The following is a 115343-nucleotide window of genomic DNA, read 5'->3' on the forward strand; positions in this document are numbered from 1 at the left end:
TTGGGTGTGCCGGTCTGAAAGGTGTCGTTGAGCAGCGCCTCGGCTGCCGCAGACGGGGCGTTGGTCGCCTCGAACCTGTTCAGGGACAGTGCATTCATCGCACCGGCAGCGACTGCTGCGAGCACGAGGAAGAGGACGCCGGCCACTACGAGGGTGAGGCCGGGTCGAGTTGTGGCGAATCGGGTGGGCATCGCGGGTCCCCCTGCTACCGTGGATACGAGCGATTGCTCGTGATTTGCGAGAATACGAGCGAAAGCTCGTCTTGTCTACCGGAAAGCCTGGAGTTCACATGCCGAATACCTCGACGCCAACTACCTCTCCTGCACCCAAGCGTCAGGATCGCGGACTCAAGCGCATCGCTGCGATCCTCGACGGTGCGGAGGAGTTGTTCGGAGAAGTCGGGTTCGACGCAGCGACCACGAACGCTATCGCCAGCAAATCGGGCATGTCACCGGGTTCGCTGTACCAGTTCTTCAGAAACAAGGAAGACATCGCCGCAGCATTGGCGGAACGCTACGTCGTGGAGTTGACCGACGCCCAATCGGCCGCGGTCGATCCGCGACCGGACGGCTTCGTGGAATCTCTACCGCAGTTCATCGACCGGGCCGTCGACAATATGGTCGCCTTCAATGCGGCCAATCCGGCTTTCCTGCAACTGTTCTCGCGAGCAGATACCCAGCCTGCCCTGTATACCGCAGTCGTACCATTGCAGAGCGAACTCTCCCAGAGGGTCGCCCAGACCTTGGCCGCACTCGCACCGACCCTGTCCAGCGAACGCATCGACCTCCACGCGCTGGTGGCCTTGCAGATCACCCGCGGAATGATGCCCGTCATCGCCGCAGAAAAAACTAACAAGAAGGACCAGCTCGTGACCGAGCTCAAGGCGGCACTGATTCGTTACCTGTCCGAGGCACTCGCCTCACCCTGACGGAACAGAGACCCGCGCCGCCGCAGGCCGTGCGTACTCCCAGTCTGAAAAAAGCTGCAGCAGTAGCTGTTTTGACGTTTTTCAGTTGTGCTGCCAGCAATCACTGCTTTTCGTACACTATGGGATCCGCGCCGATCGATACTTCGATGCGTGGTGGAGCATTCGGTCGAGGCTCAACGCCCCGCGTCGTATGCTCGGTCAGCGATCGGCGACCTTAGGCGCGCACCCGGCGGCGGACCATGCGACCGGCGTGCATCGCCGCAACTTTGGTCCAATCAGGGTGTGCAATTAGCCGTCACAGCTGGACCGATGACCGCCGGACTCACGCAGGTTCCGGTGTTGCCGCGCCGGTCACCGCATGACCTGGGGGACGGTTCGCTGTTTTTCGTTCTTTGGGTGTGTCGATCAATGCGTTATGTGCAGCATCGCGTACCCAGCCTGTGATTCTGTCGAGGGTTTCGGATGGCAGGTGCCATCGTTGCCAATACAGGGGAATGGTGACGTTGTGGTCGGGGTCGAGGTGAACGAGTGTCCCGTCGGCGAGGTCGCGTGCGATTTGTCCTTCCGGTAGCACGCCCCACCCGAGTCCGAGTCGAGCTGCAGTCAGGAATTCGCGGTTCGATGGGAGGTAGTGGATCGGGGGCTCACGGTGCGCCTTGATCTTGCGTAGATAGGCGTGTTGCAGGTCGTCCTTTTTGTCGAATCGCAGCATCGGGAGGCGGCTGGGATCGCAACCGTCGGAGTCGGCGTCGCGAATGAGTGAGGGTGCGCACGCGGGCCAATAGACCATGGCTCCGAGCGGTTCGACCGTACAGCCAGGTGCTGCGGTGCGTGAGGTCGTCACGGCGGCCATGACCGCGCCTTGACGCAGTAGAGCGTCTGTATGGTCCTGATCTTCGATGTGGAGGTCCAGCAGTATCCGTCGGTCGACGGCTATCGCTTTCATCACCGGTTGGAACCACGTCGAGACCGAATCGGCATTGATAGCAAGTGAAAAGCGCAGCGGTGCAGCAGTATTCGTTGTCGTTGAGCCGCCGCGTAGCTCAGCGTCGGCGTCGACGGTGAGGACTTCGATCTGCCGCGCGAGTCGGAGCAGGGCTTGCCCGTTTCTGGTGGGTAGTACCGGCCTGGTTCGCTGTAGCAGCGCGGCCCCCGACGCTCGTTCGAGCGCGGTAATGCGTTGGCTGACTGCAGAAGACGAGATGTGCAACGCCGTTGCAGCTCCCTCGAACGACCCTGAATCGCAGATCGCGGCAAGTGTGGCGAGCTGATCGTGGTTGTACATCCACAAATACTAAACCTAGATCAGCGATACTTAGGAAACGTGCATCGATGCTGGAGCGGTCGTACCGTTCTTGCCGTGAACAACCCCGTTCTGGCCTATCTCCCCGTCGCTATCGTCTTCGGAATAATCCCAGGTCCTGACGTCATGTTGGCGGTCAAGCACTCGCTTACCGGCGGTGTGCGTCACGGCATCGCCGTAGCTTTGGGTGCGGCGACGGGGTCGATGGCCTGGGGCATCGCTGCGGCCGTGGGGTTGGCGTCCTTGCTCACCAGCGTCCCCGGGGCATTCGACGCGGTACGTATCGCAGGTGCCGCCTACCTGGTGTTTCTAGGAATTCAGAGTATCTGGCAGCGCAAGGGCAGCTTCACCGACGTCGATGCCGCGACTTACAACGCGCACCAGCCGAAGTGGTCGCGAGCGTTCATGACCGGTTTCGTCGCGGACCTGTTGAATCCGAAAATGGGTGCGTTCTACCTGGCGGTGCTGCCGCAGTTCATTCCGCGCGACGGGAACGTTTTCGTTTGGTCCATGCTGCTCATGTCGATCGAGTTCGTGGTGGCGCTGATATGTCTGTCCTCGTACGCACTTCTTGCCTCGTCCGCTCGCCGGTTCTTGGAGAAGGGCCGCTTGGGGGCGTGGCTCGAGCGTGGACTGGGTGTTGTTCTGGTGGGATTCGGCGTCCGGCTGGCCTTCGAGTAAACACCCCCGCCGTCCGAGCCCTTCTCCCTTCGCTCTTTCAACTACTCGACCCGAGCCCGACCTGACTTGATTGTGTAACGACGCCTTGGCCCGGGTCCGCGCCCCGGGCCGTCCAATCCCGCCAGGTCTTGGCTTTGCCGTGCCCTAACCCGAACTTTCCTGTACCGAAACCGAACCATCACGCACACAGAGGGGTACCGATCAATGAGCGAAAAGCTCTGGGGTGGAAGATTCTCCACCGATATCACCGACGATGTACTTCGCTACACAGAGACAGCATCGGTAGACAGCAGAATGCTCGAACACGACCTGTGGCAGAACATCGCTCATGTTCTGATGCTCGGTCGCGCGGGAATCAACACCGAACCCGACACCAAAGCGCTTCTCGCTGGGCTGCTCGACATGGAGAGCAGCCGAGCCGACGGTGGATTGCAGCTCGACGTCCGACAAGAAGATGTGCACCTCAACACCGAATTCATGCTCATCGAACGGATCGGACCCGTCGGCGGCCGCATGCACACCGCACGGTCCCGAAACGATCAGGTGCAGACCGACGCACGCATGGTCACCCGCGAGTGGCTGCTCGATGCCAGCGAAGAACTGCTCATGTTCGTGCAGGATCTGCTCGGGTGCCCCGAGTCGGAACGAGAAGCAGTTCTACCCGGCTACACGCATTCGCAGGCAGCGCAACCGATTTCGGTAGCATTTTGGAAGGCTGCGCACGCACAGGCCTTGCTGCGTGATGCCTCCCGACTGATGGATGCCTGGAAGCGCATCAACATCAATCCGCTCGGCGCGTGTGCGCTCGCCGGAACTACATTCGCCCTGGACCGCGATTACACCTCCCGGCTTCTCGGGTTCGATGCACCGATGGTCAATGCGCTCGATGCGACGTCGACGAGGGACTGGACAGTCGAAGTAGCGGGCGCAGCTGCCAGCGGTGCTGTGAATCTATCTCGCATGCAGGAAGAGATCGTCACCTGGAGCTCGAACGAATACGCTCTCGCCGAAGTGCACGATTCGTTCGCGACCGGTAGCTCGATCATGCCGCAGAAGAAGAATCCGGTGGTTGCAGAACTGGCGCGAGGGAAGTCCGGTCGCGCGGTGGGTGCGCTGGTGCAACTGCTGGTGATGGAGAAGTCGGTCGGTCTCGGGTACAGCTGCGACCTGCAGGAGGACAAACCGGTTTACTGGGGCGCCCTCGATACGTACCTCGACACCATTCGCCTGTGCCGACGCCAGAACCTGCACACCGCGTTCGACGGTGCTCGCGGCAGAGCCCTGTGCTGGGACAACTTCTCGACCGCGACAGAGATCGCCAACATCTTGGTCTCTCGGTTCGACGTTCCTTTCCGCACAGCCCACCGCATCACCGGTGACCTCGTCAACGCCGCCCTCGCAGCCGGTCACACCCTGCGCAACGTCGCGTTCACCACCACTTTCCTCCGCGAGGAACACGACATCGACATCAGTGAGGTCGACATGAAGCAGATATGCGATCCGCTCCACACACTGCGCAGCTACATCTCTGCCGGATCCACCGGACCGACGCGGGTCTCCGAACAGCAGGAGCAAGGCCTGGCCGACGTGACCGACAGACTCGCCGAAATCCGGCAAGCCAGAACCCGCCTCTGGGAGGCGAAGGCGGAATGCCTACGAGCAGCGCGATCCGTCGTCGGCGGCGTGAGCGTGCCCGAACTCGCGATGGAGGTCGGGGTATGAGCATCGTCCTGGCATATTCCGGCGGATTGGACACATCCGTTGCCGTGCACTGGCTCAAAGAGCGCTATCAGACCGAGGTCATCGCGTACTGCGCGAACCTCGGCCAAATCGAGGACCTCGAGGCCGTCTCGAAGCGCGCAACCGCGGCCGGCGCGTCGGAAGTTATCGTCGAAGACGTCCGAGACCTGTTCCTCCACGACTATGCAATCCCGGCTCTCGCCGCCGGCGCTGCATACGAGGGAAAATATCTTCTGGCTGCACCGTTGTCTCGACCGTTGATCGCCGAGCGGCTGGTCAGCATCGCTCGCGAACGCGGTGCATCCGCAGTCGCTCACGGTGCCACGGGCAAGGGAAACGATCAGGTCCGGTTCTACACCTCCGTGCGGGCGTTGGCTCCCGAGCTCGACATCCTCGCACCTGTCATCGATTGGGAAATGACCTCCCGCGGTAGCGAAATTGCCTACGCCGATCGTCACGGTATCGATGTGGGTGTCAGCAAGACGACGCCGTACAGCATCGACACCAATATCTGGGGCACCAGCATCGAGTGCGGGGATCTCGACCTCATCGACCACGCTCCACCGCCCGATGCATGGCAGATCACGACCGCGCCGGTGCAGGCACCGGATCGTCCAACAACGATCACGATCGAGTTCGAAGCAGGCATCCCCGTCGCTCTCGACGGCCGCAAGCTCGACCTGATCGACCTGGTCAGCGAACTCGGGGACACAGCGGCCGCGAACGGTATCGGGCGTACCGAAATTCTCGAGAGCCGCATCGTCGGATTCAAGAGCCGCGGAATCTACGAAGCACCCGCTGCAACAGTTCTTCTCGCTGCACGAACCGATCTCGAAGCACTCGTACTGGACCGAGAGACGCTCCACCACAAGCGGTCCATCGCCGACCAGTACGCAGAGTTGGTCTACTACGGCTACTGGTTCACCGATCTGCGTGCAGCACTCGATGCTTACTGCGCCCGTCTGGCTCACCGCGTGACGGGCACAGTGACCGTCGAGCTGTACAAGGGCTCCGCTCGATGCATCGGCCGGACGTCCCCGAAATACGGCCGATACAGCTCGGCTCTGGCCGATTACGAAGAGGCAGACACCTTTCTACACGAAGCAGGTGCCGGATTCGCGTACTGCTGGGCTCTCCCACTCACCGAAGGAGTTGTCACTCGATGAAAGACACCCGCTCTGTTCTGCTCATCTCCGACGGATCACGGTGGGGCGAACTCGCCCACGACTTTCTCCGCCGCAGATTCGCCGACGTCGACTGGTTTGCCTGGGACTACGGCGATCCAGTAACTCGATCGTTCGATCAGTGGCACGGGTGCGACCTGCTTCTGTCCTTCAAATCGGACTTCATCCTGTCCGAGGCCACACTCGATCGAGTGCGGGAACTGGCCGTGAACTTCCACCCGGCGACCCCGAACTACCGAGGGATCGGCGGATATCGCTACGCGATCGACGACAACCAGACGCAATTCGGGGCCACCTGCCACATCATCACCCCGAAGGTAGATGGCGGTCCGATCATCGCAGTCGACCGATTCGACATCGTCCCAGGCGAATCCGAGACGAGCTTGAGCGAACGCACCGCCGCCGCCGCACTGGCTCAATTCCATCGAATCGTCACCACAATATGCAACGGCACCGCTATCAGCGCCGATCACAGCGAACAATGGGGACAACGTCTCTACACACGCCGCGCCCTCGACGCAGACCGCCGAAAGCGTGGGGAGCTGGTCGAAGCGTGAGAACACTGCACTCACCCTCCGCCACCCACGAGCCCCACGATCGGCCCAGGTCGCCCGAAGCCCATGGCGGTACTGCAGTTCGCAACGGCCCCTTGGCGATCATCGAATTCGACGGTGAAGGACACAACACGTTCTCCACAGACAAGATGCGCGGCATCACCGAGTTGGTCTGGCAGCTAGGGGACACCCCGGATGTCGAGGGGCTGGTTCTGTACGGGGGAGACGGTCGATCCTTCGGTGTCGGCGGTGACTTCAACGAAGTCAAGGACTTCACGGGAGGCTCCGAGGTCAACCGATGGATCGACGCCTGCGTGGACATGTATCGAGCAGTTCTGTCGATCTCGAAACCGACCGTGGCAGTCATCGACAAATACTGCATCGGCATCGGTCTTCAGTTGGCACTGTGCGCCGACTGGCGCATCGGAACGTCGACGTCGGACCTCCGTATGCCCGAGCTCAAGTTGGGTATCTCCTGCATACTCGGAGCTCCGCTCCTGCAACGCCGAGTAGGGCCTGCCGTGGCGAATCGAATGATCATCGGGTGCGATCGATGGCTCGGTACCACCGCACTCTCCGACGGCCTCCTCGATGAACTCGTTGCAGCCCATAGTGACCCGCTCGCTGCAGGATGCACCCGAGCACAGGCACTGGCCGAGTACCAATCGGTGCCGTTTGCCCGCACCAAGGCGTTCGTCAACCACGATCTGCTGCTCGACATGGAACGAGCCCGTATTGCAGCAATAGCCGGCCACCGAGCGGGGTTCGCTGCAGGCGATGCGGCCCAACAGAAGATGCGCACAATTGTCGGAGACAACCCATGACCCCAACCGATCATGGGTGGGTCGTCTTTTCGCACAGCGGCCGCATCCGCCGTGTTGGCGGACATACCGGCCCCGTTCTGAACCGCAACGACGGAACAGTCATGATCACGACGCCGCTGCACGGCGAATGCCGAGTCTTTCTCTCCCGCACCGATGATGCACGGACATGGGCGGTGGGAGCGCAATTCGCGGCGACCGCCGCGAGTGTCGGTCACCGCGCAGGAACCACCACGGCACTTCGCCCCGGGACGACTCTGGTCTGCTCCGCCGACGGAGAGTTGTCGGTGCACCGCGCTGTCCCCCGATCGTCGCCGTCGGGCGGTGTCCCAGGGTGTTCGCTCGAACAGGCCATGGGGTGGCTCGACCATGGATTACGCACTGCAGCAACGGAAATCGCATCGTCGGGTCGTCCCATTCGCTTACTGCTCTCCGGTGGTGTCGACTCCGGACTCCTCGCCTCCTACTTGTGGAGGGCCGGTGCCGACGTCCGTGCACTGACCCTCCGCACACCCTGGGGTGACGAAATCGACGGTGCCTCTCGAACAGCGCGCCACGTCGGTCTGCCGCTCGACGTCATCGACGTCACCGCACAGGAATCGACAGCGGCGATCTACCCGTGCATGCAGCACACTCAATCCGATGATGCAGAAGTCATCACCGTGCATCTGCTGGTGACAGTGGCCTTCGAGTTGGCGCGAGCATGTGGTGCCGACCTCGTGACCGGACTCGGCAGCGATCTGCTCAACGCCGGAAGCGATTTCGGTATGGGCGCAGTCGCCGGCGATCTGAACGAACGTATCGACGACGCCAGCGCATCAGGAATGATGGTGACCGGCCAATTCACCCCAGGGCCGCGCATGTACCACCCGTACTGGAGTCCTGCTCTACTGCACCTTCAACAGAGTGTCCCCGCTCAGCTGAAGACCGTCGACGGCATCGAAAAGTACTACCTCCGCGAGCTCGCGGCCTACCAACTGCCCCGTGAGACTGCGTTCGGGAGAAAAGTCGCAATCCACCAAGGGGCGGGTTTGTCAGCAGGGTTGGACGGCGCGCTCGGAGAACAACTGGCTGCCGTCTGTGCCCAAATCCGGGCACAGACCCTCGATGAGGTCCCTCTGGGAAACCACGATGTTGCGGTCGGCGGTGAGCAGCGGTGACGGCCACCGATCCCGGAGATCTCGCGGCAGTGGCCACCCGGGATGGATTCGCTCTGGTCGGCGACGTCGACTTCGGCAGAAGCGACTTCGAGGTCTTCGTGCAGGGGCTCGGGACTCTCGCCACACATCGGTTCGGCACCGGAAGCGCAGGTCTGCTCGATCTCGACGCAAGCCCGCTACCGGACCGCGTCGTCACCGGGCGCAGTGCCCTGCCTCTGCACACCGACGGCACACTTGTCGGGACCTGTCCCAAATACATTGCGCTGTATTGCAATGCAGTCGATCAGCCCACAGGATCCGGACGCACAGAACTCTGTCTGCAATCGGATCTACTCGATGCAACACTCCCACCGGACCTGAGCACGGTGACCGACGTGGATTGGGAGTACTACGTCACCGACCAATCCCACTTTCCCGACGTCGCGCACCGCTGGCTGTCGATTCCACCTGCAGTGCGATCAGCAACGGGGACAACGCGGTTGAACGTGGCACTCCCGTTCACCGAGGAACGGACCACCCCCGCAGGATGGTCGGTCCGTCTGGCGGGCTCGACCGAAGAAGACAGCCGGGCCGTCTTCGCACGGCTCGACTCCTACCTGCGGGGCAGTACCAGCTTCTACTCGCACGACTGGGCCCCGGGTGATCTTCTCGTCCTCGACAACGAACAGGTTCTGCACGGGCGGACAACGATCGAACCGGGCAGCGTCAGACACTTGTTCCGAGGACAGATCAATGTCTGACGCGCGAGGGTTCCTCGCCGCACTGAACAGCATGCCCCAACAGGATCAGGACGCACTTCACCAGGGACGACGCCATACGACGTTCGGGGAGCTGTCGGCCGCGGCGATGGCATGGCGTGATGCACTGGCACCGGTGATCGACGAAGGCGACGTGGTCGTCGTCGATCATCACCCCGGGGCCGCAGACTTCGTTGCAGCACTACTGGGAACGATGGCCGCCGGCGGCGTGCACCTGGCGAGCCGGACGCGGCATCCAGCATGGGACCGACTGAGCGCACTGGGCCGCCGCTGGCACGCCATTACCGACCACGACATCGACCCCGACCTGCCCGAACTGGCCTCCGTGTTCGATGCAGCAACCCGAAAGCTCCGATACTGCAACCCAACGCGTCAATGCGACGTGACCGAGCACGACACCGTGCGAGGAAGAATCCTCGAAACATCCGGATCGAGTGGTGAGCCGAAATGGGTGTACTGGACCGAGGAATCGCTGTTCGCCGACCGCACCGACTGGTGCCAGCAGCTCGGTCTGACAGCCGACGATGTGATCATCAACATCCACCCCCTCGATTTCGCGCACGGGATGGACGTTCACGTTCTCGCGGGCTTGCTCTCGGGAGCACCCACGGTGCACCTCGACGCCGGTCTCCCGGCCTCTGCCCACGCGAGAGCGATTTGCGACTGGAACGGTACCTATATGAGCGCCCTTCCCTCGCACTACGACGCGATCGCAGCGTCACCGGCGGCATCGGAGCGAATGGGTGAACACCTGACCACCGCACTGACGGGCGGGGCTCTCCTGACGCCGACCACTGCGCGACTGATCCACCAGCGGTGCGGGGTCCACCTACGCAGGCTCTACGGGGCCACCGAGTGCGGCATCATGTGCGCAGATCTGCGGCCACAGTTGCAGAGCGCGGCCGAACTGCGGCCCCTACCCGGGGTGGAGATGCGAGTGCGCCCCATCCACGGAATCGACGCAGATACCTATCGAGTGGGCGAGCCCGAATTCCGCCGAGCGCACCGAGCCGAAGGCTACTGGGGACACCCGGACCGTACACAGAGCGCATTCACGGACGGCTGGTATCGAAGCGGGGACGCGGTGATGGTCCACGACAACGGTGCCATCAACGTCCTGGGCCGCATCGATGACGTATGGACAAACAACCACGGTCAACTCTGTTCGGCAGGCGTCCTGGTCGACGAGATCACCGCACTCGACGAGGTCGACGAGGTCGTCGTCTTCGCCCCAACGGCCACAGGAGCAGACACACCGACGACAGTACTGTGCCGCCTGGCACCCACCGGGGCAGACCTCGGACGAATCCACCTTCGCGTCACCGAAGTGATGAACAGCTGCGGTCTCATCGGAAAGATCACTCTGATGTCCGACTGGCCGAAAACGTCTGTCGGCAAGCCCGACCGGCGCGCATTGCTGGCATGGTGCAGAGCGTCCTGAGTTCGACATCACACGGATCAGAAAGGGCAGACATGAGCGCCGCGTCCCCACAAGGGTTTCACTGCTGGACAACCCATTTAGGACTGGCAGACGAAGGTAAAGACGACTTCTCCATGGTCATCTCCGACAGGCCGTGCACCTCGTCGGTCGTTTTCACGAAGTCACTGTTCGCGGGCCCCTGCGTCACCTTGAGCAAGACCTCGATCGAGCAGACCAGTCCGCGCGGGGTCCTCGTGTTGGCGAAGAACGCCAACGTCGCGACCGGCGCGGAAGGGCTCCGCAACGCCAGCGAGATACGCGCATCCGTCGCACGAACCGTAGGAATCGAACCCGATGCCCTGATAATGGCCTCCACCGGAGTCATCGGAGTGCAATATCCGATGGACACCATCCGCGCCGGACTCGACGGGCTCGGCCAGGGAACACCACTCGACGCGCACGCGGTGGCCCGAGCGATCATGACCACCGACACCCGCGCCAAGGTCTCCGAACGAGCCGTCGGCACCAGCACCATCGTTGGAATCGCGAAGGGCGTCGGGATGATAGAACCGGACATGGCGACCATGCTGTCGTTTGTCTTCACCGACGCCGACGTCCCCCAGGACACGCTCAACCGAATCTTTCGTGACGTTGTCGACCGCACCTACAACTCGGTCTCGATCGACACCGACACCTCCACCAGCGACACAGCGGCGGTCTTCGCCAATGGTGCCGCCGGCCCGGTACCCGATACCGAGTTCGAGCAGGCTCTCGAGGAAGTGTGCACGGATCTGGTGAAAATGATTGCCAGCGACGGCGAAGGTGCGACCAAGCTGATCGTCACTACGGTCTCGGGTGCATCGAGCGAGCGCCAAGCGCGCGTGGTCGGGAAGTCGATCATCAACTCTCCCTTGGTCAAGACGATGATCCACGGTGAAGACCCCAACTGGGGTCGAGTTCTCATGGCTATCGGAAAATGTAGCAACGAGGTGGACATAGAACCCGACAGAATCCGAGTCGCATTCGCGGACATCGATGTGTATCCGAGCTCGTCACTCGACCAGCACGACACCGTCGAGGTGGTTCGTGAACACCTTGCAACTGCCACCGTCGAGATCAACGTAGACCTCGGAATCGGCACCGACACCTGGAGAGTGTTCGGTTGCGACCTCACCGATGAATACATTCGAATAAACGCGGACTACACCACATAGAGATCACTCCAATCACTTCACCAACAGGCCGCAGTAACGTGGAGTGGGCATCCGGCCTCGACGCCTCGACCTGTCGAAGCCGTTACAGCACGTCGCCTGTGGCCGTTGATGTTGCCGGTTCTGCCGGACTCTGGACATGAGCAAATTAAAGACCGAACACGATTCGCGCCGGGGGGCGAAAATGGCTGCAACCGATAGAGAACCTTCAAAAAGGTTCCGAGACAATGCCCATAACGACCGCAATGCCACAACTCTGATCAAAACTTCCGACCACGCATCTAGCGAAGAGCGTAGTCACGAGCTGTACACCGTGTACGGAACCGCGTGTCACGCGCCTGAACGACAGTGTATGACACGACTCACTGCGCGAATAGTCGATGGGGACAGCTTAGCGTCGATTCGGTGCGGACCAGGAGAAATTACTCGTCGACAGGTTGATCTCGAAGCCGATCCACGATTCTCCGTGAGGATTCAATACGTCTTATCGGGCGAAGTAATTCTGTCGCAGAACGGCGTCCAAATATCGCTGAAGAGTGGAGGCATTGGCCTATACTATAGCGATTACAGTTATACAATGACTGTAACCCGTGCCAGCTGTTTAGCGGTAGTCACGTTACGGCAGAGGGTGGGCTCAAGAGAAGACTTCGACGCCGCCTCGGGTCGAGGTCTTCGCGTTGTGCCAAACGCTGAAGGTACGGGGAAAATACTCTCAGATACTTTACATTCTACTTCGAGAGAAATTGGAATGCTGAACACGTTCACGGCTCATAATGTCATCTCAGCCGTTCGATTACTGGCGTGGGAAGGAATGCACCCGCCCCATGGCCACGCACCGCCTGACCAGCAATCCGGCCTCGTAGCGACGGCGCGCTTGATGATCGAGAAGAATCTTTCTGATCCCACGCTCAATCCCGACCTACTCGCGCGCAAACTACATGTATCGGTTCGTCAGCTGCATCGCGCTTTCGAGCGAGAGGAGCGAACTCTGTCCGCTTATATAGCATATGAGCGCATTGAAAGGTGCGCTGCCGATTTGATCGACCCAAGCTTACAACAGATACCGATAGGCGACATCAGTGCGCGGTGGGGGCTTAGTGACCAGTCGAGACTTTCTCGGCTATTTCGCGAGTTGAAGGGTTGCTCGCCTTCGGAATTCAGAAGGTTTTACGCGGAACCCAGCTAATTCGAGAACACATCCACCGATCAATTCCGAGTGGTCAAGACCGGAACGAAGGTTCTCGTACCGGCGCGCCGCGTCGACGTGATCGAACTCGCTGGGCAACAAGTACACGACCGGGTGACGGATTCATCAAGACAAAATTCTTGACCTTGCTCGAGGTAGTGACGGTCCGGCTATCCGTCCACGGTAGCTACCACGCAACTCCGTCACGTCCGCGCGCACTCGCGCCGATCGGGGCATCGCCTTCACGGCATAAGACGATTGATCTGCGGGTTCTCGCGGTAGACGTGGCTGTAGTCGTTGTCGACTTTGGAGGGCCCGACTCCGAGGACTTGATCGTTGGCCGGTTGCGGCTTCCATGGTCTCCTCACGGCCGGCGCAGATGGGTGCCTACCTGCACTGGACCCCGTAGGGGACTTCGACCCCACTTGTCGCACGGTGCCAAAGTTTTGTCGCTTCGCGACGAAGAGCTGTGGAGGTATTTCCGCAATTAATTTCGATAAGTAGCGTCGAAGACATCATCAAGTCGCCGACCTTGCAGGTCGCAATGGTTCATTCGACATGTCGACTTGAGATACAGAAATGATGGGGAGAACCGAAGAAGGAGACTGTGATGATCTCGGCAGATCAATATGCGCGCGATAGCTATGAACGTGAGTTGAAAGCTCACTGGGACGCTAAAACAACCGATGACATCAATCTCCTACTGGGCGCTGATGATGATCTTTACCACCATCACTACGCGATTGGCGATTTCGACCGCTCTATTCTGGATTCCGTAGGTGAGGAGCGAGAGAACGCGATTTTGCGAGAGTTGCATCGAATGGAGAATGATCAAGTCGGACTGATCCTCGACGCCCTCGGTCCTTTGCCGCCCAACTCTCGCGGCATGGATGCCGGGTCAGGTCGCGGGGGAACATCTTTTCGTCTCGCTGGAGCGACGGAGAGCCGAATCGACGGCGTCAATTTTTGCGAACATCACGTCGCGTTCGCCGAGCAGATCGCACGCAAACGCGGTTGGGATAGCCGCGTTCAATTCCACCTCGGGAACATGCTGCAGGCACCATTTCCTGATCACACTTTCGATTTCGTGGTCTCAAACGAGACGACGATGTACGCCGACGCGTACGAAGCAATGGCCGAGTTCTCCCGCCTACTGCGACGGGGCGGTCGCTACGTAATGACCACCTGGTGCCGCAACGACGCAGTCGACCCACGCTCGGACGCGACAAGGCAGATCGATGAACATTACGTATGCCGAATGCACCGCCGAAGCACTTACTTCAAGGCCTTCGCGGCAAACGGCCTGATTCCGTACCGCGTGGCTCAGTACACACACGAAGCTATGCCGTACTGGGAGCTACGCAACAACAGCAAACTCCGCACCGGCGTTGAGGATGCGTTCCTCAGCGGCTACAGCGACGGTTCACTGAACTACCTAGTGATTGCGGCCGAACGCATCTGAGACATCCACCCGGAAACCACAAACTTGAAGGAGCCTGAAATGCCGAACCTCGACGTGGCAGTCCTCGGCCAGCATGACGTACAGCAGCGCCGCTACTGGGATGCCAAAAAATCCGACGATATCAACCTGCTGCTGGGCACTGAAGACGGCTTGTACCACCACCACTACGGAATCGGTGACTACGATCACTCTGTACTCGCTGCACCTGCGGAGCTGCGGGAGTCACTGATCCTGCGCGAACTTCACCGGATGGAGTCGCTGGAAATCAACCTTATCGTCGATGCATTAGGGGAGGTCTCACCGAGCTCTCGTGTCATGGACGCGGGATCGGGGCGAGGCGGAACGACCTTCACAATCGCTGATCGATTCGGCTGCCGGGTAGACGGGGTGAACTACTGCGCTCACCATGTCGAGTTCGCAGAGAAGTTGGCCCGTGAACGCGGGAGCTCGGACCGTGTGCAATTCCACTTCGCAAACATGGTTCAGGCCCCCTTCGAGGACAACACCTTCGATTACATCGTCTCCAACGAAACCACGATGTGTGTCGACCTAGGGGAGGCGTTCACCGAGTTCGCCCGGTTGCTGCGCCCCGGCGGCCGCTATGTCGCAGTCACCTGGTGCCGCAACGACGTAGTTGCTGAGCGTTCCGAGGCATCACGGTTGATCGACGAAGAATATCAGTGCGCTATGCACACCCGCAGTACTTATTTCCAAACTCTGGCAGCAAATGGTCTGGTGCCGTATCACGTTCAGCGATACACCGACGAAGCCATCCCGTACTGGGACCTGCGCAACCAGGCAGCGTTGCGCACAGGTGTCGAGGAACCATTCCTCCAGGGCTTCCGCGAACGCAGCATCGACTACTTGGTTATCGCGTGCGAGCGTCTGTAGCGGTGGCCTGAGATATCCGAGTTATCCACGCGCCAGCGATCCTCGGCATCGGCGCGCCACTTCGTCCTTCTACAAACAATCGAAGGGATTCCGGTATGGCCGGAACGGCTGATTTACCTTTAGAAATGCGACGCAACGGCCTGAACCCGACCGAAGAGCTCGCCCAGGTCCGTGACCGCGACGGTGTTATCCCAGTAGGAGAACTCTACGGGGCCCCGGCTTTTCTCGTCTGCCGTTACGAAGACGTCCGGCGAATCTTCGCAGACTCAAACCGGTTCAGCAACGCCCACACGCCAATGTTCGCAATACCCAGCGGCGGCGATGTGATTGAAGATGAACTAGCCGCCATGCGCGCCGGTAACCTCATCGGACTCGATCCCCCCGACCACACCCGCTTGCGTCATATCCTTGCTGCGGAGTTCTCAGTGCACCGGCTCAGTCGCCTGCAGCCGCGCATCGCAGAGATAGTGGACAGTGCATTGGATGGTCTCGAGCAAGCCGGGCAACCCGCCGACCTTATGGACCGTTACGCGCTACCAGTCTCTTTGCTCGTACTGTGTGAGCTGTTGGGAGTGCCCTATGCCGATCGCGACGAATTGCGAGATCGAACAGCACGCCTCCTGGATCTGTCGGCATCTGCAGAACAACGAGCGGTTGCCCAGCGAGAAGACCGTCGATACATGGCCACCCTGGTTACCCGTGCGCAGGAACAACCCGGTGACGACTTGTTGGGAATTCTGGCGCGCAAGATTGGCGACAACCTCAGCACCGACGAACTTATCAGCATCATCAGTCTGATCATGCTCGGTGGACACGAGACCACAGCAAGCATGATCGGCCTCAGTGTACTGGCCCTTTTGCATCACCCGGAACAAGCCGCCATGATGATCGAGGACCCGAACTGCGTCAATTCCGGAATTGAGGAATTATTGCGGTGGTTGTCGGTCGCCCATTCGCAGCCACCGCGCATGGCAGTAACCGAGGTGCAAATCGCCGGGGTGACCATTCCGGCAGGATCTTTCGTCATCCCGTCCCTATTGGCCGCTAATCGCGACAGCAATCTGACGGACAGACCCGACGACCTCGATATCACCAGGGGAGTAGCCGGTCACCTCGCCTTCGGGCATGGCGTCCATTTCTGTCTTGGGCATTCACTCGCTCGGATGACCCTGCGCACGGCCGTGCCGGCGGTACTGAGGCGCTTTCCCGACCTAGCCCTCTCACCCTCGCACGACGTTCGGCTCCGCTCCGCCAGCATTGTTCTCGGCCTCGAAGAACTACAGCTGACGTGGTGAGAAGCGAGCGGTCATGAAAGTCGTCGTGAACGAGCGGAGGTGTTTCGGCTCCGGTCAGTGCGTGCTCGTCGCGCCCGAGGTCTTCGAGCAGAGTAACGACGGCACAGTCACATTGCTCGTGGACAAACCTTCCCCAGACAACCATTCGCTGGTACGCGCGGCTGCACGTTCCTGCCCAGCTACTGCTATCCGCTTCGAAGAGAATGCGATGCGACAAGAGCCAACCGAATTCAGCTATGACGATCTGCCTGCTCTGATCTCCCGTATGCGGGGAGACGAAAGGCACTCGTTCTCATCCTCATCGACGATGGACGTGCTGTGGGTACTCTACGACGAAATCCTCAACGTATCCCCCGAGAGCCCCGACGACGACGACAGGGACCGCTTCTTGCTGTCCAAAGGTCACGGCCCGATGGCCTACTACGCGGTACTTGCGGCCAAAGGGTTCCTCCGACCAGAGCTCCTCGATACCTGGGCGACAAAGAACTCACCACTCGGCTTCGCGCCGGATCGAACCAAAATCTCGGGTGTAGAAATGTCGGGTGGCTCGCTCGGCCATGGCTTGCCGCTCGCAGTGGGCGTCGCGATGGGACTCCGTATACAAAATCGTCACGCACCGAGAGTCTTCGTGCTCATCGGCGATGGAGAGTTCGATGAGGGCAGCAACCACGAGGCGATGGCTTTTGCAGGACGCGCGCGCTTGAACCAACTGACGGTCATCGTCCTGGACAACGGCACGGCAAGTATGGGTTGGCCGCATGGAATCGATAAACGGTTCGACGGTGAGGGTTGGGACACAATCAACATCAACGGTGCTGACCATGAGGAGATCGCTGCGGCACTGAATCGAGATCACAACGACAGACCGCTCGCGGTGGTCGCCACCGTGACTCGGCAATCGGCCCGTTCGTCCATTCAGCAGAGATGAATCGCCATGAATTCCGCAGACACGCAAGAACCAAAGTCCTTCAACCACACTGACATGTGGACCGCATTCGGAACGACCATGTCTGGTGCATTGGAAACAGACCCCCGCGCCGTAGTTGTGCTGGCCGACATCGGAGCCCACCTCTTCAAAGCGGCCGCGATCGCAGATCCCAACCGCGTGATCAACGTAGGGATCAGGGAACAGCTGATGATGGGGGTAGCCGGCGGGCTCGCCATGTGTGGCATGCGACCCGTGGTACACACAGTCGCCGCCTTTCTCGTCGAGCGGCCTCTTGAACAAATAAAGCTGAACTTCGCCCAGCAAGATGTCGGCGCAGTCCTGGTCAGTTGGGGAGCCTCCTACGACTTGTCGGAGTTCGCCTTCTCCCATTTCACCCCGGGCGATATCACCGTCATCGATTCGATGCCCAACTGGACAGTTCACGTGCCAGGCCATCCACAGGAGGCCGCCGATCTTCTCCTCGAATCGCTACCAGGCGATGGACGGGTCTACCTACGGCTGTCGAGTCAGGTCAACCGTTACCCCCATGCGGTCCGAGGGACATCGTTCACACCTATCAAGTACGGCACCCGCGGAGTCGTCCTCGCAGTCGGGCCCTGTTTAGATGCGGTGCTGTCGGCAACCTCCATGCTCGACGTAACCATCCTCTACGCGGCGACGATTCGCCCCTTCGACGCCACGGGCCTGTGTGCCGCGGTGCAAGCCGTGAACCGTCCGAACGTCGTGTTGGTCGAGCCCTATCTGGCAGGCACCTCGGCGCACCAAGTCTCGTCCAGTCTCGTCAGCCATCCCCATCGGCTGCTCTCCCTGGGCGTTCGACGTGAGATGGAAGATCGCCACTACGGAACCCCCGACGACCACGACCACATTCACGGACTTGACGCCCGTTCCCTGAGTAATTCGATCAATTCCTTCCTCGGCTGAGCACGACCCGCGAGAGAAAGGAATCGGGATGAAGGAATCAACCATGGCACAGACGCAAGCAAGGTTTGATCGGGTGCGATGGGAACCCGGCGTATACGCAATCGTCGGTGCCACCGGAATTGGAAAGAGCGCCGAAGCGAGCAAGTTGGCATTGAGTCACTCGGCTCCGATTGTTGTTGCCGACCGTATCCAGTGTTACTCCGATCTCCTGGTCACCAGTGGTCGAGCGTTCGACGCGAAAGTGGAAGGGCTCAACCGCGTTTGGCTCGACAACCGGACCATACATCAGGGCAACTTCGATCCGGACGAGGCCTTTGACCGGCTGATAAAAGTACTGACCTCGTACGTTGATCGCGGCGAAGCGGTGGTAATGGAGGGCGGTTCGATATCGCTCATTCTTCGATTCGCGCAAACGATATCCAACCTACCGTTCCCAGCTGTCGTGAATGTTATGCCTATTCCTGATAGGCAACACTACTTTGCCCAGCAGTGCGCAAGGGCACGACAAATGTTACGGGGAGATTCAACGGGCAGGAATTTACTCACCGAACTGGCGGAAGCGTGGGTTCTAGGCGATCAGCACAACTTCATAGCCTCGGTTGCGGGTCTGGACTGTGTACTCGACTGGTGCGCCACGCATTCCGTAACACCAGAGGAGTTGGCCAACCGAGACCTCACCACGGAGGTGCTCGACGAACTGGCGGCATCAATGGGTGGCCGGTATGTCGAGCACGGCGTCCTTCAGCAGGAAATATTTTTAAGAACCTTCGGTGCCCCAGGTGTGACCGCCAGATGAGCGGGATCTGGCACACCGACGACGTGCACCTGACATCCGCCGGGGCTGATTTCGGAAACTGCATCCATGCGAAACCGTCCGTCGTTGTCGTGCCACGGACCGTGGCCGACGTGCAGGAAGCCCTGCGCTACACCGCGGCGCGGAACCTATCGCTCGCGGTGCGCGGATCCGGACACTCGACTTACGGGCAATGCCAGGCAGATGGCGGAGTCGTGCTGGACATGAAAAGGTTCAACACCGTCCACGACGTTCGATCGGGGCAGGCCACGATCGATGCGGGTGTGCGATGGAGCGACGTGGTCGCTGCCACGCTCAGCCGCCAGCAAACCCCTCCGGTACTCACCGACTATCTCGGGACCACCGTCGGCGGAACGCTTTCGGTCGGCGGCTTCGGGGGATCGAGTCACGGCTTTGGCTTGCAAACCGACAACGTGGACTCTCTTGCTGTAGTTACCGGATCGGGAGATTTTCGGGAATGCTCCGCCGTATCGAACAGTGAACTTTTCGACGCCGTGCGCGGCGGCCTCGGTCAATTCGGCGTAATCGTCAACGCGACAATCCGTCTGACCGCTGCTCACGAGTCGGTTCGACAGTACAAATTGCAGTATTCCAACCTCGGCGTATTCCTTGGCGACCAACTCCGCGCCATGTCCAACAGACTATTCGACCATGTACAAGGACGAATTCGTGTCGATGCCGACGGCCACTTACGTTATCGACTGGACCTAGCCAAGTACTTCACCCCACCACGAAGGCCAGACGACGATGCGCTGTTGTCATCGCTCCAATACGATTCGTGCGCCGAATACAACTCGGACGTAGATTATGGTGACTTTATCAACCGTATGGCGGATCAGGAGCTTGATCTTCGGCACACAGGTGAGTGGTTCTATCCACATCCATGGGCCAGCCTGCTGATCCCGGCAGACAAGATCGAGCAGTTCATCGAAACTACCAGCTCCTCATTGACGGATGACCTAGGAAACTCCGGGCTGATCATGGTTTACCCGATTCCAACAACACCGATCACCGCACCGTTCATTCCGATTCCTCACTGCGACACATTCTTCATGTTGGCCGTACTTCGAACAGCATCCCCAGGGGCCGAAGCCCGAATGATTGCCAGCAACCGCCTGCTCTATGAACAGGCTCGGGATGTAGGCGGGGTGGCCTACGCAGTCAATGCTGTCCCCATGTCACCGGGAGATTGGTGTACGCACTTCGGTTCGCGATGGCAGGCCATCGCACGGGCTAAGCGTCGCTTCGACCCATACAGGATCCTCGCCCCTGGATACAGAATGTCATTCGACTGATGAACCTTCGACCAATGCCCGCGACTACGGTCTCGGCACAGGCCCGCCCGACCCCCAAGAGCGTCACGGTCTTCTGCGGAGCTATGCCAGGGCGCGGGACCAAATATGGAAAGCTCGCAGAGGGGATGGGGCGTGCGATTGCTAGATCGAAGCTGCGCCTCGTTTATGGTGGCGCCCGAGTCGGCCTCATGGGCACCCTCGCGAACGCGGCCTTGGACTCCGGCGGAACCGTCGTTGGCGTGATCCCTGAGAGCTTCACTGCGATACCCGAGGCTGCGCATCATGGACTGACAGAACTACACGTCGTCCATGACATGCACCAACGCAAAGCTCTCATGGCCGAACTCGGTGACGCATTCATTGCCCTCCCCGGCGGTGTCGGAACCGCAGAAGAGTTCTTCGAGGTCCTTACGTGGTCACACCTGGGGCTTCACAATAAACCCTGTGTACTGCTGAACGACAACGAGTATTACCGCCCCTTGCTCTCCTACATCGAGCACGCTGCCGTCGAAGGATTTATCACCCCCGCAACCCGGTCTCGCGTAATCGTCTGCAAAGACATCGAGGGGGCTATCGCGGCCATTCGCTCACCCTAATTAGTGGGACTTCTGCCTGGCCGGTAGATCTGCTCCGTCCTCGGTGCATTCTATATCGCTCACGTTCCACCCAGTTCGTCCGTATACGAAATTTGGAGGCACGTCGATGTCTGTACGAAAATTTCACCTAGGCTGGTTTGTCGGTTTCTTTGCTAACGATTTCACCGGCGACTTCTCGCCGCCTGAAGAGCCATGGGATGGCCGATTCTATGTCGAGATGGCGAAGTCGCTAGAGCGCGCAGGATTCGACTACATGATGTTCGAGGACACGGTGTCGGTACCCGATGCATACGGGCGATCCTTCGATGCGTACCTGAAACACGCCCTGTGGGTGCCGAAACACGACCCAGTGCCGTTGGCGTCGGTGATCGCGGCCGCGACCGACCGCATAGGCGTAATCGCTACGATGTCGACGGCCTTCTATCCCCCATACATGCTGGCACGCACTGTCTCTACGGTCGACCACATCGCTGGTGGGCGCTTTGGATGGAACATCGTCACCACCGGTCAAGATCAGGCCGCGCGCAACTTCGGCATGGATCGTCTGCTGCCGCACGACAAGCGCTACGAGGTAGCACATGAGTACGTCGACCTTGTCCGAGATCTATGGAATTCCTGGGATCGAGACAACATCGTCCGTGACCGCGAGTCAGGGACTTATGTTGCGCCCGGCACTGTTCGGGCAGTGAACCACACTGGGGAGCATTTCCGTTCGGCGGGTCCGCTCAACACGGTGCACCCACCCAATGGGCAACCAGTTTTCGTCCAAGCTGGCGGATCCCCCAAGGGCCGCGACTTCGCCGCGAAGTACGCCGACTCGATTGTTGCCAACGTCAACACCGTGGAGACGATGCGGGAGTTTCGTGACGATGTCCGTAACCGGGCGCAGGCACACGGTCGAGACCCTGACGACATCAAGGTTCTCTTCATCGCGATGCCAGTACTCGGTGCCACTATGGATGAGGCTCAGGCCGCGAATAAACGGAGAATGACCAGCGACCGGGCCATCGAAAACATTCTTTTGCAACTGTCTTTCGTCACCGACATCGACTTCTCTCAGTTTCCGCTCGACGAAGTACCTCCGCAAGACTTGACAACCAATGGCGAGCAGTCATCACTGGAGAGCTTCCTGCAGCACGGTAGCGGTAAAACTCTGCGCGAGCTGACCATTGATTACCTCGCTCCGTCTATCGAACTGGTGGGGACGCCTGATCACGTAGCGGAGCGCATGGGGGAGATCGTCGACGAGGTAGGCGGTGACGGATTCTTGATTTATACCGGGTCGAACTCGCTCACCCGCCGATTCATCGCTGAGATTACCGACGGCCTCGTGCCAGCTTTACAACGAATTGGGCGAACGCGGGTGGGATATTCGTCGGTGTATCTACGTGACAACCTTCGTGAGTTCTAGTTTTGGTGCTCGTTCGCGCCATCTCCCGAGGCCATCCCATGATCAGAAACGCTCCTGGTGGTGCCGGGCTCGTGATCATCGAGCTGCACGTCCCCTATCGAACAGCAATTTAAGTGACAGGAATTTGTGGTGACTGTGGATTACTCTATTCGGGGGCTCGCTCCCAGTGAGGCGCTCTACGTCGACTTGGGAGTTTTCATCGGGTATTCGGTGCGGGCTCGCGGCGATTTGAACATATCGGGGCTCTCGGCGGCATTTGCGACATTGCGACGCTCGTATCCTGTGTTGGCTGCGCACGTGGAGACGATCGATGGAGACCATATGATCGTCAAACCATCCGGTCCGCTGCCCGGCCTCAGCGTGCACACAGGGGATCCCGGTCAGCCGCTGAGCGGGGTGAACCTCAGTGCGGGCCGCGCCCTTTCCGGGCTACACGTCGTCGGCGATTCCGCCTGCGCGAGTGTGACTTTACTAACCCACCACTGCATAGCCGACGGTCGCCATTCTGTAGATTTGCTCAGCGATCTGTGGTCTTTCTACACCGACATTGTGGAAGGAAAGACCCCTGACGCGGTTGTTCATGGCTATCCCGAGTCGCTGGAAAAGCTGTTCTCCGAGAGAGGAATCGACACACCCGATGTCGGCAATGACGAACCATTAGAGTCGGCATTAAACAGGCCGCCGACGGCTGGCTATACCGAGCCACATCGTGCGATGACCCAACTGCGTTGTCGTTTGAGCAGGCGAGTCACGACCGGGCTCATCGACTTCGGACGTCACCATGGAGTTACGGTAAACGGCCTAGTATCTGCCGCTATCATGCGGACCGAGTCAGATCTGAGAAGTGTTCGGCTCGCCGACATCGCCTACCATTTTATTGTGGACCTCAGGCCTCACGTCACACCTGCAGTGGATTCCACCGCGGGAACAAATATTGTCGGCTTCCCCGTCTATCGGGCTACGGCCGAGTCCGTAGAAATCGTGGATCTGGCTCGCAGTTTAAATGAGGAATTGCACATCGATCTCGCCGCCGGCCACCTCCAAAGTGAAGCCCTGACAGCCGCGAAGATGGCAGTGCTGTTGCCTGAACCCAACGAGGTTCGTTGCACCAATGGAGGCACGGTTCCACCATTGCGATCGCCCGCAGGACTCAAACTCGAGGACTGCCGGCCCGCGCCAGCTGGGTTTTCCTTTCCTGTTTACATCGTCCATGGGTATGGCGGTCGACTGAACATCGAGTTTGCTTTGCCGCACGGAGCTTCCCGCTACGACATCGGCCGAGGCCGGGAACGGATCAGAACGCTCGAATCCCACCTTCGTTCCGTGGCGTGATTGACCAGGCACCGGTTCCGTGAGGCCGCGCCACGCAAGGTCAGCGGATCAACCGTTATTCAGACAGTCCCGGTCTCGCAGACGAGGCTCAGCGAAATTCCGCAACGCTTCGGAGATGCGTGGGGCGTTGAGATCGGTGATCGTGGCGAGGTAGACGTTGGCGCGGTGTCCGCGGTGAGCGAGGACGGACAGGAGTTGGAGACTGCGGTTGCAGGTGAGGCGGAGGGTGTCTACGACGCCTTCGAGGGAGTCGATGACGAGGTATGCGGGGGTGAAGTCGTGGGTTGTGGCTTGACCGTTGTCGATCAGAGTTTTGCGTTGGGTTGTGAATCGCCAAACGGAATCCATGATGTCGACAGGGTCCGGGTCGGTGTCCGCGGTGGTCGAGAACGTGGGGGTTCTGGACGGGCCAGTGATCATCCATACGTGCGGAGAGTGGCCGCTGAGGGTGTCGGCGAGGGTGTGTGCGAGGTGCGTCGACGCCGCGGGATCGGCGTTCAGGAGGAGATGACCGTCGCGCTGGGGGTGCCACGTTTTGGTACCCCCAGCGTCGTGCACGTCGATGCGGACAGCGATGTCGGTGTCGGGGTCGTCCAGCTCTGTCAGCATCGTGACGGTTCCTTGTGTTCGAGTAGGGAGGTGGGTCGGCTACGAAGCAATCTGTGCCGTGGGGTTGGTGATGCGGGTGCGGAAGAGGTTGGTGAGCTCGTCCGCTCCGGTTCGACCGTTGTCGGCCATCGGTTCGTTCGCGTAGGAGTTGTGCGAATCGGTGGCGAGCGAGGTGGCGTAGTTGAGCACCTCGTCGAGCACGCGGCCTGGGGTGAGATTATCGGCCAGCCGGTTCAAAAGGGGGAACTCGTCGAGGGGGAGTGCGCGGAGGGTCTTGCGGACCGCGTTGTTGACCTGGCCCACGAGTTTGCCGAGATCGGCCGGTAGAGCCACATAGTTCTGGGCCGCGGCGTTGGTGGAGATCCGCGCTGCGGTGGTGCCGATCGCGATGTACTCGTTGATAGGCAGCTTGGACACCACGGTCCCGATCATCGAACTGAATTGGCTCGCGAAGCTGATGACTTGGGGTGTGAGGGTCGCCAGCAGTGCCGGAACGGCGAACATGTCACCGCGGTGGATTGCATCGGTGAGCTGCGAGACGGTGGTGGCCATCGGGGCGATGTCTGCCCCGGGGATGGTCATTTCTGCGACCTTTGCGCTCAGTGTTGAGACGTTGCCGGCGAGGTCGAGTGCGAGCTGCGGCACGGTGAGCATGTTGCCTGTGGTCACTGCGGTGTTCAGTTTGCCGAGCGTGTCGGTCAGGGGTTGGCCGTCGAGACCGAGAAGCGTGGTGACGACTCCGGCGACCGAAGACGCGGGATCGGTGGCGTCGATCTTCGATCCGAGTTGCCCGATGAACTGTGTGGCGATGGCGTCGTCGGGGGTGTTGCAGTACGTGTCGTCGGGATCGCACACGCTGGCGGTGACGTTGTTGAGAGCTCCGAATCCCTTGGGTCGCGCACCGACGAAGCCGTTGCCGGTGGTCTTGGTTCCGAGTTGAACGCCGGCGGTCGGGCTCTGGCCGGGGTCGGCCATCAGGCCCACGGCAAAGATGCGATCGGCGCTCACCGGGCCCTCGCCGTTTCCGATCTTGCTGGCTAGATCTCCCGCGGCGTCGGCCCCTTGGGAGAAGCCGGTCAGCCCGAACTTGGTGCTCGGGCATTCGGCTGCCTTCTCGGAGATGTGTTGCGATGCGCGATCGATCGCTTCCTTCTTACTGGTTCCGTAGGTCTGGGCCTTGTCGTTCACGATCGTCGCGACGTAGGGAACTGTGTATGTCTGCAGTTCCTGGGATGAGAACTCGGAGTCGAGTGGGTCCACGACGTTGCGGAGCATTCCGACCGGCACATTCGGATCGGCCTGCTCGTTGGTTTCCGTGGTGCCGGGTATGGCCACCAAGATGTTGTCCGGGCATGCCGGAGCACCGGCTTGCGGATCGGCAATGGCGGAGGGAATGACGACGATGCTGGCAGCGACGGCGAGCCCGACTGCGCTGACAACGATCCTCTTGCGTGTACGAGATGCGGTCATGATGTGCGTCCTTTGTAGGTGAGAGCGGGGTTGGTGCAGGTGGACTTCAGCTCGCCAAGGCGGACTCATGGTGTGATCGGGTGTAGAAGAACGTCCGCTTTCCCGGCGAGGGAGTGTTGCCGGTGCGTGCTGCTACTCCGTCGCGGACTCGCGCGACAGCGCGGCTCAAGCGCTGTCGAAGGGCTGCCGGTGAGCAGTTCTCCTCGACGGCGAGCGATGCGAGATCGGCACCTTCGGTGACGAGATATGCACGGATCAGAAGTGAGTGCTCGTCGGCAGTGATGGTCTTGGACTGCACTGCCCATGCAAGAACCGAATGCAATTCCCGTGCCGATACCTCCCCCGGATTGCTGGTCGTGCGGTCATCGGATCCGTCGGCAACCCGGTGGAGCTGGTCGGGTTCGGCCGGCGTTTCCACCGCAGATTCGCAGGTCTTGGTGATCAGACCCAGCGTCCGAAGCGAGAGTGCCCCGGCAATCCCAGTGCCGCCGGGACGGTGCGAAGCGATCACCTCGTAGAACGCGGCGATGGTACGCGAGGCACGTTCTTCGCGGCTGTGATCGGTTCCGTCCAGCCGCGCGTAGCGATGGATTCGGACCAGCTTGGGGAGCATCAACCGGACCAAAACTGTGCCGGCGAGGGCGCTGCCTGCACTGTGCTCGGTGAGCAGAAGGGACAGGGTGGCGTCACTGTCCTGAGCGGCAAGCTCAGCGATGTCGGCCACGGAGCGAGCGGACGACCATGCGGGGTGTCGATCGGCCCACGTGCGGACTTCGCGGCCTGCGAGAGCGTCGACACAGAGATTGGTCCACTCGGCGTTGATCGTCGTAAACAGCGATGTGCTGTATCCGAGTGGGGTGGAGGAATGCGAGGAAGGCTGCGGCGAGGTCACTGGGGCGCTCCTGATAGAGGCAACTGAAGTTCGATCGCCTCTGACACAAACAGCGCCTTATATCCGCTGAGCTGCGGATTCTTACTCGAAAAGGCGGAGCTGTTATACCCGCCGGGTCCGGCGGAACCAGAAAACGGCAGCGCCCCGCGTTCGACATAGACCGCTGTGACCTGCGGTTACACGGCGACGGTGATAACAGCCCGACGAATCGCAGCGGGGCGGTGAAAAAAAGTTCGAGAAATTTCCGGTCGCCTCTGTCACAGACCCGCCCGCGAAGGGATCTACCTGTTCTCAGAAGCCCGTACACGGCGGGCTACCGACAGGAGGACCCCGGATGGACGACCACGATCCGTCGGCCGCATTGCTCTCGGACACCGCTCGCGTGCACTCGGTGTCCGAAGAGATCCGCGGCCTCGCGGCGCAACTCGGCGACAATCCGCTCAGCGCAGAGATCGCCAGCCGCGTCCGCGAGGTCGTGCTCGGTGAGCCGGCCGAGCAGGCGCGGGCAGCGCTCGAACGGATGATGGCGACCCGGGGTCGAGGCGCTCTGCGATTGGTCGACGAGGGCTTCGTACCCGCCACGGTCGAGCCGTCTCGGCACGAGGAGATCTCATGAAGATCCATCTCCGTAAGAAGGGCTCGAACAAGCCGACAGAAGCTGCGCCGGCCACCGAGCTTCATCAGTGGGCCGGCAAGCAAGCGGTCGCGACCAAGGCGATGAAGTGGGGTCTGTTCGCGGCGATCGGCTCCGGAGTGGTGGCACTGGTTCTCGTCTTGGCCGGCGTCGGGTCCACGACGCCGATCCAGAGCAAGGCAAACCCTCAGACGGTCATCGACACAGCCCGCGAAGCAGCAGCGACCGACCTCGCGCAGGACTTCGTGTTGACGTGGTTGCAATCCAAGCGAGGAGACGAGAAAGCCCTCGCGCGCTTCGTCCGCACCGACGGCATGTCGCTTCCGGCTCAGGCGAGCTATACCGCGTCCGAACCTCGAATCGCGAGCGTGAAAGCAATCGACCCGCCGGCGCGAAATCAGGGTCCCACAGGATCGACATCGCAAGGAGGACCGCTACAGGCGGCCGGCCAGAACTACGCGATCGTTGTGTCGGTCTCGGTGGTTCCGATCGGGGCAGACCCGGCGACGAAGCCGGAACGTCGATACTTCTCGGTCCCTGTCGTGTTCGTGGGAGACGACGCGCGGGCTGCAGCAGTCCCTGCTGCTGTGGCGGCCCCGGCAACCGGCGGTGACCTCACACTCGGCTACCGATTCCGAGTCGGCCTCGATCACTCGCTCACCCAGTCGATCAGCCAGTTCCTCTCGGCAATGGTTGCCGGTGCCGGAGAAATTTCTCGCTACACCTCACCCGGCACACCGATCCGTGCCGTCACCCCCGCGCCGTACACCAGTGTCCAGATCAACGACCTCGTCTCGGACACCGACTTCTCGGCGGGTGCGTCCGGATCCCCGGCAGATGGTGCGACGGTACGGGTGCTCGCCACCGCGACCGTCACAGCCACGGACCGAGCGCAGACCTCGACCGTGCAATACCCGCTGACAGCGATCGCCCGGGGTGGCCGGTGGGAAGTATCCGCGCTCGACCCGATGCCGTTGCTCGCGAACTCGACCGGACTCAGCGCAGCAACCCCAACCATTGCGGTGCCGACCTCGACTGGTGCCAGCACTACCTCCTCCGTTCCCGCAGCGCCCGTTCAACCGAACTGACGCTCTGCTCCCCCTATCCGAAAGGTACGAACAATGACCATTACCTCGATCCTGGCCGATCCGTCGTCGACCGTCGTCGCCGAAGGAATCATCGAATGGGCCAACAACAAAGGTGCGGAGGTGCAGGGCCTCATCCGCACTCTCGTGGGCGTCGGCGTCGCCGGGTTCATCGCCGCGATTGCTTTCAAAAGTCACTTCGCCATTGCCAAAACACTGGTGGCGATCGTGGTCGGCGGGGCACTGATCTGGGTGATGTGGAACATCACCGCCGTCAAAGACAGTGTCGGCGACGAGCTTCCCGGCTCCGCCTCGCCACAAAGCAGCGAGGTCGTCGTGGTGCCCGATCCGATCGCGGCGTTCATCTGACACTGCTCGGCCAACTCACGAACACCTCGATTCAACGACCCCCGCAGGAGTGTGACCGACCATGACCGAACAGCAGGCCTCCTCGCGGAGCGTGGTCAAGATGTTCACCAAAGCGCGCAATTTTCCGCAGCTGATCGGCAAAGCGCCAGACGGCCGAAAGATCCCCGGTGGCCCCTACACCCTGACCCAGTTCGTCGGCGCGGGTATTGCAGGCGGACTGCTGTGGCTGACCCAGTCGCTGTGGGCGCAGGGCAGTGTCATCACCAACGGTGTCATCTTCCTCGGTGTCACCGGCGGCACCCTGTGGGCGTTGGGGAGGCTGCCGCAGGGAGCACGGAATCCGATCTCAGTAGTCCGGGGTGTCGGGCGCGCGGCTACCGGGGCGATGTCACCGTCGAGGATCAATGGCGAGCCGATCCGGATCAAACGCCCTCACGCGGTACTGGGGTCGGTGATCATCCTCGACACCCCGCCAAGCCACGACGCTGCTATCAGTGAACCAGCAGTCATCAGAGCATCCAGCGATCGAGTAGAGAACGCCGCGGCACCGGTGGAGCTCGACGACAACGCAGCGCCGGCCGCACCAGCATTCAGACCTCTGACCCAACCGCGGCCGGAGCGAAAGATCGCACCAGCGCCAGCCCGGCCGCGATCGGACGGCGAACGCCAGCGCTCGCAGAGTCCAGCCCTGGCCGAAGCGTTCGGCGTCGCCAACCTGGCACCGGCGAGCAGCGTTCAGCAGCTGCTTGCCATGGCTGCAGCGGCCCCCACCCCGACCCGAGAGAAGGCGTAATGCAACAACCGAACCGGCTCGTCACCTCGAACTTGCGCTGGACCCGCTCCGGAGTCGTCTGGGCGGACTACGTCCTGACCGGAATCCCGTACGGGTACCGGCCGATCGAAGACCGACAGACCGCGCGGGCGATGCACAAGATGTTGCTGCGCGCTCTTCCTGGCGAATCTCTCCTGCTCAGTGTCGCGGTCAGTCTGGACCCAATGACCATCGTCGAGCGCATGGAACGGGGTGTCGATCTCGATCTCCATCCCGCGTGGGCAGACGAATGCGACGCCACGATCGACCGCCTGGAGGAGATCCGACCCGGCCAGCGAATCTACTGGCTGTCCATCCCCCTGGCCAACCACGGCTTCGGTGACACCGTCAAGGCCGCAACGTCCGCCGCATGGTCCTCGGTGGCCGATCTGCTGGGGATGCCGCCCTCGTCGATTCCCGTCGAGGAGAGAGAACGCCGCGCAGCTCAGGCCGCGCAGATCGCCGCGGCCATCCCTGCCTTCTACGATGCGACCCCCGCAACCCCCTCCCAGATGGTGTGGCTGCACCAACATGCTCTGCAGCGCGGCCTCGGCCTCGATACCGACATGCCCACCGCTCTAGATCATCCGGCAGGCACTGCTCGAGGATCCTTCACTGCCGCGCGGCTCGACGAAGGGGCTCAAAGCGATCGCCCCGAATCGGGCTGGCGGGCCAAGGCGCCGACCTTGTCGCGTGTGCTCAAAGTCGACCAGCCGTGGGAGGTAACGCCACCGCCGGCCAGCTATCAGTGCTTCCTGGTGCTCGCCGCCACTCCTTCGGGCGGCACGCTGTTTCCAGGCTCGGAGTACCTGACCCTCGCGGACAACCTGGGCGGCGTCGATGTCGACTGGGCAATTCGGTTCAAGAACTCCGCTGCATCGGAGGTTCTGAAGAAGAACCGCCGCGCCTTGGTGCAGATGAACGATCAATACACCCAGCGAGAAGACGAATTGAGCACCGGCAGCGTCCTCGACGACGCTGCCGTCGCCCTCGCGGAATACAACGCGCTTCTGGAGGCGGACGCAATGGAGATGGAAGTGCAATCCACCACCGTCTTCTGTGTCGCCGCCGCGGACGAAGAGACGGCCATCGCATATCAGCGCGAGCTGGCGAAGGAGTTCGAGGGTTCGACCTACAGGTTGCAGTCACCGATCGGATTCCAGGAGGAGCTGTTCTGGGCAATGACACCCGGCGTGCCGACGCCGGCGATCTGCAACGAGTTCGCGCAGATCACCACATCCGAACATTTCGCCGCGTACGTACCGGTCACCCGCAACGATCTCGGCGACGGAGACGGCCCGCTGATCGCACTCAACATTTCCTCGGCCCGCACTGGCGTCGTGCACCACGACATCGCCAAGAAAGCGTCACGTGACGTTTCGGGTTCGGTGGGAGTGTGTGGCAACTTGGGATCAGGCAAGTCCGGCTACTTGAAAACAACCGGTAACCAGGTCGTCGACCGCGGCGGCCAAGTCATCGTGGTCGACCGGACCCCTCTGGGCGAATACGCACTGTGGGCCGAAGCGATCACCGACGCGGTGGTCGTCGATACCGCAGCACCGGACGTCACGATGGACCCTCTTCGGCTGTTCTCGCCCGCACGAGGAGGGGAAGTTGCGGTGTCTATTCTGTTGCCGCTGTTGCAACTTCAGCCCGACGACCGTTTGGGGGTACTGCTGTCTCAAGTGCTCGAGCCGGAATACCGCGCTCGCTTCGGCAATTTCACTACCCCAGGCCTGGTTTCGCACCTCGAGAAGGACTGCACCCTCGACGGAGCTGCCGAGCTTGCCGGAAAGTTGAAGGTCTACGCGACCAAATCCTATGCAGCAGCGCTGTTTCGGCCGGACCTAGAGCCGTTCAATCCACGCGCAGGAGCCATCGTCTTCCGCACTCACACACTGGAATTGCCCTCGGAGCGAGAAGTGGAGAACGAGCATCTGTTCAAGCAGATGTCGCTCCAGAAGCGGGTAGGGCGAATGATGTACACCCTCATCGCGCAGATCGCCCGCGGCATTTGCTTCGCGGACCCCAACACCCTCGCGGTCTTCCTGCTCGACGAATGCCATCACCTGACGCGCTCGAGCGAAGGTGTCGAGATCATCATCGACTTCATTCGAGACGGCCGCAAACACGACGCCGCGGTGATGCTCGGATCGCACGACCCCGAAGCAGACTTCGGCTCCGAGACGCTGCGAGGGCTCATCCCCACCCGGCTCGTGTTCCGGCAGACGGATCGACGACTAGCGCAAAAATCGTTGAAGTGGCTCGGCGTCGGGGAAGACGATCTCGGACTGCTCAAAGAGCTGATGGAGAACACATCGCCCGTCGAAGGCAAAGACGGATACGTCGCACCGCATCGCCGCGGAGAGGGCTACATGCGCGATCCCGCCGGCAACGTCGGCCGCATCAAGGTCTTACTTCCGGCATCGGAAGCGAGATACCAAGCGGCGAGTACGACTCCGAAAGAATCGACTACCGAGCGCGCTGCGGAGTTGGCGACATGGTGATGTCGAAACGAGTTGTGCGCCGGCCAGGTTCGATTGGCGGCGGCGTCAAGATGGTTCTCGAGCTCGTGCTGTGGTCGTGGATCCCGCGGTCGTGGTGCAGTGTTCTCGCTCGCTTCCTCGGCCCTGTCTTCAAGTGGGTAGTGGCATCTCGAATCCGCCGCGCGATCGTCACAGGTGTCGCTGTCTGGCACATGATCGGTCTGCTGGCGATCGCCCTGGCGTCACCGGCTCATGCCGACCCGGGTGAAACCCTGCCCACCAACAGCACATTCAGCTGGATGGAAGTCCGTGACTCTCACGGAATTCTGGTCTGGGACTACTTCATGTCCATCGACGAAGGCTCGGTCGGGCACCCGATGTACACCGTGTTCTCCACCTTCATCATGCTCGAGTACGAGGTGTACCGCGGGGTGACCGGCTTCGCGATTTGGTTCGTCACCTACGCCTTGCGGTTCGAGTGGCTCGAATTGTTGACTGCGCCGTTCCGTTCGATCGGCGATGCCATGCAAACGGTCACCGATCAGTTCCAGCTCACGGGCCTTCTTCTCACCGCTGCTGCAGGCATCGGAGCGTGGTGGGTCATTCGCGGACGGTGGACGACGGGAGTGTACGAACTCCTGATGGCAGCAGCGATCGCCGCTGCGGCAGTGGGGATCCTGTCCAATCCAGTCGAACGGGTCGCAGGACAAGACGGCCTGATCATGCAGGCGCGCGACGCCGGCGTGCAGCTTGCGGCAGGCCTGGCCAACAAGGGAGACACGACGTCGAGTTCCGACGAACTCATCGACCAGATCTCGGAACAGATGGCCGACACGTTCATCAGGCAACCCACCCAACTGCTGAACTTCGGCCGAGTCATCGACGGCTCGCCCGACGGAGAACGTTGCACTCAAGCCTGGGACGCCGGCCACGAAAAAGCAGACGGCAACACACGAGACACCCTCAAAGACAACATCAAAGGCTGCGGCGGCGAAGGCGCAAAACAGATGAAGGACTTCGCCGATCACCCCGGACCGGGACAGGTCGGGTCCGGGGTCGCGATGCTACTGGCCGGTGTCATCCTGCTCGGATTCGCCACAATTCTGGCGTTCACCCTCATCCTCGCGGTACTCACCGCCCTCGCATCGGCCGTCAAGGGAATTGTGGTGACCGTCGTTGGAATTCTGCCCGGATCCGGCCGCGGAGCATTGTGGAAAACCCTCGCCGCGGTGCTGATGTCGATGGTCATCGTTATCTTCGCGGTGGTGTTCCTCGTCGGATACATGATCGTGATCGGACAGTTGTTCAGAGGAGACGGCGACTCTCCGCTGATGATGAAATTCATCCTGACCGACATCGTTCTGATCGCGGGCATCATTCTCTACCGCCGCGCAGTGAAAGGACTACGCAAAGCTTCCGACGCCCTCGCACGCAAGCTCGGAAGCAGACCAGGAGCCGCGCCCACCGCGATATCGACCAAGACACCGACCAGCCCCCTCGCCCAAGCTGCCTACGCCGGACAAGTGGCCCGCCAGGCCTATCAAGGTGGAAAGGGACTGGCCAAGACAGCCAGCCATGCAACGGCCCGAACCGCCAAGGCGAGTAAAGCTCTCGTCGACGGGACGGCAGCCGCCAGCAGCGCAGCCACACTTGGAACTGCTGCCGTGGTCTACTCGGCCGGGAAGATTGCAACCGCGGGCGTCAAGAAGGTCGTCGGTCGACGGAGCGACGCCAAAGCTACCCAGGCGGCCACCGACACCACCAATGCTTCCGAAACCCACCCCAGCCTTCGCAAACCGATCAACATCGACCTTCCCCCGACGCAGTCGGTCGTCGGCTCCGGTCACTCCCACACTCCGGTCTCCAGCCCCGTCGGAGACCGATCGGCGGTCCGCTCTCACGGCGACAAGACAACGAACGCACCCGGTATCAAGCGGCCGGTGGCCACCGCTCCCGCACTGTCGACTCCAGGAAACCGAGAAGTTCGGGCCAGCCGCGCCACGGTGACCGGCCCTGGAGGCGGACGATTCCGTGAGTACTCCACCGATGAGGGCTCGCCGCTTCTGCTTCCCGACCGGTCCACGCGGCCGTCGAGTGCTCCGCGTCGTGCCCGACCGACCGTCCAACCAGGTGCCACCACGAATCCGACGGAAATCCTCCATCGAGCTGCGTCAGGCGCACGGCGATGACCTTGGTGGCCCCGCCTGAGACAGCGGTGTCGCCGAACTCGAAAGCGCCACGTCGATGGTGGAAACTCGCCCTGGCGGTCGGTATCGCCGCTCTCGGTGTACTCGTCGTCATTCCATTGATGGTCGTCGTACTCGTCACATCGTCAGGTTCCAGCGGTTGTGCCCCCACGGTCTCGTCCGGTACCGGTGGTGATGATGCATCGCCGTTGACCCCGTCCGGTCCCATCGGCAAGCCGACCCGCGATGGCACGACCACGATGACGTCCCCCTTCGGGCAGCGGTGGGGCACGATGCACCAAGGCGTCGACTTCGCGGGCCCGATCGGCACCCCGATCTACGCAGCCCTCGACGGCACTGTGGTCAAAGCCGGACCCGCTCAAGGCTTCGGAATGTGGATCGTCCTCGACTCGATCGTCGACGGAAAACCGGTCTCCACCGTGTACGGGCACATGTATCCCAACGGCGTCCTCGTCAAGGAGGGACAACAGGTCAAGGTCGGCGACCACATCGCCGACATCGGCAACGCCGGCGGCTCCACCGGACCACATCTGCACTTCGAGTACTGGGAAGGCGGCCGTTTACAGGGCGGAACCGCTATCGACCCGATGAGCAAACTCGGTCAGGCGGGAAGCCCCCAATCGTCCGGCGCTGATTCACCGACCGGCGCCGGTACCGCTGTCGATTGTGGCTTCGGCACGGCCGGCGGAGATCTCCGAACCGGATCCGTGCCGCCGGAGTTCGAGCCGTGGATCCGCAAAGCAGGAGCCGTGTGCCCAGGCGTGGGTGCTCCCCTGATCGCATCCCAACTCTCCGCCGAGAACGGTTTCCGCTACGGCCCGTCCGCTCCGGTATCGAGCACCGGAGCGTTGGGGCCCGCACAATTCATGCCGGGAACCTGGGCAACGTGGGGCAAGGATTACGACGGAGACGGGCGAGCCGACCCGAACTCCATCGGAGATGCAGTGATCTCACAAGCCCACTTCATGTGCGCCATCAACGGAGATATCACCGCAGCCATCGCCGCGAGAAAAGTGAAGGGCGACCCAACTGCACTGACGATTGCCGCCTACAACGCGGGCCCCGCCGCGGTGCTCGCAGCCGGTGGAATGCCATCCGGCGGTGACTACACCACACAAACACAGCCCTATGTGGCGAAGATTCTGGCCGGCCAAGCGCAGTACACATCCGAAGGTTCCACAGGCCGGTTCGTGCCGACCGGAGCTGACGGAGACAATGTCGTCGAGGCTGCACGCCAGTACCTCGGAACCCCCTACGTCTGGGGCGGCGGAGATATCAACGGCCCCTCCCGAGGAGGATTCGACTGCTCAGGACTGACCAGTTTCGCCTACTTCGCGGGCAAGCACATCACCCTGCCCCGCACATCCGAGGCCCAATGGGGAGTGGGTTCGGAGATCCCGATCGATCAAGCGATGCCCGGTGATCTCGTCTTCGGATCATTCGAGGCGAACGGCCCTGGGCACGTCGGTATCTACATCGGCGGCGGTCAGATGATCCACGCCCCCACCACCGGAGACGTCGTCAAACAAGCTCCACTCATGGCTGGAATGAAAGCCCGGAGGATCTGATGTCCCTTGCCGGCCGACGTCTTATAGCCGTCCTCCTCGTCGTTGTAGCCGTGGTGACCATCGCCTGGTCCTGCAGCTCACCCGCCACCGATGAGCCGGAATCGGCACCGGAGACAACGAGCGCGCCAACCGCGCCGTCGCTACCCGAAATCAACACACAGCCAACCGAGACAACCGCTGTACCCGCTCCGATCAGCAGCGCCGCCACAGACGCGGAGACCGCAATCCGTCAAGCACTGACGACCGCCTTCACCTGGTACCCCAGCACCGACACGAGCTCGACCGACGCGTTTCTACGCGCCCGCCGATGGTTCACCGACAACCTCGCTGCAAAACTCTCCACCCCTGCAACGACCGAGCGAGGCCCCGGTGCCCAGTGGGAACAGTGGAAGAAAGAAGACGCCGAAATCACCGCAACCGTCTCGATCGGCTGCTCCGGATGCCCGGCAGATACCGCCGAGCGCATCTATCGAGTCGCGGAGATAACGCAATCGGCCGTCACCTCGGATGCCACGGTCCCCGTCGACTCCACCACGACCGTGTGGGTATCGGCAGTGCCGACCGCAGCCGGGTGGAGTGTGGACACTCTCGATTTCTGACCCTCGCCGCACATGACCCGGAGAGGGTCGCCGGCCACTGAACCGATCGCCCTGTACAGGCAACATGGAACGCACTATTTCCCGTGATCGGTGCCGCCGTTCATAGCCCTGTCGCGCTACGTGACAACCGGCTTCCGTCGGCCCTTAGCTCGCGGATCCGCGAGGAGGAGCCCCACCCCAGGCCGGTCGGGGTGGCTTGCGTATACCGAATCTCGTGGCAGTCACGCCGACGCTGGGGTTGGCGGATGGACGTTGCCCGAGGGTGCGTAAGAGAGGAATCGAACCGCATCCGATGAGCAGTTGATGAGGCGCCGATGCTGCCGCGAATTGGTGGTTATATGCCCCGGATGTGGGAAGGTCGCTGCAAGCCTTACTCGCTTCGCATCGCCGTTTGCAGCGTACCCCCCATGTCAAGGGGTGTCGAGCGCACATAGCTGTTCCCGCGACGGTCAGTCGCAACACGGAACGCGACTTGCCCGTCCCCAATCGCACCCTCACCGATAGAGCACTGGTGACCGATCGGTGCGCCACTGATGGGGCCATGAACGCATGCGCTGCAGCGCGAGATGAAAGGTTGTCGGAAAAAGATTCACCGCGGCTGTCACAGAAGTCGACGCACCTGGATCTACCTGTTCTCGAGAAGGCACGACGAGACAGGGAGTCCCCATGAGCGCACCGACACGACTACACGTAGCGAGGGCACGTTCGAGGAGCAGTCGATCTACGGCCGGCCCCCTGAGTCCTGTCATCGATCGAGGAGCGCTGCCGAACTTCGCTCGGATCGAGACCCTCAGGCTCGACGATCCCACCAACCGGATCGTGACCCTCGCAACCACCGACGAGGTCTGGTCGCTCGTCGTCGAGTGGAATTCGAGCAACCTGCTCGTCGACACCGAAGACGAACGATTGATCAGACTTGTCGATGCGGCTCTCCGCGCTGCGCACTGCCAGCCTCACGCCGCGTGCCGTTTCACCCTCGACTACAACCCGACCCATCTCAACAACGAAGTCGGCCGACGCAGCGTGGCCTTGACCGCAACGATGCGCCCAACTTCCGGTGACGGGATCCTGATCACGATCACCCGGGATGCATGATGTGCGCGCTACCCAACCCGACTCAGGCACCCCTCGACGGATACCGGTCGCTACGTGATGCACCCTCGCTCGACCCCCAGAACAATCCGTGGATCCGCAACTGTGTGCTCTACGTTGCCGGTGGAGTCGTGTCGGCAGCACTGGGCCCGATCCTGAACCTCGACACAGCGATCGCATGGGGTGGAGCAGCACTCGGCGTCGGCGCGGGCGCGGCCGTCAGCTACAACGGCTATCGCGCCACGATCCGAGCCGAAGAGACCGATCGTGCGATCGAGCAGCTCTGCCGGCTGACCGCGTCACCGCCGACCCGTGATGTCCTGACGGCGACTCGGTGGAGCGGCCAGTGGCCCGGCCGTCCGGGCAGAATCACCGTCCGCTACCAGTCGGCCGCGCTCCTTCTCGACGAACAGTGGGAGCCCCGCGTCGTCGAATTGCTCTCCCAGCAGAGCTGGGGCCGGTACCGGATCCAGAAGCACAACACACGCAAACGCCGTCTCGTTCTCGTCCCGGACACACGGTCCGTCTCCGAGACGCATGTCTCGCCCGAACTCGTCAAAGCCACGCGCACGATTCTCGCGCTGCTAGGGCCGACCGGAAAGATCACCAGACACGAGACGGACCCGAGCACCGGGGATCTTGTAGCTGTCGAAGCCACCCATGAGGTCGGACATCGACTCGAGTCCGAGGGCTATCGGGCCCGAGTACAACGAGTAGTGAGCGTCAATCTGCCCGGTCGGTGGCGTGCTCGCTGGAACCTCGAAACGGACTGGGTGCGTTTCGAGGTGCGCCCGACCTTTCCGAAGAAGCTCTACAACCCGGCCGGCCTCGGCGACGCGGAATCCACGACCGATCTCGGCGACCTCGCGCACTCCGACTACGACTCGGTCGCGATTTCGTACGGCGAGGACGAGGACGGCAACCCCATGGTGTGGCGGCCGGCGATCGACCCACACTTCATGCTCGTCGGTGCATCCGGAACCGGAAAGACCGTCACCGCACACACCCTGCTGACACAGCTCACCGCGCACGGTTGGCCGGTATGGGTCGTCGACGGAAAAGGGGTCGAGTTCTTGGGCTTCCAGGACTGGCCGAATGTACAGATCGTCGCCAGCCACATGGAGCACCAGGTCGCGGTCATCTATCGGTTCTGGAATCTCATGGAAACCCGGTACTCGCTGATCGTCAACGGAGAAGCTACCGAGGCCGACTTTGAGCCCGTCGTTCTGTTCATCGACGAGTACGCCGACTTCCGAGGCAACCTGCTCAACTGGTACTCGAGCATCAAAGGTAAGGGTGATCCCACCAAGCCGAAGACCCTCCAGGAAGTGGCGTCGATCGGACGAAAAGGCCGCACAGCGAAGTGCCACATGGTGCTGGGAACGCAGCGACCCGATGCCGAGTACTTCGGCGGCGACATGCGAGACAACTTTCGCCAGCGCGTATCGATGGGCCGTCTGAGTCCGCAGGGCGCGTTGATGATGTGGGAATCGGCAACCACTGGAGTCGGTATCCCGCGCGGATGTCGTGGGCGGGCGACCAGTGTCAACGACCACAACCAAGCGGTCGAAATTCAGACCTACTTCACTCCCGACCCCCGCAAGACTGAGCCCGGGGCCGACGACGCAGCGGTGCTGGACCGCCTGCGTCCTCTCGAAGTGCGGCACGAGCGGTTGGTGATCCTCGACCCGGATCCCGGCGGCACCGTGGACGGCGACGAAGAGATCCGTTTCCATCACGTCTCCGGCGCGCCCTGGGCGCGCGCGTCGGACCATCCCAATCTCGATCCCGTCGCCAGGCGAAAGACGCGCGCGGACAGTGATTCAGCTCGTCGCGCATCGTCGCCGATGGCAATGCTCAATCTCGACACCCCCACCGTTCGCCAGCCCAAGCCCGACGCGCAGACGCCGAAAGAAAAAGCCGTGTCCGGCGTCCCGGGCTCTCCGATGCACAAGGACCGCCCGCACCTGCAGGTGGTCCCCGACGCCGGTACCGACGTCGACGACTGGGAGGGCTACGGCGAATCCGAAGACACTGCTCCGGTCGACCTCGTTGCCGGCGACCTAGTTCTCCTCGACGAGGACGCCGGGATCTGGGTCGTCGTCGACAACGAACCCGACATCTACGGAGACGAGTCGGGTGACGACATGGTCGGGCTGACCTGGCGTGGCGACGGCGACGACGAGGGGGTGCTCGACATTCCTCTCGACGCGACTGTTCAAGTTCGTCGCCCCCTTGCCCTCGCCACCTGAATCACTCTGCGACACACACGATCAGAAGAGGAACAACCACATGTCCCAACACGGCAACAACAGCAAAGCCCTCTCCGACGACGATCAGATGGCGCTGATCTGGATCGCCCCACTCGCAGCCACCATGGCTCTCGGATCCGCAGGCCTGTGGTGGTCGACGGCAATCGCCTGGCTGGTCGAGCACTCCATTCTGATCGCCAGCGAGGCATCCCCGATGGTGCAGATCCCAGCATCGGACGGTGCCGGGCTCGACGGTCGACGACTGATCATCGCTCTCGCCGTCGTCGTCGCCCTCGGTGCCGTCGCGATCAGCGCCGGCCGCTCGGCCTACTCAGCCCGACAGGCTCGACTGCACCGAGGAGACCGGGGATGAGAACGAAAGCCACCAGTGGTCGCCGCGCAGAACTACGCGCGATCGCGAGCAGAGAATCGTTCACGATGCCGCTCGGTCAGTGTGTCCGAGACAGCAACTGGGCCGCCCGCGAAACGGCGGTCGCAGAGCTGCTGCAGTCACGGATCCCACGTCTCGAACGGCGCCGGAAAGCAACCGTCGCTGCAGCGCATCTCCTCGAATCGTGCGAGACCTGCCCGCTCGCGGCCTTCGTCGCATGCCGCACAAGAGCCGAGGCAGATAGCTATACCGGCGTCGCGGCAGGCGGACTGTACGACCGAGGAACTCTCATCACCGAAGAAAAACGACCCGACGGTCTGGACGCGATGCACTCCCGCGAGGTAGTGTCCCCAACATCTGATGTGCGGTCTGACCAACCGCATCAACTGAAAAGGGATGCACCATGACTGACGTCGACGTGGTTTCGCGTACGCAAAACAATCTTTCCCCCGCACTGTGTGATGCAGTGCCCGATAGCAATACAATGAATCCTGACCGGAATACCGGTTCATGGAGTCGCTCGACGACGTCGAGGGGTGGTTCCTTCGGCCCGACGAGCGACGGCAGTGACGCTGCGCGTGCGCGACGTCGCTCCACTCCCGCGGCGGGATCTAACAGAACATCCCGCCGCGGGAGTGCCTCGTCGGTACCCTCCGGACCCGCCCGCCGCCACCTGCTGTCGTTGCGGCTCGGCGGTATGCCCGACCAAATGATCCTCGATCTCACGAAGCTCAGCCTCAGTGATGTGGAGACAGTCGCCAACCACAAATGCTTCGAGACCACCGCAAGCATCTCGAAAGCTATTCTCGACGTCACCTTCCACCCCACCCGGGGACGGGCGATGACCTTAGGTGTCGGAGCTCAGCGACGGATCCGGGCCCTCGTCGCGATGGGCTACTCGGTGCAAGCGCTGTCCGAACTGACCGGGCTGTCGGTGCCCAAGCTTTCGACGTTGCCATCGGATCAAGTTGTCCCCAGTGAACTCTGGTCCGTCATCAACGACGTCTACGACCAGATCTCCATGACACCCGGCCCCGACGAGCAGGTCCGGAATGCAGCCCGTGAGCAGGGATGGGCGACGCCTCTTGCTTGGGACGATGACGAAATCGACGACCCCCGAGCACGTCCACATTCGCCCCGAGGCATCCGCGGCGTGGACGAGGCGGCCGTCTACCGTCGCCTGTGCGGCGAATGGAGACTGCCGCTCACTCTTGCAGAGCAAGCCGAGATCGTAGGAATTTCGCTCCGTCGGCGGTGGTCAACCGAGCACCTGGCCGACGTACTCGGAATCGATCTCGACTCAGCGGTGAAAAAGAAGGTCCGCTACCGTGCCCGGATGGCCGTGCACGCCGCTCGCTCCGATGGTGAACGAGAAGCCGATGTTGCGTAGCGACTACGTCAGAAGTGTCGTGGTCGCTCTGGCGGCAGGCGTCCTATGGGCCTTGATCGAGGCGTCGTCGGCATCCTGGGCCAGCACTCAGGCATCAACTGCTGCGACTGTCGGCCGCGTCTCGATTGTCGCGATAGCAGTGATCGTCGGGGTAGCTCTGTCGGCCGCGCTGCGGACCACCGTCATCGCGGTGTGTGCACGGGTCGAGATCTCCGTCGACGAGGCGGCGCTGGGGACGAAAATTCCCGTCATCGTCTCCGGTGTCGTGTGGGGCGTCATCTCCGCTTTCGTCAGTACTCCGACGAGTGCGCCGCCGGCGGCAATGCTGTTCTTGGCTCTGGTAGTGCCCTGGATTGCGTGGATCGACCAACGCGTGCAACGGATTCCGACTGCTCTTGCGTATCTGGCCGCCAGCGGAACTGCAGCAATGATCTTGCTCACCGGTGTCGTTCACGGCACCTGGGGCGCGGTCGGTCGCGCCCTTCTGGCCGGCCTGGCCGCCGGCATATTGTTCTTCGCGCTTGCAGTGCTTCTGCGCGGCGGAATCGGTATCGGCGATGCGCGACTGGTGGTCTCGCTCGCGATGGTCCTAGGCTACGTCGGCTGGACATCCCTCGGTGCGGCGCTGGTGTTCTCGATCCTGACGGCTTTCGTCGGAGTGATAGTCGTGCGGGTCCTTCGAGCGATCAGATCCGAGCCTGCACGGTCGCATATCGCGCTGGGCCCGTACCTCGCACTCGGCACCGCGCTCACTCTCGTCGCATCCTGATCCGCCTGCGCGCAGTTGCGTCCTGCTTTTTCTTCCCTCCCCGAACTCGACAGCTCCCGAAGAGGTGATTGCCATCATGGCGAAGACACATCAGACCGCATGGACAGCCATTGCCGCAGCCGTGATGGTCGCTGTGGCGGCCGCGGCTGCCGTGGTGATCACGACGGATCACCACGAGGCCGACACTGCGCCACCACCACCCCAGGTCTTCCACGACGTCATCACCGTTGCGAGCCTTCTCGACGCCCTGCCCGTCGTCGACGATATCGACAGCACGGCCAGGTGGCCCGACGGTCAGCGCTTGGCGGAACTTCTCGTGCGGCCGCCAGGCAGCGATCACGGATGCGACACCAGGAACATCGCATTGGCAGCGGAGCTCGAGGCCGTCACATTCGCTGCCGGAACGGACAATTGCGTTGTGGCACAGGGCGTGTTGAATGATCCATACACCGGTGTCACCGTCGAATTCGATGCAGCATCTGAGAAAGATGCTGCAGCAAGCGATTACGTCTACCCGCTGGACGCGGCGTGGGCGTTGGGTGCTGCTGCATGGGCACCCGAACAGCAGCAACGCTTTGTCAGCGACGTACAGACCAACATCATCGTCGCCAGCGCGCAGGCAGTTGAACATCGAGCCCAACGTGGGCTTTCTCAGTGGCATCCGAGCAACGACGACCTCGCATGTGCATTTGCGGCGAAATATCTTCGTGTGGCGCAGACATACGCCTTGCCCATCACCCGCGGTGATGCTGTCGCGGCCACGCAACTCTGCGGTCTCGGCAACACCGCGGTGACAACTGCGGGCGAGACCGAACCGGCGAACTGACCACACGATCGGCCACACAAATCTCCTCCCCAAGAGGAAATGAAAGTCCCTCGCACACAACATGAAAGAAGGAATCTCATGCCCAAGACCGCCGACCAGGCCGATGCAACCACCCGCGAGATCCTCGGCCCGCAGTTCACCGCAATGCGCAACCTTGTCGAAGCAGCCGAGAACAGCCGGCAGAAGGCCGAAGCAGTCGCCAAAGCGCAGGCCGAACATGTCGACTCGACCGCCGAATTCATCGTGGCCTACGACGCCGCCAAAGCTGCAGGCTTCACCACCGCCCAACTGAAGAAGGGCGGCTACGTCCGGCCATCACTGAAGGGAGTCGCAAAACCGGCCACCAGCAAGAAAGAACCCACGCAGACCCCGCCGGCAGAAACCGCCGCCACCGGCGGCGAACCCCACGGGCACGACAGTGGGCAGCAGAACCATGCCGCACCGGCGTCGGAGGAACACCGGAGTGATCACCACAACGAGCACGGCGAGCACGACGCCATGGCGAGCTGACATGACATCCCGTCGACAACCAGAGGGGGCTGTGCGATGAGCACCGACCGAACCGACGCGATCACCCATATCGAGCTGGCCTGCGACGTCTGCGCGCTGGAACCCAGGGACGGGGGAGCGGGACCGCGGGGCGCATGGTGGGCGGTGGCCATGAAAGATTGCTGCGCCGGCGGACAGCTCATGGCCCACCTCGCGTGCGACGAGCACTTCTTCGATCTGATTTCACAGAAGCTGCCCGGCGTATGCACGAGTTGTGGCCACCTGAGCCGGACCCTGTCCGACGTCGTCGATGTCGCATGGACGATAGGAACCGGAACCGACCTGCCCGGCCGGCCGGGACGATGACCCAAGCTGTCGCACTGCTCGGTGGAGGCGTCCGCCGAGCGTGCACTTGCTGCAGCGCTGTCGAATACTTCGGCGGCGCTGCAGGTCGAGTCGGTACCGCCGCCCCCCGCGGGGCCGCAGTACCGACTCTGTATCCGGGACCGCAAGACCCCCTCCGGGTGAGGTCCGATGTCCTCCGCGCGCCGTAGTCGTAACCGCGTCACCCCAGACGGGGGCGCGTTCGACCCCGATCGAGGATCCAGCGGAGAGCTGGAGAAGAAGCAAGGGGTGGTGCTCCCGCACGCATCCTTCGCCGACCGAGCCGCGAATCGCGAGCATGCCCGCGGCCTCGATACCGACATCGAAGGACTGCCCGGTCTGACACGCGCGCGCCGCGACCTCGAACGCGCCTTCCCCCGCAACACCGCCGCGCCGATCACGAACGAACGAAAAAGACGTTCGCTGCCGGCCGCGATCGAACTCCGTCGAAGCCTCAGCGCCCGCCAGCGCAATGCGCGATCAGCCACCAAAAGGACTGTCGAGCAGAGCGTTCCCCGAGCCCAGCACCGTGCGATGAGCACACTGATCGGAGATCCAGAAAATTGGAAACGCACCAACGACGCATTGTCCGATGTCAACGGTGATGCAGTTCGGCTCGACGACGACCAGCGCCGCCACATCCAGAGAGTCGACCGCGCAATCCAGCGATACGAGCGTGAGTCCGGACGTGGACACCTGGTCTACACCGTTGTGAGCTTGCCCCACGCCGTCATCCATCCATCCGAGCTACCCGAGACCCTCTCACCCGGCTCGGTCATAGCTTTCGACCGCTTCACCGGCGCCCGCCACTCGATCCACGAACTCGACGCACACAGCCATCCGACGGACGCCGTATTCGAGATCCAAACAACACGAGGGCTGTACCTCGGAGCATCGGACAAGGGCGACGACACGAGCCACCTCCTCCCACGGGGCACCCGCTACCGAGTCGTCAACTCGCACTTCGTCCCCTACGAGCGACCAGGTCAGAGGGTCAGGGAAAGGCTCGTCGTGCAACTCGAAGACATCGACACGGACTGACCATCAGCGAAAGGAACAAACAGACATGCCCACCGAAAAGGCCTCACCGCCACCACACCGACGAGAACGCCGCGCACCATGGCAATTTCATCCAGACATCATGCCGCGCGCCGACTTTCGCGCCGTCCAAGCCGAAGACCCCCAGACCGGACCCATCGACGGAGCCATCGACACCGGCGAAGAATCGGAATAGAGACGGTCACTTGTCATGGGCCCTGCGCGATCGGATGCTCTCGTCGAGCCACTCCGCACCATGATGACGGCCACAAAACGTGATACGCGCCCAAAACAAACCTCATCGGTTGCTTCTAACGTAGCCAGGGTGGAGCATACGAGTCATGCCTGTCTCTGAACTTCTGCGCCTCGGCAATGCTCGACCAATCGTCCGATGGGGCGACCCTGTCCTGCACACATCGGCTCGACCGGTGACCGACTTCGGTCCTGATCTGCAAAGTCTGCTTGCCGATATGTTCGCGACCAATACTGCTGCGGACGGTGCCGGCCTCGCCGCTCAGCAGGTAGGCATCGACCTTGCGGTGTTCATCTACGATTGCAGTGACGAGACCGGGACACGGCGAACTGGTGTCGTCTGCAATCCGGTAGTCGAACTCGCCGAAGGAAACGATCGACACCTCATCGATTTCGGTGAAGGATGCTTGTCCCTCCCCGGCGCATACACCGACCTCGCACGGCCAGAGTTCTCTATCTGTCGAGGACAGGACCAGTACGGTAACCAGATCGAACTCAACGCAGGCGGCACGCTCGGGCGTTGTTTCCAACACGAAACCGATCACATCAACGGTATCGTTTTCGGCGACCGCCTCTCGAAGCGCAAACGTAAACAGCTCTATCGTGACCACGAGACGGTCTCTGAGCAGTACAGCAACGATTGGCCAACACGATAGATTCTGCTCCGGAAGCAGTGACCGCTCTGCTCCGCCTACCCACCCGGTGACGTCAAGACCTTCACGAAGCCTGACATTCATCTACACGAAACAGTAGGTCGAACCCTCAACGCATCCATGGCTCGCTATTGCACGGCAACGGACCATATGGTCTTGTATCCTGGGCTAGGGAACAGGAGTTCGGGGAACATATGCCTTACGCAATGGCTGCGGCGTCGCTACGGGCCGCGATTCCAGAGGTAGTGACGGCGTACAGAACCACTTTGCTACGCGAGAATAGTCCCCTCGGGATCAATCCGGGGGTGTGGTCACAGTGCCGCCGCCAAGCACTGGCAATCCTCAACGAGTGCGTAGATGCATTAGGCCTTCCCACGTCTTCGACTACTCGGTCGGCGATTCCAGACGAGTACACCCGGTTGCTCGGCTCGCATCGAGCCCTACAGGCAATACCGGCTTCGGAGTCCGTGCGAGCTGTGGAGATTCTGTGGTCATCCCTTGAGCCTGCAATAGAGCTGGCCGCCAAAGAGGCACCCTTGACACACCGACCTGGGGTCTGGAGACGCATCAACGCCGCTTTTCGCCTTGCTGCCGGTGGCCGCCTTCACACGGGCATGCTCAGCTACGAGGAGACCCGAGGCCATTTGAGGGACAGGCAACTTCGAGTGCTTGAGGCCGCGTCAGACGCATCTTTGACCAACCGGGAGCTTGAAGTCTTGGAGGCTGTGGCGTTCGCGATGACCAACCGGCAGATCGCTCGCACTCTGAATATTTCAGAGCTCACAGTCAAGCGGCATCTGTCCAACGCCTATCTGAAACTTGGGGCGTCGTCCCGTATGGACGCGTTGCACAGGCTATTCGGCAGCCGCATCTAGCGGCCCGCAATTTCATACCGCGCGCACCAGGAGGGTGCCGAGCATCGCGAGGTTTGCTGCGTACTGGGTGGCCATGAAAGCGCGGTACCCGCAGCGCCGTGCCTTCAGGTCATAGTCGTTCGCCCGCGCGCATAGCGCCATCACCCAGAGAGCTCCAGCAGTCAACGGCAATGTTCCGAACAGTGCGAGCGGTGCCCATAGCAGTGAGGCGATCGGTGCGCATACTCCAACGACAGTCGTTCCGAATATGGCCAGCCGCCGTGCAGAGCTGAGTCCACGTTGCGCTGCCAGAGTGCGCCTCCCACCAATGGCGTCCCCGTGGGCATCGGATAGGTCCTTCACGACCGCTCCCACCAACGCCATCCATGTTGCCATCGATGCGCAGAAGACTTGTTCCGTACGCCCAAATCCTCCGCCGCCGGCGGCCGCTCCGGCAGCATAACTTGCCCAGCCGAGGCCGAATATCACTACAGAAGAAGACAAACTCCAACGCTTGGCAGCCAGTGGCGGTGCCGAGTACACCCACCCAAGCGTCAGGAAGGCGAAGGTCCAGCACCACATCTCGCGCCCCGCAACTGCAGCCATCAGCAGGGCTGTGATCGCCGTAGCCACGCTGACCCACCGGGCTGTACGGACTGCCAGTTCCCCCCGCGCAATCGGTCGCTGCGACGCGTTTGCCACATCCTCAAGGACGTCAGTCACACCATTGAACAAGTACGTCGATATCACGACGGCCCACCAGGTCAACGCGCCGGCCGCTAATTGTCCGACACCGACAGGCCCTGCAGTCGCTGATACGCCGGCAATTCCAACCGCGAATCGAAGCAGATAGACACCTTGGACCTGCGGTCTGGCCTCCACGAAGCACAACCATGCATTTCTTGCGGGACTCGACGCGCCCCCAGGACGACCTACCTGTGTGCCGTGCTTGACCGACTCACACCGATACGACCACCCATCTGACACAGCCGGAGCCTAGCTGTCGCAGTGCACGAAGGTTTCTGCCCGGACTTGTCTTCGCTAAAACTACATCCAAAGTTGTAGTTTTCTGAGGTATTACCTACTCCCTTCGTGCCACAAAGGGGACCAACGTATTCGCTGCTAGGCAGACTCGACTGGTACCGAAATGCACAGCAGGCGTACTGCAACTCTCCGAGTAAGCGAGGACCATGAGCAATCCGTTCGACGATGAAGACGGCAGCTATTTCGTTCTCACCAACGAGGAGGGGCAGCACTCTCTCTGGCCGGTCTTTATCGACGTCCCGGCCGGTTGGTCAAGAGTGTTCGGCGAGGCCAAGCGGACTGCTTGTCTGGAGTACGTCGACACCCACTGGACCGATTTGCGCCCCAAGTCACTCGCCATTGCTCAGGCCGAAAACCGCAGCCAGACAACTAATGTCGGACCAACTATGCGGCCGGGAACGACCAATTCGGTTGAGGGCATCCCAGCCGATGCCTACCACAACGAAATTAGGTCGTAGCTCGATGGGAGCACAGTCAGGCTCGTCCGTCGCGGACGTTGTTGGGGTCGGTTTTGGACCCTCCAACCTCGCTCTCGCGATAGCTCTTCAAGAGTCCATCCAGCCCGGACCGGTGCCGGCAAAGTTCAGCATGAAGTTCTACGAGCTCCAGCCTCGTTTCGGCTGGCACCGTGGGATGCTCATGGAGGATGCGACCATGCAGGTCTCTTTTCTCAAAGACCTTGCCACCATGCGCAATCCGATGAGTCGGTATACGTTTGTGTCCTACCTCCGAGAGAAAGAGAGAATTGCTGAGTTCATCAACAGCAAAACTCTCTACCCACTGCGGGTGGAGTTTCATGACTACCTGGAGTGGGCAGCTAGCCAATTTCAGTCAAACGTCTCGTACGGGTCCGAGATCAAAGACATCCGACCAGTAGTCGAGAATGGCGTGGTGGAGTACGTCGATGTAGTCGGCCCAGATGACGTTGTTCAGCGGGCGCGGAACATCGTGATCGGAATGGGTTTGACGCCTCGACTTCCCGATGGTGTCAACAGATCTGAGCGGATCTGGCACAGCTCCCAACTGCTGGGCAGAGCAGCCGCAGTTACATACGTCCCTCAAAATTTTGTCGTCGTGGGCTCTGGCCAAAGTGCCGCCGAAGTTGCTGACTACCTTCATCGGACTTTCCCTCGCGCCAATGTGCACACCGTCCTGTCCCGCTACGGCTACAGCGTCGCCGATGACAGCCCGTATGCGAATGGAATTTTCGATCCGGAGGGAGTTGACCGGTTCTTCTCCGCTCCGACCGACGAGAAGCAGAGGCTCCTCGAATACCACGCCAACACCAATTACTCAGTGGTCGATCTCGATATTTCACAGTCGCTGTATCTCAAGAGCTACCAGGAGAAGGTCCTGGGCAAACAGCGGTTACGGATGATCAACACCTCGCGCGTCACATCCGTCGACGAGGACACAGACGGCGTACGGGTCGAGGTCACATCCTCGGCCACCGGTCTGACCCATACCATCGAAGCAGACGTGATCGTCTACGCCACCGGCTACCGGCCAAGTGACCCGGCACCGCTACTCCAGGGCCTGATGCGCGAATGTAAGCACGACGAGCAGGGACGGCTCAGCGTGGGACGCGACTACCGAGTGACGACGTCGGATGCGGTGCGCGCCGGTATCTATGTGCACGGTGCCAGTACCGAACACAGCCATGGACTTTCTGCTGGTCTCCTGTCCAACACTGCAGTCAGATCCGGTGAAATCGCCCAATCCATTCTCAGGAGATGACCATGTACGTCCCCCGGATCTACAAGGCAAGTGATCGGACATGGCTGCGCCGCGTGGTTGCGCAGTACCCTTTTGCGGCTCTGATCTCAAACGGCCCCAAGGCCTCGTACGCCACCCATTTGCCAGTCATCTGTGCTCCCTGCGCCCCTTCAGAGAGCGAGGACTTAGAAGGATCGACACTGTTTGGGCACATGAACCGGGCCAATCCCCACTGGGACTCGCTCGTCGACGGTGCGGATGCCCAACTTATTTTCACCGGGCCTCATGGGTATGTCACCCCAAGTGTCTACCAACGCGATTCTGTAGCACCGACCTGGAACTACGTCTCGGTACATCTCCGAGGAAAGCTGCAACCTGTTGCCGATTTCGAGGAGACGCTCAAGGTCGTTCAATTGACAGTCAGTACGTACGAGCAGAAATTCGGCAGCGGGTGGGAGATGGACAGTTCGCTGGACCACTACCGAAGGATCGGTCCGGCTGTGGGTGCATTCAGTTTTGAGGTGGAATCGGCGGATGGCATGTTCAAGCTCAGCCAGGAGCAGAACCTCGAGACCAGGCGACGGGTGGCGGACCACTTCAGCGCGAACCACGCCGGGCGAGGCAAAGAACTAGCTTCGTTCATGCGGGAGTACAGCCATGGTGACTACAACAACTTCTGATGAGGACATGTCGGACGCACCGACGGAACCCACGGCCCGGGAGCCTTTTGCGCCAAAAGAGCATTCCGTGCCCGCCATTTGTAAACCTTCAATTTCGCACCGGCTCAGCCATTTCGGCCTGGTCTGTTCATCGGTTTACGGATGCAAGCGGAGTTTATAAATTGTGCTACTGCTCTCACGCACCTTGTCCGCCGCCATTCCGACTCGTCGAGCAGGTCAATCGTTCTACCTTCGGAATGAAGTTGGGATTCCGGGGGATTGCTTCCGGACCAAAATCCGGCAAAAGAGCCGACCGGCGAACGTGACCAAGTCGGTGTCATCGCCAGAGAAAGCCAGAAGGTTGGTAATGGATTACGACGTTGTTGTTGTTGGGGCGCGATGTGCCGGCGCTTCGGTGGCACTGCTGTTAGCCAGACAGGGGCGAAGTGTTCTGCTGGTCGATAGGGCCTCCTTTCCGGCGGACACCATGTCCACGTTGTATATCCAGCACCCTGGGGTCGTGAGACTCGCACAGTGGGGGATGCTCGATGATGTTGTGGCCTCCGGTTGTCCGCCTTTGGGCACTATTAGTCACGATGTGGATGGACTGAGTCTGATCGCTGCTACCCCGGCGAAGGACGGTGTTAATGCCGCTTACGCACCACGGCGGTACATACTCGACGATCTACTCATTCGAGCTGCCGTGTCAGCGGGCGCGGAGTTCTCGGATCGGACGTCGGTCCTAGAATTGATTTGGCACGACGAACGCGTCGCCGGAGTTCGCCTCCGGAGTGGAAATTCGACCACATCGGTGTCTGCTCGATTGGTTATTGGGGCCGACGGTATGCGATCAAAGGTCGCGGAACTTGTTCAGGCACCGATCCTCCGATCGGCACCCATAGCAAGCTGCGTGTACTACACCTTCTGGCAAGGCTTGCGAACAGGATTCGGATTCCATGAGCGAGTCGGCCGCTGGATAGCCCGTATTCCAACACATGACGACCTGACAATTGTGGCAGCTTACCTGCCGCAGAGCGAATTCTCGGTCGTTCGGCGGGACCCGCAGAGGGCGTACTTGTCCGCGATCGAATCGACAGCGCCGGATTTATACGAACAAATTATGGCACTCGACCGAGTGGATCGGTGGTGGGGTACGGGGGACCAACGCAACTATTTCCGTAAATCGCACGGTCCGGGCTGGGCATTGACGGGGGATGCGGCTCACCACCTTGACTCGATCAGCGCCCGCGGCATCACCAATGCGCTGATTCAAGCCGACCTGCTCACCGATTCTATTTCCGGGGTGGATGTCGGGAACTCGGTCGCAGTAGATGAGGCGATGGTGCACTTTGCACTGTCGACAGGAGCTGTTCTAGAGGAGCCGTACATGAGTACTCTCGCCCTGGCGAAGCTTCAACCGACGAAGTCCCGGTTGCGCATGCTGCATGCCATTGCCAATTCGCCCGAACTTACATCTCGGTACTTCGGTTTGGTTTCGGGGGCCATCGGGATGCGCGAATTTATGTCGGCCGAGCTCGTCGACTTGTTGTAGCTTGCTGATGAAATATTTCGGGTCTGAATCTAACGCTGAGGGTGGTCACCCGAGTGGTTCGCAAGGAAGTGTTTTGCTGGGCGCTGAAAGGGTTGAGCATTGATCCCGTTGTCTTTTGCGCAGCGTAGGCTGTGGTTTATCCACCAGTTGGAGGGATTGTCGTCAACTTACAATATTCCTCTGGTCTTACGCCTGACTGGTGAGCTCAGTGTTCATTCGCTGGGCAGGGCAATCGGCGATGTCGTGAGTCGACACGAAAGTTTGCGGACTGTTTTCCCCTCCCATGAGGGTGTGCCGGAGCAGCGTGTTCTTGGCTCGGCCGACGCAGACTTCGGCTGGGACGTAGTCGAAGCGTCAGGGTGGTCGACAGACGCGTTGAACGATGCAGTCGCACAGGCAGTGGGATACAAATTCGACCTCAGCTTTGAGATTCCGTTCCGAGCGCAGCTCTTCAGACTATCGGCCGATCAGCATGTATTGGTGCTCCTGATGCATCACATCGCGTCAGACGGCCAGTCCCTCACGCCCCTCGTACGCGACGTCGGGCTGGCGTACAGGGCCCATGTGGGCGTAGAGGTGCCTGCCTGGGTGCCGTTGCCATTGCGATATCGGGATTACACGCTCCGTCAGCGTGAGTCGCTCGGCGACGAGTCCGACCCCGACAGTGCGCTGAGCCGGCACCTCCTTTACTGGAAGAACACGCTAGCCGGATACGAGGGGCGGCTTGAGCTCCCAACCGACCGCCCTTATCCGGTCGTGGCCGACTATCGAGGCAATCGAATCCCCATCGAATGGCCCGTGTCGATGCAAGAGCAGGTGCGACAGTTGGCCCGGGAGCATCGTTCTACCGGCTTCATGGTGATTTCGACGGCGCTGGCGGTGCTGTTGTCCGAACTAAGCGGCACCTCCGATGTCGCTTTCGGTGTTCCAACTACGGGCCGACGTGACGCTGATCTTGCGGAGATGGTCGGTTTCTTCGCCAACACAGTAGTGCTCCGCGTTGATGTGTCTGCCAGTTCGACGTTCCGTCGCCTCTTGCAAAAAGTACGGGACGCGGTTTTGGACGCATTGGCCCACCAGGATGTCCCGTTCGACGCGCTGGTGGATCTCGTCAAACCTGCTCGGTCACAATCGCATCACCCACTGGTCCAGGTCATGCTCGGATGGCAGAACCAGATCTCCACGGAGTTGGACTTGCCGGGGGTGCTGGCAGAGGCGGTACCCACCATTTCTCGACAGGCCCGGATGGACTTGACCTTCAGTCTCCGGGAGCGGTACTCCGAGTTCGGCGAGCCGCAGGGAATCGACGGAGTGGTCGAGTACCGCTCTGATGTCTACGACGCTGCATCGGTCGAGACCATGATCGTCAGGCTTGGGCGAATCATCGCCGAGATGATCGCCGTGATCGACCAGCCAGTCATCTCGATCGACGTACTAGACAGAAACGAACACACTCATCTTGACCGCCTGGGCAATCGTTCTGCGCACTCTCAGACTGCCGCCAGTATATCCATAGCCGAACTGTTTGCAGCACAGGCGAATCGAGCGCCGGAAGCGCACGCCATGGTTTTCGAGGATCAGGTATGGACTTACAGGGAAGTTGACGAGGCCTCCACGCAACTGGCACATCTACTAGCCGTTCGTGGGGTACGCGGAGGAGAAGTTGTTGCTCTCATGCTCCCGCGTTCCAACAAGACAGTAATCGCGATCCTGGCAGTGTTGAAACTGGGCGCAACCTATGTACCCATTGACATCAAGCACCCCGATGAGCGGGTGGCGTTCATCTTGGGCGATGCCGCTCCAGCTGCCCTCGTGACCACTGCCGAACTGACTTGCCGGGTAGACTGTTTTGGTATCGAAGTTGTGGATGTCGACGACGACGCGATTGCCGTGCAGCCGGTTACGGCTCTGCCTGCGCCAGAGGCCGGCCAAGTCGCGTACATCATCTACACCTCCGGTACCACCGGTGTCCCCAAAGGGGTTGCCGTTACCCAGGCGAGCGTCACGCGATTGTTCAGCTCGACGGCTCCGGGGTTCGTGCCGTCCTCAAACCAGGTGTGGTCACTCTTCCACTCCTACGCGTTCGATGTGTCGGTATGGGAGATGTGGGGCGCGCTGCTACACGGTGGCCGACTGGTTGTCGTACCTGGAGAAATTGCCCAGTCCGCCAACGACTTTCATCAACTACTGCGAGACCAGAACGTATCCGTTCTGAGTCAGACACCGTCAGCATTTTATGCTCTGCAGGCAGTCGACATGCGCCGGCCGGGCGAGTCTCGGCTGAGCGGTCTAGAAGCGATTGTCTTCGCAGGCGAAGCTCTCGAACCGTCGAAGTTGCGACCTTGGCTAGATCAGCTGGATTCCTGGCCGCACCTGATCAACATGTACGGCACCACAGAGACCACCGTCCACGCATCGTTCCGGAGGATCGTTTCTTCTGACCTCGACAGCCATGTCAGTCCCGTGGGCGGTCCGCTTGCTGACCTTGCCTTCTTCGTATTGAATACCGGTCTCCGCCGCGTGCCGGTAGGAGTAGTCGGAGAGTTGTATGTGGCAGGTCATGGTGTCGGCCTGGGCTACTTGAAACGCATGGGGCTGACGGCGTCGCGGTTTGTTGCTTCTCCGCTCGGCCCGCCGGGCTCGCGGATGTACCGGACGGGTGACGTAGTGCGGTGGAACCGCGAGGGCGAGCTGGAGTATGTGGGCCGCTCGGACGACCAGGTGAAGATCCGTGGTTTTCGTGTTGAACCGGGTGAGGTCGAGGCTGCTCTTTCCCGTGTCGCGGGGGTGGAGCGCGCCGCGGTCGTGGTGAGGTCTTCGAGTTCGGGCAAGCAGCTGATCGGCTACGTCGTACCTGCGGAGACCGGTCCAAAAGTAAATGGTGCTGTGGTGCGTGGTGATGTGGCCGCGCACCTACCGGAGTACATGGTCCCCACAGTGGTGATGATCGTCGATGACCTACCGCTTACGGTCAACGGCAAGTTAGACAAGCAGGCATTGCCGAATCCAGAGTTCGCAGGCGGATCCTACCGAAATCCGTCGACCTTGGTTGAGGGAATTTTGGCTGAAATCTTTGCGCGTGTGCTGGACCTACCGCGGGTAGGGGTGGACGACTCGTTCTTCGACCTCGGCGGAAATTCGCTATCGGCGATGCGAGTGATCGCGGCCGTGCAGGAGTCGTTTGATTCATCGATCGGCGTGAAGGCGCTCTGGGAAGCCTCAACGGTATCGGGGTTCGCACGGTTGGTGGGTGGATCGCCGGGTGGCGGCGTGGCATGGGTCCCAGTAGCTCGTCCCAAGCGATTGCCGTTGTCGTTCGCTCAGCGTCGGCTGTGGTTCATCCACCAGATGGAAGGGCAGTCGGCGACGTACAACATACCGCTACTGATTCAGATTACCGGTTCTTTGGATGTCTGTGCGCTGCGCGCGGCGATCGCTGATGTTGTGGAGCGGCACGAGAGTCTGCGGACAGTGTTTCCAGCGGTGGCTGGTGTGCCGGAGCAGCGTGTCCTTGCAGCTGAGACTGACTTCGACTGGGACATCATTGACGCCACCACCTGGACGGAACTTCAAATATCCGACGCAGCGCGTGTTCGGGGTCAGCATGCTTTCGACCTAGCCGAAGACCTTCCTTTCCGCGCGGCGCTGTTTGTCGTGTCTGCCACTGACCATCGTCTGGTCGTGGTCATGCACCACATTGCAGTCGACGGGGGGTCACTTCCTCCGCTCCTGCGTGACCTATGGAGCGCCTACGGAGTCCGCGCTGCGGGCGAGTCGCCTTCCTGGTCGCCACTTCCCGTCCAGTACGCCGACTACACGCTTTGGCAACACGCTCTGCTGGGTGACGAAGCGGATTCGCAAAGCGTGCTCGCCGGGCAGTTGAAATTCTGGGAACACGCCCTGAAAGATCTACCCAGCAGGTTGGAGCTTCCCACGGACCGGTCGTACCCGGCGGAGACCGACACGAATGGGGGTCGAGTCGTCGTCGACCTGCCCGCGGATTTCCATGAATTGGCGCAGCGGATCGCGCGGGAACGCAATGCGACGACGTTCATGGTGATGTCGGCGGCGCTTTCGGTGCTGTTGGCGCGTTTGAGCGGGAGCGCGGATGTGGCGTTCGGGGTGCCGACGGCGGGGCGGGGGCGAACCGAGTTTGACGGCATGGTCGGGTTTTTCGTCAACACGCTGGTGTTGCGTACGCGGGTTTCAGCCGAGATGAACTTCGGTGATTTGTTGGAGGAGGTACGGGAGCGGAGCCTGGACGCGTTCGCGAACCAAGATGTGCCGTTCGATGCGCTTGTCGAGCGCCTCAATCCGGTCCGTACGCAGGCTCACCATCCGTTGATCCAAATCCTGTTCGCCTGGCAGAACGACCCGGTCCCCGACATCTCGGTGCCGGGTCTCGACGTGGAGACGGCGTCAGTCGACATCGGAGCCGCTCGAATGGACCTGGCATTCAGCCTGCGCGAGCGGTTCACTGCGGACGGTCAGCCCGATGGGATCAGCGGAATCGTCGAGTACCGCACCGACATCTTCAACGCCGAGACCGTAAAGCGCATGGCGGCTCGGTGGCAGCAGCTATTGATTGCGATGGCGGCGGGCCCGGATCGTCCTTTGGCTTCGTTCGACATCCTGGGTGAGGATGAGCTGACGCAGCTGGACGTACTGGGTAACAGGTCGGCTGTGACGGAGTCCGTTGCTGGCGTGTCGATTCCGGAGTTGTTCGCCGAGCAGGTGAGGGTGCGGCCGGACGTCATAGCGGTGGTGTTCGAGGGTCGGTCGTGGACGTATCAGGAGTTGGACGACACATCGACGCAGTTGGCTCATTTGTTGGCTGGGCGTGGGGTGGGAGTAGAGGACGTTGTTGCACTGTTGCTGCCACGTTCGGAACACACTGTGATAGCCATACTTTCGGTGCTGAAGCTGGGTTCTGCTTACTTGCCGATCGACATCAACACCCCTGACGAGCGCCTGGCATTCGTTCTACAAGACGCTGCGCCGGCCGCGATTTTGACCACGGTGAGCCTCGCTGGTCGCGTCAGTAAGTCCGGGGTCCCACTGATAGATGTCGAGGATCCCAAGGTCGCTGAACAGCCGACGACGACGTTGCCGGTGCCGAATGCTGACCTCCTCGCGTACATCATCTACACCTCAGGAACGACAGGCACACCCAAAGGCGTCTCGGTCACCCACCGCGGCGTCAATGACCTCATCGCTACCCACATCGCGCGCCTCGCCAATGTCGAGGACCCGACCACCGGCACTCTGGAACCCCACCACCACGTATGGACGCTGTTCCATTCATACGCATTCGACTTCGCGGTCTGGGAGATGTGCGGCGCGCTTCTGCACGGGGGACGGCTGGTCGTGGTTCCCGAAGAGGTTGCCTACTCTCCTTCCGATTTCCATAACCTGCTCGTAAACGAAGAAGTAACGGTGCTGACCCAGACACCGTCGGCGTTGGCACGGCTGTCTCCCGAGGGGCTACCGTCGATCGCGCTACTTCTACTCGGGGGAGAGACGTGCCCAGCCCAGCTAATCGAGCGATGGGTGACGCCTGAGCGAGCCGTGATCAATGCTTATGGCCCGACCGAGTGCACCGTCTACGTTTCGATGACCGAACCGCTAGTCCCTACAGGGGCAGTGCCGATCGGTGCCGCTGGCTCCGGCACTGCGTTGTTTGTGTTGGATTCCGGTTTGCGGCGGGTTCCGATCGGTGTGGTTGGTGAGTTGTATGTCGCGGGGCGGGGTGTGGCACGCGGTTATGTGCGACGGCCGGGCTTGACGGCATCGCGATTCGTCGCGTGTCCGCTCGGCCCTTTGGGTTCGCGGATGTATCGCACCGGCGATCTGGTTCGTTGGAATCACGACGGCGAGCTGGAGTATGTGGGTCGCTCTGACGATCAGGTGAAGATTCGTGGTTACCGCATCGAAATCGGTGAGATCGAATCGGTGCTCCGGACGGCCCCCGGAGTAGGACAGGCTGCGGTCGTCGTCCATGAGGACCACCCAGGGTACAAACGGCTGATCGGCTACGTCGTTCCCCACACAGACTGGGCGGGCGAGTTGGATGGCAACCAATTGCGCCGCTTGACCGACGCGTGGCTGCCCGAATATATGTCGCTTGCGGCGGTCGTGGTCCTCGATGCATTGCCCATGACGAGTAACGGCAAGCTTGACAAAAAGAGGCTTCCGGTACCTCAACTAGGACAATCGAACCAATACCGAGCACCGACTACTCCACTCGAGGAGAGCCTGGTTGACATCTACGCGCGCGTACTGAATGTGGAGAAAGTTGGAGTCGACGATTCGTTCTTCGATCTAGGCGGCGACAGCATCTCGTCCATTCAGGTGGTGTCCCGGGCCCGGCAAGTCGGTTTGTACTGCAAGCCCCGCGACATCCTGGTGGAGCGAACCGTGGCACGACTTGCCCACGCTCTCCAGCTCTCGGTCCCGGAGCAGTCTCTCCTTCGGCCGGCTGAGGCTGGGCCCGTCACGGCAACGCCGATCATGCGGTGGCTGGCATCTCTCACGGCACCGACAGACGAGTTCAACCAAACCATGTTGTTCCAGGGGCCGCAGCAGGCGAAGTACAGCGACGTGGTGTTGTTACTACAGGCATTGGTCGATCGGCACGCCATGCTCCGGTTGCAGGTGGACAACGCCCCGACTGAGGACGCGGACAACTGCATCGTCCTACCAACAGGCTCGATCAGCGCAGCCGACTGTGTAACCCCCGTCGTGGACTTCTCCGATACCACGTTTGCCAATGCCTTGAGCCGTCTTGACCCGCGTCGAGGAGCCATGGTGCATGGGCTGTGGGCTGAGCGCACCCGCCAGCTGTTGCTCATCGTCCACCACCTCGCGGTCGACGCGGTCTCCTGGGGAATCATCCAAAGGGATCTCGCAACGGGTTGGCGCTGCCTCACCGAGCGGCGAGAAATTACCCTGGATGCCAGCGGCACCTCGTTCCGTGAGTGGTCAACGATGTTGGCGCAGTACGCTGCCGAGCGGAAAGTCACTGACCAGCTTCCGCATTGGCAGCGCATTGAAGCCGTTGCCACCCTGCTGCCCAGCCCGCACCCGACTCCTGGTATCTGGCGCGATGTGGAGCATCTGTCGGTCAGCATCGACACGGAGCTAACCGAAGTGCTGGTAACCGACGTGACTGCGGCTCTGCACATCAACGTTCAGGATCTGCTGCTCATCGCACTCGGTTCTGCCCTCGCTGAACAGCACCAGCACTTCGACGTCCCTTTCCGCATCGACGTGGAGAGCCACGGACGTCGCGATGAAATCGGCAGTGGGATCGATTTGACCAACACCGTCGGATGGTTCACCGCAAAGCACCCGGTCGCTTTGAACGTCGTACCCATGGACCGTGACACTGTTCTGACCGGGGGCTCGGACATGGGTATCTGGATAAAGGACGCCAAGGAACAGCTGCGTGCCCACCCCGACGGAATCACCTACGGTCTTCTCAAGTATCTAGGCACCAACAATCTGTCTGGCGTAGATCCCGCCATCGGCTTCAACTACCTCGGCCGGCGCAGCGTGAGCCAGCTCGACGCACCCCTCGAAGATTGGCGGATCCTCGGACCGACTGAATCGCCTGATGCTCGACGCTTTGGTTCCCGCTCGATGCTGTTGCCGCACACAGTCGGCATCAATGCAGCCGTGCTAGCCGAAGGTTCGCAGTCAGAACTACACGTGTCCTGGAGTTGGACGAGCACACAGGTGGATCGCTCCTATATCACCGAGCTGTACGCGCGCTGGTATGACGTTCTAGCTGGAATTGCGGCGTACGTGCAGAACGGCGGCGGAGGACTGACTCCCTCCGACGTCCTGCCGGCGGTGGTCAATCAGCGGCAGATCGATCAACTCGCACAAATCGTGGAACCAGCAGACCTTCTCCCGCTGACTCCGCTTCAAACCGGGCTGCTTTTCCATCGCCGTTCCGGCAGTAATGAACCCGTAGAGCTGTACACCGTGCAACTGGGTATCGAGATTGCTGGCGTACTCGACGTGCCGCGCTTGCGCGAGGCCGCTCATACAGTCGTCGGACGCCACCCCAACCTAATGGCTCGGTTCGTCTCCGAGGGTTTCCCCGAGCCGGTGCAGATCATTCCGACACGCCCAGACATACCGTGGACGGTAGTTAACGGCTACGAGTGCGATCAGAGGCTGCTGGATGCAGAGCTCGCCGCCTGCGGCAACCTCGTAGATGAGGCACCGCTACGGATTCTCCTTCATCAGACTGGGACGAATAAGCACACGCTGGTGCTATCCGTCCATCACATCGTGGTGGACGGTTGGTCAATCCAGATTCTGCTCAAAGAGATGTTCGCCGTCTACGAACGGGAGACTCTGGCACCCGCGCCCACCTTCCGAAATTACGTCGAGTGGCTATCCGCCCAGGACTGGAGCGCGGCGCGGCGGCATTGGCAGAAGCTGCTGGCGGGACTTCAAACGCCGACCTTGTTAGATCCAGGAGATCGCTTCACTGATGCGCGATCGCTGTTGCGAGTCGACCTCCCTATCGACGTCACGCGTTCTGTTGAGCAGTTGGCTCGCTCGCAAAACACGACCATGAACATCGTGCTACAGGCCGCCTGGGGCCGTCTGCTGGGCGCATTGACTGGCAGCGGAGACGTCGTCTTCGGCACTACCGTATCGGGGCGGCCAGCAGAACTGTTCGGCAGCGAGTCGGCGGTGGGCATGTTCATCAACACCGTCCCGGTAAGAGCATCCCTGACCGCGACGACGACCACGGCTGAACTGATCGGCATGCTGCGGGACGACTACCACGATGGGCTAGACCACCAGTTCGTGGCCCTGGCCGATATCCAGCGCGCCGCGGGACATCAACAACTGTTCGACACCCTCTTCGTCTACGAGAACTACCCACTGAGGATGTCCGGCGGGCAGCTCGAGACAAACGGACTGAGCGTACGCATAGCCTCAAGTCGCGAGTTCACTCACTATCCAATCGCCTTACAGATCTGGCCCGGTCCACAGCTGAGGGTGCGGCTGGAATACCGCATGGCGGTCCTCGACGAGCGGTTGGCCAAGCAAATCCTGGTATGGCTCCAGACACTATTGATTGCGATGGCGGCGGGCCCGGATCGTCCTTTGGCTTCGTTCGACATCCTGGGTGAGGATGAGCTGACGCAGCTGGACGTACTGGGTAACAGGTCGGCTGTGACGGAGTCCGTTGCTGGCGTGTCGATTCCGGAGTTGTTCGCCGAGCAGGTGAGGGTGCGGCCGGACGTCATAGCGGTGGTGTTCGAGGGTCGGTCGTGGACGTATCAGGAGTTGGACGACACATCGACGCAGTTGGCTCATTTGTTGGCTGGGCGTGGGGTGGGAGTAGAGGACGTTGTTGCACTGTTGCTGCCACGTTCGGAACACACTGTGATAGCCATACTTTCGGTGCTGAAGCTGGGTTCTGCTTACTTGCCGATCGACATCAACACCCCTGACGAGCGCCTGGCATTCGTTCTACAAGACGCCAAACCAGCAGCAATAGTGACAACGGTAGCGCAATTGCACCGGGTCGATGAGAGCAAAGTGGCAGTCGTGACCCTCGGGGGCAGGGTCACCGTCGAACCTCCCACTGTCACCTTTCCATTCCCCCATCCAGAACTGACGGCCTATGTCATCTACACCTCAGGAACGACAGGCACACCCAAAGGCGTCTCGGTCACCCACCAGAACGTGACGCAACTGTTCACCAGACCCGCACGGACGTCCGAATTGTCGCCAGGACAGGTGTGGTCGATGTTCCATTCGTACTCGTTCGATGTGTCGGTGTGGGAGATGTGGGGCGCTCTGCTGCACGGTGGCCGCTTAGTCATAGCCTCTGAGGACACGGCCAACTCTGCCACCGACTTTCATGACCTACTTGTGAACGAAAGTGTTTCGGTTCTGACCCAGACCCCGTCCGCCCTCGGCCGGCTGTCACCGCAGCGGCTGAGCGCATTGAGGACCATTTTTGTGGGGGGTGAGGCGTGCTCGCCCGAACTTGTCGATCGGTGGGCTTCAGGCCGAGAAATGATCAACTCCTACGGTCCTACCGAAAGCACCGTTTACGCCTCTATGAGTGCGCCCATGAAGCCTGGTCATGGAGCTCCTATCGGTACGCCGGTGCCGGGTGATGCGTTGTTTGTGTTGGATTCCGGTTTGCGGCGGGTTCCGATCGGTGTGGTTGGTGAGTTGTATGTCGCGGGGCGGGGTGTGGCACGCGGTTATGTGCGACGGCCGGGCTTGACGGCATCGCGATTCGTCGCGTGTCCGCTCGGCCCTTTGGGTTCGCGGATGTATCGCACCGGCGATCTGGTTCGTTGGAATCACGACGGCGAGCTGGAGTATGTGGGTCGCTCTGACGATCAGGTGAAGATTCGTGGTTACCGCATCGAAATCGGTGAAGTGGAAGCAACACTCGCTGCCTTGACCGGAGTGGAGCGTGCGGCAGTGGTGGCCCGTGATACCGATACCGGCAAGCAGTTGATTGGCTACGTCGTACCTACCGAGGTGTCTGCGGGAATCGATGGTGGGGCGCTGCGCGAACGAGTTGCCGCGCGATTGCCTGCGTACATGGTTCCGGCCGTGGTGATGGTCATCGACGAGTTGCCGTTAACTGTCAACGGCAAGCTGGACAAATGGGCGTTGCCCGAGCCGCAATTCGCCAGCGGCGTTCACAGAGCGCCGTCATCTCCGGTTGAAGAAATTATCTCCGGCATTTTCACGAAGGTTCTCGACCTGCCGCGAGTCAGCGTGGACGACTCCTTCTTCGACCTGGGCGGCAACTCGCTCTCTGCGATGCGTGTCGTAGCCGCCGTGCAGGAAACCTTCGACTGTGAAATCAGCGTCCGTGCACTCATGGAAGCCCCCACCGTAGCGGGCCTGAGCAAACAACTCTTCAACTGGTCCAGTTCCGACGAGATACCTCAGGTCGTGAAGTTGTGCCGAGGGCCAGGGCGTCCACTTTTCTGCATACACCCTGGTGGGGGCGTCAGCTGGGCGTACCGCGCCTTGGGAAGCATCGTGCAGCGCCCAATATTCGCTATTCAGCAAACCGTCGACGGCGAACGTCCGCGTACGGTCCGCGAAATGGCCGGCGAGTATGCCGACCTCGTCCAGTCAGTCCAGCCCGATGGGCCCTACGACCTGCTGGGATGGTCCTTCGGTGGTGTCGTCGCCCACCAGATGGCTACCGTGCTGGAACGGAGAGGGGCGCACGTACGTCGGCTAATACTGTTGGACGCAGCTCTAGTAGAACCCGGTACGACACGCTCGCCAGACGCGGATTTCAATGAGACCGACGTCCTGCGGCATTTCGTGTCCAAGAACGTCGACCTGCCCGATCTGAAAGAATTGACCTCTTACGAGCAGGCCACGGAATGGCTGGAAACTCATTCGTCACTCGGCGCAGCTATTCCGCCAGCTTGGATGATCAGCCACGTCGTTCGCAATCTCCGATTCAATTCTGACCTCTGGCACGGCCACACACCGGACCTATTCGGGGGCGGCGCTGTGGTGTTCCAGGGAAGCGATCACGAACGCGATCCAGGTTATTCAAGAGACTGGACACGTTTTATCGCTCGTCCAGTCACGGAGATCGCAGTGGAGTGCGAACACAACGACATGTTGAGTCCCGATGCGTTGGACGCCTACGGCGACCGGCTGCGTGCAGAACTGGAAGGCGACGATTATGAGTAAACCAGGCGAGTTTCCTTATGAGGCAGGTATTCATCCCAAGGGCTATGTGTCTAGGCCATGGACGATCAGGCAATTGGCTGGGCTTGGCGACGGCGTAGACACCAATAGGCGGTTCCATTATCTCCTCGACCAAGGCGAGACAGGTCTTTCGTTGGCTTTCGACCTGCCCACCCAGCTCGGACTCGACCCGGACGATCCAACGGCTGCCGGTGAGGTCGGTCGCGCCGGGGTCTCGGTGTCCACCGTCGACGACTTGGCCGCAGTGTTCGACGGAATACCGCTGGATCAGGTGTCAGTCTCTTTCACCATCAATGCGACCGCACCGATGATCTTGGCCCTATGGATCGTGGTTGCCGAAGAATCAGGCGTCAACCCTGCGCTATTACGTGGCACTTTGCAGAACGAAATGCTGAAAGAGCACGCGGCTCGCAAGGCGTTCGTGTTCGACTTGGACGACAGCTTCCGCTTCTCGTTAGACGTTATCGAGTACTGCATACGCAACTTGCCCAAGGTCAATCCGGTATCGATCTCGGGTGGACACGCCCGTGAAGCCGGTGCGAGCCGAGCAATGGAAGTGGCGCTCGGCATCGCTGATGCGGAGACGTACTTGCAAGGGATGCTGGAGCGGGGGTTTACCGTCGACGAGGTCGCACCCCGGCTCAGCTTCATCTTTGGGACCCATATGGAGGTTCTTGCCGAGGCGGCCAAGTTCCGTGTCCTACGCAGGATGTATGCCCGCCGCATGGTGGACCTCTTCGGCGCTGCTGACGCGAAGTCGAGCCGCATGCGTGTTCAGGTCAATACTTTCGGCTCCGCTCTCGCCGCCTCCGAACCGCTCAACAACATCGCGCGTACGACCATTCAGGCCGTAGCGGCCGTCCTCGGCGGGGTGCAGTCTCTGCATGTGTGCGGCTTCGACGAGGCCGAACAAACGCCTGGGCAGCTATCGGCACGCATTGCGCTGAGGATTCAGCAGATCATCTTGAAGGAAACCGATCTAGCCAGATACGTCGACCCCCTCGGCGGGTCCGAGGCAATAGCTCGCATCGCCGATGAAATCGAAGCAGAGGCTACGGGGTGGCTAGATGACATCGCTGCCCATGGTGGCTTGTTGGACTGTCTGCGCAGTGGCTGGCTGGAATCGCGCATTGACGACATGGCCTACGCCACCCGCGGCCCCGTCGTCGGCGTCGTCGAAGCCGAGAGTTCCGAAGAAGAGGAGTGGCTCACTGAAAGGCAACTGCGTTCGGGTGTCGTACCGGGCCGCCGCCGTCCCTTCGAGCGCGGGGTTTGTAGCGCAGAACTACGTGCTGTGACCGATGACGTGGCCGCGGGCCGCAATGTCATGAATTCGATGATCGCAGCAGCACGGGCTCGGGCCAGCATCGGCCAAATGCAACGGGCGGTGGCAGAAGGGCTCGAATCGAAATGACCGCATCTAACCGGAGCAGCAGCAGTCCGGGTCAATCCCGTACCCAAACACACTCAAGGGTGCAGCCAACTGACCACTCGGATGGGGAGCAGAGAAATATGAGCAAACAACGGATGGCTACCACTATTACGAGTTTCTGGGAACGGGCTCTCGGCGAAGAAAATCTCACGCTCGATGACAATTTCTTCGATTTGGGCGGTGATTCGCTCACGGCCGCGAAAATCCTTGCCCTTATCCAGCGGGAGTATGGGCTGCAAGCGGAATTGCATCTAATTTTTAACAACCCCACCATCGAAGAATTCGTGGAGGCCGTTGATGAAGAACTAGCAGGGGTAGCGCCGCGGGGAGAAGATGCATGACCGCCCCAAAATTCAAGTCACTGTGGGGAGGTCCGGCGACACCCGATTGTCACTTAACTGGATTTGTTCGCCGTGTCACCCACGATCCGGGGCGTACGGCTGTAGTCGACGCCGATCGTTCGTACACCTACGGAGAACTGGCAGCTTGGGCGCAAACGGTGTCGTCCAACTTGACGCTGGCCGGCGTGAACGTAGGAGACCGGGTTGCGGTATCGCTTCCGCGAGGCGCGGGTGCAGTCGCTGCATTACTCGGGGTGCTGCTGCATGGAGCGACGTACGTCCCGTTGGACCCCGAGTACCCCGTGGAACGGATTCAGTTCATGGTGGATGACTGCGCACCTCGCGCCCTAATCGCCACCACGCGATCACGTGTGAACCACCACGCCCCGCTGGTCGACATCGGGCTGCCCCCCGGAGTAACCCAACCGATCGACCTGCGCGCCGTCGCGTGCGATGCCGCACTTCCGGTCTACATCATCTACACATCCGGATCGACCGGCTGGCCGAAGGGCGTAGCGCTGAACCATCTCCGCATCGACACAATGGTCGATTGGCAAACATCCCACTCACCCCACCCCGAACTACGCACCGCACAGTTCGCCCCGCTAAATTTCGACGTCTCGTTCCAGGAGATATTGGGCACGCTGTGCGGCGGCGGCACGCTTGCGATCATGCCGGAGAAGCTACGCCGTGAACCAGCCCAATTGCTTCGATGGCTCTCCGATCAACGAATCGAGCGGCTGTTCGTCCCATTCGTTGCGTTGCAGATGCTGGCAGTGACGGCCCAGCGGGACATGCTGGCGCAACTGTGCTTGGTCGAGGTAAATACCGCCGGTGAGCAAGTAGTGTGCTCGGAAGATATTCGCGCAATGTTCGCATGTATGCCCGGCTGCCGGCTGGTCAACCACTACGGACAAAGCGAATCCGCCATGGTGACCTCGCACATCCTGGGGCCCGATCCGTATGCCTGGCCCAATCTGCCACCAATCGGCGAACCCCTGCCGGGATGCGAACTACTCATCGCGCCGGAAGTTCCAGAAACTCCGAACATCGGAGAGCTTCTCGTATCCGGAAATCCATTGTCGGATGGATATCTGGGGCGTCCCGAGCTGACAGTGGAGCGCTACGTCAGCATCCTTCCCTCACCAGCCGGTAACACCCGAGCCTTCCGTACCGGTGACCTGGTGGAGCTGACAGACAGCGGCTTGCGCTTCCTATCCCGAATGGACAGCCAGATCAAAGTGCGGGGAATCCGCGTTGATCTCCTAGAAATCGATGCGCAGTTGCTAACAGCTCCCGACTTCGCTGCAGCGGCGACGGTCATGGTGGTGACTAAGTCCGGCCATGCCAGCCTGCGCGCCGCAGTAGTCCTTCGTGAGGGCTGCACCGGCCCAGTCGAGGCCAACGCTCTTAAGCGACTACGCAAGGTACTGCCCGAGGTTTCGGTCCCTGTTTCGGTGACGGAACTGCCCGAACTGCCCAGGACCCCCAGCGGGAAGGTTAATCGTGAGAGAGTCGCTGAGCTCATCGCAGATGACTGCCGGCGGCGTCGCCGACACAGTCAGGGCGGTGACGAATGACCACAATCCTGCACGATAGGCCCGCCGATGCGGGCCAATACGCACTCTGGGCCGAAGCCACGATTGATCCCTCGATTAGTGGCGGCGGATATTTCGTGGCGACCTTTCGCGGTGTACTTGACGAGCATCACCTCGAGGCCGCTGCGCGCGCCGTGCTTGAACGACACGAGCCGCTGCGGTCGGTGCTGCGGCTTGTGCGGGGACAGTTGCGCCAGTGCGTCCTGCCGGCACTTGAGGCATGTTCTTTCGAGCGCGCCACTATCCCATGCGAAGACGGCTCCGAGTCGGCGGCGGTCCGAGAATGGTGCAAGCAGCGCGAACAGGACAAGCGCTGGGACCTAGCCACCGAGGCACCAATTCGTTTCCAACTTCTAACCCATGCTCCCAACCGCTGCTCGATGGTCTTCGAGGCTCATCACGCCGGCTTTGACGGGCGCAGCAAGTTTATTGTCGCCCGCGATTTCTCGAACTATCTGGGGAAACTGAGAATCGGCCATCAAGTGAATCCGACGCCGCTGGCCGCGCCCAGTACGCCCGTTGCCACGGAGGCAGTCACCGCGGAGGCCATCGAATTTTGGCGTACTGCTATCGACAAACGGATGCCCTTGACACTTCCCGAGGGCGGCCGTCTGGGGCAGCGGTCCATTGCTGCCTCGCCGACAATCGAACTGGAGCCCTCAGCGGTTGCCGCCCTTCGCGCGATCGCTCAAAACCTGCAGGTGAGCACATTCACGATGCTTTTCGCAGCGCTCACTCGACAAATGACGGCTTACGACAACATTGATCCGGTGTTGTCTGTGGCTTCGGACGTCAGTGACGAACACACCGGACATGTCGCCGGCTTGCAAACCAACGTGGTCCCCGTATCCATCGAAACCTCCCGCCAGATGGCGACGGAAAAATCCGTTGCCTCGGCCCGCCGGGCGCTCACACACTTGGCTCGCTATCGCCGCGTCCCGTTCGTGGACCTGGTGTCCGGTGTGCCCGGCAGACCCCTCGCTCGGCTCAGTACTGAGCTCGGCCTGTCATTTCCCCGTCCGCCAGCCCAACTTGACCTGGAAATCCCCGGCCTACGTTCGGAGTGGGAGTTTTTCACGCCAAACACAAACGCTGCTTTGGCCAGAACGCTGCAGATCCGTGCGCACTGGCCGCAGTGCCGGGTGCGGCTCGACTATCGCCAGGATCTGATGGGTGCAGCGGAAGCAGAAATATTTCTTGCCGATTTTCGCACTGCTGTCACAGATCTCGCTTCAGACCGAGAAACATCCTTGGTCAGCTCTACGAGCAAAGTCCGGCCCCGAGCAGCCGGCGCGGGGACCCCGTACATCTGTGCTGGCGTCCGCGCGGGGACACTATGTAACGACGACGCTCCCCACCCTCCGCGCTTGATGCCATCGGACGGTGTGAGATTCACCGTGCGTGGCCGGTCGGAACAGTTACTGCCCTGTTGTATAGCGGGCACGATCTGGGTTCATCTCGCCGACGGCCGCGAGGTTTGCACCGACGACTGTGGGTACGTCGCGGCAGACGGCGAGATGCGACACCTAGGACCTCGGGAGGGTCGGTGGATCCGCACCCGAAGCCTCATTGATGCCTCCGCAGTCGCCCGCGTCGCCCGAACCCACACTTGGGTACGAGAGGCGGAAGTGCAGCTGGTGAGGGGCCGTACCGACACCGCGGTGCTCAGTGTGTCTGGACCAACTCGCAATGTCCCGAGCGCACGAGAAATCCGAGCACATCTGCGGACTTTTCTGCACGCCAGTGATCTGCCTGGACGTATCAAAATCACCTGTACCGACACCCTACCGACGAACAAGGATGACAATGAACGAACTCTCTGAAGCTGTAATCGCGGGTGCCTCTCCGGACGTACTTGAGAGCCTTCCCGTCCCACCTGAATACAACGCCGCCTACCTAGATGTAGAAGACATCCAGATTTTCGCCGGCGTCGAGGACAAAGACGTTCGAAAGTCGATTCACCTCGGCAGTGTGCCCATGCCGGAACTTGCTCCTGATGAGGTGTTGGTCGCTGTTATGGCAGCGGCGATGAACTACAACACAATCTGGTCCGCTACCTTCGAGCCGATCCCCACTTTCAACTTCCTGCGGCACTACGCAAAACAGGGCGGCTGGGCCTCTCGTCACGACCAGCCGTACCACGTACTGGGGTCGGACGCAGCCGGGGTGATCGTGCGCGTCGGGGCCGGTGTGCGCAAGTGGAAGGTCGGGGACCATGTCGCCGTAGGGACGGCTCATGTCGATGACCAGGAACCGCTCACCCATCACGACGGCATGCTCGGCCACGAGCAGCGAGCATGGGGGTTTGAGACAAACTTCGGAGGCCTCGCTGACTATGCGGTCGTCCGCGCGAGTCAATTACTACCCAAGGCAGCGCACCTCACCTGGGAAGAGGCTGCCAGCAACCCATTGTGCGCGGGAACGGCCTACCGGATGCTCGTCAGCGAGCGCGGTGCCAACATGCGTCAAGGCGATGTAGTCCTCATTTGGGGCGCGGCGGGTGGCCTCGGTGGCTACGCCGTGCAATTCGTCCGCAACGGCGGCGGCATACCAATCGGCATAGTCAGCTCGGACGCAAAAGCCGAGGTCGCCCGCAAGCTTGGCTGTGAGCTGGTCATCGATCGGCGCGAGATCGGTGAGATTTCCGCTGACCCGGACGCCACCGTCGCGGCAGGAAAACTGCTGGGCAAGATCATCAGGCGAGAGATCGGAGAGGATCCGAACATCGTCTTCGAGCACGTTGGCCGCGAGACCTTCGGCCTCTCGGTATTCGTGGCCCGCCGCGGCGGCACAATCGTCACCTGTGGATCGAGCACGGGTTACCAACACACGTTCGACAACCGCTACTTGTGGATGCGCCTGAAAAGAATAGTAGGCAGCCACGGGGCGAATTTGTACGAGCAGTGGCAGACGAACCGCCTCATCCAGCGCGGCCAAGTGCAACCTATGTTGTCTGAAGTGCACCCGTTTCAAGAGACACCAGAAGCCGCACGCAGGATTCAACTAAACGAGCACCTCGGCAAAGTTGGCATACTTTGCCTAGCACCCTCGAGTGGGCTCGGTGTCACCGACGTCGACCTGCGTTCCCGGATCGGCGAGGCGCGGATCACACCGCTGGTGACGGCATGACAGCTCCGAACCCGAGCTTCGACGCAGGAAAGGCCGAAGGCCGCGTGCATCGTGTCCGAGTGGTGGTTGCCAAACCTGGGCTGGATGGCCACGATCGCGGTGCCAAAGTGGTGGCGCGCGCACTTCGTGATGCCGGCATGGAAGTTATCTACACCGGATTGCGTCAGACACCCGAGCAAATCGTCCGCACCACTTTGGAAGAGGGTGCCGACGCTGTCGGTCTGTCACTGCTATCGGGCGCTCACATGGAACTGGTACCCCGCGTAATCGAGCTGTTGGCCGAGAATAACGCGATGGAGATACCCATCTTCTGTGGCGGCGTCATTCCACCTGGAGACGCACGCAAGCTCGCTGAAATGGGAGTGCTCCGGGTCTTTACCTCTCGGGATTCCCTTCAGGAGATCACCCGTTGGGCACAAACGAACCTACATCCGCTCAAGGAGACGGAGTGACGAGGCACCAGAACTGTCAGACCTTGGAGTCTGCACGGCAAGGCAATATCAGGGCGCTGGCGCAACTAATGACTCGCGCGGAGAACTACGCCATCACTGAGGTTGACGTCATCTCTCCGGCTGCACCGGACCACCCCCGAACCGCCTGTACGGTGATTGGCTTGACAGGTCCTCCTGGTGTCGGAAAGTCGACGTTGATTTCATGTCTTATCGCCGAGTACCGCAAGCGGGGTCAGCGCGTGGCAGTGCTCTGCTTTGATCCGTCATCGCCGATAACCGGCGGTGCGCTCCTCGGTGACCGCATCCGTATGCAGGAGCACTCAGATGATCCCGGAGTTTTCATTCGGTCAGTGTCCAGTCGTGGCCATCTCGGAGGACTTTCGGCCACGGCCAGGACAATGATCGCGATCCTGTCTGAGATCGAATTTGACAGGATCTTGATCGAGACGGTCGGAACCGGGCAGTCAGAGGTGGAAATCGCATCAATCGCGGACGACACCATCGTTGTTCTAGCGCCTGGAGCAGGTGACGGCATCCAAATGGCCAAGGCTGGTGTTCTGGAAATCGCCGACCTCTACGTCGTAAACAAGGCAGATCAGAACGGAGTCCACGCAGTACTTCGCGAACTCCAGGCCGTGATCGAGCTTGGTCAACGCGACGTCCCCATTGTGACGACTACCGCCAGCCGTCAAGAAGGGGCCGCCGAGGTAGTTAGAGCCCTTGAGGCCAAGCGAAAATCTCCTATGACGTAGAGCTGGAGCAGATCGTTCCTCCAGTCATTACCTCTGCCGCGCTTTGCAAAGCAGCGAAGCTTTGGGCCACCGTTAGGTGATCGAAGTCTGCGACATCGACGGGGACACCTGCATGGCACGAAATCACCTGCGCAGCGGCTTGAACTGGGCCCGAGTCAAGGGTTGGGCTGAATTTGACGACCTAGGCAACCAAGCAAAGTAGGGACTGTTGGCAGAGTTCAGATTGACTGATCTTGTAAATATCAGTCAGACAAGCGGATTCGGTCATGTCAGCATGTTGCATAGCGAGCAGTTATGCGGTGGACTGTAGGCATGCTGACTCGAATTGACCATATCGGGATTGTTTGTTTCGACCTCGACAAAACCGTCGAATTCTACAGTGCCACCTATGGATTCGAGGTTACTCACCTGGAATCGAACGAGGAGGAGGGTATCCGTGAAGCGATGTTGAAGATCAACGAGACCCCGGACGGTTACGCCTCGTACCTCCAGCTGCTGGGCTCGACCCGGGACGACTCAGTAGTAGGCAAGTGGCTGGCCAAGAACGGAGAAGGCGTCCACCACATCGCATTCGGCACGAACGACGTGAGTGGCGAAACAGAAGCCATACGGAGTAAGGGCGTCCGGGCACTCTACGACGAGCCGAGACAAGGTTCAATGGGGTCCCGAATCAACTTCCTGCACCCAAAGGATTGCCACGGGGTCTTGACTGAACTCGTCACCGCCGCAACACCAGACTCCGAATGACAACTGCCAGTTAATGTTGCGATGGTCCATATCGTCAGAGTGTTGATGCGGATTTGTGCCATGGAGTGGTAGACGAGGGGGCGGGATGGGAAAATTGGCGCGGCGTTCGGATAGAAGAGGGCAGAAGCCTCGGAATGCGAAGGGCACTCGGGTTCGCCGTGATGGATTCGACGGTGAGTTCGTTCCAGGGCAACAATTTTCGGTCGACATGCGTATCCGCCGGCAGGCCGCCGAGGTCCTGGAAGCAAAGGTCACCGCGGCGCGGTGGCCCCTTGTGCTCGAGGCCATCGAGGCCGCAGCCTGGCCGGTGGAGACCTACCTGGGAAAATTCCTTAAGGGCGGCTACGACGTCATCCGGTTTCGGTCCGACCCGACCGACGTGGGCGAGATGCTCCACAGGTTGTCCCGGATGACGAAGCTGCCGGTCGAAGTTGTCGCGCGGGAGCCCCACAAGCACTTGCCCTTCTGGCTCGATGACGAACCGGAATCGCACGATGTCGGCCTGCAGCCCTTCCGTTGGTTCCAGATGCTCTACTACAGCCACTTCCTTCTGCGCGCGTCGACGGCGGACCGGTATGCCTACTATGCGACGCCGGAGATGACTGCGTTGATCGAGGCCGGCCAGAGTGCCGATCGAGACCATGATGTTGCTGTGACCGTGGCAGATCTTCCCTCGAGCAGAGGAGTTCTCTATCTCGCTCCAGCGGATGGAGTGCCCGACCACGGGCGGGTCCTGGTGTGGAACGAGACAGGTCGCGACAGTGGAAGTGGAACCGATGTTCTCCTGATGGCCATGCTTACCGTTCCTGCTTTGCGGTGGTGGTTGGCGCGGGCCGACGGGGCAATTCCTACTGACGGAAACCGGTTGTACCGCGTCGTCAACGACTACCTACCGGTGTTTCCTTTCGCCGAGGTCCAGCTCAGCCCAGCCGAATCCGATGCTGCGCCCAGTGCACCGAACCGATCAGGAGGCGCGGGTTTCACGGACGTCGGTCCCGACGAACCTGCGCATTCCGTGACCGCCATGAATGACCTGGATTACGTTGCGCGAACGTTCTTCTCGATGGTGAACATGCTGCGAGGCAACAAGTTCGTGGAGTCCACCCGCCAGCAGTCGGCGCGCATGCGAGACAACGACGGCGTAGTCAAGCGGATGCGTGAGGTGACGTATTTGTCGTACCGGCAGCCGCGGCCTGCATCCAGTGCTTCATCGTCGGAAGGATCTGGCAAGCTCTCGCACCGCCACGTCGTTCGGGGGCATTGGCGTCGGCATTGGTATCCATCGCAGAAGCGTCATCTACCCATGTGGATCGATGAGCATTTGCAGGGGCCCGCGGATGCCCCGATTGTCGTCAAGAGCAAGGTGACTGTGGTGCGCCCGCCTGCGGAGAATGAGAGTGTTGAATGACCAACGACCGTAGTTTCGATCCGGACGCCGATCACGGCCAGGCGGGCTGGGTGACTCTGCCCAGTGGACAGCGTGCTTACCGCTACCACGGCTCGGACGACCTGATCTACGACGCAGCAACCGCCCCCGAGGCCGACGCGTCGAACTAGACGTAGATCGGAACCCCGCGGCGCAGGCTCGAGAAGACCGATGCACCGTCATGCCGGAAAGAACGACGCAGCTCGTCCAGTCATTCACATGAATGACTGTTGCCTGGGAACCACAAAGCAGCGCTGTGCGTCCAACACAGCATGGACGACGACGAGTGCGCAGCCATCCGTGACGAGGGGCGCGACCCCAGCGACCCGGCCGTCGTAAGCGCCCTCGACCAGGTGAAACGAACGCTTCACCTATACCGGCATCTCGCCTGGACCTTCACGGCAGACGACCTCGACACTCACACCCTCCACCGCTGAACGCGCCCACCTGCACGTTCGACAATCGAACATGCGTTCGATACGGTGTGGTGGTTCCTACCGGCGCGCGAAAGGTCGATCCACATGGCCACCGTCGACGCAATCGGGGACCTCACCGGCTTGGGCAAGGCCGAACAGCTCGCCGCGCTCCGACGCAGCATGGCCGCGATCCCCGGACGACGTGTCCACGCACCCATCGAGCCCGTCGACGCATCCCTGTTCGCCCCATCTCAGCCAACGGCCCCGCCCGCCGACGAACAGACCCTCAGCGGCCCTGTGCGTTCACAGACCCTGCGCACCATCCCCGTGCCCACGCCACTGTCGGAACTCCTCCCACGCGGTGCGCTGGCCCGCGGAACGGCCATCTCGATTACCGGTGCCGGATCGATCCTCGTCGGTCTCGTCGCTACAGCCAGCGCGGCCGGCCACCACGTCGCATTGATCGGGCAGTCGAAGTTCGGACTCCTCGCCGTCCACGAGCAGGGCGGCGACCTGTCGAAAATCCACCTGATCGACCCAGGCCAAGCAGACCCCCTCGACGCTGCGAGCATCTGTATCGAGGGCCTCGATCTGGTCGTGACGACCGTGCACGGACGCGATGTTCCGCCAACCCGGGCGCGTGCCCTGTTGGCCCGAAACCGTACGCACGCAGGAATTCTCGCGATCACGAACGGACGCATGCCCGGTCTCGACCTGGCAATCTCCTCGCGGCCTGTCGCGTACGGCGGAATCGAGCAGGGCAGGGGCCGTATCCGGTCGATCACCCTCGAGACCACCGTGCACGGGCGCGGTATCGCCGAGCGCACCGGCCGCTACACCCTCACCGCGCCCACGTTCGGCGAACAGGGCCTGCGGTGGACCCCGACCAGCGTCGACGCGGCCGTCCTGCACCGGCCACACGGTCTGGCGGTCGCGCAGTGAGCCCCGAGATGTACGAGAACTGGCCCGTCACTTTCGATCCGCCCACACGCCTCGTTGTCGATCCCCCTCAGAGAGTCTTGGTCAGCGTCGCGCTCACCGTGGCTGGCTCGTCTGGAGGATCCTTCCGTGACGGGGTGCCGCTCAAAGTCCGGTCCGAAGTTCTCTAGCCAGTGAAGTGTTGTTGCAATCAGTTGATTGATTTCTGGTCGCCGCTGTCCCCTGAGGATTACTACTTTACGAATCTTAAAGTAGCGGTTAGGCTCGTGGGAGATCAGCTAGGGAGGCAAAAATGTCCGAGCAATTCGACTCAGCGCGAGCGCTGTTCGAGTCCGAGCAGGCTTCACGCCGAATCGGCAGCCATCACCGCAGTGCCTCATCCCGTGGGCGTTCACTTACGCTCTCGTCGGTGGCAGTGGTGGTCGCGGCGGCTGGTTATGCAGTAATGGGGTTCGTCGAGCCTGGCTGGGTCTGGTTGCCCGCCGCTGTAGCGATTCTGGCGATATGCGCGATTCTGTTGATAGGCAAGTCGATTGGTGTCCCATTGCCACCGGGACGGGACTCCTCCGGGTCGACCACCGTCGGAACGGTGTTGATCGGCGTCGCCACGATCGCTCTTTGTATAGCGCCCCATGGCTTGATACTGGCGGTCGCATCCGGTGCGTTGGTACTGGCCGGCGCAGGTATCGTCGCCGTCGTCCCGGTGTTGGTGTCGGTGCGCGGAGTGCGAACGTCGTGACGGTCGATCATCCACGGCACCAACTCGATCGAGCACTGACCCAGCCGATTCGACTGTCGATTCTGGCGGCTGCGTCGAGGGAAGGTGTGGCTGCGGTGGAGTTCAAGATCCTCGCATCGGCACTTCAGATCAGTGATTCTCTACTTTCTCAACATGTGTCAGCTCTCGAAGCGGCCGGGTACGTTGCGGTAGAGAAGGGTCGAACCGCTCGGTACTCGCGCACATGGATACGGGCCACCGACCGCGGACGTACCGCGCTCGGTGAACACATGCAAGCCCTGCAGGACATCATCAAGTTCGTACCGGAAGGTGAGCAACCCACATGACTTCTCCCGTCGACACCATTACTGCAACTGTCTCTGTGAAGCCAGCGTGGGTGAATACGTGGTTTCACGCGTTGTTCACCAAACCTGGCCTCGAAGTCGATGGGCGCGGCCACGAATTGAACTGGGGCACCAACGACGTCGAGATCCCGTCTACCGCCAACCGAATCGGCGTCTACTTTCACTACCGAGGTCGGCCCGCGCAGCGCCTCGCATTGAGCGAAAAGCTACTCGACCATCGAATCGGTAGTCGCATCACTGCACGCCTGGGAGTGCGAAACTCTGCACAGTTCAACATCATCGAGCCGTAGAAATCCCAATAGCGAGGTTTCACGTCAGTCGTCCCATTCGGATCGTTTGTCTCGTTAATTAGTCCTTCGTAAAGGTTTACACCCGCCTGTCTCGTCGTTAGTATCAGCTTGTTCGGTTTGTTTTGTTCGCCGACGGACTGTCCATCGGCGAACCGGCCAGGCGACCCGCATGTGCCGTTGCTGCGTAGGCATGGTGGGGAAATCGGTGCGCGATAGCAGTTGCGTGGAGCTGCGTAGTCGGCACGGTCTGGGGTGGTCCACGCGGTCATCGGCGTGGCAAATCGAGCGCTCGAGTCGGCGAACCCGTCGATCGAAGCCGCCTCGGCGTCGCCCGCCGGTATAGGGGTCTCGTCGAAACACACCCTTCGAGGATGAATTGTGTTCCCACGTAAAGTTAAAGTCGCCGCCGCTATTGCCGCCCCGCTGGTGGTCCTGAGTCTCGGGGCAGTAGGGACTGCTCAGGCCTTGACCGTTCACGACGCGCCGGTGCAGGCCGCATCGGCGACCGGTCCGAAGCAGGATAAATACACCGACCAGGACGTGGTGGGGCTACTCGCGCTCGCCAGCGGCCGTGCGGCGCAGGACCATCCGGACGTCGCCGCCAAATTCAAGGTCGAAGGAGCACCTACCGCCACTGACGAACAGATCGGCCAACTCACCGATGCCCTGGTCTCTGTCGATCCGAACTTCCACTCCTCGGTGACCCACGCCGTTCAGGCGAACGATCCCTACCAGGCTCAGAAGGGTATCGACACCATCTCGGCTGATCTGAAGACGTTGGCCGCGCAAAGTGGCGCGAGTGAGTCCGGCGGAGATGTCCATACCGACGGATTTTTCTACCACGACTCCAACATCGCTGTAGAGATCAATGTGGCCGGCGTCCTCAACGCAGTCGGGTACGCCAACGTCGCAGCTGCGACCGAAGTAGGGGTCGTGCTCTACGTCGTCCCCGATGCGATCTCCTACGGCTTCGACCTGAATCGAAAGGGCGACTTCGAGCGAACCGAGACTGCTGCGTTGGTGACCTCAGCGCTCTGAGACCCGTCAACGCTTTCGCCCCTGGGTGCGTTGCCTCGATCCCGCTTCGATCCGTGCACCGCACCCAGGGGTGGTCGACCCATCCGATCAGCCACGTCCGAGCATGAGAGCCCGCCATGACAGACGTTCGACCCGAGCTGCACCAGATCGACGAGGCAACAGCGAGCACAATCGAGGCCGGTCGCGGCGAGTACTCGACTTCTATTGGGGCGCAACGTCGGCCACCGAAGGTGCTGATTGTTCTGCTCTTCGTGGTCGCCGCGGCAGTAGTAGTCGGCGGTTTCGCCTTCGCCATAGTCTTCACACTGCCCAGCAACGTCTTGTTCACACGCGACGGCGATCACCCCGTCCGGACGGCGTTCAACGCATTGGATCCACAGGACTGGGCATTCTTCACCCGCGATCCGGAAGGAACCCAGGTCGGTGCCTACACCGTCGACAGTGCCGATGCTGTCTACAGCCTGATGAAGACCCCACAGGGAGCGGTGACCAACCTCTACGGGCTATCGCGCACCCAACGGGCGCAAGGCCCCGAACTCGGGTTCCTCAACGCCGCCGTCCGAACCTGGTTGCCCTGCGACGACCCAACGGCCACATGCATTGTCACCGCTGCCGAGTCTGTTCCGGACGAGGTGACGAGCAACTCACCGATACCGACCGTCTGTGGAGACGTCGTCCTGACCGAAGAGCACACCACACCCTGGAGCTTCCGACGTCTCACGGACGAATATCGGAAAGTCACCGCAACCGCGCACCTGAATGTGCAGTGCTCATGATGACCACCGCTCGGCTCGAGACCGCAGGCACCATCAACGACACAGTGGAGTACGTCTACCGAAAAGTCTCCGAGCACGATCCTCGCAACAGGTGGTTCGGGACCGGCCGCACCGTCCTGGCGCTAGCTCAGCTGTCGATCCTGCTCTTCACCACCCCAGCTGCGTTGATGGTGCCGGTGATCGGACAGAACGATGCTCCGCATTGCGCCGGAGTGCAGAGCGCATCTCTGTACTGCCTCGGACACGACGCCATCCCACTGGAGTGGCGACACTGGGGCATGGCCGCAATCCTGCTGCTGGTGGCCACAGGGTGGCGTCCCCGAGTGACCGCACTCCCACATGCCTGGGTCGCCTACTCGATCGCCGGCAGCATCGCACTGCCCGACGGTGGCGAATCGGTCGTGCGCATCGTCTGCATCCTGATCGTCCCCCTTGCCCTCCTCGACGACAGAGGCTGGCATTGGCAACACCCCACCACCGAACCCAACCGGTGGATTCAACCCCTCTCGTACGCATGCCTGCTCGCGCTGCGACTGCAGCTGGCCTTCATCTACTTCGACAGTGCGATCAGCAAGTTCGGTGTCTCGGACTGGGTCAACGGGACCGCCGAGTACTATTTCCTGCGCGACAACGCATTCGGAGCAAGCTACCCACTCGAACCGATGCTGATCTGGACCTCGAACATACCGGCATTGGTGATCTCGATGACCTGGGGAGCACTGGTCATCGAACTGCTGATCGGAATCCTGTTTCTAGGCACGAGACGATGGCGCAAAGTGGGCCTGACACTCGACATCGTGCTACACGTCGGGATCATCGCGACCATGGGACTGTGGAGCTTCTCCACGATCATGATCGGATCCGCGATCATCGCCGCGATGCCCACCCGCCGGCGCACCACATTCTCGACGGACGGCACACGATCAACCCTCGACGTGAGCGAGCTCGATCGCGACCGAAGCCGCCGCCCCGATGTCACAGACCCCATCACCGCTACAGCGGGCCCTCCCGAAGCCATCGGGTCGGACGAGCGATGACGACCCAATCCACTCACCACGCCAGCCGCGACACGCGCCATCAGTGGCTGTTGATCGACACCCTCGGACCGCACGAACACACCGTGGTGGGAGTGGGCGACACCTCACGCCGGGCAACTCCACTACAGAAGTTTCTCCGCGGTTCCCACCGCACCGCGGCACTCGATGCGGTCCGCTCGGCATCCGATACGGGACGACGTCACGACGTCACGGCCGGCCGCAAGAGGGTGACCGCCGAGCCGATCCTCGATCACCGCGGTCGTACACGAGCTGTGTGGCTGCTCATTTCACCTGTCGAGGAGGCATCTGCAGCTCCGCCGTCCGCTCACGCCTTCGAATGGAATCTCACGCGAGGAACCGCAATCACGATGGCAGCGCCCCACCACGGCCGACAGCGTACTGTTGCCGACGCCATCGAGCCACATGATCTCGGCGTCGACGCCGCCCCAGCTCTGGGACACCTCGTGGCCGCACACGCCGACACAGCAGTGCAACTGACCACAGTGAAGGCCACTGCAGACCATGCGCAGCGCCGAGTGAACGTGACCGGTCGCATTCGCCTCGACCGCGCGACAGGAGACCGTGTGTTCCACGGCCTCTCGCACGACCTCGGACCCTCCCCGCTGCCACCCCAGAGCGCCGCTACTCACTTGTCGGACCTCATCGTTCACTCGCTCTTACGTCCCCAAGAACACCTTGCGATCGTCGATCCCGCCACGCTGATGTTGCTGGTTTGGCACACCGCACCGCCGCCCGGACTGGCGTGGAGAAGCATCGCCACTAAAGCGCGGCCCGTCATACACCCCGAAGACCTGCCGTGCGCACGACTTCTGGCGACAGCCGTACAACAACCTGCGGCCACTGCTCGAACGCCAGAGACAATTCGGTTGCTCCACGAAACCGGCCACTACGAGAAGTACGAAATCAGAGCTGCCCCATTGCCTCTGGGTGCGAAAGCGCGCGCAGCATTGGTCACCGTACGCAGAGTGGGTGAGGTCGGAGCCGGTAGCTCCGCAGATGTCGTGTTATACGACAACACCTTTCCGACCGCGGCATACTGTTCGCCGTGACCTTGAACGACGTCGATGAGGTTCTCTCAGGCCGTCGGCCACGGCGGTATCGAGCAGGGAGGGGCCGTATCTGGTCGATTACCATCGAAACCACCGTTCACGGACGCGGCATCACACAGCGCACCCACGTTTCGGCGAGCAGATTACTGCGCTGCAGGCCCGCCGGCGCGGACATGTCTGTCGCCCACCGGCCGCACAGGCGAGCGGTCGTGCATTTGACCAGCGAACTGTGAGAGAACTGGCCCGTGACCTTCGAGCCACTTAGCTCTATTCGACCCGCTTCAGCAACAGCGACGGACAGGCGAGAGATCGGAAGGTCTCGCGATGGACGTCAAGGCCCCTGGGCTTCTTCACGCATGGGCGAAAACTGGACGGGGACAGTGGATTTGCTGCCTAAGTTTCAAAATTCCGATCGGCAACGGCAAGGGGTACCTTCAGCTCGATCACCAATGGTGCCCCGCCGACGCCGCCCAGCCCGTCGAGTAGCTACCGGAGCGGGGTGTTCGGGCTGGCCGATCAGTCTTGTTCTGTAATCGGTGTTTTCCGATGGGCAAGTGCGTTACTCATCAACGCATCCATCCATTCCCGTGTCATGTCCAAGCCTGAGTGGTTTTCCAGCAGTTCAGCTGCGGTAGCCGCCACCTTCTGTGAGAAGAGAGCCAGAATGCTGATTGACTCGTGCGCCACCAGAGTCGTCACCACATTCAGTGCGTCACCACGCGCTCGCTGCAAGGCGTACGGCTCGTCCGCGTCGAGCTGCAAGTCCTTCAGGAGCTCTCTAGCGCCTTCCCAATTAGGCTTTTTGTGGGCGTGCGCGTACGCGCCCAACACTCGATTCCAAGCCGACAGTCGACCCCACCCGGCGGCCTCTATCCACCGCTGAGGCTTGTTGTGCACGGATTCTTCAAGGCGCTCCGCTTTCGCCGGTTTCGTCCGGTGGACCCTGGATCGAGCGATTTGCTCTAGCGTGCATCGAAGCGAAGCCATCGCCCGGTCGTCGTCTTCCAACCACAACCAGTATGCGGACCGCAACGTCGACGACACCAGAGCCAGGGGAGTCGATGCTGCTGGTATCAGAGGACCGTTGCGTGTCCACAGAGCAGCAAGAGCCGCCAACTCGGCAACCACGATGTAGTTCGTCCCGCGCGAGGCCACCGAGTCAATGTTGAAATCGTCGCCTAGTTCGTCTCGCTCGGCGGCGAGGGCTCGTAGCGCAAACGATGCACTCGCCTGGCGATGAGCGCCGAAGGCTAACGTCGCAAGCTCGTCGTCCCGATACAAGCGACCTGCGGGCCGATGATTCCAGGCCAGCGACTCGTACGTGGATCGTTGATCGTCTAGGTAGCGAACAAACACCGGCAAGAGGCCTTCATCGGGCGACAATGGCATGACGGTAGGCAATCTCGGCAGTACGAACGATGACGAATACGGGAGGGCATCGTCTGGTGGTTCTTCACCCGCGACGTCAGCCGAAGGCCGTACGGCAAGGTTGATACTTGCTATCAACGTCACGGCGTCCTCGGGATCGCCCTGCCGATACAGGCCAGCAGCCGTCATGTATTGAATCTGGGTAAGGCTCAAGCTCAACGCATCCGCTATGCAGTCCACCGCGCCGTATACGACACTTGGTACATCGAATCTGCTCAGGAGCGCGGCCGACTCCCACCACATGGCTTCCTCGAAGAGTCGCGCATGCATTATTTCGCTGAGAACGCCGTAGACGACGGCTGGGCATACTTCACGTCCGTTCGCCAGGACGACGTGCTTATGAGGCGCGGTTGGCTCCTCTGTGCTTGCGGAGCTGTCGTCGCCCTCGATATCTTGCGCAGTAGTCGGGTCTGCGTCGCCCTCGATGTTGGATGATTCCGGCGGTGCGCCAGGATTTGGCATGCGCTCGGCGTATGCGGTCCACGCACGCGCAATGAAGTCCTCCACTTTTTCAGACGGATGTTGCTCGACTCCGACGACAGGTGCCATGACCGCAGTCCATCGTTCGAGTTGTTGTCGGGCGATCGTGGCAGCGGCCACCACTTGTCCTGCGAGAAGCAGTCGGGTGGCCGCGACGCAGCTGTCCACTCCCCAGCCGAGGTCGTGAGGCCATTTGCCATAATAGGCTGACGGTGCGCGATCCAAAGTAAGGTTCAGCTTGCGATGCGCGATATCCAGTATTGCTATCGGTGCCAGAAAAAGGATTGCTTCGAATCGGAATCCATCCGGCAGCTTCTCCGTGTTCTTCATCCTGACGTTGTGGCGCGCAATCAGAGTCTCGGCCAATCGATCGGGTCCAGATCCGCACATGCGCTCGTAATCGCGCACGTTGGTGCCGACTCGCCGTCCACGGTCATCTTTGCGCTTCGCTTTGCGTTCTGCGCTGCTCAGATGGTCCATATCGCCAGGCGACGGAATGCTTGCTCTGTCCATTCGTGCAGCCTACGAGGTCGAGCAATGCTAGGTCGCCGAATGCAGTCAGCCAGCTGTAGAGTGGTCCCAGCATGCACGACGCCTCCGGGGTGATTGAGGCGAGGTCTTGAATCGTTTTGGCCGGTGATCCGGGAAGTGCTATCGCAGGTATCGAAGCGGTCAATTCCGTAAGGTCTGCCGGGCAGCGGCGCGGCAGAATTGATGCGACAATAGGACTACTTAAAGTATCTGCCTTCTACTCTTCGCAGAGTTCGTTATCATCGTTTGGAGGAATGGGTTGCTCAAGCGAAAAGGTGAATTACCTGCTATAATTGGTGGATGCCGGAAAAGCATCGGTAAATCTATTGAATGGAGGACCTATTTGAATCGTGATAGATAAATTATACACCTTAGCGGCGATCATTGTTGCCGTGACAGAAGTAATTAAGGCAACAACGGGATTGGTTGTAGCAGCGTCTACATTGATCCCTTCGATATTAATGTTGATTTGCATTATTTCGGCGCTTTAATCGATGGAAAGACCCGTCACTCGACCTAGGGTGGCGGGTTTTCTGTATCTGTAATGTCAGTTGTCATGGTCGTGTTTTCGTTTCGGTCGGTCAGTGGTTAAGAATGCTGGTCGTGGCGACTTCGGCCAAGACGTCAATCAGGTGCTGACAGACAGAATAGGCCTATAAAATTCTAAATCCCACGCACGTTACAGCGTTCCGAGCAGTTCCATCCAGGGACAAAGCCGAGAGGTCAACCGGCCGGTGAACTAGCGAGTTCCTGAACGGGTAGTCGAACTGGAGTAGTTTGCGATCCGTTGGGTCAGCTGTTCTGCGACCGCCTCGGTGGAGGCGGGGTTCTGTCCGGTGATGAGGGTGTCGGTGATTTCGATGTGCTGCTGCCACGGGTGTCCTGCGGTGTACGTGCCGCCCCGGCGCCGGATTTCCTGCTCGACGGTGAAGGGGAGCGTGCCGAGCAGTCCTACATCGGCTTCCTCTTGGTCCGAGAAACTCGTCATCGTCAGGGCTGCATACGGCCACGTTGCTCCGGATGCGGTGTCGGCAAGCAACGCCGCAGTTCCATGGCAGACCGTCGCGATCGGGGTCCCCTCCCGTCGGAGCGCGCGGAGAAACTCTCCAACGTGAGAGTTCTTGTGCAGGTCCACCACTGGCCCGTAGCCGCCGGGCACAAAGATCCCGTCGACGGTAGAGGGGTCAACCGTTTCGAGCGCGGCCGGCGCGCGCAAATTCTCGCTCAGACCGGATAGGTACGTTCTGTACCCGTCAGGGTCTGGGCTGTGAGGGGCGTGCATGCTGTCGGGTTCGACGTGCGCAGCGCCGCCGCCGGGTGTCGCGATGATCGTCCGTATGTTTGCGGCCGTGAAGATTCGATGGGCTGTGATGAACTCTTCGGCCCAGAAGCCGCATGGTCGAGTGGAGCCGTCATTGAGCGTCAGGATGTGGGCTTCGGACAGCAGGATCGTGATGGTCGACGTTGGTGTCACCGTTGTGCGTCTTTCTCTTCGCGGTAGAGACCGAGGGCGGTCATCGCGGGCGCGTCGTTGAACTCGAACAGCACGGCTGGAATGTCGGTGTCGTTGACGTAGCTGACAGTCGACCACGATGGAACGGCGATGCTGTCTCCTTCGCTGCACCGGAACGGCTTTCCGTCGACGTGGATGGTGGACAACCCTTGTGCCCCGATCAAGACGGCGGAAGCGGTGCGCCGCATCGGTTGTGTTCGGATCCCTGCAGGTAGGAGTGTGAATGCAGCATCGATGACCGGTGTGACAGGGTCGTGGGTTCCTTCTGCGTGCAGGGTGTGTCGGTATGCGTGGTGCGGGTCGGCCTCGTGGGTCCGCTGTTGCTCACCGAGGGCGCGAAGTACGTTGTCCCACTTGTAGAGCAGCGGCTCGCTCAGGTTTCGGTGGTGTCTGTCCTGCGCGAAAATGTGGGGCTCGAGGTGGGTGTTGTCGGTGTGGAGCTCGAACTGTGTCGCGGCGAGGGCGGCGACGAGGGGGTCGTTGGTGCAGTCCTGCCAGATGGCGGGGGAGTCGGTGGGGCTGTCGTTGCCGTGCTCATGCCATTCGCCGGCGGGGGTGATCACCACGTCGCGAGGCTCGAGATACATCTTGGTTCCACCGACGGCCGTCCATGCCCCGTCACCCTCGTGCATGTAGCGCAGGGCCGTCGGCGCGTGCCGATGCGGGGTCATACCTTCACCGCGGTTGATGATCTGCAGCCCCGAATAGAGATATCCGACGGCGGCCTCGCGGGCATGGCCCGGATTGGCGAGGGTCAGTACCCGTAGAGCTGCTCGGTCGCCCTTGACCATGTCGGCTGCCGCGATCGCGAGCGGTCGAAGCTCGGCATAACTCCAGTGCACGGCATGGGAGTCGGGGGCCGGGGCCCACGGCAAGTTCTCGTTGGCCGCGGACCACCGCCCGATGGCGGATATTGCTGCCGCCTTCTCGTGCAGCATGGCCTCGGTGGAAATGGTGGTGGTCACGACGCGGATACCTCCTGTTGGGTGACGGTCACTGAAGCGAGTGGACGGGGTGTGCCGACGACGGCGTCGGCTGCCTCGGTGAGCTCGGCAACCAGTTGGTCGATGTGGTCGGCAGTGGTGTGGATGTTGCCGATGGACACTCGGATGACGTAGTGGCCGTTGAGCTCGGAGTGGGAGAGCAGCGTCCGGTGGGTGCTGTTGACGGTCTCGAGGATCTTCCGCGTCGCCTGTCCGTCGGCAGAGGAGATCCGGAGGCAGAGCAAGGGGAGCGGCGAATCGTTCGCGAGATGCCACCGCGGGTCTGCGGCAAGGGCGTCTCGCAGCCTCGTCGCCAGGGTGAGACTGTGTTCGAGTCGAGTTCGGATGCCTCGTATTCCGAAGGCGCGCAGGGTCCACCACAGTTTCAGAGCTCGGAATTGTCGCCCAAGGTTGAGGGTGTAATTCATGTAGTCGATACCGCCGGTGGTGTCGGTACGCAGGTATTCGGGAACCAGTGTGAAGGCGGCTTCGAGTGCTCCGGGGTGACGGCAGAACAGTGCCCCGCACTCCATAGGGGTGAAGAGCACTTTGTGTGGGTTGGCGACGAGAGAATCGGCGGCCGCGAGTGACGGAAGGACCTGCGCGATGGCCGGGGCTATGCGCCAGAAGCCTCCGTACGCGGCGTCGACGTGCAGCCACACTCGGTGGTCGCGGCACACGGCCGCAATCGCCTCGACCGGGTCGAGAGCACCTGAAGTGGTCGTACCGACGGTGGCGACAACAGCGATCGGTGTGTAACCGTCCGCGACGTCCGATCCAATGCGAGTCGACAGAGCAGCAGGATCGAGTTGGCCGCTAGCGTCGGTGGGTAGGCGTACGACATTGTCGAGCCCGATGCCGAGAGCGATCGCAGCTTTGTCGACCGACGAGTGGGCCTGGTCGGAGGTGTAGATCCGGCCGGGTTTCTGGCCGGATGTTCCGTGATGTCGAACCTCGGGCTGTGCCCGGTGGCGGGCGGCGGCCAACGCGTAGAACGTGCCCAGTGATGCACCGTCGACGAGCAGTGCGTCTGCGGCGGGGTAGTCGAGCAGTTCGGCGAGCCATCTGGTGACGGTGTCTTCGACGGCGGCAGCCGAGGGCGCGCTCTTCCACAACATGACGTTGACGTTCAATGCCGCAGCGGTCATCTCGGCGAGGATGGCCGGTCCGGAGGAACTGTTGCTGAAGTAGGCGTGGAATCGTGGATGGTTCCAGTGCGTCAAATGCGGAACGACGTTGTTCCAGGTGTCGTCGAGTATGTCGGCGAAATCTGTTGCCTCGGATGGCAGCTCGCTGTCGATCGCGTCGGCGACATCGGCCGCATCGGCCGGCGTCGTGACGGGCACGTCGTCGAGCGCGGCGAAGTGTCGACATATTCGATCGAGGGTGTCGGTGCCGAAGGCTTTGAGCTGCTCGGGAGTCCAGTCGCCAGTCGGCTTTGTTGGGTCGGGGGTCATTCGACGTCGACCGGCAGCTCGTGGGCGAAGACGACCTCGCGGGGGCGTTCGCAGTACCGGCGGTAGAAATCTTCGAGTAGTGGCGTCTCCGATTCGATGAGGTGCGTGGCGTGCTCGGCGCTTTCCCAGGGGTAGGTCATCGTTACGCGTTGGGGGTCCGATGCGTGCTGGAAGAAGCGCGCGTGGCCCGCCCACCCCGGGTGGTGGTGTGCGTTGTCGTCGAGGAGTTCGTCCATTTCTTGCAGGACCGAGAGGGCGTTCTCGGCCGCTTCGGCGGTCAGGTGCCAGGTTTCGATGACGGTGATCATGAGAGGGCGAAGCCTTTCTGTTTCAGTTGCTCTGACCGGTGCTGTCGAAGTGCTCTTGCAGCAGTGAATCGCCGCCGGGGACGAATCGTTGGCAGATGAGTTGGTGGGCGCGCCGGTTCTCGGCCTGGCTCTTCCAGAGCCGTCGTGCGGAATCTGCTGCGACGCCGGGAAGTTCAGCCGTCTTGAGTGTTGTACGGACGATCTTGGCGCGGGTGAGCATCACGTCGTGATCCCGGTTGAACACGGCGGAGAACCCGGGTTCGAGCCAGGGCGGTTCCATGGATGGCCGGACGAAGTCACGGTAGATCTCCGGTGAGAAATCGGACGCGTACCGCATGCTCTCGGTCGCCCCGGCGTAGAGAGTCCCTAGTTCGGTGAGTTGGTGGGCGAGAGCGGGCCACTGCTTGTTTGCAAGGCACTCCAGCACTGCCGCGAGCCGGCTGTTCATGGATATGACGAACAGGTGGAACAGGTGGTGGCCCTTCTTCCAGCGTGTGATCGCTTGTCGTGCAGCGTCGTTGGGAGCCTGCGGGGTGCGATCGTCCGTGCTGTGGTCTGCCGGCGCTGCCAGCGGGGAAGGATCTCGTCCCTGTGCGGCCACAGCTGCTGCGGCGGAGGCGTCGCCGACGACTACGGCCAGGGCGTCGAGTAGGCGGAGTCGTGAGTCGTTGTCCAGAGTGGACTGCGGCAGATCTGTGGTGATGGCGGTGACGACGGTCAGTGCGCTGACCGCCCACGCGTGCGGGTCGGCGCTGCGGGAGATCCTGAAGTAGGTGTCGTATTCGGCGCTGCGGGCGACGGGGATGGTGCTATCGGTGGGTAGGACGACTCGATCGATGCTCGTCGGAGATGGGGTCATGAAGGCCTCTTCCGTGGCTTGAAGTGGAGTCAGGGTGGTGGGGGTGTCGGGTTGCGGTCCAGACGGCTCCGACGACGACGGCGGCTCCGGCCAGTTGAATCCAGGTGGGTCGCTCGCTGAGGACAACGAATCCGAACGCGATAGCCAGCACAGGCTGCAGCAGGAGTAAGGCCGCGACGGTATTAGCCGCCAGCGATCGGGATCCCGAACTGATGAACAGCCAGGCGGCAACCTGTCCGAGCAAAGCGAGCGCGATCATCCATCCCCACGCGGCCGCGGAGATGTCGAGATCGAGGTCTCCGAGGCCTGCCGAGACAATGCCGGCAGTGACCGTTGCCGATGCGGTGGCCACACAGATCGGGGTGACCAGATGGCTGGGGCTTCGCTGGGTGGAGCGGCGGTTCAGGAACAGGTAGGCCGCGTACGCGGCACCGGCGGAGATTCCCAGGATGGACCCGCGGAGCGCGTTGTCGGCTCCTGTTCCGCCGATGAGTCCGCCGGCGAGTGCAACGCCGAGCAGCATGCAAGGCACCGCCATGAGGAATCGTCGGGGGATTGCGGTTCGATCGACGACGAGCGCGATCAGCGGCAGCACGACGACCTGGACATTGATAAGGACGGTGGCGATCGAGGCACCGACGTCGAGGATGCTCGCGGTCCACATCACGTAGTCCGCTCCGAGGAAGACTCCGGCACCAATGGCCATGGGATACAACCTCGTCGGCATTGCGCCGCGTCGGTGAAGTTCCCACAGCGCCATCGGAACGAGAGCCGCCAGCGCGATAAGACATCGTAGAAATGCCGCCGTCCCCGAGGTGACATCGGCGAGTTTGACGAAGGTGGCGGACAGCGACAGCGACGCGGCACCGGCGATGACCAGCGCCGCATTCCCGCCCACCCCCCGATCGGCGGCGTCAGCTCTCGGTATCGCGGTTCTGGTCACCTGGTCAAGGCAACCAGTTACAAACCGATAAGTCTACTAGCCAGTTCTACCGCTAAAACAGTAGTATCACTTATATGTTGTCGTGGGATCGGATGAAAGTTTTCGCCGCAGTAGCCGAACAAGGTTCTGTCACTCGAGCTGCAGAATCTTTACACCTCACCGGACCTGGAGTGTCGCAACACATCCGCAAGTTGGAGAAGGAAGCCGGCACCACCCTGGTCGAGAGAGAGGGAAGGTCGATACGGCTGACCCCCGCCGGTCGCGCACTGGCGACACGTGCGGCCGCCATGTCCGCTCTCGCCGAAGCCGCAGAAGACGACCTTGCCTCGATCGATACCGACGTTGCCGGAGCGCTGAGAGTAGGCGCGGTCGCAAGTGCATTACGTCGGCTGGTGGTCCCAGCTCTGGCAGACCTCGCTCGCACGTATCCACTGCTGCGCCCCGAGGTCGTCGACGGAGAAGGAATCGATTTGCTCGACCGCCTCCAGCACCGCACCCTCGATCTCGTCGTCTTCGAGTCCTGGGACCATCGGCCGGCGACGGTCCCCGCAGGTATCGACGTCCACACCCTCCACACCGAGGATGTACACCTCGCGGTACCGATCGAGGATAGCCGTGAGATGGCAACCCTCTCCGGCGAAACGGAATCGATCTGGACGGTATGCCCATCAGGGTCGGATGCGCACTCCGCGCTCGTGCACGCATTGCGCGAAGCTGGAGTCGAACCGACGATCCGCTACGAGGTGTCCGACTATTCGACCCAACTGGCCCTCGTCGAAGCAGGTCTGGCCGTCGCGCTGGTTCCGGACACCGCGCGAGTCCGAACGGCCGGGGTGCGGTATCTGCCGACCGAGCCGGCCGTGACGCGTTCGTTGCGTGCGGCGAGCTCGACCCGAATCCCGGCTGTCGGCGCGCTCCTGAATGCGATGAACGTGATTCTCGCAGGCTGATTCCGCGGCCGACCTGCACCCGTAACGCTCGGTTCTCAGGACTGCTCAAAAGGTAACGGGCAGGCATATGACATCTGCGAAACAGGTTGTATGGCAGTGATTGTCAGGGCGCAGGTATGCGCTAGATCCGGGTTCACGGCCACCGGAAGCGCGGGAGATCGCGAATGCTGAACGTCGGCAGGGCGACGGTGGTGGCCGAACACTGTCCGACACGCCCGTGGGATCAAGCTTCGTAGAATTCCCCTATTCGGGGAATTCTACGTTCCGTTCAAGACCTCCGCCATCGGTGCCACAATCGTTACGGTGCGGCGATGAACAGCATCACGCCCCATGAAATGACCCCACTCAGCCCGATTGCATCGGCAGGTTTGCTCGGACGAGCGGCGACGACGTGCTGAACTTCTGCTCCCTGGTAGTGGCAGTCACTGCCGTTATAGCGATCCGTTCCTTCACGGAGTTCCGATCCAGGCGGGTCACGATAGCCGTCTTCCTCGCGGTGTTTCTGCTCTTCAGGTTCGGTGTTCCTCGTCTTACGCCGTTCATCGGATGGCTGCTCGGTTTGTCCACCGAGTAACGGTGCGGGCCAAACGTGCAGAGCTGGCCCGCTGGCCGGGAGAGAAAGGAGAGTGATGTCGAGCGGTATCGTGCATCGAACGATCGATTAAAGGGTGGGTGCGAGTTGTGAGCTGCAGCGAACAGGGTTCGTTCGAGGACATCGTGCCGGGGCTTTTCAAGACCTCGAACGGCATCGCCGACGACGCCGTGAACGGGTGTCCGGGGTACAAATCGCCCCAGGTCCAGCAAGTGACTGGGGTAACGTACCGCCAGCTCGACTACTGGGCCCGTACAGGGCTTGTGTCACCGTCGATCCGCGCTGCATCCGGTTCGGGATCGCAAAGGATGTATGCCTTCTCCGATATCGTGGTGGTCAAAGTGATTCGTCGCCTGCTCGAGGCCGGAGTGTCTTTGCAAAATGTACGCATTGCGATCGAGTGCCTGCGTGCGCGTGACGCCCAGGGTCTGGCATCTGTGACCCTGCTCTGCGACGGTATTTCGGTGTACGAGTGCACATCTGACGACGAGATTGTGGACTTGTTACGCGGTGGGCAGGGCGTGTTCGGCATCGCGCTCGGGCATACAGTCGCGGACGTGGCTGCCGATATCCGTGCGCTCCCTGCAGTCGCTGCGGGAAGCGGCAAGGTCGCCGGGATCGACGAACTGCGATCGCGACGCGACCGCAGGACCGCTTGAAATCGACTACGGAATGAGTAGACACCCTCGGACCAACCATATGGTCCATGCAATGAATTTCGCTGCTTCCGACACGTGGGACCTGATGGAGACGGGAATTGCAGGCGGCATCGGACCTGGAGAAGAGACGCTCACCGATCTCAATTTGATTCGGTTGCAGACTCACATTCCGTCGTTGCGAGTGACGAAGTTCGACAAGGCTGTCGAAGCGGGAAACGGCGCAGATTGGGAGTGGTGGATCGGTTCTTCGGCCGAGGAGCGGTGGATCAAGCTCCGAATTCAAGCGAAACGCGCAAGTCACGATGCCGACATGTACGAGCAGCTCGGACACACAGTGAAGGGAGTCAAGCAATACGACAACCTGATCTTCAAGAGCCTGACCGAAGATGCAATTCCGCTGTACGTCTTTTTCAACGGGTGGCCCGAGGACAGGTTTCTCGTGGGAGGCCACTATCACGATGCGATCGCACAAAACCTCAGAGCGGTGCACGGTGGGCACGTTCCGTACCCGTTGTGGGGCTCGTTGGACTGGGGGTGTGCAATAGCCGCGGCGCAGAAAGTCAAAGCGATCCACGGCGATCCATCGGTATCGGACTTCCCGGCGGCTCTCATCCCCAGGAGACGCCGCAAAAACAAGCGCTACATCCCCCGCTATCTCGTGCACTCGACCCCCTGGGCATACCTCCTGCACTCCGGATCTGGAGGCGCGACACCCACAATTCGACAGGTGGCCGAAAATCTTCACCATATGGAGGGAAACAGATCGCCGCTCACCGACGACGCCTTCGAGGAAATGACCCATCCTCTGCCGTCAAGAGCAGCCGAGCAGGCCGCCTACAACGGCGGGTTCTCGATCCGGAAATCTCTCACCACAGTCGATGAAGCGCGCCATGCTGAACGTCTCGTCACCGCGAGGGAATTCGCTCGCGAGATCGGCAGAGACGATCTCGTGGGTCGGATGCTGAACCTGACAGATGAGACCGAGCGGACAGGACCGGGATATCGACTGTTGTTGGAGCTCAACCCTGAAAGCTCATTTTTCATGAGCCAGGGATAGCGGCGGTCGCCGGATGTGAGATCTCCTGGTTCGACACGAAAAAGTAGTCGGAGGCCACCGTGTGGTGTGCCTCCGACTCACCCTGTGCAATCTCAGTACCAGGAATGCTACACGCGCACAGTCGATATGGCGATCTACACGAACTCGCGTATTCGAGGGAGCACTGCGGCGATCTCCTCGAACAGGCTCGGCCAACCTCGACGCAGACGAGTGACCCTGCCCGATTCGAGAAAATTTCCGTCGAGAATGTGTGAAACCCGCAGATTCGCTGCAGGTGCGCCCAGCGCGGCCAGTTTGGCGTAGACAGGGTTGCTCGGAAGCTCGTGCTGATGGGAATAGGCCAGCACATCGTCCGCGGACCAGTCCCACACCGGACCATAGGCCACAGTTCCATCGTTGCGGCGAACCGTCCCCCCGTGGTGTCGACGCTGCTCCGCTTTGTTGCTGCAGCAGCTCGCGCCTTGGCAGCGCTCGTTGATCTCACGTGCGAGAGCGGAGTAGTACATCGACCACCTGCCGGTTCCTTTCCTGGATTCGTCTGCCCGCACGCCCCAGACCTCCCCGTCACCGAATTTGGTGTGCGCAGCCCGGGCAGGCTGCGCAATCAAGGTCTCGAAGCCTCGCGCGGGTACATGAGCCGACGGGCTACCGCCGTGGTCCCATTCCCCGGTCCGGGCCATCACAGTCAACAGCGTTGGTTCAGCGCGAATGATGTGCAGGTCCAGTCCCAGCTTCGTCGCAATCTGCTCGACGTAGGCGTAGGTCTCGGGGTATTCGAGACCGGAATCGAAAAAAGCTACCGGGACATCTGGGTCCGCCTGACGGGCGAGATCAACAGCAACGACGGAATCCTTTCCACCGCTGAATGCGACGTACCCATCGAATTCGTCGAGGTGTTCGGCCACGCGATCGACGATCGTCGAAATGTCATGTCGCGAGGATCGAAGGGACCGCAGGCGAGTGAGATCGAGGCCGTCGAAATCGTTGCTACGCACCGCCACAACGATAGTCGGGACACGGACACTTCAGACTGGACGAAGCAGAAGCTGCTACCCCGAACAGGCGGAATTACCGGTTACACAATGGGCGTCCGTGTGGTCGCTCGGCAGCAGTTTTCGGGTTGTTCGAGGTGTCCGGTGCCGGTGTTATGTTCGCCCGGATATCGTCCGTTGAATGAGCAAGAGGAAGAGGTGGCGACCGATGAGTCCCACAGAGTCCGACCCAGGCAGCGCGTTGCCCCGGTGGGTAGTTGATCCGTCGGCGGCGAACAATGCGACCGATCAGTCGAACGATTCCGAGCCAGAAGGGGGGTCGGAAGATCGCCACGATGGGCAGGACAGTGACCTCCTCCAGGACTCAGGTGCAGGTCAGCCAGAACCCGCCCGTGAACAGCCTGTAGCCAGCGAATTCGTGCCAATCGACGCACCCAGAATCGCAGCCGACAACGCTGATGAAAACGTGTCAAAAAACGTACCCCAAGCCCGGTCCAAAGTCGCATCCGAAATCGTGCCGAGAGACCGGCCCAGCGCCGCACCCAGCAGCTCCCCCTCGGCGAGCCAGCCCAATTCTGGTGCTCATCGACCCACCTCGGAGCCGGCCCCACGGCCGCCGCGCGTCAACGATGGTCAGGTACCAATACCGGACCGGCCCTCGGCCTGGCCAGGGCAGGGCGGCTCCGCACCCGCTGTTGAGCAATGGCACACCAACAAGTCGGCCGGCAGTTCAGCACCGACATCTCACCCGGAGCCAACAAGCGCCCCCGACTCTCCGGCAGTGACAGCTCATCGCCCCTTCACCTCGCAGCCCGTTCAGTTGGTAGAACCAGTGCCCACAGCAATTCCGACAGCAAGGCCGACAGCAGCTGTTGCCCCTCCGCGGTCGATCGACGAACTGGAGCTGATCCGCCGTGCGCAACTGCCACCTAGCAAAGGTTGGCGACGATGGCTCTACCGACTCTCCTTCGGTTCAGCCAATCCCGGCCAGTCGCCGGCTGAACTCGAGTACGAGCAGCTCCTGCGCCGCGTACGGCAACCGGTTCGAGGGAACTACAAGATCGCAGTCCTCTCCATGAAGGGCGGGGTCGGAAAAACAACCACGACAACAGGGCTTGGATCGACCTTCGCAGCACTGCGGGGCGACCGCGTCATTGCCTATGACGCCAACCCAGATTTCGGGACGCTCGCGTACCGCATTCACCGAGACAGTGACCGCACAGTGCGAGACTTGCTCGCGGACAAAGAAGTACACAGCTACTCCGACGTACGGAGCTACACCTCGCAAGCGCGAAGCAGGCTCGAAGTTCTTGCAAGCGAGCGTGATCCGTCCGTTTCCGAAGCATTCAACGAGCACGACTACACCGCCGCACTGCGCATCCTCGAACAGTTCTACAACATCATCTTGACCGATTGCGGCACCGGTCTCATGAACTCGGCCATGGCAGGCGTCCTCAAAGAAGCCGACGCACTGGTCCTGGTCTCCTCCGCAGCCAAGGACGGAGCACGCAGCGCTGGGGCGACCCTCGAATGGCTGTCGCGACACGGCTTCGACGACCTGGTCAAACGCACCGTCGTCGTCATCAACGAATCACGGAAGGGCTCGACCGCCCTCGATGTCGAGCAACTCAAGTCCTACTTCGCAGAACGCACTCGCGCCGTCCAGGTCGTCCCGTACGACGACCACCTTGCCGAAGGCGACACCATCGATCTCGAGTTACTGGGCAAGCCTGCACAACGCGCGTTCGTTGAGCTGGCTGCTCTGCTCGCCGACGACTTTCCTGCCAACGTCGGCCGGCACGCACCAGCGCCCGGCCCGAGTCCTTGGTGAGTTGGACTGTGCCGGTGAAAGTTGGCCTGTCCGTAGTGTCCGGGCGCGCCGTTAGAGTACAGATATGGCCGAACTATCAAGGGGCAGAGCAGCGCTCGACGTTGTGACGACCGCCTACGAGGCCGCGACAGGATTTGCGGTTTCGTGGCCACCAACCGGAGTTTCAGGTGACTCCGCGTGCGCGCGGTGCGGTGGCGCGACAGAAGGTTCCGGACGGCGAGTGCGTGAGACTGTGTCGAGAACGTTCACCGGGTTCGACGGGTGGGTAGACGTTGCGGCTCCTACGATGTGTCGCGTCTGCGTTTGGGTGTACACGACAACGGCACTTCGCTCGGACCTCCTGCTGGTCACCAGCGATCCACGGCGTGCCACGAAATTGTCGAAGACCCGCTTACGTCGCGTTCTGGGACAAGCGATCTCTCCGACGTCCGCCGTCGTCGTTCCGTTACGTCCTGGGCGCAAGCACATTCTTCCTCATGCCCGGTGGGGTCGGGTCGCCGTCGACGACATCGCGCTTCCATGGACAGAGCACGACGCGGAACGCCTGAGCGCAGTCGTGCGATTGCGACGGCGAGGGTTCTCCCTGGCCGCCCTTGCGCGCGCAGCGCCGGCATTCAGCACGCTCAAGAACATTCCGCATCGAACGTGGACGTCTGTGTTCGCGGATTGGGACAGCCTCGATCCGTGGCGAGAGCGGCCTGTGTACCTCGACCTCGCAGCGACGGCTTCAACGTCAACCAGAGGCACGGCATGACCCCGATCAGAGCTACGACACCGACCCAAACCTGGCTGGACGCAGCCAGCTTCCTGCCGCCCGTCACCGGTGCAGCAGCAATAGCCGAACGACTGTTGCTGCTGCTGCACTACGGAATCAACTGGGACACCGGGTGGGTGGGACGCCGGAGAGAGCTGTACTGGGACCACCACCTGCCAGACCGAGTCCGGGTCGCGACATACACCGGCGGAGCCGACCTCGATCGATGGTGGAGCACCGTGGCAACCGATCTCGAGTCAGCGCCGTCGACGAAAGAACAACGCCTCGAACTATCGGTCCTTCTACGCGAGGAATCGATACCGGTCCTGACCCTCTTACGGGAAAACACCACCGCCCTCGTACTCCGAACACGGATCGTGGCCGAAGCTGTTCAAGCGCGCCGGGCCACCACAGCGACTGCTACATCGCCCAGGAGGCAGAAGTGACCTCGACCCTGCGCTGGCAGCTCGACATCACAGCGGTCTCGGCGATCTCGCACCGCGGTGAACACAGCGCCACCACAACGACCTTGTTCCGGCGCGAAAAAATACTGCAGCCCAACGGTTCCGCAGCCTTGGTTCCGATTGTGTCCGGCAACTCCTTCCGAGGGGCGCTCCGGCGGATCGGAGAGGAGCTATTACGGGACGCCCTTGCATACGAAGGGCTTCTCAGCTTGTCTGCAGCTCACACACTTCGGAACGGGGGCAGCCTGACCAAGGTCACCGGAGAGCCACTGTCCGGCGAACGGCTCCACCGGCTCCGTACATTGAACCCACAGGTCAGCGTCTTTGGCGGCAGCGGCGGCGGTCGAATGATCGACGGCTGTCTCCGCGTGGGCAAAGTGATTCCGCACGTCCTCGAAACCGACCACCTCATGAGCCGTCCCGCACCTGACCGTGCTGTCTTGAGCCAATTCGACACCATGGCGCTCGAACGATACAGCCGGTTCGACGATTCCACCGATCATGACTTCCCCACAGTCGCCCGAACCGACGCAGCCACCGTCGACGGTAGCTCTCTGATGCGTTACGAGATCGAAACACTGCCTGCCGGTACACGATTCGAGTCCTTCTTGCGTCTCGATCGCGCAACCGATCTGGACGTGGCCTTCTTCTCCGACGTCGTCGGCAGGTTCGTCGAGTCCGGAACCATCGGCGGGCGTACAGCTATCGGACACGGTCTCGTCCGCACCAGCTTCGAGCGGACCCTTCTCGCCGGCGACGACCCGAAGGAGCTCGACTGGCGAACCCATCTTCGAGAGCGCCGTGAGGAGGCGCTGGAAGTCATGGAGGCGCTGACGTGATGAGGCCGTTTGAGGTGAAAGCACACCTGGCGGTCGGACTTGCGCATGCAGCTCCATGGGCGACGAGCCTCGATGGCTTGCTCGCATCCGAGATGTGGGAAGACGAGAAAGCCGCTGCTCGGGGCCGCGGACAGTACCTCGAAGCCGCCGGCCCCGACGAAGTGCCCGCCGATCTGGATCTGCCACTCGCTCGGTGCACTCTGGGGGGAGGCGACGACTGGCATTGGTGCGCTACATACGCCTATCCCGAAGACCCGGTCGACGCCCCGGAAATCCATCACTGGAGCGGACGCCCCGACCACCGTGCGCTCGAGCAACTCTCGAGGTACCGACCATCGGTCATCTCCGACCGGCAGGGCCGATATCGCGCACGCCAGATGCCGCTCCTACTGACCTCCACGCGGACTGTGCTCTGGCGAGGTGTCGGCGACATCGACCGGGTGAGCGCAACCCTGGCATCGATCGATGCAATCGGGAAGAAGCGCAGCCAGGGTGAGGGGCAGGTGCTGAGATGGGAAGTGCATCCCGTCGACATCGATGCCTGGTCGGCCGGCCACCTCCATCCGAACGGCCACCTCGGTCGCCTGAGCCCACGGATCTGTCTGCAGGGCAAACCAACAGTCGAAACAGGCGGTTTGGGCCGAGGCGCGATACGGCCACCGCACATGCACTGGTCGAGAATGCGCGAGGTATGCATGCCATGGACACCCCAGTGACCCGTGAATCGGCACCGGAAACGTTGCGGGACAGCAACTTGTCGGAGTCGAACGCCATACTGACAACTATGCGAATCCGAACCCTCGATGGTCCACCGCTACCTGCCGAAATCTTGGCCCATGCGGCGCGCGCGGTCGTTCTTGCGGACCTTCTCGCCGGCCAAGACATCTCCTGCGGCGAGAAGCTTTCAGCGAGGAGCGACGCAAGTCGAGACGCTTCAACAATCAACCGCGGTTGACCGCGCCGACTATAACGGGGTCGGCATCACCGGGCAGGTTTGACCGGCGACTCGCGCGTTGATTCACGCTGTGCGGGAGCGTATTCGGTACACCTGCCGGGTGGTGATTCCGAGCTGGCTTGCGATGGACTCGACTGGGACGTTCTGGGCCGAAAGCGTGGCTATCGTGAGCGCCTGTTGTTGATGCCGGGTAGGCCGGCTCTCTGTGGCTGTGGTGTGCTGAAGCTCTTGGCGCTCTCGTGGTGTCTTTCCGCCCCAAATGCCGTGCTGTTCGTTGTACGTCAGTGCATGGGCGAGGCAAGCAGCTCTGGCGGGGCATTCTGCGCAGACCCGCTTTGCTCTGCTGGTTGCTCCACCCGGGGGCGGGAAGAACTCCTCGGGGTCTGTCTGTGCGCACAATGCGTCCGAGCGCCATGACGAAATGTCCGCCGCCGCGGGCGGGGGCAGTGGCACGGCGATGGCTGTTTCGAGCGGTGTCACGTGTTGGGTCCTTTCTTTCGGGCGACCCGGCCTTTTTCGAGTGGGTTCGACGATATCGAGGGACCCGGACACTTCACCCAGCACACGTGGCGGTCCGGTGCTTTTTGAGCCCGGACCGCCACTGTCCCCGGCACTGAGTGCGCCGGGGACAGTGGCGGTTGGTGTGACTGGGTGAAAAGCGTTCTGGCGCGGTATGATTGAGGCGTTCTGTTGTTGGCGAGACTGACCATCTTGCCCATCTTTCGAGGAGTTTCAAATGCCGGATTTGGCGACTGCGGTAACTGTTGTGGATGCGTGCGGAAGGGCTGGTGTCCCGTCGTTGTTGATTTCGGGGCCGGGTATGGGGAAGTCGAGCCTGGTTCGAGCACTTGCTGCATCCGAAGGGGTGTTGTGCGAAACGGTCTTGGGGTCCTTGCGGGAGCCTGCCGACTTCGCAGGCCTGCCGGTAGTCCGTGAGAGTGGAGTGAGATTGGAGGCCCCGGATTGGGCGCGACGGCTACATGCAGAGGGCGGGGGCTACCTCTTTCTGGACGAGCTGACCACGAGTCCACCGGCCGTTCAGGCTGCGATGCTGGCAGTCGCACTGGATTTGAAGGTGGGTGATCTGCAACTGCCGAAGGAGACTCGGGTCATCGCAGGTGCAAATCCGCCCGATTGCGCAGCAGGGGGGTACGAGTTGGAGGCCCCCTTGGCAAACCGCTTCTGCCACATCGAGTTCACGCCGTCTGTCGATGAATGGCTCGACGGCATGGCCACGGGTTGGGCAAGCACAGCCTATTCGCGTGCGGTGACCAGCGACGAGCAGCGGGAGGCGTTGGTGCGCAGTTCCATCATCGGGTACATCCAGCGTGCACCCGAGGCGCTCGATGCGTTCCCGAAGGTCGGAGTGCAGACAGGTGGCGCATGGCCGTCTCGGCGCACCTGGTCGATGCTCGCGAAGGTGTTGCCACATCTTCGCGACGATGACAACGCCGCGACCAACGCGGTGGTGTTCGGCCTGATCGGGGAAGGCACCGGTGTCGAGTTCCTCGAATGGCGTCGCAACGCCGACCTCCCCGACCCCGTAGCCGTTGTCGAAAACCCCGAGACAGCGTTCGATTGGCGCTCGCGTCCTGATCTGGTGTGGGCCGTGCTGTCCGGTGTGACGGCGTGGGCGGCCTCGCGCGGCACTGTCGAAGCGTGGCGCAACGCCTGGGGTCCGCTGATTGCCGCCGCCGAGGCAGGAGCGCCCGACGTAGCCGGGGCTGCGGCACGAACCCTGGCGAAAGCGCGACCGGCGAAGGCCTCCGTTCCGGCCAGCGCGCGCCGATTTGCACCGATGCTGGTGGCAGCGGGCTTGGTCGAGGCAGCGGCATGAGCGGTGTGCGCGCGCTCGAACCGGCTGAAATGCGAGCGTTCCGACTCGCACGGCTGGTGTCGGCCGAACACATGCCCTACTTCATGCGCGCCCTGTTCGCAGCCCAACCCGTGGCGGCACCGGGCCTGGGTACCTTCGCGGTGGATGCTCGGTGGCGGCTGTACTTGGACCCGGATCTGTTGATCGGGCCTTGCGCATGGCCGGTGCCGATGGTCGGTGCAGTGCTACTGCACGAGGTCGGGCATCTGTTGCGGGCACATGCTGACCGCGCCGCCGCTCTGGGGAAGCCCATCGATCACCTGGTGTGGAACTTCGCGGCCGACGCCGAAATCAACGACGACCTGTTGGCTGCGGGAGTCGGCCTGCCCGAAGGGGTGATCACCCCTCAATCGTTCGGCTGCCTTCCCGGAGACACAGCCGAGCAGTACTACGACTACCTACGTGACCCGGTTGTGCAACCGATTGCCGTCGAACTCGCTGGCGCTGAAGGCGATCCGGGATGCGGATCAGGATCGGGGTGCCCTGCGGTCCCCGGCGAACTCATCGGCTCGGGAGAAGTGATCACGGAGGGACTGGACAATGCGGAAGCGGACCTGGTGCGCCGATCTGTCGCGCAGGCAGTTCGCGAAGCAGCTGGTACCGGTCGAGGTAGTGCCCCGGCGGGACTGGTCCGGTGGGCAGCTGATGTTCTCGCCCCGCCGACTGTGGCGTGGGATCGTCTGCTACGGGCCGTAATTCGGCGTGCGTTGGCAGAGCAGGCGGGTAGGACGAACTATTCGTACTCCCGTCCCTCCCGTCGTCGCATTCCTGGAATCGTCGCCCCGGCTATGCGGGGGCCGTCGATCACGGTTTCGCTCGTCATCGACACGTCCGGGTCGATGACGAGCGCAGACCTCGATGCCGCGATGGGCGAAGTGGCGGGAGTTCTCAAAGCTGGTGGCATCGCACGCGACCGGGTTCGGATTCTGGCGTGTGACGCCAAATCCACTACGGCACAACACGTACGATCGGTCGCTGATGTGACGTTGGTTGGTGGTGGCGGAACCGATATGAGGGTGGGAATCGCCGCAGCCAACGCTGCGCGCCCTGCACCCCACGTCGTCGTGGTGCTGACCGATGGCGATACACCCTGGCCCGACCGGCCCACGAGGTCGCACCTGGTGTGCGCAATCATCGGCGGCGTCCAGGGTAGGGGCGTCACACCGGCATGGGCATCGACGGTGCACGTGCCAGTCGGATCGGGGGCCACGCGATGAACGAAAGCGGACCCGTGGAACTGCTCAAGTACGCAGACAGGGTGCTCACCGGCACTGGAATCGCCGCCGCCGATATCCGCATCGTCGTCGCCAGCGCAGCGGCCGACGCCGCCACAATGGCGTTGCGCGCAGGGTGGGAGTGCGCGAGCAACGCCCTGATCCTCGTCGACGGTGACGAGCGATGAGCGTGGAGTGGTTCGACCTCGCGCAACGCCTCTACGCCGCCGAGAAGATGCAACCGGTCCCTCGGCTGGCACATGCAACCTTCAAGCCGTCCACGACCGCAGTGGCCGTGCGTGCGGTCACGCGAGGAACAACGCTGGCCGTGTCCGTCGCTCGAGATGGATGCACCGAAGAGTCCGCGCACGACACCGAGGCTCTGGCCCTGCTCGCTCGCAACGGGGCAACGACGGTGGGTACGGCTGAACCGGCCATGCTGCTCACTGATGACGCCGCGACGATACCGAGCCTGCTGGCCCTGGCGCGTGCGCACGCCCACCACCCTGATCCGGACATAGCGGGGGCTGCCGCCATGATCGGATGGTGGGCCGATCGGGCCGACCATCCCGGAACGTCGGCGGTGATCGATCTGGTTGCTGCGTCGTCCTCGCGTCTGGTCCTCGGCACTGCGCCCGACGCCGAGCGAGCGGCCCGAACATGGCGTTCCTGGCTCGGCATTACCGACGAGAGCGTCGCAGGCCTGCATGAGTGGGCAGCGTGCATCGCAACGGGACCGCTGTTGCCGCTTCTCGATCCGATACACGACGATGACCGATACTCCTGGGATCGGACATTGTCGGCCACGACTGCGGGCCACGACTGGTCACGGCCGGACAACTCAGCTAGTGCAGCCATGGGACTACGGACCCGATGCGATGCCGCCGACCTCAAAGCCGCTGCGTTGCTGAGTGATCCACTGTGGCGAGTACGAGCGCTGCACACGGGACACGTGGCCCAGGGCATCGCATCGGTGGCGGCACCGCCGACAGGTTCACGCCGCCGCAACGTTTCGGTGTCGGTGACCTGCGACCGGCTGGACTCGAGGATGCGGGTTGATTCGGCAGTTACGGGATGGGTCGGATCAGCACTCGATCAATTCTTCGAGCGCTTCTCTGCCGACGTCACGTCCGCACAGGTGGTCAACGGCAAACTGACGCTCGGTCTCGGCTCGGTCGGAGCGCACGCACCGAACGACGGAGACCAGGTGACCTTGATGCCCCAACCGCCTTCACCGGCGACGATGCGAGCAGGACGGGCGAGGTACTGGAATCTGTACCGCGCTCGCCGTTCCTGGCTTTCGACCGGACAAGCCCCGAGCGCCGTGCGCCGCGAAGTCCCGCTCGATGTCCTGATAGCGGGTGCAGAGGATGTCCAGGATCACTAGGGGATCAAAAATGTTCACTGACAACACATTAGAAGAAGAACGGCACAACAATGCGTATCGTCGCACCCCGAACGGACACCCCGAAAACCGCCGCAACACCTTTCACGGGAACCGAACCGTCATCGCCCGCCCACTGGCCCGGATCACAGATCATGGCCGACCCGATCACTGCACGCGTGCTGTTCTCTGTGTGGTCCGGAGACCCCGCCGTCGTCGTCCCGTCACCACCGGGCGCAGGAAAAACTCGACTGGTCGCGTTGCTCGCCGCCGCCTTGGCCCATCGCGCAGACCTACGGGTGGGTATCGCGGCGCAAACCCGAGAACAAGCCGTGGAAATCGCACGTCGGCTCGGCGCGCTGACAGATCGAGCAGCGTTGATCTGGAAAGCGAAAGCGCCCCTCCCCGACAGTGGAAACACTCCCGTAGTGGCAGGACGAAAAGTGCGGTGGTCGAATGAGACTGGCGCAATTCTCATCGGTACCACGGCGCGGTGGCTCTTCTCGGACCCGGACCGAATCGGTGCCGATGTGTTGATCGTGGACGAAGCATGGCAATGCACCTACGCCGATCTGGGGGCGCTCGGCGCGATGGCTCGACAGGTCGTCTGCGTCGGAGACCCCGGACAGATCGATCCGGTGGTCACAGGAGACGTATCGCGGTGGGAGGGCAGCGAGACCGCACCGAACCTGCCTGCCCCCCTCGCTCTGCAAGCAGCTCACGGCGATTCGGTCGGCGTGGTCCGTCTGCAACACACCTGGCGTCTCGGCGCGAGGACAACGGCCCTCATTCAACCGCTGTTCTACCCCGGCCTGCCTTTTACTTCCCGTCGCCCACCGGAGCATCTGACCGATTCCAGCGGCCCCGACCTGCCTGAACTCGCGCATCGGCCAGTGCGGGTCATCGGAGGCCCAACCGACCCCGTCCTGGCCACACAGTGCGCCCTGCGCGCGCGAGAACTGCTGGACGCCGATGTGACCACACCGGACGGGCAGCGGGCCATGACAGCGGCGGACCTGGCTGTCGTCGTCCCTCATGTCACGCAGGCTGCCGCTGTCCGGGCCTTGCTCTCGGATCACCCCGACGTACTTGTCGGCACCGCAAACTCTCTGCAAGGCCTCGAACGCGCCGCCGTTGTCGTGTTGCACCCGCTTGCCGGGTACCGGACAGCCGAGCCGTTCAATCTCGACTCCGGCAGAGCGTGCGTGATGCTCACCCGCCACCGAGCCCACATGACCGTGGTCATCGATGACGCCACCGCCCACGTCCTCCAACACGCCGAACCATCCCCGGCTCACGCCATCCATACCGGCCTGATGGCCGCACTGCACTGCACGCCCATCGTGTAGCGATTCCCACAAAAAGAAAGGCACACAACATGTCCGACGCATCTATCGAGTACAAGGCCGAGCGACTACCTGGCATCGAGACGTCGAAAGAACTCCGCGCATCGGTCGAGGGACGCGAGCGTCCGCGCATCGGCTACACCCTCGATACCCGAAGCCGGGACAACGGTGTTCGAGCGGCCAACGCTGCCGAAGGGCTGATCGCATACGCCAGGCCGATCGGCCTCGAAACCGAGGAGCTGACAACGGTGTTCGGAGACTTTCTGGGCGACCTGCGGCACCTTGCCGACGCCGTCGGCGTCGATTGGGACGCCGTGGACGAACGCGGTCAAGACCACTACCGCTGCGAGCTGTACGGGACCGAGTAGGGGACGCCTTGGGGAGAGGAGTGAGCGGCGGTTCGGTGCGCCGGGTCGCTGCTCGCCCCAGGCCCGTCCCCGGCACTGGGTGCGCCGGGGACGTTTTCGCTGCTGAGCCCTAGCGAACTCCGGGTCCGGTGGGTAGTGTCCTGGCGTATCGGCTTGGTGGGTGGTTCCACGAAGCCGCGGCGTCGACCATTTCGTTGTTGTCGCCGTTTTCACCAGATGAGCGGACTGACCATCCGACTTCCGAGAAGAGCAGAGGTGTGTCGAATATGAGAGTCCTCGTCCGGATCGACGGTAGGAATCATGGACCTGCGAGCAGTTCGGGTTCGCCGCGAGACTGCGCGCTGGCCGTAGCGCGTGGTGTGGCGGCAGTGTTGGCGGTTTTTGCTGCATTTGCCGGATTGGCCTGGGCTGCACTGCTACGCCGGACCGACCATGCCGCCATCGACGGAGATCCGCGCCGTGTAGCGATGGTGTTCGCCGCTTCTTGCTCGGCGTGTGCTGTAGCAACTGGGATCGAGTGGCTGCTTCGACGCCGCAGTGGCGCAATGGATACCGATCCCGTCCAGGGTGTGCGACCACCGAGAGAGGCTTCGTCGCAGCGCCACCGGACTGTGAACTCGAACAGTCGGGCGGCAGGGGAGTTCGACAGACCGGAGCGTCTGGCCGGTGCGACATCGTGACGAGAAAATTCGCCCCCGCACTTCGGATCGAGGTGATCGTCGTCCGCGATCCAGATGGTCCTACCCACATCCAAGTCTTCGTCGACGGTGTTCCGGCTGCAGCAACACAATTTCACATCGACGCAGGAAGGGGATGGACGTGGGGCGACTGGGCCGACACACGAGACTGCGATCTCGCGGTCATCTCATCCGGAGCGCGGGGAGCGCTCGAAGACGCCTACGACGATCCCCCCGGTGGTGACGCCGTCCGCGGCAGGATCGGTGACTGGCTGGACGGCGCTGAAAGATCGGAAAATTAAGCAGCAGAGTGATATCGCGCCGCGTTGTTGGTCGCATAGCGGCACAGAGACCAGTCAGAAATTGATCGACAGACCGACCATCTGTCCCACAGAAACGGGAGTACCCATGCAATCCTCGATCTCGACAACGCGGCCGCCCTCGGTCGACCTCTCACCGCACGCACGAGCTGCCGGCAGTACCGGCTGCAGCTCGAACAGTAAGGCGCACAGCGCCATCGCCAGCGAAGTCCATCGCCGGATGCAACACGGCCTGTCTGAGAGGTACTTTGCTGCTACTCCGAACGCCGCCGACCGCTTCCGACCAACCGTTCCTGACCATGAGCTGACGGACCACGTTTTCGAGGTGGTTTTCGGATTGCGGTGGCGGCAGGTGTTCGACTTGGCGCGCACCCTCGACGTCGAGTCCGATCTGCTGGAAACCGCACCGGAGACGGTCAGCGCCGCGTGGTGGTGCGCACCCGGCTGGCGGAAAGCGACACACGCTGCCCACACGGCGGCCTGCGGCGACAATCGGCGTCACGAACTCACAGCGACCATGAACCTGCTCGGCGTCCTCGGATGCGGGGCTGCCAGAGTCGCTGCCCGCGATGTCGGCCGAGGCTTGGTCGTACGAGATCTGATCGGTTCCGATTTCACTCAAGAGCACTACGACTACCTGACCGGGCCGTGGCGTCGCAACGTCGGCCCGGTCCATCCCGGCGACCGGCCACTAGACCAGTACCCGACGGCCCCGAACTCGCAACGCTTGTGACACCCGGGCGCATATTGCCCGCCCGGTGCGGCCACAGGAGAACGCTCCTGGGGTGCGATTCAGTGGCCGGCTGTCACAGACCTCACCGCGACGCTATCTACCCCGTGCAGGACTGCGTTTGCTATCGCGCTCACTACGAAAGGACTCCCTGATGGACCCACAATCCGGCCGAGACGGCCTCATCCACGACGTAGAGCGCCACCTCGCGGCCGAAGATGGCCGCCGCGAGGCTCGCACTGTTGCGCTTGCATGTGTCGGCTACGTCGTCGGCATGCTCGCGATCTTCAACGGGGCTCTGCCGATCGTGAAGGATCTGGTCACCGTCAGTTTGGTCATCTCCTTGGCCGGCACGTTGCTCGCTGCCTTCTCGGCTCTGACTCTGGCACTACTGCATCGTTGGTCAGACCGTTCGGACCGTAGGCGGCGCGGAAGCTGCGGGCATGCCGACTTGCCGGCGGAGGCGGTTCGATGAGCGCGCGCGGACGACTCCGCATCGCGGTGCCCATCGTGATGGCCGTACTCGCGGTCGGGACGTACACGTTCGGAACGCACGCCGATCCGCTCTCACGACCAGCGGTGGTCGACACCCCAGACCCAGCCGCGGCGAGCACGCCTGTACCCATCGCGCAGCTCCTCGCTCAGCTCGAAACGGTGGACTCGCTCGCAGACGTCGATGGATACGACCGATCCTGCAAGAAGGGCTCAGGGTGCGTGTTCGGCCCGGCGTGGACCGATGACTCGTCCGCCCCTGGATCGCACAACGGCTGTGACACTCGAAACGACGTCCTGGCAACCCAACTGATCGACGTCGAGTTCAAGCCCGGAACCCGCGACTGCAAAGTCGCAGCAGGGATACTCCACGACCCCTACACAGGATCGACGATCGACGACCTCGGGAAGATTCAGATCGATCACGTGTACCCGTTGGCGAGGGCGTGGGACGCAGGGGCGTGGGCCTGGTCGATCGACCAGCGAACCGCCTTCGCCAACGCCGTCGACATCAACTTGCTCGCGGTGGACGGACGTACGAATCAGCAGAAGTCGGACAAGGGAATCGACACCTGGCTGCCACCCAACGCGCCATACCAATGCCGTTACGTCACTTCGTATCTCACCGTGGCCGCGAAATACGACCTCGACATCACCAGCGCCGATGCGCAAACAGCGTCGAGCGTCTGCAGCCAATGACCCAACGTTCGGAGGACGCCATGACCGAAACCGACCCCACCACCGACACAAACGCTGTCCCGCTCCACCCCAACCCATGGATCATCACGACCGCACCTGATCGAAACAGCTACACGATCGAATTGCCCAGCAGGGGGATCTCGTTCGCGATTGACGCCGATCTACGATTCCAGCTCCTCGATGCCCTCCACGACCCGGAAGAGCGATGATGGGCGACGCCACGGCCATCGAATGGACCGACGCAACCTGGAACCCGGTCACCGGCTGCACCGCAGTCTCGTCGGGCTGCGATCATTGCTACGCCCAAACCCTCGCTGAGCGGTTCCGCGGCACACCGGGGCACTACTTCGAGCACGGATTCGACGTCGAGATGCGCCCCGGCAAGCTCGACCAGCCGCTGCGATGGAGCCGGCCACGCCGGATTTTCGTGAATTCGATGAGCGACCTCTTCCATCCAGCAATCCCGGACGACTACATCGCCCGGGTGTTCGCGGTGATCGCGCTCGCCCGCCAGCACACCTTTCAATTGCTTACCAAGAGACCCGCTCGGATGCGGGCACTGCTCCAGTCCGATGCCTTCCGCCGCGCCGTCGACGACGCCATCGCTGGCGTCGTCGCAGCCTTCCGCCCCGCCGATGTCTGGTACCAGAGCTGGCCGCTGCCGAACCTGTGGATCGGCGTCTCGGCCGAAGACCAGAAGACTGCAGACCTTGCGAGTATGGGCGCTGCTGGACACGCCTGCAGCTCTTCGGTTCGTCTCTGCCGAACCGCTCCTCGGACCGATCGACTTCACGCGCCTACGACCCAGCAGAATCGGAGGAGCGCTGACTCGCGACGGGCTCCGTTCGGTCGAAGACTCGAAATGCGGCGGCGAGCGCGAACCAGCGCTTGACTGGGTGATCGTCGGCGGTGAGTCCGGCCGCGGGGCACGGCCTATGCATCCGCGATGGGTACGAGAGATCCGGGACCAGTGCACCGCTGCCGATGTGCCCTTTCTGTTCAAGCAGTGGGGCGAGTGGGCACCAGCGGAGGTGATCGCCAGATTCCGTGACTACCACCACTTCGACGACGGCACCGAAGTTCGACGAGTCGGCCGTAAGGCCGCCGGCCGGATCCTCGACCGACGGGTGTGGGACAGCGTGCCCGACGGAGCCGGACGATGAGTGGATCGCTCGACATCACGGCATCGGACTTCTTCTGCGGTGCCGGCGGATCCACGACCGGAATGATCGCCATCCCCGGGGTGAGGGTATCGGCAGCGTCGAACCACTGGGACAAGGCAATCGAGACGCACCAGTACAACCACCAGCACACCGAGCACATCCTCGCGGACCTCTCTCAGATCACTCCGAAGCTGTTTCCTCGCACGACAATCGGATGGTTCAGCCCCGAATGCACCTGGCACTCGAATGCTCGCGGGGCCAAGCGCCTCGCCGCGCAGATCTCGTTACTGTCCGACGACCTACCGTCCGAGGCCGCCGAGCGATCGAGGGCGACGATGTGGGACGTCGTTCGGTTCACCGAGTATCACCGATACGAATTGGTTTTCGTCGAGAACGTCGTCGAGATCTACTCATGGCCTCTCTACAGGCCATGGATCGCGGCGATGCACGCCCTCGTTTACGAACATCGCCTTATCTGCCTGAATTCGATGCACTCATGGACTTTTGGGACACCAGCGCCGCAGTCCCGCGATCGCCTCTATGTGTGCTTCTGGAAGGCCGGCAACCGGGCACCTGACTTCGAGACCGTGGTCCGTCCGCCGGCAACCTGCTCTCGCTGCGGGCCCGTGCGTGCGTTGCAGGCCTGGAAGAACCCAGGGGTGGCTGTGGGTAAGTACCGTAGCCAGTACTCCTACCGGTGCCCCGCACGTGCGTGTGCGGACACCGTGCTCGAGCCCGACTGGCTCCCTGCCTCGACCATCATCGACTGGACCAAGACCGGCCAGCGGATAGGGGACCGCACTCGTCCGTTGAAGCCGAAAACGATCGCACGAATCCAGGCCGGCATCGACCGGTATTGGGCAGCTCCGCATGCCGAGGACGCGAGAGAAGCCGCGGGCACGCTGTTCGAGTATCGGCAGGCAAGATCACGGCCGTCTGAGGGGCGGGCCCCGGTGTTCGAGCCGTTCGTGTCGGTGCTGCGGGGCCAGTCGAAGAATCATCGAACCTCGGAGGCGCTGTCGACCGTATCCGCGGGCGGCCGCCATCATGCGGTGATCACCCCGTTCATCGCAGAGCTGCGAGGTGGAGGTTCGACTGCGCGATCGGTCAGCGACGCTCTCTGCACCGTGACGGCATCGGGTAACCACCATGGCTTGGTCGTGCCCGCTGCCGCTCACCATCGAAAGTCCACACGCCGACCGATCGCCGTCGAAGACCTGTCCTTCAGAATGCTCGACGTACCGGAACTCAAAGGCGCAATGGGATTTCCGTCCTCGTACGTTCTACGCGGGGGAACCAAGCAACGAGACGTCCGGATGTGCGGTAACGCTGTGACACCGCCGACCTCGCGAGACCTAGTGGGAATTGGTATTCGGAGTCTAGAGGCCGACTGTTCGTGAACACCGCTCACTTTCTGCTTCAGCAGCTTCTTTGTGTCAACCGAACAGCGACGTCCATCCCGAACCGTGTACCTTCTTCATCTCGTTGTCGAAGTCGGTGACGTCCGAGACAGTGAGTACGTGGTGGTCAACCAGCCAACGACTCATCCCTGGATTGAGGCCATCTTCGCTTGCCCATGACAGCTTGTTGATATCGTCGAAATGCTTATCCATGACTCTGTGGAGATTCTTGAATACGCCTGTCTCGCTGATCGAGTAGCTTCCAAGCCACTCTTCTATCTTGCCTTTTCTGACGATTTTGGGATTCGAGAACCCGCCGATAATGAATTCATATTCACGAAAGGTCAACCAGAAAAGAGTGCTTTTGTGCTTGTCGTCGTGTAGCCATTCGCGCAGCGCCCGAGCAATGTGTTCGTTGGATGAAAGCTGTTCGATATGCTCGTTCGGTACGAAAGTCGGGATAAGATCCGAATTCGATGTGTCGGGGCCTGCTTCGGGCGTGTCGACCAGTACAACGTACTCGCGCTGGCGGCGGATGGCGTGGACTGCAAACGCTGGAGGTGGTCCAACCGCTATGCGGTAACGGGCACCAGGTTCTGACAGTGCAAAGCGATTGCCTTTGCGCTCATCGCGGGCGTCTCCTGATTCGCGTGCTTCTCTGGGTAATTGTTCGAGTACTGCGCCGTAGGTGTGGCTACCCAGTCTGTGTTCAGGTTCTGCTGCATCAAGTTTCACCTGCCTGTATGACAAACTGGATGACTTAAGCGGTACGCTCATCGCGACGTATACGGGGTACTCGCTGTGGTTGACCACGTGATATGCGCCCGTCTCCGTGTCCCGGACAACTGCGGGGCACCAGTTGTTGCTCAGTCTTGGGTCGCCCTCGAAATTGTTGAGTATGTATCTTGTGAATGGCGTGTAGATCGATTCGACGTGGAATCCGTGCTGTCCAGTCTCGAGAGGTGGAAGGACATAGGGCGCTTTCAACGGGATCCTCCTTGTTCCGGTTCAGCACTGGGTGACAGATGCGCCACGACCACGGTGATGTTGTCGGCGATTGTGCCGTGGCGTTTGTGCTCAGAAAGGGCCGCACGAACGAGTGCTTCTGCTAGTCGAGCGGGACTGGCATCCGGTGGCTGGGATCCGAGAACCTCACGTATGGCGTCTTCAGGGTCTCGATCAGGTGTGGTGTCCATTTGGGTGTGCGGGCCGGACCAGGCGTTGAGGAAGCCGTCTGTGACCATGATGTAGCGGTCATTGGCTACTGCTGGCTGGTGCCATCGAGACAACTTGTAGGTGTAGCCCGCTGGGGCGTCGGAGAAGAACCCGATTGCGTTGTCCAGGGCAGCGTGCTGATGCAGGGCTGGTGTCATCGCTGTGACGTGAACGGTGTCGTCGGCTGTGTCGGTGTGGGCACGAAACACCTGACTGTCTCCCACGTGCCCGCCGGAGACAGTGAAAGTGGAGGTGTCGAGTGTCAGGACGTCGAGCGTGGAAGGCGCGGCGAGAACCGAGCGTCCGCGGAGTCCTCGAAGTGCTTGATCAGTGGCGGCGAAGACGTCGTCGATAGGCGAGGTGGGCAGAAGGGTTCGTAGTGTCGCGCGTACGGTTCGGGCTGTGAGGACGCCGTCTTCGCCGCCGCCCGCGGCATCGGCAATCGCTGATGTGTGTCCTCGAATCAGGAAAACGTCGTTGTTGTGACGGCGGTCGCCCGCCGAGGTCTCCCCGGCTGCTTGGAGTTTGAGAGGCGCTGCTGCTGCGGGTGCCATTGCCTGCGTGGGTGACTCGTCACCGGCTGGTTGGGGAATAGGTCGTCCGAGTGTGTGGGGCAGGCTTTGTCGCACGGCGGGCGCAGCACGCTCGGTGTGTACCTGTCCGACGGGGATGGTCGGCGGGAAATGTTGCTCGCCGACGTACGTGACGCGATACACCGAAGCCCCCACAATCAGGACCGCGCCGTCGTGTATCTCGAACGGCGGTTGGCCTGCGTACAGGCGATGCCCATCGACGGTGATGGGCGCGCCGGACAACGCTGTCACCCACCACCGACGCGTCTGTGGGTGACGGACGAAGTGCGCACGCTGGCGTCTTGTTTTTCTATCGGTGACGACCGCTGTTTTACCTCGTGCGCGCCCCAACGTCACTGTTTCGCCTCGCAACTCGATGGGTGGAATATCGCTCGTGCCGCGCAGATCATGTAGAAAGACGCGCTGCGTGTTGTCGAGCGACGCCTTGCCGAGGCGGTCGGTGGTGGGCGTGTGCGAGACGGGTCTCAGTTCGACGGTTCGGGCAGCACCGTTTCGTGTGCCGCGTCGAGACGCCAACCACCACAGTCCGCAGCCGGCCAACAGCGCGGTAATGATCGCCATGCCCATCCGCCAATCGATCATCCACAATCCGGCCGCGATGAGAGCACCCACCGCGATGGTCCCGACTCGTCCGATCAGTGGGCAGTGCCGAAGTCGGTCGAGACGTCGCCGCAGCGAACGCTTCGACACGCGTGGCCGTGGAAACCGCCGGCCTGTTGACTTGATGGGCATCGGAACTCCGTTAGCGATTGATGGCGGGTGAGCGCGGCGCGTCCGGATCGTTGTCCGGTGGCAGGTAAGGGGGGTCGTCGGTCGGCACACTGTCGGGGTGCGGTGTTCGCGGCTGGTGCTGCTGTTGAACCAGATGGCCAGCATTGCCGATGACGTCCTGTTGCTGTTGTTGCTTGGGAGGTTTCTTGAAACGCGTGAAGTTACCGACCTGTTGGGCTGCCGGTATCGCGCCGCCTGCGTCTACGTGCAGAGCATCTTGTTTGACGAGTCGTAGCCATCGAATGAGCTGGTCCGCGCTACGTTCAGCTGCTTTCACACGTGCGTCGAAACTGTTGTCCGTCGGCACTACGTGGCGTCTTTCGGGTGCAGGGTCGAGGCATCGACGCAGCAAGTTGTCGAGACCTTCGGGTACAAACGGTGCGAACTTCGAAACCGGGGTGAGAGGCCCACTGCGCAGTCTGCGATATGAGTCCAAGGCCCTTTCGGCACGAGGGTTGCCGTTTTGGAAGTCGTTGAGGGTGATTCCTTGCTGTTCGGCCTCGTACAGATACGGCGGCTTCCCGGTGATCATCTCGTACAGAGTTGCGGCCCAGGCGTAGATGTCGGCGGCAACGAGGTGGGTCGGCCACAGCTGCCCTGCTGAGCCTTGCTCTGGTGGCGAGTAGAAGAGGCTTTGCAACCGCAGCCGTGAGCTGGTGTGTGCGGCCTCATCGAGACTGCGAGAAAGTGCCCAGTCGATGATCTTCGGGGTGCCGTCGTTGTCGATGCAGATGTTGGGGGGCTTCATATCCAGGTACGCGCGAGCCCCCTTCTCTCTTTTCGTCCACGACCAGGCCAGTGCGCTGAGTAGTCGTTCGGCGATCTGCAGTACCAGGGCAAGGTCGAAGCCCCCGGGCTCGTTGCCGTTGATTCGGGCGTCTTGAAATGTATTCAGGGTGTGGGGATATCGTCGGGTGACGATCACCATCTGGTCTTGGTAGATGTCCGAAAAGTAGACGTCTGCGACGGCGTCGTTTATCGACACGCCCAGTGCGGGAACAGCATCGAGTTCGGCGAGGCCTTGGGCCCGATCACGCTTTCGGAGCTTCCAGGAGCGGTCGGGGAGGTAGACCTTGATCACGTATTCGATTCCGTTGTCGGGACTGTCCTCGTCGACGGCGAGTAGAAGAGAACCGCCGTTGACGTGTCGCCAGAACTTTGTGATTCGCCAGTGCCTGTCGAGCGGGTTGTCGACTGTGTCGTCGGGAAACACATTGCCGATCTCGAGTCCGTACTCATCGCGCGGCGAAGCAGCAGGAGGTCTGTGGTTGCTTGCGCGCGGTGCCGGTGCCGGCGCCGGTGGGGGTTGCGGTTGCGGTGTCTGTGGGGGTTGCGGTGTCGGAGTTGGGGTCTCGCCGCTGAGGTCGTCGGGTTGTTGTTCACCTTGCTGTGCGTTGCGCGGGTGTTGTTGTGTGTATGGCTGGGTGGGGGTTGCGCGCGGACGGTGGCGGCGCTCTTTCAGGTGTGCAAACGCGGTCTTGAGATAGTGGTCGGCCAGATCCTTTGCGGCGGCGGAGTCGTCCGACAGTTTGTGCAGCGCTTCACGGGTCTGTGCGACGGCGTGCTTCGCGGCAGCGTCGGCCAGGGTGTGCTCGTGTTCTCGGGTCAGCGAGTCCATCCGGTTGCGGTGCTCGCGTTCGTCGAGGTCACCGGCATGGGCCACAGTGTTCGCCCGGTTGCGGTGCTTGCGGTCGTCCAAGTCGTATTGGGCGTCCGCTTCGCCCTTCGCGCCTTCGATTACTTGGACAGTGGTGCGGGCGCGCAGACGAGCTGCGTCCCGTCGCGCATTTTCCAGGTAGGGAGTGTGAGGGCCGAATAGTTTGAGCAGCAGTGGGGTGAGGTCGACGACAAGTAGCGTGACGATGATGACGATGTAGAACCATCTGTATCCGAGGTCGTCGCCGATGAGTCGGACAAGGGCTCTGTGGCGAGTCACAGCATTGGTGTCGGCGGCGTTGACCGCTTCGTATTTGGCGGCCTTCTCGTCGATTCGAGTCTGGCGGGTGCTCTCCAGCGTACGAACGAGGTCCTGCGCCTCTAGGGCCTTCTGCTGGCTGGTAATTGCAGTCGTGTCGGCTTGGTTGTACACGTATCTTCTGTTGCTTTCCGCGCAGATCTCCCGCGGGTCGCTCGGAAGTAGACAGTTCGCGCTGGGGGGACTGTCGCCGGCGTCAAGCGTGCCTCCAGTCCCCCGACGTTCATCCTGCCAATCAGCCTGGGCAGTCTCCCGGGTGCTATTGGCTATATCTCGAGCGTTTTCGGCGGCTGTGCGCGCATCTTTCGCATCGGCGATTGCTGTGTCGTACTCTGCGCCTATGGATGCTTTGTAGTCGGTGAGGTTGTCGGACTGGATGCTCGGCAGCTCCCGTTCGATTGCGGTGTTGAACATGCCGAGAGCGACCGATTCGGAGATGACGTAACCGACGACGACCGCCATCCCGATGCGTGCGAGGTAGAACCATGCCGAACGCCATGCTCGCCGAAGCCAGTTTTGGGGTCCGACCAATAGGTCGCCGTAGTCGATCGAGGTCATGATCCATCGGTCGACGCAGAATACGAACAGTGCCCACACGGCGGCAAGGACCCAGATGAACCAGTAGTTGAAGCGGTGCCCGACGTTGACTGCCCAGGCACTGGCCAGAACGCCGCCGAAGGCGATGGTAGGCACCAGAATCAGGATCCCGGCTTGGGCGGCAAGTTTGGAGGCGTCGGAATTGTTGTCGATCCACGGGCGGTGGAAGCCGCCGATCCGCAGCAACATTCTGGTGAGCCAACCGCAGTTGTTGTCGACGTCGAACTTCGGCTTCTGACGACCATCGGGCCCAGGGGGGTCCATGCCGTCGTCTTCCTTGGCCGAATTGTCGGGTGGAGGCGCGCCGCCGCTCATCGGATCATCGGGGTCGGCGGAGTCGACGCGTGAGCGGGGACGTCACTGCTCAAGGCGGTTCTCCTCCGAGTGTATTGGGCTAAGAAGTGTCGCACAGGGTCGGCGGTTCGGCGTGGCGAGAACAGCAGGTTCCGGTCAGCGGGCAGCATGGGCACCCGTTCGGTAGAACGTGGCGGTGTTCGTGCCTGATGTGGTGCCGAACGCGATGCGGTCGCCGTCGGCGAGTTCGGTCCATCTGCCGGGGGTTACACGCACTCCGTTGATCCAGGTACCGGTCTTGCTGTTGTCGGCACACCACCACACGCCATCGTTGGAACGCAGGGTGAGGTGATGTCGCGAGAT

General features: G+C 61.6%; 102 protein-coding genes and 1 pseudogene (2 of these 103 cut by a window edge). 84 read left to right on the forward strand and 19 right to left on the reverse strand.

What is annotated here, in order from left to right:
- Positions 1 to 191, reverse strand: partial view of an MMPL family transporter gene (locus CH306_RS25210; RefSeq protein WP_052069823.1) — the 5' portion only. The gene continues 2011 nt to the left of window position 1, outside the view; 191 of the gene's 2202 nt are visible here — the first part of the coding sequence; the start codon lies at positions 189 to 191; the stop codon falls past the left edge of the window.
- Positions 192 to 289: 98 nt separating this feature from the next.
- On the opposite strand from CH306_RS25210, the gene CH306_RS25215 reads away from it, so the two are divergent.
- Entirely contained in the window at positions 290 to 928 is a 639-nt protein-coding gene (locus tag CH306_RS25215; RefSeq protein ID WP_015586117.1) for a TetR/AcrR family transcriptional regulator, read from the forward strand.
- A gap of 322 nt (positions 929 to 1250) precedes the next feature.
- On the opposite strand, the gene CH306_RS25220 is transcribed toward CH306_RS25215, so the two are convergent.
- A complete protein-coding gene (locus CH306_RS25220) occupies positions 1251 to 2213 on the reverse strand; it encodes a LysR family transcriptional regulator ArgP (protein WP_015586118.1) in 963 nt (320 codons plus the stop codon).
- A 75-nt stretch (positions 2214 to 2288) separates the two neighbouring features.
- Here CH306_RS25220 and CH306_RS25225 point away from each other — a divergent pair, with 75 nt between their 5' ends.
- From CH306_RS25225 to CH306_RS25320, 20 genes are all read left to right on the forward strand, one after another.
- Entirely contained in the window at positions 2289 to 2912 is a 624-nt protein-coding gene (locus CH306_RS25225; protein WP_032364998.1) for a LysE family translocator, read from the forward strand.
- A gap of 204 nt (positions 2913 to 3116) precedes the next feature.
- The gene (gene argH, locus CH306_RS25230) at positions 3117 to 4634 is read left to right on the forward strand and encodes an argininosuccinate lyase (protein ID WP_052047792.1); all 1518 of its coding nucleotides are present in this window, start codon (positions 3117 to 3119) and stop codon (positions 4632 to 4634) included.
- Entirely contained in the window at positions 4631 to 5818 is a 1188-nt protein-coding gene (locus tag CH306_RS25235; RefSeq protein WP_015586121.1) for an argininosuccinate synthase, read from the forward strand. The genes argH and CH306_RS25235 overlap by 4 nt, the downstream gene beginning before the upstream one ends.
- Positions 5815 to 6393, forward strand: coding sequence for a formyltransferase family protein (locus CH306_RS25240; RefSeq protein ID WP_032364999.1), 579 nt, complete (start codon positions 5815 to 5817; stop codon positions 6391 to 6393). Before CH306_RS25235 ends, CH306_RS25240 begins: the two co-directional genes overlap by 4 nt.
- Positions 6390 to 7214 carry an enoyl-CoA hydratase/isomerase family protein gene (locus CH306_RS25245; protein ID WP_052047791.1) on the forward strand — a complete coding sequence of 275 codons (825 nt, stop codon included), beginning with the start codon at positions 6390 to 6392 and terminating at the stop codon, positions 7212 to 7214. The genes CH306_RS25240 and CH306_RS25245 overlap by 4 nt, the downstream gene beginning before the upstream one ends.
- Before the next feature lie 101 nt (positions 7215 to 7315).
- Positions 7316 to 8371: an asparagine synthase C-terminal domain-containing protein gene (locus CH306_RS25250; protein WP_033188359.1), complete on the forward strand. Its 1056-nt coding sequence runs from the start codon at positions 7316 to 7318 to the stop codon at positions 8369 to 8371.
- Positions 8368 to 9111 carry a TauD/TfdA family dioxygenase gene (locus CH306_RS25255; RefSeq protein ID WP_015586125.1) on the forward strand — a complete coding sequence of 248 codons (744 nt, stop codon included), beginning with the start codon at positions 8368 to 8370 and terminating at the stop codon, positions 9109 to 9111. The genes CH306_RS25250 and CH306_RS25255 overlap by 4 nt, the downstream gene beginning before the upstream one ends.
- Positions 9104 to 10570, forward strand: coding sequence for a class I adenylate-forming enzyme family protein (locus CH306_RS25260; RefSeq protein ID WP_032365002.1), 1467 nt, complete (start codon positions 9104 to 9106; stop codon positions 10568 to 10570). The genes CH306_RS25255 and CH306_RS25260 overlap by 8 nt, the downstream gene beginning before the upstream one ends.
- Before the next feature lie 32 nt (positions 10571 to 10602).
- On the forward strand, positions 10603 to 11763 hold the full coding sequence (argJ, locus tag CH306_RS25265; RefSeq protein ID WP_032365003.1) for a bifunctional glutamate N-acetyltransferase/amino-acid acetyltransferase ArgJ: 1161 nt from the start codon (positions 10603 to 10605) through the stop codon (positions 11761 to 11763).
- A gap of 874 nt (positions 11764 to 12637) precedes the next feature.
- Positions 12638 to 12946, forward strand: coding sequence for a helix-turn-helix transcriptional regulator (locus CH306_RS29880; protein ID WP_368665489.1), 309 nt, complete (start codon positions 12638 to 12640; stop codon positions 12944 to 12946).
- Between the two features lie 610 nt (positions 12947 to 13556).
- Positions 13557 to 14408 (forward strand): SAM-dependent methyltransferase, encoded by an 852-nt coding sequence (locus CH306_RS25275; RefSeq protein WP_015586129.1) that lies wholly within the window; start codon positions 13557 to 13559, stop codon positions 14406 to 14408.
- 39 nt (positions 14409 to 14447) lie between these two features.
- The gene (locus CH306_RS25280; RefSeq protein ID WP_032365004.1) at positions 14448 to 15299 is read left to right on the forward strand and encodes an SAM-dependent methyltransferase; all 852 of its coding nucleotides are present in this window, start codon (positions 14448 to 14450) and stop codon (positions 15297 to 15299) included.
- Positions 15300 to 15394: 95 nt separating this feature from the next.
- Complete coding sequence (locus tag CH306_RS25285) at positions 15395 to 16594, forward strand: cytochrome P450 (RefSeq protein ID WP_015586131.1); 1200 nt, start codon at positions 15395 to 15397, stop codon at positions 16592 to 16594.
- 13 nt (positions 16595 to 16607) lie between these two features.
- Positions 16608 to 17522 carry a 4Fe-4S domain-containing protein gene (locus CH306_RS25290; protein WP_080730063.1) on the forward strand — a complete coding sequence of 305 codons (915 nt, stop codon included), beginning with the start codon at positions 16608 to 16610 and terminating at the stop codon, positions 17520 to 17522.
- Between the two features lie 6 nt (positions 17523 to 17528).
- On the forward strand, positions 17529 to 18467 hold the full coding sequence (locus CH306_RS25295) for a transketolase family protein (RefSeq protein ID WP_015586133.1): 939 nt from the start codon (positions 17529 to 17531) through the stop codon (positions 18465 to 18467).
- A gap of 28 nt (positions 18468 to 18495) precedes the next feature.
- Positions 18496 to 19263, forward strand: a complete 768-nt coding sequence (gene fas4 / locus CH306_RS25300) for an adenylate dimethylallyltransferase Fas4 (RefSeq protein WP_015586134.1) — start codon at positions 18496 to 18498, stop codon at positions 19261 to 19263.
- On the forward strand, positions 19260 to 20576 hold the full coding sequence (locus CH306_RS25305) for an FAD-binding protein (RefSeq protein ID WP_032365005.1): 1317 nt from the start codon (positions 19260 to 19262) through the stop codon (positions 20574 to 20576). Before fas4 ends, CH306_RS25305 begins: the two co-directional genes overlap by 4 nt.
- A gap of 14 nt (positions 20577 to 20590) precedes the next feature.
- Positions 20591 to 21172: a TIGR00730 family Rossman fold protein gene (locus CH306_RS25310; protein ID WP_256977574.1), complete on the forward strand. Its 582-nt coding sequence runs from the start codon at positions 20591 to 20593 to the stop codon at positions 21170 to 21172.
- A 106-nt stretch (positions 21173 to 21278) separates the two neighbouring features.
- A complete protein-coding gene (locus CH306_RS25315; RefSeq protein ID WP_015586137.1) occupies positions 21279 to 22583 on the forward strand; it encodes an NtaA/DmoA family FMN-dependent monooxygenase in 1305 nt (434 codons plus the stop codon).
- 129 nt (positions 22584 to 22712) lie between these two features.
- A complete protein-coding gene (locus tag CH306_RS25320; protein ID WP_032365006.1) occupies positions 22713 to 23915 on the forward strand; it encodes a phthiocerol/phthiodiolone dimycocerosyl transferase family protein in 1203 nt (400 codons plus the stop codon).
- Positions 23916 to 23963: 48 nt separating this feature from the next.
- On the opposite strand, the gene CH306_RS25325 is transcribed toward CH306_RS25320, so the two are convergent.
- Genes CH306_RS25325 through CH306_RS25335 form a run of 3 tightly spaced genes read right to left on the reverse strand, consistent with a single transcriptional unit; the run spans position 23964 to position 26886 of the window.
- Entirely contained in the window at positions 23964 to 24524 is a 561-nt protein-coding gene (locus CH306_RS25325) for a hypothetical protein (protein WP_015586139.1), read from the reverse strand.
- Positions 24525 to 24563: 39 nt separating this feature from the next.
- Positions 24564 to 25994, reverse strand: a complete 1431-nt coding sequence (locus CH306_RS25330; protein ID WP_015586140.1) for a cutinase family protein — start codon at positions 25992 to 25994, stop codon at positions 24564 to 24566.
- A gap of 46 nt (positions 25995 to 26040) precedes the next feature.
- On the reverse strand, positions 26041 to 26886 hold the full coding sequence (locus CH306_RS25335) for a hypothetical protein (protein ID WP_015586141.1): 846 nt from the start codon (positions 26884 to 26886) through the stop codon (positions 26041 to 26043).
- Between the two features lie 334 nt (positions 26887 to 27220).
- On the opposite strand from CH306_RS25335, the gene CH306_RS25340 reads away from it, so the two are divergent.
- The 20 genes from CH306_RS25340 to CH306_RS29620 all read left to right on the forward strand — a co-directional run bounded on the left by CH306_RS25340 (position 27221) and on the right by CH306_RS29620 (position 47056).
- Positions 27221 to 27502, forward strand: a complete 282-nt coding sequence (locus CH306_RS25340) for a hypothetical protein (protein WP_015586142.1) — start codon at positions 27221 to 27223, stop codon at positions 27500 to 27502.
- Positions 27499 to 28608, forward strand: a complete 1110-nt coding sequence (locus CH306_RS25345; RefSeq protein ID WP_094631017.1) for a conjugal transfer protein — start codon at positions 27499 to 27501, stop codon at positions 28606 to 28608. Before CH306_RS25340 ends, CH306_RS25345 begins: the two co-directional genes overlap by 4 nt.
- A 33-nt stretch (positions 28609 to 28641) precedes the next feature.
- Positions 28642 to 28974, forward strand: a complete 333-nt coding sequence (locus CH306_RS25350) for a hypothetical protein (RefSeq protein WP_015586144.1) — start codon at positions 28642 to 28644, stop codon at positions 28972 to 28974.
- A gap of 61 nt (positions 28975 to 29035) precedes the next feature.
- Positions 29036 to 29767, forward strand: a complete 732-nt coding sequence (locus CH306_RS25355; RefSeq protein WP_015586145.1) for a hypothetical protein — start codon at positions 29036 to 29038, stop codon at positions 29765 to 29767.
- Positions 29767 to 32292 carry an ATP-binding protein gene (locus CH306_RS25360; protein ID WP_015586146.1) on the forward strand — a complete coding sequence of 842 codons (2526 nt, stop codon included), beginning with the start codon at positions 29767 to 29769 and terminating at the stop codon, positions 32290 to 32292. Before CH306_RS25355 ends, CH306_RS25360 begins: the two co-directional genes overlap by 1 nt.
- Before the next feature lie 50 nt (positions 32293 to 32342).
- Complete coding sequence (locus CH306_RS25365; RefSeq protein ID WP_141214634.1) at positions 32343 to 34460, forward strand: hypothetical protein; 2118 nt, start codon at positions 32343 to 32345, stop codon at positions 34458 to 34460.
- 119 nt (positions 34461 to 34579) lie between these two features.
- Positions 34580 to 36046 (forward strand): peptidoglycan DD-metalloendopeptidase family protein, encoded by a 1467-nt coding sequence (locus tag CH306_RS25370; RefSeq protein WP_072692242.1) that lies wholly within the window; start codon positions 34580 to 34582, stop codon positions 36044 to 36046.
- Positions 36046 to 36645, forward strand: coding sequence for a hypothetical protein (locus CH306_RS29615; protein WP_015586149.1), 600 nt, complete (start codon positions 36046 to 36048; stop codon positions 36643 to 36645). Before CH306_RS25370 ends, CH306_RS29615 begins: the two co-directional genes overlap by 1 nt.
- Before the next feature lie 666 nt (positions 36646 to 37311).
- Entirely contained in the window at positions 37312 to 37740 is a 429-nt protein-coding gene (locus tag CH306_RS25380; RefSeq protein ID WP_015586151.1) for a hypothetical protein, read from the forward strand.
- Entirely contained in the window at positions 37737 to 39989 is a 2253-nt protein-coding gene (locus CH306_RS25385; RefSeq protein WP_015586152.1) for an FtsK/SpoIIIE domain-containing protein, read from the forward strand. The genes CH306_RS25380 and CH306_RS25385 overlap by 4 nt, the downstream gene beginning before the upstream one ends.
- A gap of 40 nt (positions 39990 to 40029) precedes the next feature.
- Positions 40030 to 40362 (forward strand): hypothetical protein, encoded by a 333-nt coding sequence (locus CH306_RS25390; protein WP_015586153.1) that lies wholly within the window; start codon positions 40030 to 40032, stop codon positions 40360 to 40362.
- A gap of 727 nt (positions 40363 to 41089) precedes the next feature.
- Positions 41090 to 41770 carry a hypothetical protein gene (locus CH306_RS25400; protein WP_052049379.1) on the forward strand — a complete coding sequence of 227 codons (681 nt, stop codon included), beginning with the start codon at positions 41090 to 41092 and terminating at the stop codon, positions 41768 to 41770.
- Positions 41760 to 42539, forward strand: coding sequence for a hypothetical protein (locus CH306_RS25405; protein WP_015586156.1), 780 nt, complete (start codon positions 41760 to 41762; stop codon positions 42537 to 42539). Before CH306_RS25400 ends, CH306_RS25405 begins: the two co-directional genes overlap by 11 nt.
- Positions 42540 to 42615: 76 nt before the next feature.
- Entirely contained in the window at positions 42616 to 43365 is a 750-nt protein-coding gene (locus CH306_RS25410) for a hypothetical protein (protein WP_015586157.1), read from the forward strand.
- Between the two features lie 78 nt (positions 43366 to 43443).
- Positions 43444 to 43875 carry a hypothetical protein gene (locus CH306_RS25415; RefSeq protein WP_015586158.1) on the forward strand — a complete coding sequence of 144 codons (432 nt, stop codon included), beginning with the start codon at positions 43444 to 43446 and terminating at the stop codon, positions 43873 to 43875.
- 36 nt (positions 43876 to 43911) lie between these two features.
- Positions 43912 to 44220 carry a hypothetical protein gene (locus tag CH306_RS25420; RefSeq protein ID WP_015586159.1) on the forward strand — a complete coding sequence of 103 codons (309 nt, stop codon included), beginning with the start codon at positions 43912 to 43914 and terminating at the stop codon, positions 44218 to 44220.
- A gap of 168 nt (positions 44221 to 44388) precedes the next feature.
- On the forward strand, positions 44389 to 45279 hold the full coding sequence (locus CH306_RS25425; protein WP_015586160.1) for a hypothetical protein: 891 nt from the start codon (positions 44389 to 44391) through the stop codon (positions 45277 to 45279).
- A 25-nt stretch (positions 45280 to 45304) separates the two neighbouring features.
- Complete coding sequence (locus tag CH306_RS29230; RefSeq protein ID WP_155289036.1) at positions 45305 to 45472, forward strand: hypothetical protein; 168 nt, start codon at positions 45305 to 45307, stop codon at positions 45470 to 45472.
- Positions 45473 to 45617: 145 nt separating this feature from the next.
- Positions 45618 to 46184, forward strand: a complete 567-nt coding sequence (gene def, locus CH306_RS25430) for a peptide deformylase (protein WP_015586162.1) — start codon at positions 45618 to 45620, stop codon at positions 46182 to 46184.
- A gap of 611 nt (positions 46185 to 46795) precedes the next feature.
- Positions 46796 to 47056 carry a helix-turn-helix domain-containing protein gene (locus CH306_RS29620; RefSeq protein WP_080730074.1) on the forward strand — a complete coding sequence of 87 codons (261 nt, stop codon included), beginning with the start codon at positions 46796 to 46798 and terminating at the stop codon, positions 47054 to 47056.
- A gap of 12 nt (positions 47057 to 47068) precedes the next feature.
- Here CH306_RS29620 and CH306_RS25440 read toward each other — a convergent pair whose 3' ends face one another.
- Entirely contained in the window at positions 47069 to 48022 is a 954-nt protein-coding gene (locus tag CH306_RS25440) for a UbiA family prenyltransferase (protein ID WP_080730065.1), read from the reverse strand.
- Between the two features lie 203 nt (positions 48023 to 48225).
- Here CH306_RS25440 and CH306_RS25445 point away from each other — a divergent pair, with 203 nt between their 5' ends.
- From CH306_RS25445 to CH306_RS25550, 23 genes are all read left to right on the forward strand, one after another.
- A complete protein-coding gene (locus CH306_RS25445; protein ID WP_015586165.1) occupies positions 48226 to 48537 on the forward strand; it encodes an MbtH family protein in 312 nt (103 codons plus the stop codon).
- 4 nt (positions 48538 to 48541) lie between these two features.
- Positions 48542 to 49816: a lysine N(6)-hydroxylase/L-ornithine N(5)-oxygenase family protein gene (locus tag CH306_RS25450; protein ID WP_015586166.1), complete on the forward strand. Its 1275-nt coding sequence runs from the start codon at positions 48542 to 48544 to the stop codon at positions 49814 to 49816.
- Positions 49813 to 50475, forward strand: a complete 663-nt coding sequence (locus CH306_RS25455) for an FMN-binding negative transcriptional regulator (RefSeq protein ID WP_218828473.1) — start codon at positions 49813 to 49815, stop codon at positions 50473 to 50475. Before CH306_RS25450 ends, CH306_RS25455 begins: the two co-directional genes overlap by 4 nt.
- Before the next feature lie 346 nt (positions 50476 to 50821).
- Positions 50822 to 52006 carry an NAD(P)/FAD-dependent oxidoreductase gene (locus tag CH306_RS25460; RefSeq protein WP_015586168.1) on the forward strand — a complete coding sequence of 395 codons (1185 nt, stop codon included), beginning with the start codon at positions 50822 to 50824 and terminating at the stop codon, positions 52004 to 52006.
- Positions 52007 to 52114: 108 nt separating this feature from the next.
- Entirely contained in the window at positions 52115 to 63727 is an 11613-nt protein-coding gene (locus CH306_RS25465; protein WP_254923896.1) for a non-ribosomal peptide synthetase, read from the forward strand.
- On the forward strand, positions 63696 to 65159 hold the full coding sequence (locus CH306_RS25470) for a methylmalonyl-CoA mutase family protein (protein WP_032364855.1): 1464 nt from the start codon (positions 63696 to 63698) through the stop codon (positions 65157 to 65159). Before CH306_RS25465 ends, CH306_RS25470 begins: the two co-directional genes overlap by 32 nt.
- 98 nt (positions 65160 to 65257) lie before the next feature.
- On the forward strand, positions 65258 to 65518 hold the full coding sequence (locus CH306_RS25475) for a phosphopantetheine-binding protein (protein WP_032382025.1): 261 nt from the start codon (positions 65258 to 65260) through the stop codon (positions 65516 to 65518).
- Positions 65515 to 67098 carry an AMP-binding protein gene (locus CH306_RS25480; RefSeq protein WP_094648201.1) on the forward strand — a complete coding sequence of 528 codons (1584 nt, stop codon included), beginning with the start codon at positions 65515 to 65517 and terminating at the stop codon, positions 67096 to 67098. Before CH306_RS25475 ends, CH306_RS25480 begins: the two co-directional genes overlap by 4 nt.
- Positions 67095 to 68939 (forward strand): condensation domain-containing protein, encoded by a 1845-nt coding sequence (locus CH306_RS25485; RefSeq protein WP_015586173.1) that lies wholly within the window; start codon positions 67095 to 67097, stop codon positions 68937 to 68939. The genes CH306_RS25480 and CH306_RS25485 overlap by 4 nt, the downstream gene beginning before the upstream one ends.
- Positions 68923 to 70245, forward strand: a complete 1323-nt coding sequence (gene ccrA / locus CH306_RS25490) for a crotonyl-CoA carboxylase/reductase (RefSeq protein ID WP_015586174.1) — start codon at positions 68923 to 68925, stop codon at positions 70243 to 70245. Before CH306_RS25485 ends, ccrA begins: the two co-directional genes overlap by 17 nt.
- Positions 70242 to 70697 (forward strand): cobalamin B12-binding domain-containing protein, encoded by a 456-nt coding sequence (locus tag CH306_RS25495; RefSeq protein ID WP_015586175.1) that lies wholly within the window; start codon positions 70242 to 70244, stop codon positions 70695 to 70697. The genes ccrA and CH306_RS25495 overlap by 4 nt, the downstream gene beginning before the upstream one ends.
- The gene (gene meaB, locus CH306_RS25500) at positions 70694 to 71449 is read left to right on the forward strand and encodes a methylmalonyl Co-A mutase-associated GTPase MeaB (RefSeq protein ID WP_015586176.1); all 756 of its coding nucleotides are present in this window, start codon (positions 70694 to 70696) and stop codon (positions 71447 to 71449) included. Before CH306_RS25495 ends, meaB begins: the two co-directional genes overlap by 4 nt.
- A gap of 312 nt (positions 71450 to 71761) precedes the next feature.
- The gene (gene mce, locus CH306_RS25505; protein WP_015586177.1) at positions 71762 to 72196 is read left to right on the forward strand and encodes a methylmalonyl-CoA epimerase; all 435 of its coding nucleotides are present in this window, start codon (positions 71762 to 71764) and stop codon (positions 72194 to 72196) included.
- 208 nt (positions 72197 to 72404) lie between these two features.
- Positions 72405 to 73604 carry a hypothetical protein gene (locus tag CH306_RS25510; RefSeq protein WP_032364816.1) on the forward strand — a complete coding sequence of 400 codons (1200 nt, stop codon included), beginning with the start codon at positions 72405 to 72407 and terminating at the stop codon, positions 73602 to 73604.
- Positions 73601 to 73753, forward strand: coding sequence for a hypothetical protein (locus tag CH306_RS29235; protein ID WP_155290193.1), 153 nt, complete (start codon positions 73601 to 73603; stop codon positions 73751 to 73753). Before CH306_RS25510 ends, CH306_RS29235 begins: the two co-directional genes overlap by 4 nt.
- 390 nt (positions 73754 to 74143) lie before the next feature.
- Positions 74144 to 74980 carry a hypothetical protein gene (locus CH306_RS25520; RefSeq protein ID WP_052049293.1) on the forward strand — a complete coding sequence of 279 codons (837 nt, stop codon included), beginning with the start codon at positions 74144 to 74146 and terminating at the stop codon, positions 74978 to 74980.
- 289 nt (positions 74981 to 75269) lie between these two features.
- A complete protein-coding gene (locus tag CH306_RS29380) occupies positions 75270 to 75716 on the forward strand; it encodes a hypothetical protein (RefSeq protein ID WP_206539365.1) in 447 nt (148 codons plus the stop codon).
- On the forward strand, positions 75713 to 76042 hold the full coding sequence (locus tag CH306_RS29385; RefSeq protein ID WP_032364819.1) for a transcriptional regulator: 330 nt from the start codon (positions 75713 to 75715) through the stop codon (positions 76040 to 76042). Before CH306_RS29380 ends, CH306_RS29385 begins: the two co-directional genes overlap by 4 nt.
- Complete coding sequence (locus CH306_RS25530; protein ID WP_141214632.1) at positions 76039 to 76350, forward strand: hypothetical protein; 312 nt, start codon at positions 76039 to 76041, stop codon at positions 76348 to 76350. Before CH306_RS29385 ends, CH306_RS25530 begins: the two co-directional genes overlap by 4 nt.
- Positions 76351 to 76815: 465 nt before the next feature.
- Positions 76816 to 77388, forward strand: a complete 573-nt coding sequence (locus CH306_RS25535; protein ID WP_032364821.1) for a hypothetical protein — start codon at positions 76816 to 76818, stop codon at positions 77386 to 77388.
- 116 nt (positions 77389 to 77504) lie between these two features.
- Complete coding sequence (locus CH306_RS25540; RefSeq protein WP_052049294.1) at positions 77505 to 78164, forward strand: SdpA family antimicrobial peptide system protein; 660 nt, start codon at positions 77505 to 77507, stop codon at positions 78162 to 78164.
- Positions 78161 to 79201: a sporulation-delaying protein SdpB family protein gene (locus tag CH306_RS25545; protein WP_141214631.1), complete on the forward strand. Its 1041-nt coding sequence runs from the start codon at positions 78161 to 78163 to the stop codon at positions 79199 to 79201. Before CH306_RS25540 ends, CH306_RS25545 begins: the two co-directional genes overlap by 4 nt.
- Positions 79198 to 80271 carry a GAF domain-containing protein gene (locus tag CH306_RS25550; RefSeq protein ID WP_032364822.1) on the forward strand — a complete coding sequence of 358 codons (1074 nt, stop codon included), beginning with the start codon at positions 79198 to 79200 and terminating at the stop codon, positions 80269 to 80271. Before CH306_RS25545 ends, CH306_RS25550 begins: the two co-directional genes overlap by 4 nt.
- A gap of 516 nt (positions 80272 to 80787) precedes the next feature.
- On the opposite strand, the gene CH306_RS25555 is transcribed toward CH306_RS25550, so the two are convergent.
- From CH306_RS25555 to CH306_RS25585, 7 genes are all read right to left on the reverse strand, one after another.
- Positions 80788 to 82692: a hypothetical protein gene (locus CH306_RS25555; RefSeq protein WP_032364823.1), complete on the reverse strand. Its 1905-nt coding sequence runs from the start codon at positions 82690 to 82692 to the stop codon at positions 80788 to 80790.
- 757 nt (positions 82693 to 83449) lie between these two features.
- Positions 83450 to 84184: a type 1 glutamine amidotransferase domain-containing protein gene (locus CH306_RS25560; protein WP_052049296.1), complete on the reverse strand. Its 735-nt coding sequence runs from the start codon at positions 84182 to 84184 to the stop codon at positions 83450 to 83452.
- A complete protein-coding gene (locus CH306_RS25565) occupies positions 84181 to 85188 on the reverse strand; it encodes a cupin domain-containing protein (protein ID WP_052049297.1) in 1008 nt (335 codons plus the stop codon). Before CH306_RS25565 ends, CH306_RS25560 begins: the two co-directional genes overlap by 4 nt.
- Positions 85185 to 86663, reverse strand: a complete 1479-nt coding sequence (locus CH306_RS25570; RefSeq protein WP_052049298.1) for a pyridoxal phosphate-dependent decarboxylase family protein — start codon at positions 86661 to 86663, stop codon at positions 85185 to 85187. Before CH306_RS25570 ends, CH306_RS25565 begins: the two co-directional genes overlap by 4 nt.
- Positions 86660 to 86971 carry a hypothetical protein gene (locus tag CH306_RS25575; protein WP_032364824.1) on the reverse strand — a complete coding sequence of 104 codons (312 nt, stop codon included), beginning with the start codon at positions 86969 to 86971 and terminating at the stop codon, positions 86660 to 86662. The genes CH306_RS25570 and CH306_RS25575 overlap by 4 nt, the downstream gene beginning before the upstream one ends.
- A gap of 22 nt (positions 86972 to 86993) precedes the next feature.
- The gene (locus CH306_RS25580) at positions 86994 to 87830 is read right to left on the reverse strand and encodes a hypothetical protein (RefSeq protein ID WP_052049299.1); all 837 of its coding nucleotides are present in this window, start codon (positions 87828 to 87830) and stop codon (positions 86994 to 86996) included.
- The gene (locus CH306_RS25585) at positions 87781 to 88773 is read right to left on the reverse strand and encodes a DMT family transporter (protein WP_230591638.1); all 993 of its coding nucleotides are present in this window, start codon (positions 88771 to 88773) and stop codon (positions 87781 to 87783) included. Before CH306_RS25585 ends, CH306_RS25580 begins: the two co-directional genes overlap by 50 nt.
- A 92-nt stretch (positions 88774 to 88865) precedes the next feature.
- Here CH306_RS25585 and CH306_RS25590 point away from each other — a divergent pair, with 92 nt between their 5' ends.
- The 3 genes from CH306_RS25590 to CH306_RS25605 all read left to right on the forward strand — a co-directional run bounded on the left by CH306_RS25590 (position 88866) and on the right by CH306_RS25605 (position 92031).
- On the forward strand, positions 88866 to 89723 hold the full coding sequence (locus tag CH306_RS25590) for a LysR family transcriptional regulator (protein ID WP_176460259.1): 858 nt from the start codon (positions 88866 to 88868) through the stop codon (positions 89721 to 89723).
- Positions 89724 to 90404: 681 nt separating this feature from the next.
- Positions 90405 to 90974 (forward strand): MerR family transcriptional regulator, encoded by a 570-nt coding sequence (locus CH306_RS25600; RefSeq protein WP_303396048.1) that lies wholly within the window; start codon positions 90405 to 90407, stop codon positions 90972 to 90974.
- Between the two features lie 85 nt (positions 90975 to 91059).
- Positions 91060 to 92031: a DUF6615 family protein gene (locus tag CH306_RS25605; protein WP_306436898.1), complete on the forward strand. Its 972-nt coding sequence runs from the start codon at positions 91060 to 91062 to the stop codon at positions 92029 to 92031.
- Between the two features lie 134 nt (positions 92032 to 92165).
- On the opposite strand, the gene CH306_RS25610 is transcribed toward CH306_RS25605, so the two are convergent.
- On the reverse strand, positions 92166 to 93032 hold the full coding sequence (locus CH306_RS25610) for a phosphoadenosine phosphosulfate reductase domain-containing protein (RefSeq protein ID WP_052049301.1): 867 nt from the start codon (positions 93030 to 93032) through the stop codon (positions 92166 to 92168).
- A 1066-nt stretch (positions 93033 to 94098) separates the two neighbouring features.
- Between CH306_RS25610 and CH306_RS29965 the strand changes: the two genes are divergently transcribed.
- The 4 genes from CH306_RS29965 (at position 94099) to CH306_RS25635 (ending at position 97627) form a co-directional block, all read left to right on the forward strand.
- On the forward strand, positions 94099 to 94854 hold the full coding sequence (locus CH306_RS29965) for a MinD/ParA family ATP-binding protein (RefSeq protein WP_441344163.1): 756 nt from the start codon (positions 94099 to 94101) through the stop codon (positions 94852 to 94854).
- 750 nt (positions 94855 to 95604) lie between these two features.
- On the forward strand, positions 95605 to 96054 hold the full coding sequence (locus CH306_RS25625; RefSeq protein ID WP_032364830.1) for a hypothetical protein: 450 nt from the start codon (positions 95605 to 95607) through the stop codon (positions 96052 to 96054).
- A complete protein-coding gene (locus CH306_RS25630) occupies positions 96051 to 96911 on the forward strand; it encodes a hypothetical protein (RefSeq protein WP_032364831.1) in 861 nt (286 codons plus the stop codon). Before CH306_RS25625 ends, CH306_RS25630 begins: the two co-directional genes overlap by 4 nt.
- A complete protein-coding gene (locus tag CH306_RS25635; RefSeq protein WP_032364832.1) occupies positions 96911 to 97627 on the forward strand; it encodes a hypothetical protein in 717 nt (238 codons plus the stop codon). Before CH306_RS25630 ends, CH306_RS25635 begins: the two co-directional genes overlap by 1 nt.
- Positions 97628 to 97929: 302 nt before the next feature.
- On the opposite strand, the gene CH306_RS29890 is transcribed toward CH306_RS25635, so the two are convergent.
- On the reverse strand, positions 97930 to 98430 hold the full coding sequence (locus CH306_RS29890; RefSeq protein ID WP_369597626.1) for a WhiB family transcriptional regulator: 501 nt from the start codon (positions 98428 to 98430) through the stop codon (positions 97930 to 97932).
- Between the two features lie 172 nt (positions 98431 to 98602).
- Between CH306_RS29890 and CH306_RS25645 the strand changes: the two genes are divergently transcribed.
- The 13 genes and pseudogenes from CH306_RS25645 to CH306_RS25705 all read left to right on the forward strand — a co-directional run bounded on the left by CH306_RS25645 (position 98603) and on the right by CH306_RS25705 (position 109535).
- Positions 98603 to 99703: an ATP-binding protein gene (locus tag CH306_RS25645; protein ID WP_032364833.1), complete on the forward strand. Its 1101-nt coding sequence runs from the start codon at positions 98603 to 98605 to the stop codon at positions 99701 to 99703.
- Entirely contained in the window at positions 99700 to 100959 is a 1260-nt protein-coding gene (locus CH306_RS25650) for a vWA domain-containing protein (RefSeq protein ID WP_032364834.1), read from the forward strand. Before CH306_RS25645 ends, CH306_RS25650 begins: the two co-directional genes overlap by 4 nt.
- Positions 100956 to 101144, forward strand: coding sequence for a hypothetical protein (locus CH306_RS25655; protein WP_032364835.1), 189 nt, complete (start codon positions 100956 to 100958; stop codon positions 101142 to 101144). The genes CH306_RS25650 and CH306_RS25655 overlap by 4 nt, the downstream gene beginning before the upstream one ends.
- Positions 101141 to 102343, forward strand: a complete 1203-nt coding sequence (locus CH306_RS25660) for a hypothetical protein (protein ID WP_032364836.1) — start codon at positions 101141 to 101143, stop codon at positions 102341 to 102343. Before CH306_RS25655 ends, CH306_RS25660 begins: the two co-directional genes overlap by 4 nt.
- A 50-nt stretch (positions 102344 to 102393) precedes the next feature.
- The gene (locus CH306_RS25665) at positions 102394 to 103689 is read left to right on the forward strand and encodes an AAA family ATPase (RefSeq protein WP_032364837.1); all 1296 of its coding nucleotides are present in this window, start codon (positions 102394 to 102396) and stop codon (positions 103687 to 103689) included.
- Positions 103690 to 103718: 29 nt separating this feature from the next.
- Positions 103719 to 104054, forward strand: coding sequence for a hypothetical protein (locus CH306_RS25670; protein ID WP_032364838.1), 336 nt, complete (start codon positions 103719 to 103721; stop codon positions 104052 to 104054).
- Positions 104055 to 104730: 676 nt separating this feature from the next.
- Positions 104731 to 105033: a hypothetical protein gene (locus tag CH306_RS25675; RefSeq protein ID WP_032364839.1), complete on the forward strand. Its 303-nt coding sequence runs from the start codon at positions 104731 to 104733 to the stop codon at positions 105031 to 105033.
- 343 nt (positions 105034 to 105376) lie between these two features.
- Positions 105377 to 105784: a hypothetical protein gene (locus CH306_RS25680; protein ID WP_032364840.1), complete on the forward strand. Its 408-nt coding sequence runs from the start codon at positions 105377 to 105379 to the stop codon at positions 105782 to 105784.
- A 151-nt stretch (positions 105785 to 105935) separates the two neighbouring features.
- Positions 105936 to 106256, forward strand: a complete 321-nt coding sequence (locus CH306_RS25685) for a hypothetical protein (RefSeq protein ID WP_015586223.1) — start codon at positions 105936 to 105938, stop codon at positions 106254 to 106256.
- On the forward strand, positions 106253 to 106972 hold the full coding sequence (locus CH306_RS25690; protein ID WP_032364841.1) for an HNH endonuclease family protein: 720 nt from the start codon (positions 106253 to 106255) through the stop codon (positions 106970 to 106972). Before CH306_RS25685 ends, CH306_RS25690 begins: the two co-directional genes overlap by 4 nt.
- A gap of 20 nt (positions 106973 to 106992) precedes the next feature.
- On the forward strand, positions 106993 to 107181 hold the full coding sequence (locus tag CH306_RS25695) for a hypothetical protein (RefSeq protein WP_139278549.1): 189 nt from the start codon (positions 106993 to 106995) through the stop codon (positions 107179 to 107181).
- Positions 107181 to 108135 (forward strand): annotated as a pseudogene (locus CH306_RS25700) (DUF5131 family protein). The gene CH306_RS25695 and the pseudogene CH306_RS25700 overlap by 1 nt, the downstream one beginning before the upstream one ends.
- A complete protein-coding gene (locus CH306_RS25705) occupies positions 108132 to 109535 on the forward strand; it encodes a DNA cytosine methyltransferase (protein ID WP_032364842.1) in 1404 nt (467 codons plus the stop codon). The pseudogene CH306_RS25700 and the gene CH306_RS25705 overlap by 4 nt, the downstream one beginning before the upstream one ends.
- 36 nt (positions 109536 to 109571) lie before the next feature.
- Here the strand turns inward: CH306_RS25705 and CH306_RS28895 are convergent, their stop codons facing one another.
- The 4 genes from CH306_RS28895 to CH306_RS25725 form a co-directional block, all read right to left on the reverse strand.
- Positions 109572 to 110270 carry a hypothetical protein gene (locus CH306_RS28895; protein ID WP_141214628.1) on the reverse strand — a complete coding sequence of 233 codons (699 nt, stop codon included), beginning with the start codon at positions 110268 to 110270 and terminating at the stop codon, positions 109572 to 109574.
- A 248-nt stretch (positions 110271 to 110518) separates the two neighbouring features.
- Positions 110519 to 112033, reverse strand: a complete 1515-nt coding sequence (locus CH306_RS25715; RefSeq protein ID WP_032394242.1) for a SpoIIE family protein phosphatase — start codon at positions 112031 to 112033, stop codon at positions 110519 to 110521.
- A 52-nt stretch (positions 112034 to 112085) separates the two neighbouring features.
- A complete protein-coding gene (locus CH306_RS25720) occupies positions 112086 to 114950 on the reverse strand; it encodes a DUF4407 domain-containing protein (protein WP_170945382.1) in 2865 nt (954 codons plus the stop codon).
- A 186-nt stretch (positions 114951 to 115136) separates the two neighbouring features.
- A protein-coding gene (locus CH306_RS25725; protein WP_032364845.1) for an FHA domain-containing protein crosses the window boundary here: on the reverse strand, positions 115137 to 115343 show its final stretch. 759 nt of this gene lie beyond the right edge of the window; 207 of the gene's 966 nt are visible here — the last part of the coding sequence; its start codon lies off the right edge, out of view; it ends in the stop codon at positions 115137 to 115139.

This window comes from Rhodococcus sp. 15-725-2-2b (assembly GCF_002259075.1).
In the GTDB taxonomy this organism is placed as follows: Bacteria; Actinomycetota; Actinomycetes; order Mycobacteriales; family Mycobacteriaceae; genus Rhodococcoides.

Coding starts and splice junctions, on each gene's coding strand:
- CH306_RS25215 (WP_015586117.1), top strand. CDS start 290: ATGCCGAATACCTCGACGCCAACTACCTCTCCTGCACCCAAGCGTCAG.
- CH306_RS25220 (WP_015586118.1), bottom strand. CDS start 2,213: ATGTACAACCACGATCAGCTCGCCACACTTGCCGCGATCTGCGATTCA.
- argH (WP_052047792.1), top strand. CDS start 3,117: ATGAGCGAAAAGCTCTGGGGTGGAAGATTCTCCACCGATATCACCGAC.
- CH306_RS25235 (WP_015586121.1), top strand. CDS start 4,631: ATGAGCATCGTCCTGGCATATTCCGGCGGATTGGACACATCCGTTGCC.
- CH306_RS25240 (WP_032364999.1), top strand. CDS start 5,815: ATGAAAGACACCCGCTCTGTTCTGCTCATCTCCGACGGATCACGGTGG.
- CH306_RS25250 (WP_033188359.1), top strand. CDS start 7,316: ATGATCACGACGCCGCTGCACGGCGAATGCCGAGTCTTTCTCTCCCGC.
- CH306_RS25260 (WP_032365002.1), top strand. CDS start 9,104: ATGTCTGACGCGCGAGGGTTCCTCGCCGCACTGAACAGCATGCCCCAA.
- argJ (WP_032365003.1), top strand. CDS start 10,603: ATGAGCGCCGCGTCCCCACAAGGGTTTCACTGCTGGACAACCCATTTA.
- CH306_RS29880 (WP_368665489.1), top strand. CDS start 12,638: ATGATCGAGAAGAATCTTTCTGATCCCACGCTCAATCCCGACCTACTC.
- CH306_RS25275 (WP_015586129.1), top strand. CDS start 13,557: ATGATCTCGGCAGATCAATATGCGCGCGATAGCTATGAACGTGAGTTG.
- CH306_RS25280 (WP_032365004.1), top strand. CDS start 14,448: ATGCCGAACCTCGACGTGGCAGTCCTCGGCCAGCATGACGTACAGCAG.
- CH306_RS25285 (WP_015586131.1), top strand. CDS start 15,395: ATGGCCGGAACGGCTGATTTACCTTTAGAAATGCGACGCAACGGCCTG.
- CH306_RS25290 (WP_080730063.1), top strand. CDS start 16,608: ATGAAAGTCGTCGTGAACGAGCGGAGGTGTTTCGGCTCCGGTCAGTGC.
- CH306_RS25295 (WP_015586133.1), top strand. CDS start 17,529: ATGAATTCCGCAGACACGCAAGAACCAAAGTCCTTCAACCACACTGAC.
- fas4 (WP_015586134.1), top strand. CDS start 18,496: ATGAAGGAATCAACCATGGCACAGACGCAAGCAAGGTTTGATCGGGTG.
- CH306_RS25305 (WP_032365005.1), top strand. CDS start 19,260: ATGAGCGGGATCTGGCACACCGACGACGTGCACCTGACATCCGCCGGG.
- CH306_RS25310 (WP_256977574.1), top strand. CDS start 20,591: ATGCCCGCGACTACGGTCTCGGCACAGGCCCGCCCGACCCCCAAGAGC.
- CH306_RS25315 (WP_015586137.1), top strand. CDS start 21,279: ATGTCTGTACGAAAATTTCACCTAGGCTGGTTTGTCGGTTTCTTTGCT.
- CH306_RS25325 (WP_015586139.1), bottom strand. CDS start 24,524: ATGCTGACAGAGCTGGACGACCCCGACACCGACATCGCTGTCCGCATC.
- CH306_RS25330 (WP_015586140.1), bottom strand. CDS start 25,994: ATGACCGCATCTCGTACACGCAAGAGGATCGTTGTCAGCGCAGTCGGG.
- CH306_RS25340 (WP_015586142.1), top strand. CDS start 27,221: ATGGACGACCACGATCCGTCGGCCGCATTGCTCTCGGACACCGCTCGC.
- CH306_RS25345 (WP_094631017.1), top strand. CDS start 27,499: ATGAAGATCCATCTCCGTAAGAAGGGCTCGAACAAGCCGACAGAAGCT.
- CH306_RS25350 (WP_015586144.1), top strand. CDS start 28,642: ATGACCATTACCTCGATCCTGGCCGATCCGTCGTCGACCGTCGTCGCC.
- CH306_RS25355 (WP_015586145.1), top strand. CDS start 29,036: ATGACCGAACAGCAGGCCTCCTCGCGGAGCGTGGTCAAGATGTTCACC.
- CH306_RS25360 (WP_015586146.1), top strand. CDS start 29,767: ATGCAACAACCGAACCGGCTCGTCACCTCGAACTTGCGCTGGACCCGC.
- CH306_RS25365 (WP_141214634.1), top strand. CDS start 32,343: ATGGTTCTCGAGCTCGTGCTGTGGTCGTGGATCCCGCGGTCGTGGTGC.
- CH306_RS25370 (WP_072692242.1), top strand. CDS start 34,580: ATGGTCGTCGTACTCGTCACATCGTCAGGTTCCAGCGGTTGTGCCCCC.
- CH306_RS29615 (WP_015586149.1), top strand. CDS start 36,046: ATGTCCCTTGCCGGCCGACGTCTTATAGCCGTCCTCCTCGTCGTTGTA.
- CH306_RS25380 (WP_015586151.1), top strand. CDS start 37,312: ATGAGCGCACCGACACGACTACACGTAGCGAGGGCACGTTCGAGGAGC.
- CH306_RS25385 (WP_015586152.1), top strand. CDS start 37,737: ATGATGTGCGCGCTACCCAACCCGACTCAGGCACCCCTCGACGGATAC.
- CH306_RS25390 (WP_015586153.1), top strand. CDS start 40,030: ATGTCCCAACACGGCAACAACAGCAAAGCCCTCTCCGACGACGATCAG.
- CH306_RS25400 (WP_052049379.1), top strand. CDS start 41,090: ATGATCCTCGATCTCACGAAGCTCAGCCTCAGTGATGTGGAGACAGTC.
- CH306_RS25405 (WP_015586156.1), top strand. CDS start 41,760: ATGTTGCGTAGCGACTACGTCAGAAGTGTCGTGGTCGCTCTGGCGGCA.
- CH306_RS25410 (WP_015586157.1), top strand. CDS start 42,616: ATGGCGAAGACACATCAGACCGCATGGACAGCCATTGCCGCAGCCGTG.
- CH306_RS25415 (WP_015586158.1), top strand. CDS start 43,444: ATGCCCAAGACCGCCGACCAGGCCGATGCAACCACCCGCGAGATCCTC.
- CH306_RS25420 (WP_015586159.1), top strand. CDS start 43,912: ATGAGCACCGACCGAACCGACGCGATCACCCATATCGAGCTGGCCTGC.
- CH306_RS25425 (WP_015586160.1), top strand. CDS start 44,389: ATGTCCTCCGCGCGCCGTAGTCGTAACCGCGTCACCCCAGACGGGGGC.
- CH306_RS29230 (WP_155289036.1), top strand. CDS start 45,305: ATGCCCACCGAAAAGGCCTCACCGCCACCACACCGACGAGAACGCCGC.
- def (WP_015586162.1), top strand. CDS start 45,618: ATGCCTGTCTCTGAACTTCTGCGCCTCGGCAATGCTCGACCAATCGTC.
- CH306_RS29620 (WP_080730074.1), top strand. CDS start 46,796: ATGCTCAGCTACGAGGAGACCCGAGGCCATTTGAGGGACAGGCAACTT.
- CH306_RS25445 (WP_015586165.1), top strand. CDS start 48,226: ATGAGCAATCCGTTCGACGATGAAGACGGCAGCTATTTCGTTCTCACC.
- CH306_RS25450 (WP_015586166.1), top strand. CDS start 48,542: ATGGGAGCACAGTCAGGCTCGTCCGTCGCGGACGTTGTTGGGGTCGGT.
- CH306_RS25455 (WP_218828473.1), top strand. CDS start 49,813: ATGACCATGTACGTCCCCCGGATCTACAAGGCAAGTGATCGGACATGG.
- CH306_RS25460 (WP_015586168.1), top strand. CDS start 50,822: ATGGATTACGACGTTGTTGTTGTTGGGGCGCGATGTGCCGGCGCTTCG.
- CH306_RS25475 (WP_032382025.1), top strand. CDS start 65,258: ATGAGCAAACAACGGATGGCTACCACTATTACGAGTTTCTGGGAACGG.
- CH306_RS25480 (WP_094648201.1), top strand. CDS start 65,515: ATGACCGCCCCAAAATTCAAGTCACTGTGGGGAGGTCCGGCGACACCC.
- CH306_RS25485 (WP_015586173.1), top strand. CDS start 67,095: ATGACCACAATCCTGCACGATAGGCCCGCCGATGCGGGCCAATACGCA.
- ccrA (WP_015586174.1), top strand. CDS start 68,923: ATGAACGAACTCTCTGAAGCTGTAATCGCGGGTGCCTCTCCGGACGTA.
- CH306_RS25495 (WP_015586175.1), top strand. CDS start 70,242: ATGACAGCTCCGAACCCGAGCTTCGACGCAGGAAAGGCCGAAGGCCGC.
- mce (WP_015586177.1), top strand. CDS start 71,762: ATGCTGACTCGAATTGACCATATCGGGATTGTTTGTTTCGACCTCGAC.
- CH306_RS25510 (WP_032364816.1), top strand. CDS start 72,405: ATGCGTATCCGCCGGCAGGCCGCCGAGGTCCTGGAAGCAAAGGTCACC.
- CH306_RS29235 (WP_155290193.1), top strand. CDS start 73,601: ATGACCAACGACCGTAGTTTCGATCCGGACGCCGATCACGGCCAGGCG.
- CH306_RS25520 (WP_052049293.1), top strand. CDS start 74,144: ATGGCCACCGTCGACGCAATCGGGGACCTCACCGGCTTGGGCAAGGCC.
- CH306_RS29380 (WP_206539365.1), top strand. CDS start 75,270: ATGTCCGAGCAATTCGACTCAGCGCGAGCGCTGTTCGAGTCCGAGCAG.
- CH306_RS25530 (WP_141214632.1), top strand. CDS start 76,039: ATGACTTCTCCCGTCGACACCATTACTGCAACTGTCTCTGTGAAGCCA.
- CH306_RS25540 (WP_052049294.1), top strand. CDS start 77,505: ATGACAGACGTTCGACCCGAGCTGCACCAGATCGACGAGGCAACAGCG.
- CH306_RS25545 (WP_141214631.1), top strand. CDS start 78,161: ATGATGACCACCGCTCGGCTCGAGACCGCAGGCACCATCAACGACACA.
- CH306_RS25550 (WP_032364822.1), top strand. CDS start 79,198: ATGACGACCCAATCCACTCACCACGCCAGCCGCGACACGCGCCATCAG.
- CH306_RS25555 (WP_032364823.1), bottom strand. CDS start 82,692: ATGGACAGAGCAAGCATTCCGTCGCCTGGCGATATGGACCATCTGAGC.
- CH306_RS25570 (WP_052049298.1), bottom strand. CDS start 86,663: ATGACCCCCGACCCAACAAAGCCGACTGGCGACTGGACTCCCGAGCAG.
- CH306_RS25575 (WP_032364824.1), bottom strand. CDS start 86,971: ATGATCACCGTCATCGAAACCTGGCACCTGACCGCCGAAGCGGCCGAG.
- CH306_RS25580 (WP_052049299.1), bottom strand. CDS start 87,830: ATGACCCCATCTCCGACGAGCATCGATCGAGTCGTCCTACCCACCGAT.
- CH306_RS25590 (WP_176460259.1), top strand. CDS start 88,866: ATGAAAGTTTTCGCCGCAGTAGCCGAACAAGGTTCTGTCACTCGAGCT.
- CH306_RS25605 (WP_306436898.1), top strand. CDS start 91,060: ATGGAGACGGGAATTGCAGGCGGCATCGGACCTGGAGAAGAGACGCTC.
- CH306_RS29965 (WP_441344163.1), top strand. CDS start 94,099: ATGAAGGGCGGGGTCGGAAAAACAACCACGACAACAGGGCTTGGATCG.
- CH306_RS25625 (WP_032364830.1), top strand. CDS start 95,605: ATGACCCCGATCAGAGCTACGACACCGACCCAAACCTGGCTGGACGCA.
- CH306_RS25635 (WP_032364832.1), top strand. CDS start 96,911: ATGAGGCCGTTTGAGGTGAAAGCACACCTGGCGGTCGGACTTGCGCAT.
- CH306_RS25645 (WP_032364833.1), top strand. CDS start 98,603: ATGCCGGATTTGGCGACTGCGGTAACTGTTGTGGATGCGTGCGGAAGG.
- CH306_RS25650 (WP_032364834.1), top strand. CDS start 99,700: ATGAGCGGTGTGCGCGCGCTCGAACCGGCTGAAATGCGAGCGTTCCGA.
- CH306_RS25655 (WP_032364835.1), top strand. CDS start 100,956: ATGAACGAAAGCGGACCCGTGGAACTGCTCAAGTACGCAGACAGGGTG.
- CH306_RS25660 (WP_032364836.1), top strand. CDS start 101,141: ATGAGCGTGGAGTGGTTCGACCTCGCGCAACGCCTCTACGCCGCCGAG.
- CH306_RS25665 (WP_032364837.1), top strand. CDS start 102,394: ATGCGTATCGTCGCACCCCGAACGGACACCCCGAAAACCGCCGCAACA.
- CH306_RS25670 (WP_032364838.1), top strand. CDS start 103,719: ATGTCCGACGCATCTATCGAGTACAAGGCCGAGCGACTACCTGGCATC.
- CH306_RS25685 (WP_015586223.1), top strand. CDS start 105,936: ATGGACCCACAATCCGGCCGAGACGGCCTCATCCACGACGTAGAGCGC.
- CH306_RS25690 (WP_032364841.1), top strand. CDS start 106,253: ATGAGCGCGCGCGGACGACTCCGCATCGCGGTGCCCATCGTGATGGCC.
- CH306_RS25695 (WP_139278549.1), top strand. CDS start 106,993: ATGACCGAAACCGACCCCACCACCGACACAAACGCTGTCCCGCTCCAC.
- CH306_RS25705 (WP_032364842.1), top strand. CDS start 108,132: ATGAGTGGATCGCTCGACATCACGGCATCGGACTTCTTCTGCGGTGCC.
- CH306_RS25720 (WP_170945382.1), bottom strand. CDS start 114,950: ATGGACCCCCCTGGGCCCGATGGTCGTCAGAAGCCGAAGTTCGACGTC.